The sequence below is a fragment of the Kitasatospora acidiphila genome (assembly GCF_006636205.1).
Lineage (GTDB): Bacteria > Actinomycetota > Actinomycetes > Streptomycetales > Streptomycetaceae > Kitasatospora > Kitasatospora acidiphila.
The window spans coordinates 1-109,651 of sequence record NZ_VIGB01000003.1; the positions used below are offsets into that span (position 1 = coordinate 1).

The window sequence follows — 109,651 nt, forward strand, 5'->3', positions numbered from 1 at the left end:
TCGGGGGCGGCGGTGGCGCCTGGGCGGCACACCACCGAGTTGCTGACCACGCTGTCCGAGGAGACCCGGCGGGAGATCGCGCTCACGCTGCAGTACCAGCGCACCGGGCTGCGCTGCTCGGACCTGGAGCGGAAGACCTCCGTCGCGCTCACCGAACTGCCGTGTGGCTGGCGGGCGGAGGATGTGCGCCAGTTGTTCCACCTGGCCCTGGAGGGCGTGGATCCGGACCACCCGACCCAGCGCTGGGACGCGGAGGCCGAGACTTGCCTGCTGCTGCCGCTTGCCGCGCTGCGGGCGCTGACGCCGAGCGAGCGACTGGGTTTCCAGCCGCAGCTGCGCACTGTGCTGACGGTGGTCAACGCCACCGACGATCCAGGGACCGCGCAGGACCGCGCCCGGATCACCGATGAACTCCGCTCGCTGCTGCCCCCACTGCCTGCCGACGTGGATGCCCTGCTGCCGTTCACCGACCCGTACGGCGCTGCGGTGCGCCTGCGCATGGGCAGCACGGTGTACCAGCCGCAGACGCACCGGCTGCTGGAGCTGTGCGCCCGTGCGACCGGGGTCCGCCCGTCATACGAATGGCTCGGCCAGGCCGGCGAGTTGCTCAGCTACCACACCGACCTGTGCGCCGCGCTGCGCGAGTTGCTGGCGGCCGCGGTGGTCGACGGCGCGGGCCCGGCCGCGTTCGGCATCTCCTCCGGGCAACTGCTCGGCGCACTGGCCTGGGCCGCATGCGTGTCGCAGGACGCCAAGGCGATCACCCAGCTCCGACTGGCCGCATCCGGCTACGCCCGCTGCGCCCTGGACGAACTCGACGCCGGCCCGGCCCACTTCCTTCGCGCCACCCTGGCCGCCCTCGCCGCGATGACCGGCGAGCCGGGGGCCGGCCAGCACCGGCGTCTGCTCGCCGACCCGAAACCGGCCCCGCTGCGGCTGGCCCGGCAAGCCCTGACGGAACTGCGGGACCTGCCGGCCGGCTTCGACCCGCACGCGCTCAAGATCCCGGCCGGACCGTACACGGCAGTCTTCGAGACCGCGCCCACCGGCCGAGTGGAGCTGGTCTTCCGCAACGAACACGGCAAGACCCTGGCCGGCGTGCCGACCCGCGTCCGCGAGCGCCACCCGGCCCGCTACGCCGCGCTCCGATCCCAACTGGCCGTCCTGCGCCGAGCGTCCGACCGCTACCTCGGCACGCTCAACGAGTACTGGGTCGCCGGGCAACCGGTGCCGGCGAGCCGCTGGCTGGCCGGCTTCCAGGGCCAGCCGCCCTCGTTCCGATGGTGACCGCCCTGGTCTGGCAGGCCGAGTTGCCGTCAGGAACCGTGCTCGGTACAGCCTTTCAGCCGCGCAACAGCTCCACCTGGCTACTGCGCGACCTGGAGCAGGGGTTGCACGAAATAGCCGACGACACACCGATCTCGCTCTGGCGCCGGGCGTTGGCGGGGCGGACCGCAAGCTGGCGGCGGCCTGGCGCACCGCGCTGGCCCGGCGGCGACTACGGGAGCAGGCGGTGCCCCAGCTGGCGATCGAGGACGGGACCTGATCGGACCATCAGACCGCATGGGACGATCGGTCGGTGACTCGACTCGTGAACCGTGACTGCTCCCTTGAGGAGCTTGAGCGCGACCGCTGGTCGACCCGGGCGGCCGGCGAAACCCGGCTGATGGCGACCGTGCGCGAGCTTCGGCGCAAACCGATCGGCGACCTGACGGTCGAGGACATGCGACTGCTCATCAAGCAGGACGTGGGCCTTGCCGATCTCCTGCCGCTGGCGGTGGAGGTCCTTCGGGTCGACCCACTGGCGGAAGGCGACATGTACGAGGCGATCTGCTGGCCGCCGTGCTCACCAGGGGTGCGGAGGTCTGGAGCGGATCCCCCGAACTCGGGTCGGAGGTCCGCTTGATCGTCTCGGAGTTGGCTGACGTGCCGCCTGCCCTGAAACGCGAGGTCGAGGGTTCCTTGGTCTGTACGAGAAGGTGCGCTCTACCGCCCACCGCTTGGGCTGGACCTGAAAGCCGCGCCGGCCGGGGTCCTTCCGGACGATCTCCAGGTCGCGGCCCAGGATCTGAGCGGCCCACTCGACCAGGCGGCCGGCGAAGCCCCGAGCGGCGAGCGGTCCGCGACGCCGCGCTGCGCGTGGTCGACGCAGGCACGGATCGCGGAGGCACTGCGCACCGCGGTGGAGTCGGCCCGTGAGGCCGGCAACCGGCCCGCAGCCCGCCGGCCGGCCAGGACAGGCGGTGCCGTTTGTCAGGTCCTGCTGGACGTACCGCATCTCCCGCCGCCGTCGGGGGGGCCGGCACCGACGACCCGGAGCCCGAGGTGCTGGCCACCGAGCTGCGGCCCGGCAGCGGCCAGGCCGTTTACTACCCGGCCTGGCCGCTCAACTCCCCAATACCGCTGGTCGGTCCGGTGCCGCCGCCGGAGACCGCCGAGCGGATTGCCGGGAGCGGCGTCTTCGCGCTGGGCCTCTGCGGCGAGCTGAACCACATCCTCCCGCCGACGTAGTGGCAGGCCGCAGAGCAGCGGCTGACCGAAGCGAAGGTGGCGCACGAGCCGGTCACCTACCCCGGCGCCCGCCACGGCATCACCTGCGCCGACCGGCCCGCCGACCACGACCCCGCCCGTGCCGAGGATGCCTGGCAGCGGGTGCACCGGGTGCTGGCCGAGCACCTGTGGCCCGCCGGCGCTCCAGCCCCGCGCGGGCGGGGACGTACACCGACCCACACCGGCGCGGGGCTGGAGCGCTGGACGGCCGGAAGCCTCGGGTTATCCGATGGGCATTCGCTGCTTCCGCCAGCGGACCTGGTGGAAGATCGGTTCGACGGCGACGACGCAGAACGCGTGCATGGGCTGGTCCGTGCCCCCGGGGTCGAAGAAGCCGACCATGTCGCCGAGGAAGCTTTCGCCGTGCCGATGGACGCGAGGGTCTTGGGCGACGCGGTCGCCGACGTCGGTGAGCCAGTCGCCCATCCAGAACGGAAGCTCAGCACGGGCGGTGATGACGATCGTCGCGGCGTGCTCGGCGAAGCGGGCGGGGTGGCGATCGGCTCGGCGACGGACGTCGTCGGGACGGTCGGGAGATCGTGCCGCTGGGGCGGTCACCCTCAAGGGTGCCGAGGCGCGGCGCATCCGGTGCCGCAGATCCGGCCAGTCGGAAGGCCGCAGTCCCGTGTCCTCACGGCCAGGAGCACAGGCAGCGGATGGATGTCGCCACCGGCGGAGGCCATCGGTTGGGCGCCCGGCGGGACCGGGAGGTGAATCGCGCTGTGCGAACTCGTCGCGGCGACGCGGAACAGAGCGCCGAGCCGAAGGAGATCGGCGCGGCTGGCGTTCAGATACCCGACTTGGTCGTTGGGCGGGTGGACGAAAGTGTTGCGGAGCATGGGACCGGCGCTCAGGATCCGGCAGAGCCCGGATCCCGAATCGGCAACATGATGGCTCGTCACCCGCAACCGCATCCGGCCGTCGCCAACCCCCATGCGCCAAGTACAACACGCGCGCCAGTGCCCTCAAACTCCTTTTGCGAACGGACCCGTCGGCACCGGAGCGAACCCACGAAGTCCGCCAACCGCAACTGCAAGAAGGGGACTTCACGTACCGACTCGTCCTCGTACCGGACCGATGCCGTCGGGTCGGACCTTCGCCGTCCCCGCCAAGGCAACCAGGCACGCAGAAGAGCCGGAGGCCGACGGGAAGCTGACGGCGGCCAGGGGCGCTGACAGCGGATCAGGCACACCAGGCCGGACCATGATCACGCACGCCCGCGCAGCCGACGCCAGAACGCCCGGGCCTCGGCCACCGGGTCCCACGGCCCGCCGCGGCCACGGGTGAGCGGGTAGCAGGCCAGGCCCAGCAGCGCGGCGGTGAAGTGGCCGACGCTGGTGAAGTCCCGGTTCTGCAGCATCGCGACGCCGTAGAACAGCAGCAAGCAAGTGACGTACGCGTACCGCCACGGCGCGGTGAGCAGGTAGGTGAGCACGCCCTCCGCACCGGCCAGCGCGTAGCTGACGCCGTAGTCCAGGGTGTACCGGGCGCTCTGCGGCGCGTGCCCGTGCTGGATCGCCCAGTACAGCACGCCCTCGCTGAGGTACGTCGCGCCGACGTGCGCGATGACGATCACGGCCAGCCAGCGGGCGGTGCCCAGTCGGCGCTCGACCGGGACGTGGACCAGGTTGTACAGCACGAAGTAGGAGAACCAGCCGCCCCCGCGATCCAGAACGCGCTGCTGATCAGCACCCGGACGGGTGACACCGCGAGGTAGTGCAGATTGGTCGAGCGCTGCTCCAGGATCCGGTCGGCGGTCTGCGGCGAGACGTGCCGCAGCACCACACTGTGCGCGAACAGCACGGCCAGCCAGATGTACGTGCCCGGGGCCCGGCGGATGTACGCCCAGCACCACCGGGCAACGCTGGCCCAGCGGGCGGCGCGGGCAGTCTGCATCCGCTCAGCTTGCCCCGCCGACCGCGTGTCCACGCCCGCCGGTGCGCCGAACGGGTGAGCCTGGGTATTGGCCGCATCCATCGTCAAGCAGGCTTACGGCGACGAGCGGGGCGCCCAGATGGAGGCGTCTCGCGCGCTCGGCGTCACCCGCATGCACACCCCGCCGGGCCGGCTCTGCGGGGCGGGCATGCGGGACAGGTCGGTCGGCCAAGGTGTCGTGGGGCTCTGCTGGTGGCTACCCGCCTGGGACGCCGCAGCCTGCACAGCGACAGTGCAGCACTGAAGCTGCGGAGGCGATGCACGTGGGCGGTCACTGAGCGGCGGCGCGGGAGTCCCGGAGATGGAACTCGATGGAGCGGTACAGGCTCAGCGCGTCCTGCGGCTCGTCGGCCCGGCAGGCGACCCGGCGGATCAGCACGACCGAGTCCAGCTTGACGCCCTCGCGGGCCAGCACGAACAGGAGGGTGAGGAAGGCGGCGCGGGCGTTGCCGTCATCGAACGGGTGGAAGAAGCAGACGTCCAAGTGGGCCCGGGCGGCCCGGGCGGCGAGAGGCAGCGGACCGGTTGCGGCCTGAGCCAGGCAGGCATCCAGGCGGGCGCGGGTGTCGGGGCCGATCCCGTAGCGCTCCGCGCCGCCTTTGGCGAAGGCGGGCAGGGTCCGCAGCGCCGGTACGTCGGGCGTGCCCAGCACGTGCTGCTGCCAGCGGCGCAGCAGCTCGAAGTCGAGTACGGCGCCGCGCGCGGCATCGGCCCGCACCAGCTCGAGGGCAGCGAGCAGGCCGGCGGCGCGCGCCGGGTCGATGGCGGCGTCGAAGGAGCGGATGTCCTCCGCCGCACCGTCGCGGGCGGCGGTCACCGGTCCCTGCTCGCCGCCGTCCGGCCACGGCACGTTCTCACGCACCGACAGCCAGCGCTCCAGGTGGTCCGGGAGCCCGGCCGGGCGGGTGGAGGCGACAGCAGCTCCGGTCGCAGGGCGCCGGCAAGGTGTTCGGCGACGTCGTCCACCAGGACGGTGTCCGGCCCGGTCCAGCTCCTGAACCGGCCGCCGACCGCCTGTTGCACCAGCCGCTCGGCGAGCACGGGGGCGACGCCCCAGTAGGTGAGGAACCAGCCGAGCACCTGCCGGCAGTGCCCGTACCAGCCGCTTTCGGCACCCGTGCGGTCGGACACCTGCAGGATCAGGTTACGGGCGGCACGCTCCCAGAGGATCCGGTCCTCGGCGAGGGTCGCCGGGTCCAGCGGGTAGACCTCGAACCACCCCGCCAAGCTCTCCAGCCACTCACGCCACTCGCACAGCCCCGCAACCACCGTGGCCAGGGTCTGCTCAGGGGTGGTGATCGAGTGCGAGCCGCAACACCAGCTGCCGACCGGCCCGCCGTCGAAGTCCCCCTCGCCGAGCGACCAACGCCACCCGGCCGCCCACCGACCGTAGTGCTCCATCAGGACCTGTGACATGGCGTCAGCCCAAGGCCTGGCCACCTCCCACGCCCAGTTGCGCTTGGTCGGATCGAAGGCGGGGTCCTCCCGAGACGGTACCCGTTGCGCCGGGCCGAGCGAGTGGACCACCTGCGCCGCCGCCGCGGGGTCGAAAGGGTGCCGGGCGGGATCCACTTCGTCCCAGGCCAGGTTCGAGGGGGCGAGCGTCATGAACACCGCGTCAGGGTGCCACAGGGACCGCAGGCACGAGCAATGCCTTTTTCCGTCGGGGCCGCAACCAGGCGGCGGACCGCCGCCGTCACCCGCAGCGCCCGATTCGCCGATGCTGCCGATAATCCAGGGACAGCAGACCCCGCGCCAGGCGAGAGTGTCGGGTTTGCCCGTTCACGTTGGGGCACCTGACGGAAAACAGCTGGTGGCTGCCCCGCCCGCACCCGCACAATCGGGCCGCAGGCCAACCCGACCCGGAGACTCCAATGCCCATCCCCGTCACTCCCCCGCGCTCGACAGTCTGCACGGGCTGGTCCTCGGCGACGCGTTCGGCGACCAGTGGCTCGCGCTGTCGGTCGACGAGGCGCAAGCGCGGTACGCCGCACGGGAGTTGTGCCCCGCGCCGTGGGGTTGGACCGACGACTCGGCGATGGCCCTGGTGCTGGTGCGCCACCTGGCCGAGTACGGGGAGGTCCACCAGGACGTGCTGGCCCGCGGGTTCGCTGCCGGGTACGCCGCCGACCCCGAGCGCGGGTACGGGCCGTCGATGCACCGGGTACTCCGTGCGATCGGAGAGGGCGGCGACTGGCGGGCCGTCACCTCGGAGCTGTTCGGCGGGCAGGGCTCGCACGGCAACGGGGCCGCGATGCGGGTAGCACCGCTGGGGGCTTGGCTCGCGGCCGACCTGGACCGGGTCGCCGAGCAGGCCCGGCTCTCGGCGGAGACCACGCACTTCCACGTGGAGGCGGCCGCCGGGGCCGTGGCCGTCGCGCTCGCGGCAGCCCTGGCAGCCCGGAGCCGAGGGACGGCGGCGCCCGAACGGCCCGACTTCCTGCTTCAAGTCGCCGAGTTGCTGCCGGACGGCGATGTGCGGTCCGGGTTGCGGATCGCCGCTCGGATGCCGGCCGGCACGAGCGTGCGGCACGCTGCCGCGGTACTCGGATCGGGCTACCGACTGTCAGCGCCGGACACCGTGCCGTTCGCGCTGTGGGCGGCGGCCGGGCATCTTGACGACCTGCCGGAGGCGATCTGGACCTGCCTCGGCGGCTGGGGCGACACCGACACCACCTGCGCGATCACCGCCGGGGTGGTCGCCGCCAGGACCGGGCTCGGCGGTGTGCCGGAGCACTGGCTGACGGCGCGTGAGACGTTTCCGGTCTGAAGTCGCAGGGAGCACACCGCGCCGCGCGGCGACAGGTCGTGGGGCAGGTAGTCCCCTTGGCAAAGAAGGTGCCGGTGCCAACGGGAACCTCAGCCAGGCGATGGATCGGCTGCGGAACCGGGGTTGACTCCCCCGTCATGTCCTTCAAATCCTTCGAGCTGGTGGATCAGGGTCCTGAGCGTCGTGATCTCGTCGTGCAGGGCCTTCTTGCCGGCCTTGGTCAGCTGGATCCAGGTGCGGGCGCGCTTGCCCTCGTAACCCTTGTCGATCGTGACCAGACCGGCCTTCTCCAGGACGCCGAGGTGCTGGGAGAGGTTGCCGGCGGTGAGACCGAGCGTGCTGCGCAGGAAGGTGAACTCCACCCGCCGGGCCTGCTTGGCCACCGCGAGGATGCCCAGGCGGACGCGCTGGTGCACGACATCGTCGAGGCTGCTGGTGGGGTGCTCGGTCATCCGGCCGACCGCCCCTGGGCCCGGTGCAGCAGACCGAGGACCACGCCGCCGAGCAGAAGCACGCCGCCTTGCAGCAGCAGGCTCGGGAGGAAGGCCCACGGTGACGGGTCAGGACGGACACCGGAGCCGAGCATGGTGAGCAGGTACCCGCAGGTGACGGCGAGAAGCGGCCAGCTGCGCTCGATCCGGGCGAGCAGCAGCAACGCCAGACCGATCGTGCCGGCCGGGCTCACCACGGTGTCGGCGAACAGGGAGAACGGCCCCGGCCCGTGCAGCTCGGCGACGAACCCCGGGTGGGCCGCCGTCCACGCCTCGTCGGCGGCCATGAGCAAGGCGAGGGCGATACCCAGCGCCAGGTACGGCTGGATCCGGGTACCCAGGCCAAGCCTGGCGGAACGACGGAGGTAGAACCAGCTGATCGCGACATAGGCGAGCAGCAGCGCCACCGGCCAGTACCACATCGCAGGGGGCAGGGAGTTGACGCAGATCCCTCCCAGGCCGCCGTGGGCCGTATCGCAGGGGCCCTGGCCGTATCGGACGATCGGTGCCGCGGCGAACCTCACGGCGGCGAAGACCAGGAGCGGGAACCAGGCGCCGCGTTGCTCACGGCGGACACGGTGGACCAGAGCCCCGGTCATTGCCAGGAGGTGCCGGGGGTCACTTGAGGACGGAACGGGTTGAGTCGCCATGAGGTCAAGGTTTGCATCACAAACCAGTTGTGTCCAGAGACTGGTCGGTGAAGTGCCCATAGGGGCAGGTGGGTTGTCCCGCAGTCCTCGCGTCGAGCGGCGTCCACTGGTGGGAGGTTGCGCGGGGGTTTTGGGCGGGCTTGGGTGAACGGGCCCTGGTGGCCATGCCCGCTGTCGGGGTGGCGTATGCGGGGTGGGGGTTCAGTGCTCCTGGGCCGTCGGGCGCACCAGGATTTCGTTGATCGCGGCGTGTGGGGGCTGGGTGACCATGAAGACGATGGAGCGGGCGATGTCCTCCGCCCGCAGCCAAAGCTCCTGCGCCATGCCGCGAGCCGAGGCAAGTCCGGGACCGGTTGCCATGTGCGTCGAGGTCAGCCCCGGTTCGATCACGCCGACCCGCACACCGCGCCGGGTCACCTCCTGGCGCAAGACCTCGCTGAACGCGCACACCGCGTGCTTCGTTGCCGAGTACACGCCGTTGCCGCGGCGCACCGCACGGCCGGCAGCCGAGCTGACGTTGACCAGGTCGGCGACCTTGCGGGGGCCGCCCGCCGCAGCACGCAGCAGATGCGGCAGCGCCGCCTGCGACAGGTGCAAGACAGCCGTCAGATTGAGGTCGACCATCCGGTCGACGTCCTCGGCGGCAACCTCCTCGACAGTCCCCATCGCGACGTAACCGGCGTTGTTCACCAGCACGTCCAGTCGCCCCAAGCGCTCGGCGACCTCCTCGACGACGGCCCGGGTTTGCACCCTGTCGCGCAGATCAGCGCTGATAACGGCGCACGAGCCTTCATGGCCCCGGATCGTGGCTGCCAGTTCCTCCAGCCGTTCGGTGCTGCGGGCCACCAGCGCCACTGCCGCCCCCTCCCGGGCCAGCGCCAGGGCAGTGGCGGCCCCGATGCCGCTGGACGCACCCGTCACCAGCGCGACGCACCCTGACAGCGCCGTGCCGCTTTCAGCTTCGGAGTTCCCCGCCCTTCCGGTGTTCGCACCCGCGAGATCCATGCTGCCAGCCTGCACCAGGCGACCCCGGACCGCCTGCCGGACAGCCGCCCGGGGCGGGGCGGTGATCTCGGCGACGGCGGCGAGTCGCCGATCGAGGAGGCGTCAACGGGCCGCGGCCAGGGCCTACTTGAAGGCTTCGCGGTGTGCGTGCAGGGTGGCCGGCCTAGCCGGGGACGGGTCGGCGACTGCCCGTAAATTGTGTGGCCCGGGGTGCGACTGTGGCGCTAGCCTCCCAGGCATGGACGTACTGGGCCGATACATCACCGCAGCCGCGCGAGCGACCAGCTCGCCGGTTGCCGCCGCCTGACGTACGTCATTCCCCGGCGACCGGAAACGGTCCGCCGGTGGTGGCTTCGAGGCGTTCCCTCCTCGGTTCCGTTGATCGCGTGGACTCTTGTCCGGTGCCCCCTGGCACACACGCGAAGGAGCCACCCCCCATGAACACCGACCAGCTCGTCCGCACCTTCATCGAGTACTTCGAGGAGCGCGGCCACCGCCGGATCACCGGCTCGACCCTGCTGCCCCGCCCGGCGACCCGGTGCTGTTCACCACCTCGGGCATGCACCCCCTCACGCCCTACCTGGAGGGGCGCCCGCACCCGCTCGGTAGGCGGCTGGTCAACGTGCAGCGCTGCCTGCGCACCACGGACCTCGACGAGGTCGGCGACCGCACCCACCTCACCGTCTTCGAGATGCTCGGCACCTGGTCGCTCGGCGACTACGAGGGCCCGCAGAGCCTCGACTGGGGCTACGGACTGCTCACCGACGGCTTCGGCATCGATCCCGGCCTGCTCCACGTCACCGTCTTCGGCGGAGACGACCAAGTCGGCCCGGACACCGCCTCCCTGGAGCTGTGGCAGGGCCACGGCGTCCCGGTCGAGCTCACCGTCGAGGACAACTGGTGGTCCAACGGACCGACCGGCCCGTGCGGCCCCGACTCGGAGATCTTCCTGTGGAGCGGCGACACCCCGCCGGAATCGACGCCCACGCGAGACGACCGCTGGGTCGAGGTGTGGAACCACGTGATGATGCGTCACCGGCGGCTCGACGACGGCTCGCTCGTCCCGCTCCCGCAACGCAACCTCGACACCGGCCTCGGCCTGGAACGGCTCTCCTCCCTGCTGCAGGGCCGGTCGTCGGTGTTCGACTGCGACGTCTTCGACCCCTGGCGCCGCCTCGTACCGACCCTGTGGCGGCTGGACGAACCGTCACTGCGCCTGGTCTGCGACCACCTGCGCTCGGCCATCGTCGTCCTCGGCGACGGTGTACGCCCGTCCAACACCGGGCGCGGCTACGTGCTGCGCCGCCTGGTGCGCCGGGTGCTCACCGTGCTCCGCCGGGACGACCCGCAACACGGCCTCGGGGACCTGCCGGACGAGCTGGTGCGGCACACCCTGGACCGCTTCCGACAGGACGTGGGCTCGGACGTGGTCCACCGGGTGCTGCTCGACGAGGAGCGCCGGTTCGACCGCCTCCTGGAGCGCGGCCGGCAGGTGCTGTCCCGTCCTCGATTCCGCGGCCCGCTCAGCGAGGACGACCTCCACTACCTCCACGACACCCACGGCCTGCCGCGCGACCTCGTCCTGAACCTGCGGTCACGGTGACGGGCCGTCCATTGACGGCTGGAGCGCGGTGCGGCCGTCCAGCGTCGCCTCCAGCGCGTGGGCGTACAGCCGCAGGCCGGCCCCTGGCGGAGACCGCAGTGCGCCCCGGCCGGGTCATACCGCCATCAGGCGCGCGATCCCGTGAAAGACCCGACCGGCCGAACGCGCCCGGTCCACCGCGCCCATGAACGCGTCGGCACCGATCCCCGGCGCCGGATCCGCAGGCATCGGTGCCCCAGTGGCTTGCGCCATGGTGCCGGGCGGGAGGAGGACGACCACGACGAGTTGCCGGCTCGCGGCCGCAGCCAGCCAGTCCGCGGACAGCAGGGGCGGCTCGGCCGTGGTCCAGCCGCGGTGCCCGCCCGCCAGCGCCAGCTCGACCAGCTGCTCCTCGCGCACCAGCACCGCCGCGCTGGTCGAGGGCGGATCACCCCCGGCCAGCTCGAAGCCGCTGCTCAGGGCATCATCGAGCAGCTCGCCGTAGCGCCGCTCCTCGATCTCCACGAACGCCTGCGCGAACGGCGACCCCTGCGTCGCCTCTCGCACCACGAACGCCCACAGCACCGCAACGGGCTCGCGCCCAGCATCCTCCGCCATGGTTCGTGCAACGAGCCACCGGCTCACCGGTGGCGGCCTGGCGCCGTCTGCCGTGCTTCCGATCACCGCAGGGCGGCCCGCACCTCCCGCCCGCACCGCGTAGATGGCAGGCTGGCGGCATGTGCGGTCGCTTCGTCTCCACCACCGGTCCCCAGGACCTGGCCACCCTGTTCGGTGCCTCCCGCTGGGACCCGGACGAGACCCTCGCCCCCAGTTGGAACGTGGCGCCCACCGACCCGGTGTGGGCGGTCATGGAGCGCCTCGACCGCGAAAGCGGCGAACTCGCCCATCAGCTGCGGCCGCTGCGCTGGGGCCTGGTGCCGTCCTGGGCCAAGGACCCCGGCGTGGGTGCACGGATGATCAACGCCCGGTCCGAGACCGTCCACGAGAAGCCCGCCTTCCGCAAGGCCTTCGCCACCCGTCGGTGCCTGCTGCCCGCCGACGGCTACTACGAGTGGGTCGCCATCCCGGCCGCCGACGGCAGGAAGGCCTACAAGCAGCCCTACTTCATCGCCCCGGCCAACGGGACCCTGATCGCGATGGCCGGTCTCTACGAGTTCTGGCGCGACCCCACCCGCCCCGACGACGACCCGCTCGCCTGGCTGACCACCACCACGGTCATCACCACCCGGGCCCGCGACGATGCCGGACGTGTCCACGACCGCATGCCGCTGGCGATCGCCGCCGAGGACTTCGACGCCTGGCTCGACCCCGACCACACCGACCCCGCCCAGCTGCGGCCCCTGCTCCACACCCCCGCCGACGGCCACCTGGCCATCCGCCCGGTCTCCACGGCGGTGAACAGCGTCCGCAACAACGGGCCCGAGCTCCTGGCCGAAGCCCCCGACGCTCCCCCGTTGGCCTGACCAAGGAAAGGACAAGGAAACCGAGCGGGGGGCCCGCACGGCACTGGCCGGGCTGCGCAAGCAGGCGGAGCCGGCCCACCGGCGGGCCGAGGAGGCCGAAAGCCGCCTGGCCGCGGCGCAGCAGTCGTCGGCGAAGCGCTCGTAGGCACGACGCAGTTTGGTCGGCGAGATCGGCTCGTTCGGTGGGGGTGTAGGCGAGGACGCCGTTGGTGTAGGCAAGGGCGCCGTTGGTATAGGCAAGGGCGTCGAACTGCCGCTGCTCAAGGCTTCCGCTTGACGGGAAGTACATTCAACATGCTTACTCCTCAAGTCAGTTGGAAACGTCTGAACGTGCCTGCGCGGTGCAAGCCCGCCGCCATCCCCAAGGAGAGCAGGAGAGCGCCACCATGAACAACAGGTACCTCTGCGTCGCTGTCCTCGCCGCTACGGCTCTCACCCTGGGTGCCGTCGGCGCCCCGGCCGACGCCGCACCCGGGCACGGCCGCCACGGGCAGCTCGCGGTGTGGACGTCCTCGCACACCATGACGATCTGGACCCCGCAGCTGTGGCAGACCCTGGCGCGCAACCACGTCGGCCTGTTCGTGCAGGTGAACGACGGGGACTACCGCCCCGACGCCGACACCTGGGCCACGGACATCATCGGCGAGGCCAACCGCCTGGCGTTGCCGGTCACCATTTGGACGGGCGGAAACGACACCACAAGCGCCCAGACCCAGGCCGAGGTCGACGCAATCCACGCCTGGCTCGACGCCGACCGGCTGCACGTCCAAGGCATCGTCATCGATGACGAGGGCACCGCGCAGACCATGGCCCTGGTCGGCAAGGCCATGGCCGGCGACCAGAGCGCCGAGCAGCAACTGCTGAGCGCCAACATCGATCCAGCCCAGCAGTGCCAGGCCGTCGCCGCCAACGAGGCCTTGATCAAGCGCGCCCACCGGGAGGGCCTCGCCCTCGACGAAACCGCGATGCCGCAGTCGCTGGACGATCTCGACGCGGGCACCCTGGCCCTGCAGGACACCCTCAACGCGACCAGCAACCCACCGGCGACCTGGGACGCCAACTACTTCCAGGCATACCGCTCCGACTTCAGTACCGACTTCGGCTCCGCCATCAGCCCCGGCCTGATCACCTCGTACTACGAGTCCGCACACCAACACCTCGGCGACGCAGGCGAATTGACCATCGGCGTCGCCGGCCTCGCCCCGTACGCCACACTGGCGCCGCTGGTGCACGACGTACGGCTGCTGGCGACGCTCGGCCAGAAGACCATTCCGGTCTTCTCGCTGGAACAGATCGTCGCGACCTACGGCCAGGGAGCCATCAACTCCCTGGCAGCGGCCGCGCACGAGCCACTGCCGACGGTCGACCAGCCCGATCCCGCCGACCTGCACGCCCGAGCCACGTATCAGCAGCTGGCCGAGGAGGTCGCCGCCCTCACCCCGCAGGTCACCCGAACCCGCGACGGAGTTCCCCAGCAGGCCAACAACTACCCGAACACGAGCTGCGCCCCGCAAGGCGGACCCAGCGAGGAATGAGGCGGCGCGCGGCGCGTCAATGGCGGCAGCGCCAGCAGCGCCCCAGTGGGCCATCGAACGCACGCCGGGCTGGATCGCGCAAAACCGCCGCCTCACCAGCGGATCCACCCGAGCCGGCGAGAACCGGTATACCGAGACCAGAGCGCCATCCGCAGGATGAAGCATCCTCTAACGAGAGTCTGACGTCCGGCCACATTCCAGGGTTGGCGCCCCGAACGCGCCATAGCCTGCGTGCAGGACGACTCCACCGGTTCTCGAAGGAGCAATCACCATGAACAGGCTCACCCGTATCGGCGTTGCCGTGGCTGCCGCGCTCGCAACGGCCGGTGTGTTCGCGCCCGCGGCCTCCGCCGCGGGCGCACCGGCGGCACGTCCCGTGTTCGTGCAGACGGACAACCCTGCCGGCAACCAGATCGTCGCCTACCACCGGGCCGGCGACGGGACGTTGGCGCAGGCAGCGGTGTACGCGACCGGCGGCCGGGGCGGCGTGCTGCAGGGAGCGGTCGCGGACCACACGGCATCGCAGGGGGCGTTGACGTATGACGCGGCGCACCGGCTGCTGTATGCGGTGAACGCCGGGAGTGACTCGGTGTCGGTCTTCTCCGTACAGGGCGAGACGTTGACACTCCATCAGATCGTGGCCTCGGGTGGCGTGTTCCCGGTCAGCGTTGCCGTGAACGGAGACCGGGTGTACGTGCTGAACGCGCTCGGCGGCGGGTCGGTCCAGGGGTACCGGCTGGTGCACGGGCACCTGATGACACAGGCCGGGTGGAACCGCGGGCTCGGGCTGGACCCGAACGCGACGCCGCAGTTCACCCACACGCCCGGGCAGATCGGGTTCCTGGCCGACGGCTCGCAGCTGGTGGTGACCACCAAGGCCAACGGGAGCAGCATCGCGGTGTTCGGGATCGACCGCTCGGGCGCACCGTCGCAGTCCCCCGTGGTGACCACCGTGCCCGGCGCGGTGCCGTTCGGGTTCGTACCGGACGGGCGGCACGGCCTGTTCCTGACCGAGGTTGGCACGAACTCCCTTGCCACGTACCGGATCGGTGCCGACGGGAAGGCCGTTCGGGAGGCCTCGGCGGACACCGGGCAGGCGGCGGTCTGCTGGGCGGTCCGGGTGGGCGATGTCATCTACACCTCGAACGCGGGCAGTTCGACGTTGACCGGCATCCGCACCGCCGACCACGGCCGGCACCTCACCGTCCTCGGCAACACGGCCACCGACCCGGGCACCGTGGACGCGGCTGCCTCTCCGGACGGCCACCTCTACGTACAGACCGGCGTGAAGGGGATCCTCGACGAGTTCACCGTCAACCACGACGGCTCACTCACCATGATCGGCTCGCAGACCGTCCCCGGCGGCGCGGGCGGCGAAGGCATCGCGGCACTCTGACCCACACCTCCAGCAGCTTCATCCACGACCACCGCGCCTACCGCGACAACCGCACCACCAGCAGCCACCGCCCGGCCCGGACTACCGGGCCGGGCGGTGGCTGCGTGCAGGACGCGGGAGACAGGCGAGCCCCATGGAGAGCGACGTGGAAGCCGGGGCACCCGGCCGGCGCCGGCGCAGGCGTCAGGGCGTGGACGACGTCGGCTCCTGCGGCGCAAGGGAGTTGCCCGCCGGTATGCGGGCGCAGTCGGACGGGGCCGGCCTGCCCGCGAACCGGTCGCGCAGCCAGGCCATCGCGTTGGGCGCCCAGGCGGCGGAGGTGGGGACGTGGCTGAGCAGGTCGTACTGCTGGTACTCGATCGACTCGTTACCGGTGGAGCAGTACTGCCGGGCGAGCGCGCGGACGTCTCCGGCGACCATCACGCCGTCACCGGTTCCGATGCCCGCGGGGCTGCTGAAGGTTCCTTCCGTGCCGCCCTGGCCGCCCTGGGCCAGGTATCCGGGCACGGTCGGGGTGGCGGCCGACCCAAGGTTCAGCTTGTTCACCGCATCGACGAAGGCTGGCACCGAGTCCGGGTCGGCGTACTGCGGCTTCATCATCTTCTGCCAGGTCAGCCCGGGGTAGTGACCCTGTGCGTCGAAGAGCGAACCGTGCTCCAGCTTGTCGTACACCTCGGTGCCGTAGCTGCTCAGGTACGACTTGAGGCCGCTGCCGTACGCCCGGTCGATCCCGATGATGGTCATGGGGATCACCCCGGACCACAGGAGGGAGCCGTTGACGTAGGTGAGATTGTGCGCCGGGTCGACGAGCAGGCCGCCCTCGGCGAAGCCCACCAGCCGGGCGTTCACGTCGGGCGCGTAGCCGGGCGCGAGCGCGGCCGCCCAATCGGTCGCGATGGAACCGCCCGAGTAGCCGAGCAGGCCGATGCGGGTGTCGGCGTTCATGCCGGTGCCCGCGGCCGACTGGGTAGCGGCGCGGATCGAGTCCAGCGTGTCGGTCCCGTACTCGGGGCCGGCCGCGAAGTCGGCGTTCTGTCCCTCGGTGTCGGGGATGATGACGTTGTAGCCCTGCAGTAGCAGGGGCACCAGGAAGATGTTCTCGGAGTTGGCCAGGACACCGCCCAGACGGACGTCACCGGCGATGGCTCGGGACGGCGCGTCCGCGGGGTTGAGGGAGTCGTAGAACGACTGGTAGGACACCGCCTTGCCGCCGTCCCCCCGCAGGCTGCGCACCACCGTGGTCACGTTGGCGGTCGGCCGGCCCTGCGCGTCGGTGGTGCGGTAGAGCAGTTGGACCGCCGTCAGCGGCGTCGGGATGCCCTCGATGTGGTACGTCAGTGTCCGGGTCTTCAGTACGGCTCCGGGCTCGTACGAGGACAGCGGCGTGCTGCCGTCGTAGCCGTAGAACGGGTCCTTCGCCGCATCCCCCGGCGTCCCGGAAGGGGCGGCCACGGCCGTGGCCACCGGGGTGACAGCGAAGGCCAGCGCAGCAACGCATGCGGTTGCCAGCTGCCGGACGGCGGGCATTCTCATGGCTTCCCCCGTGACGGTGAGATGAGGAACAGGTGACGACCCATCAAGTTACCGGACGGTAACGAGCCTGTACAAGACGCCTGCGGGAGCTCGCCTCCGGCGCTGGGGTCTCGCCCAGGAGTTCCTCCAACCGGGCGACGATGCCGGGGCCGACCACCCCGGACAGGAGCGGTCGGCAGCCGGGCGCGGGCCCCTGTGTGCGGGCGGGCGGGTGGCGTTCCGCCTGGCCGCACGTCCACTGTCGGCAGGCACGTCTACGGTGATGACTGTGCTGGATGCCAATGATGTCCGTCGTATCGCGCTGTCCCTCCCGGAGACCGTGGAGAAGGAGGCGTGGAGCATGCCCACGTTCCGGGTCGCCGGGAAGATGTTCGTCACGGTCCCCGATGATCAGACCTCGTTCGCCGTGCGGTGCCCCAAGTACGATCGGACCGAGCTGATCGCTTCGGAGCCGGAGAAGTTCTGGGTGCCACCGCACGAGGCGAGTTCCGCCTGGGTGCGGGTACGACTCGGCGCCCTGGAGGACATCGCCGAGCTGTATGACATTCTGGTCGACTCCTGGAAGCAGGCCGCGCCGGGGCGCCTCCTGGAGACATTCGTGGCGCCTGGACCCGACCGGGGCCCCAAGGACTGACCGGGCGGGCCGGTACGCGACGGCGCCCCGCGCGGACCGGCGAACGGACCGGCGCCCCGGACCGGACCTCCGGCGAGACTGCCACCGCGCTCACGGCCCACCTCGACAGCGCATGGGAGACGCCCATCACCCGAGCGCGCGGGACGCGGAACGGGCGCGGTGCGGCGCGCCGGGCCCGCCTTTCGAACAGCCCGCCGGCCCGGCCCCGCCAGGGCCGGGCCGGCGGTCCTCCCCTCGAGGCCGGTGCCGCCGAGTCGCACGTCGGCGGCTGCCGGAGCATCCTCGGCGCCCCGCCCGCAGGAGCATTCCGATGCCATCGGCCGGGACCGGGACCTCCCGGTGGCGGTTGTCCAGGCCGGCCGTCAGCAGGGGCCGGCGCCGGGGCCGCCGAGGTGGAAGGCGGTCGGGGTCACGCGGCCGGAGTCGTAGAGCGCCGGGCTGGTCGCGGTGACCGTCAGCTGTGCCGAGTCGGTGGCGTCCAGCAGTTGGAAGTCGCGGATCCAGCCGGAGCCCGGCGCGCTGCCGAACCGCCCGTCACCCATCGACTCGCAGGTGCTGCCGGCCGCGTGGGCGACCTCGCCGAAGGCGGTGATGGTCTGGGTGCGGGTGTAGCCGCCGCTCCAGAGCGAACCGGGGAAGTAGCCCACGGCCTGGTGGTTGTAGAAGATCCACCAGTCGCCGCCGAGGTTCACGATGCCGTAGCGGGCGGCGTCGCCGGGCCGCAGCGCCATGCCGGCGGTGACGGTGCGGGAGACCGGTACGAAGCCGCACGCGTTGTAGCAGCTTTCCTGGCCGTCCACCCAGTGGTAGACGAACAGGTGAGGCAGCAGGTCGCCGTTGAGGCCCAGGTCGACGGTCCAGCCGACCTCCACGGTGGACTTCTGGTCGGCGGACTGCACGGCCAGTTCCTGCAGCGAGTGGGAGTCGGTGTCGCCGGGCTTGATGGTGGGGGCGGACTGCTGCATGAGGATGCTCGCGCCGGCGGCGTCGGTCTTCTGACGGCCCGACACGTAGTCGTAGCAGGCGCCGAACCAGCAGACCGGCCCCGAGCCGTTGGCCGGCGGCGCGGCGGAGGGGACGGCCGGCGGGAGCGGGTGGGCGGCGACCGCCCGGGATGCGGTCGAGGCTGCCGGGGTTGTGGTCGAGGCTTCGGCGGCGGCCGGGGTGGCGATCAGCAGGCCGAGCGCGGCAGCCAGGGTGGCGGCAGTGCCGAGGGTGGTTTGCCGTATGCGCATGGGGTCCATTCAGCGAGTGCGAGAGCGGGGGTCGGGCGAAGTCCGGCCCGGGTGTTAAATACTGACGTAAGCTCGCTTACATTGAGAGTTAAGCTAGTGGTGGCCGTACCGGCACGCAATAGCCTGGGCGCGGCAGTGTGACGGAAGCGGAGGGCAGGGCGGCATGACGGGCGACCAGGACGACCGGCTGCGGATCGGCCGGCGGATCCAGCGGCTGCGGGCCGAACGCGGGCTCACCCAGCGCGCCCTGGCCGAGCCCGCGTACACGGCGGCGTACGTCTCGACGCTGGAATCCGGCAAGGCCCGTCCCTCCGAGACCGCGCTGCGCTACCTCGCCGAGCGACTCGGGGTCAGCGCGGAGCAGCTCGAGACCGGGCGCCCGCCCCACCTGGCCACCGGCCTGCGGCTGCGCCTGACCGACGCCCGCCAGACGCTCCACACCGGCGAAGCGGCGGATGCCACCGCGCAGTTCACCGAGCTGGCCGCCGAGGCGCAGCGCCACGGGCTGGCGGACGAGCAGGCCGACGCGCTGGTCGGGCTGGGCGACTGCGCCCTGGAGGCCGGCGAACTCGACCAGGCCATCGGGCACTTCCGCGCCGCCGAGGAACTGCTGCGCCAAGCCCCGCTGCCCCTGCGGGTCCCGGCGCTGCGCGGGCGCGCGGTGGCCCATCTGCTGGCCGGCGACCTGCGGTACTCCTGCTACCTGCTGGAGAGCGCGATCGACCAGCTCAACGCCGACGGCCTGCCGGACCCGCAGGCCCTGCTGCTGCTCTACTCCGCGGTGATCGCCCCCTACCTGGACCTGGGCGCGCACCAGCGCGCCGCGCAGGCGGCCGAGCTCGCCCTGGCGCTGGCCCCGCAGGTGGACGATCCCGCCGCGGTGGCCCGGCTGCACCGCTCGGTGGCCCGCACCCTGCTGGCCGGCGGCAGGGCCGCCGAGGCCGATGCCTCCCTGGCCCGGGCCCAGGAGCTCTACCAGCAGCTGCGGATCCGCACCGAACTCGCGCACTGCCACTGGATGCGCGGCTACCTGCGCGCCCAGAACGGCGACCTGCCCGCCGCCGAGCGTGAACTGCGCACCGCCCGACGGATTCTGGCGGACCGTCAGGCCGCGCTCTACACTCAGCAGATCGACGTCGAGCTGGCCGACGTGCTGCGCCGCTCGGGTCGCAGCACGCAGGCGGCGGCCCTGCTGGCGGACCTGCTGGGCTCACTGCACCCCCAGCGCGGCGCGGTGCACGCGGGCGCCGCCCACCGGCTGCTGGGGCTCATCGCCGAGGAGCGCGGCGCGCACGCCGAAGCCGAGCAGCACTACCGCACCGCACTGGAGCTGCTGCAGCAGGCCGGGGCCACCGCCGACCTGGCCGACCTGTGCCGGCTGCTGGGCGATCTGCTGCGCCGCACCGGCCGGCCGGAGGAGGCCCTGGACGTCTACCGCAGCGGCCTCGGCCACCAGGCCGCCCCCGGAACCACCACGCTCGGTCCGGCGCCGGCCGCACCACCGCTCTGACGGGACACGGGGGTGCGCCTCCACGACGGGACGCAGCTGGAGGAGCCGCCCTCCGCGGACGGCTCCGGCTGGTTCAACGGTACGACCGCGAACGGGCGTGCATGGCGCGGGCGACGCGGGGGCCGAGCCAGCCCCGCAGCTGCCGAAGCGCCGTCAACTGCTCCACGGCCTGGTTGATCCGGTAGTAGGCCTGCGGCGGCAGATGGGGCAGCAGCGGGGAGTGCCGCTGTCCCAGCAGGGAGAACAACCGCTCGGGTTGGAGCTGCATGTAGCGCGGGATGATCTCGAACCACTGGGAGCTGTACCGGGCGGCGCTCTGGAACGGCAGTACGGCGAACTTCCGTTCGCGCTCGTAGACTTCGAGCGCCGACTGGAGATCGTCGTGGCGGGCGAGCGCGCCGGCCAGGCCTACGGCGTCCTCCAGGGCCAACTTGGTGCCGGCACCGATCGAGTAGTGGGTGGTGTGGGCGGCGTCGCCGATCAGGACGATGTTGCCGTGGTACCAGCTCCGGTTGGTCAGGGTACGGAAGTTCAGCCACTGGGCGGGGCCGCCGTCACCGGTGCGGCCGATCAGCGGGTTGCCGTCGAGCGGCTCCGCGAAGAGCTCCGCCAGGAGCGCGAGGCCGTCCTCCTGCCCGAGGACGTCCAAGCCCAGACCCGTCCAGGTCTCAGGCGAGCACTCGACGATGCAGGTGCTGAGGTCGCTGCTGAAACCATAGGCGTAGAACCAGATCCAGCCGTGCCCGGTCTCGACGAACGCGAAGGTGAAGGAGTCGAAGACTTTGCGGGTGCCAAGCCAGATGTACTTGTTGCGCCCGACGGAGACATCGGTGCCGAACTCAGCCGAATGGTGCTCACGCAGTCGGCTGTTGACACCGTCCCCGGCCACGATCAGGTCAGCGTCGGGCAGTTGGGAGACAGCCTCGACCTCCTGCTCGAACCGCACCCGCACGCCGAGGTCCTCGGCCCGTTGGGTCAGGATGTCGAGCAGGCGGTGGCGGCCGATGCTGAACCCCTCGTCGCCGTGGTGCACCACGCGCTCGCCGCGGACGTGCGCCACACCGTCGCTCCAGCGGACCGAACTCGCACTCACGGCCTGCGCGGTGGCGGGATCGTCGCGCTCGAAGCGGTCCAGGAGGCTGCCCCAATAGGTCACCCCCAGCCATAGGTGGAGCCGGCCGGGTTCCGCTCCACGACGGTGACCTCGTGGGCCGGATCCTGACGCTTGATCAACATCGAGAAGTAGAGGCTGGCGGGGCCACCACCGATACATGCGATCCTCATGCGTCTCTCACAGGTGCTCGCAGTTGCTCACGGTTTCTTCGCAGCGACACAGAGTAGCAACCGTCACGGCCTCCACAGGGGCGCTGATCACCGTGTCGTGCACCACCTCGCAGCCGTTCCAGCGCCGGCCGCCCCACTCCACCGGTCGCTCCGGGACGGATGCCCGTGCCCCGCAGGCTCCCCGGGGCGACCGGCCGAGCGCCGTTCAGCCGGGCAGGCTCAGGATCGCGTCCGCGAACGCCGCCGGGGCCTCCTGCGGCACGTTGTGGCCCACCCCGGGCAGGGTGCGCACCTCGCACGGGCCGGTGAAGCGCTCGGTGCCGGTCTGGTCGGCGGGCGGGATCACGCCGTTCTCCTCGCCCACCAGCACCACGGTGGGAACGGTCACCGGCGGCAGCTCCGCCAACCGGTCCTCCAAAACCTGGTAACACGGCTCGCCCGCCGCCAAGCCGTAGCGGTGCCGGTAGGAGTGGATCGCCACATCCACGAAGTCCGGGTTGTGCAGGCTGGGCGCGGAGGCGGCGAAGGCCTGCTCCGCCTCCGCCCAGGTCGGCGACCACAGGCGCCAGAGCAGCTTGCACAGCTCCTCACGGTTCTGCTCGAGACCCCGCCGACCGCGCTCCGAGTGGAAGTAGTACTGGTACCAATACCTGTGCTCCGCCTCCGGTGCGGCGGGCTCCATCGCGCGGGCGATGTCCTGGACGGTGTAGCCGCCCGCCGTGACCAGGCCGTGGATCCGCTCCGGCCACAGCGCCGCCGCCGCGCAGGCCGCGCGCCCGCCCCAGTCGTAGCCGGCGACCACAGCGCGCCGGATCCCCAGCGCATCCATGAACTCGACCAAGTCCTGTGCGAGCGCGGCCTGCTGGCCGCTGCGCGGAGTGTCCTCGGCCAGGAACCCGGTCGGCCCGTAGCCGCGCAGGTACGGCGTCAGCACCTGCCGGCCGGCCTCAGCGAGCAGCCGCGCCACCTCGTCGTAGGCCCGGGCGTCGTAGGGAAAGCCGTGCAGAAGGATCACCGGGGCGTCGGCCTTCCGGCGGCGCTCGCCGGTCCGGTGGTAGGCGATCTCCAGAACCGGTGTCGTCACCCGGTGCAGCTCGTGGGAACGTGCAGTCATCCGGTCATGCTCGCACGTCCGGTTCGGGCATGACTGACCCCGGGTCAGCCGCGCCCCGCCCGGCGCCGACCGCGTGGCCTGGCGGGGCCATGGGCGCGGCCCAACTCGGCGACGCCGGCGGACCCCTGCTCGCGTCGCCTGCCTCGCAGTGCCGGCCGACCACGTCGACGGCGGCGGCCGGGGCGAGGGAGGCGCGGCCGACCATCCGGACGGTGTACGCGGAGCCGTAGAGCTTGGTGTTCCGCCCGCCGGGGATGTTGGTGTGGGCGAGCTCGTCGACCAGGGCCAGCTGCGGCCTGCGGGCGAGGGTCGCTTCGACGTCGAATTCGGTGAACTCGGTTCCGCGGTAGGCGTGGCGGGTCGGTGGGACGACTTCCAGCCCGTCCACATGGCCTCGGTGCGCTGCCGGCCGTGGCATTCCACGAAGCCGGCCACCACGTCGGTGCCACGGGACATGCGGCGCACGCCCTCGTCCAGCATCCGGTAGGTCTTGCCCACCCCGGGTGCGGCGCCGAGGTAGATCTTGTACCGGCCGCGGCCCGGACGGATCCCGGGCGGGGAATGCGAGCCGGACTGCGCGGTCATCGAACGCCTCCTCCCGGCAGGCTCTGGTCAACCGAGCCTGGCGAGAGCGAGGTTCAGGGTGACGACGTTCACCCGTGGCTCGCCGAGGAACCCCAGGATGCGACCCTGCACATGGTCCCGGACCAGTTGTCGAACCGTGTTCGGGTCCAGTCGGCGCACCCTCGCCACCCGGTTGACCTGCTCATAAGCGTAGGCCGGGGAGATCTGCGGGTCGAGGCCGGAGCCGCTGGCCGTGACCGCGTCGGGTGGGAGCTGGTTGCCGGGCACGCCGTCGAAGGCGGCGATCGCCGTCCGGCGGTTCCTGATCGCCCCGGTCAGGCCGTTGTCGTTGGGTCCGAGGTTGGACGCCCCCGAGGCGGTCGGGTCGTAGCCGTTGGTGCCGGCCGCCGACGGGCGCGGCTGGAACCACTTCGGGTCCGGCCCAGCCTGGTTCGGGAGGTTGAAGGCCTGCCCGAGCAGGCTGGAGCCGACGACCCGCCCGTCCTGCCTCAGCTGCGAGCCGTCGGCCTGCTGGGAGAGGGCGAGCTGGGAGAACCCGGTGATCAGCAGCGGGTAGGCCAGGCCGCACACCACGGTGAACACCAGCAGCAGGCGCAGTCCGGTCAGGTGCAGCCGGACCAGGGCCGTCAGGGATCGTGGCATGGGCGTGGCTTCCTTGCCGTCAGTGCAGTCCGGGGATGAACTGCACGACCAGGTCGATGAGTTTGATGCCGACGAACGGCGAGGCCAGCCCGCCCACGCCGTACATGCACAGGTTGCGGGCGAGCAGCGCGGAGGCCGAGGACGGCGTGTAGCGCACGCCGCGCAGCGCCAGTGGGATGAGCCCGATGATGATCAGCGCGTTGAAGATGATCGCCGAGGTGATCGCCGAGGTCGGGCTGTGCAGGCCCATGATGTTGAGGTGCTTCAGACCGGGGTACACGCCGGCGAACATCGCGGGGATGATCGCGAAGTACTTGGCGACGTCGTTGGCGATCGAGAAGGTGGTCAACGCGCCGCGGGTGATGAGCAGTTGCTTGCCGATCTCCACGATCTCGATCAGCTTGGTGGGGTTGGAGTCCAGGTCCACCATGTTGCCGGCCTCCTTGGCCGCGGTGGTTCCGGTGTTCATGGCGACGCCGACGTCGGCCTGGGCGAGTGCGGGGGCGTCGTTGGTGCCGTCGCCGGTCATCGCGACCAGCTTGCCGCCGCCCTGTTCCTGCCGGATCAGGGCCATCTTGTCCTCGGGCGTGGCCTCGGCGAGGAAGTCGTCGACGCCGGCCTCTCCCGCGATGGCCCGGGCGGTCAGGGGGTTGTCGCCGGTGATCATGACGGTCCTGATGCCCATCTTCCGCAGGTCCTCGAACCGCTCCCGGATGCCGTGCTTGACCACGTCCTTGAGGTGGATGACGCCCATGACGCGGGCCGGCTCACCTCCGTGCCGGACGGCCACCACGAGGGGCGTGCCGCCCGCGGCGGAGATGCCGTCGACCAGCGGCCCGATCTCCGGGCCCGGCAGGCCGCCGTTGTCCCGCACCCAGCCGGCGACCGCGCTGGCCGCGCCCTTGCGGATCCGTCGGACACCGCTGTCCTCGCTCAAGTCGGCGCCGCTCATCCGGGTCTGGGCGGAGAACTCGATCCACTCGGCGTGCCCGATCTCGGCCTCGGTCCGACCGCGCAAACCGTAGCGCTCCTTGGCCAGCACGACGATCGACCGGCCCTCGGGAGTCTCGTCGGCGAGGCTGGACAGCTGTGCCGCGTCGGCGAGTTGCTCCACCTCGACCCCTCCGACCGGGGTGAACTCGGCGGCCTGCCGGTTGCCGAAGGTGATGGTGCCGGTCTTGTCCAGCAGCAGGGTGGAGACGTCGCCGGCCGCCTCGACCGCGCGGCCGGACATGGCCAGCACATTGCGCTGCACCAGGCGGTCCATGCCGGCGATGCCGATCGCGGAGAGCAGCGCGCCGATGGTGGTCGGGATCAGCGCCACCAGCAGGGCGACCAGGACCACGATGGTCTGCTCGGCACCCGCGAACGAGGCCATCGGCTGGAGGGTGACCACGGCCAGCAGGAAGACGATGGTCAGGGAGGCGAGCAGGATGTTGAGCGCGATCTCGTTGGGCGTCTTCTGCCGGGCCGCGCCCTCGACCAGGGCGATCATCCGGTCGATGAAGGTCTCCCCCGGCTTGGAGGTGATCTTCACGACGATCCGGTCGGAGAGCACCCTGGTGCCGCCGGTCACGGCGGAGCGGTCGCCGCCGGACTCCCGGATGACGGGCGCGGACTCACCGGTGATCGCCGACTCGTCGACCGAGGCGGCGCCCTCGACCACGTCGCCGTCGCCCGGGATGCCCTGCCCGGCCTCGACGATCACATGGTCCCCGAGCCTGAGCTCGGCGGCCGGTACCGCTTCCTCGGCCACCTCCGTGGCACCGGGACGCCACGGCCCGGTGATCCGCCGGGCGACGGCCTCGGTCCTGGTCCGGCGCAGCGTGTCGGCCTGGGCCTTGCCGCGCCCCTCCGCCACCGCCTCGGCCAGGTTGGCGAAGACCACCGTCAGCCAGAGCCACACGGTGATCAGCCAGGCGAACACGCTGGAGTGCCGGATGGCCGAGTACGTGGTGAGCAGCGAGCCGATCTCCACCACGAACATGACCGGGTGGTGGACCATCACCCGCGGGTCGAGCTTGCGCACCGCGTCGGGGAAGGAGACGACCAGCTGACGCGGGTTCAGCAGCCCGCGGGAGACCCGGTGCGGCTCGGTCGGCTCGAGCACGACGGGGTCGGCCATCAGCTCAGCCCCTCCGCCAGCGGCCCCAGCGCCAGGGCCGGGAAGTAGGTGAGCCCGACCACGATCAGCACCACGCCCAAGAGCATTCCCACGAACAGCGGACGATGGGTCGGTAGCGTACCGGCGGTCACCGGGACCGGGCCCTGCCGTGCGAGTGACCCGGCCAGCGCCAGCACGAAGATCATCGGCAGCAGCCGGCCGAACAGCATGGCCAGACCCAGCGCCGTCAACCACCAGGTGCTGGTGGCGGTCAACCCGGCGAAGGCGGAGCCGTTGTTGTTGGCTGACGACGTGAAGGCGTAGAGGACCTCGGAGAAACCGTGCGCACCGTTGTTGAGCATGGCGGCCCGTTCCGCCGGGAAGGTCATCGCCGTGCCGGTGCCGATGAGCACGACCGCCGGGGTGGTCAGGACGTAGAGGGAGGCGAACTTCATCTCCCGGCCGCCCAGCTTCTTGCCCAGGTACTCGGGGGTGCGGCCGACCATCAGGCCGGCCACGAACACCGTCACGATGGCCAGGATCAGCATGCCGTACAGGCCGGATCCGGTGCCGCCGGGGGCGATCTCACCGAGCATCATGTCGACCAGCAGCACTCCCCCGCCCAGCGCCGTGTACGATTCGTGCGCGGAGTTGGCAGCACCGGTCGAGGTGAGCGTGGTCGAGCTCCCGAACAGGGTGGAGCCGGGGATGCCGAAGCGCACCTCCTTGCCCTCCATCGCGGCCCCGGCCGCCTGGAGCGCACTGCCGTGGTGCTGCCACTCGAAGAGTGTCAGCAGCCCGGCCGAGCCGATCCAGATCAGCGCCATCACGGCGACGATGGCGTAGCCCTGGCGGCGGTCGCCCACCATGGTGCCGAAGGTCCGGGGCAGCGAGAACGAGATCACCAGCAGCAGGTAGATCTCCAGCCAGTCGGTCAGCGGGTTGGGGTTCTCGAACGGGTGCGCGGAGTTGGCGTTGTAGAAGCCGCCGCCGTTGGTGCCCAGTTCCTTGATGACCTCCTGGGAGGCCACCGGACCACCGGTGAGCGTCTGCGAGCCTCCGCTCACCGTGGTGATCCCACTGAACGCGTGCAGGTTCTCGACCATGCCCGCCGCCACGAACACCACCGCGAAGACGACCGACACCGGGAGCAGCAGGCGCAGGGTCAGCCGGGTGACGTCCACCCAGAAGTTGCCCACCCGGTCCGTCCGGTCGCGGCTGAAGCCCCGGATCAGCGCCGCCACGACGGCGATGCCCACGGCGGCGGACAGGAAGTTCTGCACCGCCAGCCCGGCCATCTGCACCAGGTAGCCCATGGTCGACTCACCCGAGTACGACTGCCAGTTGGTGTTGGTGACGAAGGAGGCCGCGGTGTTCCACGCCAGGGCGGGCCGGAGGGCGGGGAAGCCGAGCGACAGCCACAAGTGGTTCTGCAGGCGCAGGAAGGCGTACAGGAAGAGAACCGAGACGGCGGAGAAGGCGAGGACACTGCGCAGGTACGCCGTCCAGGACTGGTCGAAATCCCCGTTCACCCCGATCAGCCGGTAGACCCCGCGCTCGGCCCGCAGGTGCTTGCCGCTGGTCAGCACCCGCGCCAGGTAGTCCCCCAACGGGCGGTACGACAGGGCGAGCGCCCCGGCCAAGGCCAGTGCCTGCAGCGAACCGGCGAGTGCGGCGTCCACGTCAGAACCTCTCCGGGTGGATGAGCGCGACGACCAGGTACACCACGACGACCGCCGAAACGATCAGCCCCAGGATGTTGTCGGCGGTCACAGCCGCTCCACGCCCTTGGCGATCAGACCAAGGACGCCGAACACGAGGACCGTGACACCGATGAAGACCAAGTCCGTCATCGCGCTCCATCCAGTGACCGAACGTAACAGCCGGTACACCAGATTCTCGGATACCGGGTCCGCGCCCACCGCCTTTACCTAGTCCGTCCGAGCAGCCGTCAGGGTCGCCTCAAGGCTTCGTGCCGTCACTTGCCCAGCACGCCAGGCCCATCCGCGCCGACTCGGCACACCGGAAGGGAGCGCTACGGCTTGCACCGTCGCCGATGTCCGCGCAGGCCGGCCCAAGCGATCACGGCGAGGAGGCCCGCTGCGATGGCGATCGACCATGCGGCGTCGAGCGCCGGATGAACGTCGGTTCGACACCGGCACCGCCCCCGGCCAGTCCGACGCCGACTTCGGCCAGCTCAACCACGCCCTGGACAGTGTCCTGACGATCAATCAGACCGCTCTCGACCGGGCGGTCGCGGACTCCGATCTCGGTCTCGGTCTCGGGGTCACCCTCGCCGGCGGCCCCACCCTGGCGGCCGCCATCACCCTTACCGTACTCGGTGTCCGCCCACGGCTGCGGGAGTTCCGCTGACGGCCCGCCCGCTCCCGGGTGCTCGCATCTCGTGGAGCTGCGCAGCGTCGGGCGACCCTTCGGCGGCTACCAGGCGAGCCCATACAGCGCGTCCCCGGTGAACACGGCGGTCCACTCGGCCTGCTGCATCCGCAGCGGCAGCAGCTCGTCGTCCGCTCACTGGCACAGCCGGCCTTAGGCGGCGAGGCGGGCCAGGTCTTCGTCGGGCACCCAGGTCGCGGCCGGCTGAGGGAAGGCTCGCCACCCGGGACCACGCGGATCAGTCACGATCGGCTCGTAGTTCAGCCAGCTCCAGGCGTCGATGACGAGAGAGCGCAAGCCCACGGTGCCCCTCCAGGCAACTCGGCCCCACGCGAATGTCAGAGTACCGGCGACTGAACCTCGGCTCACTTCTGCGGAAGAGCTTGAGCTACTTCCCCACGTCACTAAGCACGGGTGCCGAGGATGGTTTCCCACGGGTGCGGTGCCGGCGCGGTCCAACTCACCGGTGGTGGCGTCGAACCAGCCGTCGGCCAGCTCGGCCAGGTGGCGCTCGAACACGGTCGGGGTCACGCCGAGGGCGGTCGCGGTGTTGCCGATCTTGTAGGCGGCGCGGGCGCGGTCTCCAGTGCGGCGAAATGCCCGCACTTGCTTATATGCGGCGTCTGCAATTATTGTCGAAGCCTGTAATACGCACCAGCAATCGCATCGCATGGAGGATTGCCTCATGCCTCTCGCGCTCCTCGCCCTGGCCATCGGGGCCTTCGGGATCGGCACCACCGAGTTCGTGATCATGGGCCTGCTGCCCCAGATCGCCGGCGACTACGGCGTCTCCATCCCCAGCGCCGGCCTGCTCGTCACCGGCTACGCACTCGGGGTCGTCGTCGGCGCGCCACTGATGACCGCGCTCGGCACCAAGACCAGCCGCAGGACGATGCTGATGCTGCTGATGGGCCTGTTCACCGTCGGCAACCTGCTCTCCGCAGTCGCGCCGAGCTTCACCGTGATGCTCGCCGGCCGGATCGTGGCCTCCCTCGCCCACGGCGCCTTCTTCGGCATCGGCGCAGTCGTCGCCGCCGACCTGGTCACCCCCGACAAGAAGGCCGGTGCCATCGCCACCATGTTCACCGGCCTCACCGTCGCCAACATCGTCGGCGTACCGCTGGGCACCTTCATCGGCCAGGCCGTCGGCTGGCGCGCCACCTTCGCCGCCGTCGCCGCACTCGGCATCGTCGGCCTGCTCGGCATCGCCAAGCTCGTGCCGGCCCTGCCACGCTCCCAAGGCGCCCACCTGCGGCGGGAACTGGCCGCCTTCCGCAACACCCAGGTCGTGCTCGCCATGGCGATGACCGTGCTCGGCTTCGGCGGCGTCTTCGCCGCGATCACCTACATCGCCCCGATGATGACCCACGTCGCCGGCTACTCCGACGGCGCCGTCACCTGGCTCCTGGTGCTGTTCGGCATCGGCATGTTCCTCGGCAACCTCCTGGGCGGCAGGTTCGCGGACCGCAAGCTGATGCCCATGCTGTACAGCGCACTCGGCGGGCTCGCCGTCGTACTGGCGCTGTTCACCTTCACCGCCCACAGCAAGGTCCTCGCCGCCGCGACCATCCTGCTCGTCGGGGCGCTCGGCTTCGCCACCGTCCCCCCGCTGCAGAAGCGCGTCCTCGACCAGGCACACGGCGCCCCCACCCTGGCCTCCGCCGTCAACATCGGCGCGTTCAACCTCGGCAACGCACTCTCCGCCTGGCTCGGCGGCATGGTCATCTCCGCCGGGCTCGGGTACACCGCCCCCAACTGGGTCGGCGCCGCCCTCGCCGCCGCCGCCCTCGCTCTCGCCCTCTGGTCCGCCGCCCTGGAGCGCAGCGCACGCCGCCCCGAGCCGGCCGACGCCGAGGCCACCCGAGTCGCCGTCTGCCACTGACCCACCCCAGTTCCCGCCTGCCACTGACCACTCGGGGACCCACTGCCCACGACTCGGTCGTCACGCCTGTCCGCGGAGTGGGCCAATCCAATCGACCTGAAGTGGGGCTCGGTCCAGGCCCACTTGGCCCCATACGGTCTATCTCCGGAAGACGGAAGACCGATGATCAGGAGTACGGACGTGACAACTGTCGACATGTGGTTCGACCCGGTGTGTCCGTGGGCGTGGATCGCCTCGCGCTGGCTGCTGGAGGTGGAGCAGGTCCGTCAAGTGCGCACCCGGTTCCAGGTGTTCAGCCTCGCCGTGCACAACGAGGGCCGAGAGGTGGACGCTTGGTACCGCGAGTGGCTCGACGAGCGGTGGGGGCCGGCCAGGGTGATGCTCGCCGCCGAACGCGCCCACGGCAACGAGGCGCTGCGCGACCTCTACACGGCGTTCGGCAACCGCATCCACCTGGACAAGGCCCCGATCGACCGCGCGTTGAGCCTGGCGGCGCTCGCCGAGTGCGGTCTGCCCGTCGAGCTGGCCGACGCCGCCGACAGCACCGATCTCGACCAGGCCCTGCTGGCCGGCAACCGCGCGGCCCTCGACCCGATCGGTGAGGACCTGGGTGTGCCCGCCATCCACATCCCGCGCCCGGACGGAGGCGTCAACGCGTTCTTCGGCCCCGTGGTCAGCCCCGTCCCCGAGGCGAGGCGGCCGGCAGGCTGTGGGACGGCGTCCTCCTCCTCGCCGAAACCGACGGGTTCTTCGAGATCAAGCGCGGCCGCAGCCGCCCGATCGTCGACTGAGCCGGACACGGACCGGGTGATGCGGCGCCGTCGGCCGGGCCGTCGGGGGTCGGGCACCGGCCGGGCGCCGAGCCAGAACCCACGGCTTGGCGCTCGGTCAAGCGCCCGATCGGGTGAGACTCGTCCGACTCCAACCCGGGTAAAGGCCGGGGAGGGCACTGCCGAGGCGGACGAGGGTCATCGATCCGAAGGAGCCGAGATGGCCGAACGCATGAACGCACAGGTCATCGTGGTCGGTGCCGGCCCCGCCGGCTCGGCCGCCGCCGCACATCTCGCACGGGCCGGCATCGACGTCCTCCTGCTGGAGAAGAGCACCTTCCCCCGGGACAAGGTCTGCGGCGACGGCCTGACCCCGCGCGGCGTGCACCAGCTGTTACGGCTGGGCATCGACCTGAACGACCCCGGCTGGCGGCGCAGCCGCGGCGTGCGGGTGCACTGCGCGGGCCGGCAGGCCGACGTGGACTGGCCCGCGCACGGCGGCTTCCCCGACTTCGGCCTGACCCGCACCCGCCACGACTTCGACCACTTGCTGGCCCGACACGCCCAGGCGGCCGGCGCCCGGCTGCACACCGGCACCAAAGTCACCGCCCCACTGACCGATGCGGCCGGCCGACTCACCGGCGTCACCGCGGTCACCGCCGACGGCGCCGCCACCGAGTTCCGAGCACCGCTGGTCATCGCCGCCGACGGTGCCAGCGCCCGGACCGCCCTGGCCACCGGCTGGCAGCGCGCCCCGGGCCGCCCGCTCGGGACCGCGATCCGCCGCTACTACCGCTCCGGCGCCTTCACCGACGACTACCTGCACTTCTGGGCCGACGTGCGCTGCGCCGGGACCGGAGCCGACCTGCCCGGCTACGGCTGGATCTTCCCGCTCGCCGACAACCGGGTGAACGTCGGCCTCGGCGGGCTGCCGCACCGCCGGCACGGCGCCACCGACCTGCAGGGCACCCTGCGCCAGTGGGTCGATCAGCTGCCGGCCGGCTGGGACCTCGACGAGCAGCACGCCGACGGCCCGTCACGCAGTGCCGCGTTGCCGATGGGCCTCACCCGCCGCCCCGAATACCGCGACGGCCTGCTCGTGATCGGTGACAGCGCCGGCATGATCAGCCCGTGGAACGGCGAGGGCATCGCCCAGGCCCTGGAAGCCGCCGAGATCGCGGCCGACACCATCGCGCTCGCCCTCACCCGGCCGCCCGGACCACGCCGTGAGCAGGCGCTCCACCGGTACTCGGCCGAGCTCGACCACCGTTGGGGCCGCTACTACCGGCTGGGCAACACCGTTGCCGCGCAGCTCTTCAGCCGGGTCGGCTACCGGCCGCTGGTCAGCCGGCGCATCATGACCAGCCCGACCGCGATCAGCGTGGTCCTGCGGCTGCTCAGCCAGGCCACCGCCGATCCCGCGCAGGACGGCATCGACTCGGTCCTCAACACCGTGCTGCGCCTGGTCCCGCCGCTGCGCCGCTGACCGCCGCCGGCGCGCGCGGTACTGACGGCACGCCAGTGCCCGACGGCACCTGGCTGCATCCGGCTGTGCCAAAGCCCCTGCCCACCTCGTGTCGGCGGAGCCAACTCCGACAAACCCACCCGCAACGGAACTTGAACACACCCCCAACCGGCGCCAAACCCTTCGATCAGCAGGCAATTCCCCGGGGTGGGGCGAAAAATGCAAGGAGCTCGGCCCAGTTGGGTGTAGAATCTTTAGTGACAGGGCGACCTGCAGGAGAGGCACCACGACGATGCCGACAGGCCGCCCATACCCAAAAGGGGGAGACTGCCATGACCTACCAACTCGACGCCGCACGGGCCACGATCGACGAGCGCCTGCGCGAGGCGGCCGAATACCGCGTCATCCGCGCCCTGCGACTCAAGAGCCGCGCCGAGCGCACCACCCAGCGTGCGCGCCGCGCCCTGACCAATCTGAGCGCATGACCACCCCAAGCACAGCGGGCCGCCACCGAAGCCACCGGTGACGGCCCGTTCCGTTTTTCCGACAGGCCGCAGTACACGCACACATGCCGCCCGCAGCCACCTGACGCTCAGCATCGCAGCAGCGCCACCGGGGCATCCCCACCCACCCCGCGCCCATCGCCTAAGATCATCGCCAGCGACCGCAACACCCGTTGGCAGGCGAAGCGACCCGAGAGGTGGGACAGTATGGCCGACGAGCGCGCCTACCTGCTGGACAACCGGCAGCCCGAAGCAGGTCAACGATTCGACGCCATCGCCGAGTTGTTCGACGCATGGACCCTGCAGCACCTGGACCGCCTGGGGGTGACCACCGGGCACCACTGCTGGGAGGTCGGCGCGGGCGGGCCGGGGATCGCGCGGGCGCTGGCGCAGCGGGTCGGCCCGACCGGCCGGGTCCTGGCCAGCGATCTCGACATCAACTGGCTGACCGCACTGCCCACCGGCACGGTCGAGGTCCGCCGGCACGACATCACCCAGGACCCGCTGCCCGACGAGCAGTTCGACCTCGTCCACGCCCGTCTCGTGCTGGTCCACCTGCCCGACCGGGCCGAAGTCCTGCGCAAGCTGGCGTCCAGCGTGCGGCCCGGCGGCTGGCTCGTCATCGAAGACGCCGACCCCGCCCTGCAACCCCTGGCCTGCCCCGACGAATTCGGGCCGAACGAGGAGCTGGCCAACCGGGTCCGCCGTTCGTTCCGCGCCCGCCTCGCCGAACGCGGCGTGGACCTCGCGTTCGGCCGCACCCTGCCCCGGCTGCTCCGCGCCGCCGGCCTCACCGACGTTGCCGCCGAGGCCTACTCCCCCATCACTTCGCGCGCCTGCCGCGAGCTCGAAGCCGCGACGGTCCGCCAACTGCGCGGCCAACTGGTCGGCCCCGACCTCTCGGACGCCGACCTGGACCAGCACCTGGCGAACCTCCGCGACACCGAACTCGACGTCACCACCGCCCCGTTGATCAGCTGCTGGGGCCAACGACCGGCAGAATCCCGGTAGTCGGGCCGACGACCTGACCAGTCCGAGCCAGTCCGAGCCGCAGCCGGCCCGCGCCAACGGGTGCGGGTGCGGGTGCGGGCTTCCGGCGGAAGCCTCCTGAATTTCCCGGCGAACCGGAGCCGTTGACGGGAACCGGTGGACAGACCGCATCGTGCTTGCCAGCATCGGTTCGTGTCCGACACTACCGGGGGATCCCCTGCCATCTGGCGTCACCGCGAGTTCATGCTGCTGTGGGGCGGCCAGTCGGTCAGCGAGCTTGGCTCACAAGTCACGGTTCTCGCGCTGCCGTTGGTCGCCGTCGTGGTCCTCAATGCGAGCACGTTCCAGGTCGGCCTGCTCTCCATGGTGGAGACCAGCGCCTACCTCCTGGTCGCGCTGCCCGCCGGGGCGATCGTGGACCGCAGCCGCAAGCGCACCATGATGATCATGTGCAATGCCGTCCAGTTCGTCCTGATCGGTTCGATTCCGGTGGCCAAGCTGGCAGGTGCTCTGACGCTGGGTCAGCTCTTCGTGGTGGCACTGCTGTCGGGCCTGTGTGAGGTCTTCTTCACGGTGTCCTACCAGAGTTACCTGCCCACCCTGCTGCAGCGCGACCAACTGCTGGACGGCAACGGCAAACTCGCTGCCACACGCTCCTTCGCCCAGGTCGCCGGCCCCAGCCTGGGTGCCGGCCTGGTCGTTCTGGTCGGCGCGGCGGGGTCGATGACCGCCGATGCGATCTCCTTCGCCATCTGCTCGGTCGCACTGCTGGCGATCCGGGCGCCGGAGCCCGCCCCGGTCGGCAGCGGCGAGCAGCGGCCGAAGCTGCGGACCCAGATCCGCGAGGGGCTCTCCTATCTGCTGCGGGATCCGATCCTGCGCAACTCGGTGGCGTTCAACGGCACCGCCAACTTCTTCGTCATCGTGGTCGAGACCCTCGGCCCGGTCTTCCTGATCCGCACCCTGCAGCTGCGGCCCGGCTATGTCGGCCTGCTGCTGGCGCTCGGCGCGGTCGGCGGGATCATCGGCGGTCTGGCCAGCAACTTCCTGGCGCGCAAGGTCGGTTCGGCGCGGATCAGCTGGATCGCCATGACCGTGCTGACGCTGCCGGGTGTGCTCATCCCGCTGGCCCGGCCCGGCTGGTCGGTCGTGCTCTTCGGCTTCGGCTGGATCTCCTGGACCTTCGCTTCCACGCTCAGCGGCATCTCACTGATGAGCTACCGCCAGGCCGTCTGCCCACCCGAGATGCTCGGCCGGATCAGTGCGGCCTCGCGCTGGATCACCTGGGGCACGCTGCCGTTGGGCGCGGGGCCGCCGGCCTGCTGGGCTCGACGCTGGGGATCCGGACCAGCCTGTGGGTGGCGGTCATCGGCGGCTGCACGGCCGGCCTGTGGCTGTACTTCTCGCCGCTGCGCGGGATGCGCGACATCCCGATCAAGGAGCCGGAGCTGGTCGGCGCGGAGGCGTAGCGGGCAGGAGAGTGCCGGGGCCTACGACGCGGTGCGGGCCGGGGCGAGCGGCAGGGTGGCGGTGACCCGGAAGCCGGAGCGGTAGGGCGAGGCGGTCAACTCCCCGCCGAACAGCGCGATGCGCTCGGCGAGGCCGAGTAGGCCGTGGCCGGTCGACAGCTCCCGCCGGACCTGGGAGCTGCGCCCTGCTCCGTCGTCGACCACCTCCAGGCTCAGCACCTCGGACCAAGTGATCCGCACCGCCGCATGGCTGCCGGAGCCCGCGTGCTTGATGATGTTGGTGACGGCCTCCTGCACCAACCGGTAGGCGGTCAGGTCGACGCTGTCGTCCAAGTGCGCAGGGGTGCCCTGCACATCGAGATCGATCAGGATTCCGGCCCGCCTGGCGTCCTCCAGCAGCGGTTCCAGGTCTCCCAGGCCGCGCCGTCCCGCGGCCTCCTCGACGGGCGCGTCGGCGGTGCGCAACAGCCGGAGCATCCGGCGCAGTTCCGCCATGGCGCTGCGGCCGAGGTCCTCGATGCCGGCCAATGTGTCGGTCAGCCGCGCCGGTTCGGCGGGCGCCGTGCTGCGGGCCGTCTCGGCCTGCATGACGATGACGGCCACCGCGTTGGCCACGATGTCGTGCAGCTCGCGGGCGATCTGGACCCGTTCGGTGGCCACGGCCTGGCGGGCCCGGGCGAGTTCACGCTGGTCGTGCTCAGCCGCGGCCGCGGCGGCGCGGGTCCAGCGGCCCACTCCCCAGGCGGCGACGGTGATCGGCAGGTAGAAGGCGATGTTGGCGATCAGGGCGGGCGTCTGGTAGCCGGGGGCCGCCTGCTTGGAGTAGGTGTCCCAGCTGTCCAGCCCGGCGGGGACGAATGCCAGCACCAGGGCGGCGAGAGCAGCGGGCCGGTGGCTCTGCCGGGCCACCGTGTAGAGGGCGAGCAGCAGGCCGAAATACGGTGTGAAGGCGAAGTCGGTGCGCACCGTCAGCAGGTCCGCGCCGATGGCGGCGGCGAGGACGACGGCGAACACCGGGATCGGCCAGCGGCGCCGGAAGGCCAGGGCGATGACCTCGGGAACCGCGAAGGCCACCAACTCCAGTTGTTGCTGCCAGCTGGTGCCCGGCACCAGCGGGACACCGAAGAAGAACACCTCCGCGAGGGTGATCGCCAGCGCGAGTGCGGCGTCCTGCAGCAGGGTGGATTGCAGCCAGCGGCAGCCAGGCCGTCGGTGGGCTCGCTCGGGGCCGACCATGTGCACCTCGTCCACCTTCTCGCCCTCCGATCACGGCCGTTTGCCGGGCTGGCCGGCGCCGGTCACCTGCACGGACCGCAGTTGTGGGTGGGGCAGCAGATCAGCGCGCAGAACCTCCCGACGTCGCCGGTGGCGTGGTGGAGCCACCATGCCGACTCGGCCGCCGGCTCCGACGCCGGGCGGGTGATCGGGTAGCCGAGCTCGGCGTATGCGGCCCACAGGTCGGCCGGGTGGCTCCGTACGCTCTCGGTCAGCGCCCCCAGGGTGATGGCGGGGGCGGCCTGGGTCTGACGTGACGGCGAACCGAGGGCCAGGATGGCCGCTGCGGTGCGGCCGGTGTCCAGGTCGAGCGCGGCCAGGCTGACACCGGCCACCCGGAGCGCCTCGACCGCGTCTCCGGGATCGGCGTCCGGTGCGATCTGGACCTGGTAGCGGCTCCATGGATCGCTGACCGCCTGCGGCGGGTCGGGCACCAGGACGGTGCTCGCTCCGTTGAGGAAGCCCGGTGCAAGGGCCGGCCCCGCACTCCCGTCCGGCTGGATCAGGTGCACGGTGGCGCCCACGGTGGCTTGCGAGGTCGAGCGGTCGTTCATGGCGGGGTTCCCAACTGGTGAGCGCGCCCGCGGCGGGCAGCGACCGGATTTCCGGACTCCAGTCGTAGCGCGCCCGTTCGCCGGTCGCCTTTGGGAGTGACCGTGCGAGTGAGCGGCCGGAACCCGGACCGGAAGCGTGCCGTTCGCGCACGTGGTACTTCTTCACCATGACCCGCCCGAGGTCCCGGGCGCATGGGCCACCGGCCCCGGGACCGCGGTGCGGCTCAGGACTGCGCGCGGCTGCGTCAGGCGCGCAGTCCGCCCCCGCCCGCGGGCCTGGGCCGGCCCACCGGGACGCCGCGCGGTTCCTTGATCCGCTTCATGATGATCTGCGAGTTGACCTCGGTCACCCCGGCGAGCGCGGTGAGCCGTTCGATCCAGAGCCGCTCATAGGCCTGCAGGTCGGCCACCGCGATGCGGAGCAGGCAGCCCGGGCTGCCGAACAGGCGGTAGGCCTCGATCACGTCCGGGATGTCCTCGAGCGCGGCCTCGAACGCCTCCACGGCGGCGCGCTCGCGGCGGACCTCGACCGAGACCAGCACCTCGAAGCCGCGGCCCACCGCGTCCGGGTCGACCACGGCACGGTAGCCCTGGATCACCCCGTCGCGTTCCAGCTGCCGCACCCGCCGCATGCAGGGCGACGCGGTCAGGCCCACCCGGTCGGCGAGCTCCTGGTTGCTCAGTCGCCCGTCGGCCTGCAATTCGCGCAAGATCTGCAGATCGATGTCGTCCACGGCGCAAGAATCCGCTACCGCTGCCCAGAGGTCAAACAGCGGATTGCGTGGCGGCCCGCCGCAGCGGCCGTTCTGCGTTATGCCTCGCCGCTATGCCTCGCCCGCGTGCCAGCTGGGCCACTCCCACGGGTGGTCCTGCCAGGCGACGCGGCCGGGCTCGGTCGGATCGGTCGCGGGGAACAGGCGGGCGGCTTCGGCGCGGAACTCCTGCTCGTCCACGGGTTCCCAGTTGTGACCGCGGAAGCGCACCAGGCGGTAGCGGGCGTCGGCGTCGATGCCGGCCACCTCGGCGATCGCATCCTTGCGCATGTCGGTGTCCATGTCTCAAGGCTGCTCCTTCCGGACGGCAGCCGCATGCACGCACCCGCCGACGGTGGGAATACCTCGCGAGGAGTATTGTTGAATCATCAACAACACCGAAGGAGGACTTCCGATGGCATCCGTACTCGACGTCCGCCGCGCCGACGAGCGCTTCCACACCCGCACCGACTGGCTCGACTCCCGTCACTCCTTCTCGTTCTCCCGGCACTGGGACCCGGCCAACACCCACTTCGGGCTGCTGCTGGTCTCCAACGACGACGTGGTGGCGCCCGGGACCGGCTTCGACACCCACCCGCACCGCGACATGGAGATCGTCACCTGGGTGCTCGAGGGCTCCCTGGTCCACCAGGACTCCGAGGGGCACAACGGCGTGATCTACCCGGGCCTGGCCCAGCGGATGAGCGCCGGCGCCGGGATCCTGCACAGCGAGAAGAACGACTCCTGGACGCTCACCGGCCAGCCCGAGCACCAGACGCCGGTCCGTTTCCTGCAGATGTGGACCATCCCCGACGCCGCCGGCATCCAGCCCGGTTACGAGCAGCTCGACATCAACGACGAGCTCACCCGCGGCGGCTGGGTCACCCTGGCCTCCGGCATGCCCGAGCACACCAACCAGCGCGCCATCGGCATCCGGCAGAAGCACGCCGCCCTGCACGTCTCCCGGATCCGGCCCGGGGAGACCCTGGAGCTGCCCACCTCGCCGTTCGCCCACCTGTTCATCGCGCGGGGCAGCGCCGAGCTCGAAGGAGCGGGCCCGCTGGGCACCGGCGACGCCGCCCGGATCACCGGTTCCGACGGCCGGCGGATCACCGGCGGACCCGACGGCGCCGAGGCCCTGGTGTGGGAGATGACGGCGGCCGTGACGGTCGGCTGACCCCGGCCCACGCCGCGTTCGACACACCGATGGCGCCGCCCTGATCCGGGCGGCGCCTGACGGGACCGGGAAAGGACCGGAGATGGCTCAGCGCTTGGCGAACGAGGAGACGAAGGCGGCGGTGACCCCGCCCGGGCCGGTCACGTCGTCATAGCCGGGAGCCGTGTGCAGCGTGCTGTCCTGGTCCAAGGTGTCCAGGTAGGTGTGTACGTCCCCGCCGCGCTCCAGGACGGCCGGTAGGTCAGCGCCAGCGGTGCCTTACCGACCGGGGCGGGTAGCACGTCGTGGATGGCCGGGGTGCCGCGCAGCGAGTACAGCAGCGGGTTGGCGAAGCCGAGCGCATGCCCGGCGGCCTGCGCCGCGTCCGCTTCCAGGCCCGGGACCAGCGGCGCGGAGCCACTGGTGCCGGCCTCCGTGACCTCGTGGTAGGAACCGCCGTTGGCGAAGCCGATCAGCCAGCCGGTGACGCCGTCGCCGTCGGCCGAGATGTCCGGCACCTCGCGATGGGCGGGAACGGTGCCACCCGCGGTGGCCAGCGCCTGGGGCACCACCCCGCGCTGGTACCAGGGTTGGGCGGAGGTGGCGCTGCGGCCGCCGGTCGAGCCCTCGTTGAACTTGCCGGGCGGCGGGGCGAGATAGCCGGTGCCCTGCAGGTTCAGCTGCACCTGCTCGAAGCCCCAGCCGAGTTCGGGTCACGCTGAACCGCTGCATCATTCTCAGGTTCACACGCGTATTGCAGGGTCTGCTCGTACGCTTGCTGACCTTTTGCTGACTCGTCTGATGGACCGTGATCGCGTCGGCGACCACCCGGCGGGGTCAGCTTGTCCTCCTCTTTGACCGCCTGTCGGACGGTGGTCAGCAGCTCCTCCGTGTCCAGGTCAGTGCGACGCTCCCCCGGAGTCCGGTCGCTACCCGGCCGGGCACTGACCGGATGACCGCCCAGGTCAGCGACCTGGGTCAGGCTGCCCTGAGTAGCAGTCACCGGCTCGTCGCCGACCGGTCGGTCACTGACCGGCCGGGGCCGGCCGGTGACCGCCCAGGCCAACGGGCCTGACCGGAGTGACCGAGGTCAGCTGCGGCTGCTGTTCGGGAGCAGTGACCGGGTGGCTGACCGCCCGAGCAGAACTCGGGTCACCGGCACTGTCCTGACCGTCGGTCAGCGTGCCCGGCCGGTCACTCCGGACAGCCCGGACGGTGACCTGACCGAGGTCAGCGTCGGTGTCCCGGTCGCTGCGGTTGTCCCGGTGAGCGAGGTCGACCCGTCCGCGGGCGATGAGGATGTACAGGTGTACGGCATCACCGAGACCGGCACCGACTCCTATCGCCTCGCCAGCACCCGGGCGCGGACCGAAACGCCCGCGAAGGCAAGCTGACCGCCGCAGGCTCATGGCCTGCCTGTCTCAGGGCACGGTCGAGGCATCGGCTGCCTCGCCCTGCAGTCCGAGCATCTTCCGGACGTCTTCGTTGCTACGAACAAATGCCGGTAGACCGTCACCTGGCTCCGAGGTATGCCACAGAGCGTCACCATGTCGTCCAAGGCGTGCTCCAGAGCCGGGCTGTCTGTCTCCCGGCATGCAGCGAAACCCGTCGGAGCGAGCCCGAACATCAACCTGAAGGAACGGAGGCGGTGACCAAGCTGCGGCATGGCCACCACCATCGCACATGGCTCGATCAACCTGAAGTCGGAGAGGACAGGCTCCAGTCGACGGCCCTCCGTCCTCCAGTCGAAGGGCCGTCACCGCCGCTGACGCTATTTCTCGTGAACATCCGCAGCACTCAAGGTCGCCAACTGCCGCCCAAACCGCTGACCGAACGCTGCTACTTCACGTGAACGAAGCCAGGATGCGGATCCGGCGGCACTCATCGAGCGGGTTGCAGGCGACGTACACCTGGTTCTGGATCTGGCTGCTGTTCACATGCTGCTCTCCGGGGTCCGGGCGGGCGGATGTGCCCCACGTCGTGGTCCAAGTGGCGAGGTCGTACTTACCCATGGGCTCCTGGTACTGGAGTTGGAAGTTCCAGGCGTTGTCGGTCGCGGGGCCGCACTTGGTGGGCTTGAGGAGCCCGCGGTACTTCATCGACACCGGGTTGTTGCTGAACGCGGTGGTGGACACGGCCCGGATGCGGCGAGAGAAGGCGCGCTGGCAGAGCAACTGCGCCTCGGACCGGTTTACGAGTGGTATTGCCGGGCAGACGAGTCCGGCCGGAGGCGGTCGGCTCGGGTTTCCGGCCCTGCCGACCTGCCCACCTGCCGTGAGCCGCGGATGAGGAGTTGAGACAACTGTGTGGAACCTGGTCAGGCCGCTCGCACTGGCCGCGGCGGTCGTGCTGGCCGTCCTGGCGGCAGACCGTCTGGTGCTGCTGCTCTCCCGTCGGGCGAACATGCCATTGCCGGGTCCACAGCTACGCGGGCTGCTGCGCACCTGTCGGATACCGGTGTTGCTGACGCTCGGGTCACTGCTTCTGCTCGCCGTCGAGCCCGGTGCGGGCCTGCCGGCCGAGGTGCGCGCACCGCTGCGGCACGCGCTACTGCTCGCCTCGCTAGCCACTGGCGCCTGGCTGGCCGCGCGGCTTGTGGCGCTGCTGATCGACACCTCACTGGCCCGGTACGCGAGCGAGGGGCGCGACCCGGCCCGGATCCGCCGGGTTCGGACCCAGACCGGGATGCTGGGCAGGCTGGCCGGCGCGGCCATCGCCGTGCTCGCCCTGGCGACCGCGCTGCTGACCTTCCCCGCAGTCCGTGCGGTCGGCGCCAGCCTGCTGGCGTCGGCGGGCATCGTCGGCCTGGTCGTCGGGGTAGCGGCGCAGAGCACCCTGGCCAATGTCTTCGCCGGTATCCAACTGGCCTTCGGCGACATGGTCCGGCTCGGCGACGAGGTGCTGGTCGCGGGCGACTGGGGAACCGTCGAGGAGATCACGCTGACCTACGTGGTGGTCGCCACCTGGGACCAGCGGCGGATCGTGATGCCGGTGTCGTATTTCGTTGGCAAGCCGTTCGAGAACTGGTCCCGCCGCGACCCCGCGATCACCGGGACCGCGCTGCTCCACCTGGACCACCGCACGCCGATGACCGAACTGCGCGCGGAGTTCGAGCGGTTGCTCAAGGAGAGCCCCAAGTGGGACGGGGCCGGCAGCGCACTCCAACTCGTGGACACCACACCCAGCACCATCGTCGTCCGCGCCCTGATGACCGCCCGCAACGCCGGTGACGCCTTCGAACTGCGCTGCTGGATCCGTGAACGACTGCTCGCCTACCTGCGCGAGCACGCTCCCGAGGCGCTGCCCCGAGTCGGAGTCGTCCACCGACCTGACTGACGAACTGGCGGGCCGTCAGGGCTCAGCCGGTCGCCGGGGTGACGTCCCCGGCTTGGCCGTTCGCCGCGGCCGGCGGCGCTACGGCAGGTCGACCTCCGATCAGGCCGTGTCCGGTGAATCGTTCAGGACATGGCTAACCTTCTGCCGTGGACCTCTACTTCGATCCGGTGCCTCTGCTCGACGATGCGCGAGCGGCGTTCCTGGGGCGCTGGTCGGATCGGAAGTGGCTCAACGTGCCCGGACCGTTCTACGGGGCCGAGACCGACAACTGCGGCACGGGCCGTATTCACGCCCCCGGGCTTGTGCTCTACGAGGCCGACTACTTCACTGAGTACGTGTACCGGCAGCCCCGGACCGCGGAGGAGCTTCAGCAGTTGGTCGACGCGGCGGAGGCCGAGGCATTCTCCGGCTACGGCTGCAATGGCGACACCCGCTGGACGCCGGCAGCGGTCCGGGAATGGTGGCGCGATCGAGGGCGGGTCAGGGAGTATCTGGCGAACCGGCGAGCCGACTGGGAGGCCGACGACGCGAAGGCAGGACAGGGTGTGGCCGCCGCTGCCCTGAAGTACGCCGCATACCTCGAGGGCGAGCTGGCATCGCACCTGCGCGTCTATCTCTTCTGGCTTGAGGAGCGACGCTCTCCCACGGTCGCGGACCGACTGCCGCAACTCTGACGACGGTGACGCATCAGTCACGGAGCCAGAGACGGATCGCGGCGACAACCACGGGTGCCGTGGAAGACGTAGGCGCGCTTGTCATAGCGCGTCGCCACGGCGCGGAAGCCCTTCAGCCTGTTGATCATGCGCTCGACCTCTTTGCGGCGCTTGTACGCCGCGCGATCGAAGGCGGGTGGACGGCCGCCCGCTGAGCCCCGGGCCAGCCGGTCGATTCGCACGGTCTTCTCCAGCAGCTCTCGCATACGACCCCCGCTCGACCACCCACCGCTTGGGCACCGGCACGAACCCCTTGACCTGCGAATCCCCCTGGACGACCTCGACGTCGATGCCGAGTTTGGCACCGTGCGGACGCCCGTGCGCTCGCGGAAGTAGATGCCGTTCAGCACACGACGGTGGTCGCTCCACTGCCCGCCCCGCCCACCGTTGGCAGGCAGATACGGCACCAGCCGAGCCCACTCCTCGTTCGTCAGATCGCCACGTCCCACGCCAGACAAACGATCAAGGAAGGTGGTCCGGTTCCAAGATCGAATGACGATTCACCGGACACGGCCCAGACCGCCTTGCCCGGGCCGTCGTTGCGCGGCAGGTGACCCCAGCGACTCGCGAGCAGCGCGACGGTGTGCAGCCCGTGCCCGCCCGGCCGCCCGGCCGCCCGGCCGCCCGGACACATTCGGCTCCCGAAGGCGCGACGGCTCTGCCCAGTACCTCGACGCGCAGCAGACGGGGGTTCGCTGAGAGGACCAACTGACCCGCACCACCCGTGTGCTGACAGGCGTTGGTGACCAGCTCGGACATGAGGAGCAGAACGTCGTCGGCCCCACCCACTGCTCCGGATCCGCGGTGGGCTCCCAACCCCATTCCTTCTTAGTCAACCGGCTTCTGCTGCAACGACCGTACGGGGCGACCCTCCCGCCGAGCGGGCGCTGGGCACATGCGCGGCCGGATCACACCGCTCGTGGACACGGAGTGGACATAGCGTGGTTATTCGGTCCATCCACGGCTGATTTGGCGTCAACGGGGCACCCGAGGTCCATTGGCCCGAGCGAGTGACCACCAGCAGAGGAGAGAGCATGCCGACCGCCGCGTCCCGCCCCTCGACAACTGCCCGCGTCAACGGCGCCCGGCTCACCGAACCGGCACCCGACACCGGTGAGCTGACCGGCCTGGCCGACCTCGTCAGGCTCGCCGCAGACCTGGACATCGACCTGGGCGACCCCGCCGAGACCGTCCCCGACGACGCTCGGAAACTGTCCCGGGTGCTCCTCGCACGGCTGCGCGCCACTGAGGACGGCACCGCAGAGTACTCCTACGTGCGCGGCACCCTGATCGAGCTCAACACGGCGCTCGTCAAGTTCGCCGCGAGCCGGTTCGCCCACCGCAAGGAGCCAATGGACGACATCCTCCAGGTCGGCACGATCGGCCTGATCAAGGCCATCGACCGGTTCGACCCGTCCTACAACGTCGAGTTCTCGACCTTCGCACTTCCGACCATCAGCGGCGAGATCAAGCGCTTCTTCCGCGACACCAGCTGGATGGTCCACGTCCCGAGGCGCTTGCAGGAGCTGCGACTGACTCTGGCCAAGGCCACGGACGCGATCGAGCAGCAGCTGGACCGGGAGCCGACCCCCGCCGAACTGGCCGCACACCTCGACCTGACCAAGACCGAGGTACTGGAAGGCCTCACCGCCGCCCAGGCGCAGAGCGCCGGCTTCCTCGACACAACCGCCCCCGGCAGCGGACCCGGCGAGGGCGGCGGCCTGGCGGCCGACCAAGTCGCCCGGGAGGAGCGGGCGTTCGAGACCGTGCTCTGCCTGGAGGCCCTCAAACCACTGATCGCCGCACTCCCGCAGCGCGAGCACACGATCCTCTCGCTGCGGTTCGGCGCCGAACTGACACAGGCCCAGATCGGCCGCCACCTCGGCATCTCACAGATGCACGTCTCACGGCTCCTCAACCGGACACTGACCGACCTGCGAGCCGCCCTCCTGACCGAGGACTGACTCGACCGGCACCGGCCCCCCTTTCGCGGCGCAGGAGTTCGGTGCGCTCGTCCTCGGTCAGGCCGCCCCAGACGCCGTACTGCTCCCGCGCTCGCAGGGCGTGGGAGAGGCAGGTCTCGCGCACGGGGCAGCGCTTGCAGACCTGCTTGGCGGCCTGCTCCCGATTGTCGTGGGCCTCGCCGCGCTCCCCCACGGGATGGAAGAACAGGCTGGTGTCGACGCTGCGGCAGGCCGCCCGCAGCTGCCACTCCCAGTAGTGGTCGAAGGCGCCGGGCAGTCGCGAGGTGTTGGTCATGAGGTGCTCCCTCCTCGGTCACGAAATCGTGTCCCACGACGCGTCTCACCCGTGTCGCCGCCGCAAAACCCGGCAGTCGCGAGCGCTGGCTGTCTCTCGTTCTCGCGAGCCGCGCCGAGTCGTCGCGCACGATTCAGGACCGGCACCCCGACGCTGAAAGCCGCGAGCGAGGGCACGTACGTGAGGAGCGACCTCAAACCTGCCAGCCGGCGTCGGCCGGGACGTTGGCTGCCACCAGCCCGTTGGGGCCGGCGCCGATCACGATGGCATCAGGCATGAGTGTCCTTGCGCCGTAATCTTCCCCGTTCAGCACGCCACCCGGCCCGGTGCCACGCGGCCCGCCGGCAGAACCGGGTTCAGGCTCGGTTGGCGGAGAGTGCCGTTCAGGTCTCCTGCTCCATCCGGATCGCCTCCTCCGGCGATTCGAACGCCTTGCTGGTCTTGCCCTGCCGCTGGTCCAGCAGAGCGCCGGCGATGGCGTCGAGCTTGCGTTGGATCGCGTGCTCCGCGCGCCGCTCCGAGTTCTGGAGCAGGGCCAGCAGCAGCAAGATCACCGCCGACATTGCGTCTCCGGCGAGGTACTGCCAGTCCAGCGGCAGGCCGGCGATGTGGACGCCGATGACCACAGCGACCAGAAGCAGAGAGAACGAGAAGAACAGCGGCGAACTGGAAAGGTTCGATGCGCGCTCGGCAAACCGCTCGAAACGGCCCCGGTGGCCGCCGCCCCGCTCGACAGGATGTCGAGATGTCATGCCTTCTACCTACCCCTCTGCCCCCTCTCTGCCGCGCGGGACACGGCTGCGGCGGCTGCGGGCGCCTGGCGGACATCACGACCAGCAACCGGCTCGGGGCCAGCCCTACGTCATCGGAGTTGGGGCGTGTGCGCTACGCGGGTGCGGTGCTCAGGCCGGCGAGGAGGATGTCGAGGCCGCGTTCGAGTTCGGCAGCGCCGTCATAAGAGGCCAGGGCGGTCGCGAGACCGCGCAGGAGGGGGAATTCGCCGATCGGCAGCCGGTGCAGGCCCAGCCGCAGCAGGTCGTCGGTCTCGTCAGGGTTGTCGACGAGCTCCTGGAGTTCGTTGAGGTCGTCACTGATCGTCATGCCGCTGCTCGGCCGGGCCAAGCACCGACTGGGCAAGGCCCTGGATTCCGGTGCCACCTCCGGCGAGGGTACCCAGAACCTGTTGTGCGCCTACCTGGCCACTGCCGTTCTGGTCGGCCTGCTCGCCAACGCGCTGTTCGGCCTGTGGTGGCTCGACCCAGTCGTCGGTCTGCTGGTTGCCGGCCTTGCGGTGCGCGAGGGCATCGAGGCGTGGCGCGGCGAGGAGTGCGGTTGCTGACCCACCATCACCCTCAATGCCCGAAGGACGGTCCCAGCCACCAGGCCGAGGCAGCCCTTCGGGCATTGGCGGGATATCAGCCGACCACCGGCGCTGCCTCGGCCACCCGTGGCCCGGCAGGTGACGCGGGGGCCAGTTCGAACCGGCCGCTTGCCGCGTTGCCGTAGCCAGCCGTGCGCGCACAGCCCACACAGGACGCCTGTTCCACGACGCCCTTCCGTTTTACGGACTGCGCCCGGATCACGGAATCGGCACCAGAGCCGTTCCCGGTCTGGCCCAGGTCGTGCGGCGGTGGCTACGGAGTGTCAGGCCCGCACCTCGCGCTTGTCCGGGAGTGCCGGAAGAACGTGCCTTCGTCGACGCCGGCCCAGGCCAGGCCCCCAACCGCTGGCGCACTGCGCCGTGACGGTGGATCGACCACCCGGCGGCTCGGCTGCGCGGCGGTGGCAGACGTGGGTATGGACTCGCGGATGTCGAACAGGTCGAGGGTGTCATTGCGGCCCGAGGGCCCCTCGCGGTGATGCGTGCGCGCACCGGCCCGCCGGCTGGCGGGGCAGGTCGAGGCCGGCGAGGTGGGGTTCTCGGCAGTGGTTGGGACACGTGATACAGGACAACCCCTCACCGGGGGCGAACAGCCAGAGCATTGCTAGGCGTTCGAGAGACCGGGGACTTCTGCGCGGCACGTCCCTGCTGGGCCGTCAGTATGTCGGGTGGGACGGGAGAGGTGGTCAGCCGACCCGGTCCTCATCAGAGCCGGGAGAGTCGGCGGTCAAGAACGCGTGAGCGCAGGGCGGGCAGTTCCTCGAGTGCGACTTCGGCGCTGCGCTGTTGGAGGGCGTAGAGGACGCCGTAGGCGAAGAGGTGCCAGGGTGCGTCGGCCGTGGGTGCTGAGGCGAGAGCGAGCAGGGTTCGGCGTCCTACGACGGAGTCCTGGTGGGTGCCCAGGCCCTGCTGAAGCTTCTTCATGCGCTTGGCGAAGCGCTTGGCCGGCTTGCCTGCGAGCGGGCGGGCGGTCTCCGCGGCGTAGCGGGCCCGCTTGGCGGCCTTGCGGGCGCTGTGTAGGGCCGCATCCTGGTCAGGGCCCGGAGCAAGGCTCAGGGCGGCGTCGAGTCGCCGGATCGTCCGGGTCTGCTCGCGTCGGAGCGTCTTGGATAGCTGCTTGCGCGCGTGCCGGCCAGCTCGGGCGGACAGCGGCGGGTCGTCGAGGAAGAGTTCCAGGTCGTCCAGCAGTGCGTAGTAGCGAGGGCCGTCGAGTTCGGTGACTGCCTGCTGCCAGGCCTGCCGGTACTCGCGTGCTGACCAGGCGGTGAGTCGCCCGCGCAGCGCGCTCTGCCGCGCTTGGTGCGGAACCTCGTCCAGCCGGGTGATGAGCAGGTCGCCCAGCACCTCGTGGTCGCGTGCCGCACCAAGCAGGTGCCCGAGCCAGCGCAGCTCTCCGGCCAGGTGCTCGCTCCGACGGCGGTCGAAGAACCGGCGGTAGGCCTTGAGCGTGCTGCGCAGTCGGCGGGTGGTCACGCGCATGCGGTGCACGGCGTCGGGTCGGTCGTCGCGGACTGCCGGATCGAGCGCCAGGAGGGTCGCAAACAGCTGACGCAGGCGGCGGACCACGACTTCGCCGATGCCGTCCTCGGGGACAGGAGGAGGCGCGAGGGTGTCCGGTGCGGCCTGGATCAGGACATGCGCGAGCTTGGAAGGATACGCGGAACGGACGATCCCGCACTCCGCGAAGGCTTGCTCCACGTCGTCGAGGAGGCTTGGACCGCCCTCGTTCAGCTCTACCTCGTACTCGGTCCACTTGGTGGCCTCGGTGCTGGAGCCGGTCCCCGTGCCGTGCCGATGTGAATCCGGGTGTGGACCAGCTGCCGGGTCGAAGTGGTGGGCGATGACCCGGTCCTGGGTGACCTCGGCCAAGGCGCGTCCGCTGCGGTCCAGCAGGAGCCGGCGATCGCGGTTGGTGCGCAGGTGGGCCACCGGCGTCAGCGTGCGGCCTCGCGCCAGAGCACTCACCCTGGCGGTCAGCTCGGGTGGGATCCGGTTCGGCGGTCCCGCCTGCAGTGGCAGCCGGACCTCTTGGCGGGTGTCGGTGGCGTGCGGCTGTTTGAGGTGCCACCCGGCGTCCGTTCCGCCCAGGCGCCGACGCAGGGTCACGCCGTGGGTGAGCAGCCGCAGGTCCACGGTGTCGTAGTAGACCGCATCCAGGGTCTGCGAGTCCGCCTTGCGGATGTCCGCCACACCGGGGACGCTGTCCAGCCGCGGGGAAGATCCCTGGGCGGTGTTGGCGCCTGACGCCGGTTCGAACTTTCGTTCCGCTTCGATGTGCGAGGTGCTCATGTTCGGCGCCTGCCCGCAGTTCGTCGTTCCACGCGTGCAGGCCTCACCGACCATGCGACCTCAGGAAATCGGGCCGTCGCCGTTCCCGGAGGTGGTGCGATCGGTCCGCCCGGGGGTTCGCACCGGGCGGACGACGGGCTCCGCCGCCGTCTCTTGGCCGCGCAGCCTGCGGCGCAGCTGCAGGATCCGGCCCGTGCCGGGAGCGGCGACCAGGAGGATGCCGAAGGCCGCGGCCAGCAGCGCGACCCCGAGCGGGATACTTCCGTGGGCGCCGAAGAACGCCACCTCCACAGAATCGCCGTTCTCGAGAACGAAGATCAACAAGATCAGAAGCACCAGCGCGAACAGGGTCGCGCCAACCCACGCTGCGGCGGCACGGGTGCTCCGGCGGTCGTCGCGCCCCAAGCCCCCGGCATTCGGTCGGGCGAGTCGAATCCGCATCGCGTTCCCCCTCCGGAGGGTGCCCGCCGGTGCAACCGACAGGCCCCTCCTCGAGATGGTCAGTGCTTGAAGACGTCCTTGACCTTCTCTCCCGCCTGCTTGGCGTCGCCGCTGACCTGGTCGGCCTTCCCCTCCGCAGTCAGGCGCTCGTTGCCGACCGCCTTGCCCGCAGCCTCCTTCGCCTTTCCCTTCGCCTTCTCGGCGACGTTCTTGACCTTGTCCTCGCCGCTCATGGCTGTTCTCCTCGATGCTGGATGATGCCGACGCCCGGGCCGGCTTGCTCCGGCCGGGTTAACGCGCGGTGCACGTTCCCCGAACAGGGGCGTTCATGCAGAGGCAGGAGCCACCCAGTGCCGGCCCGTTCCTGCCGGAGCCGGCGGCTCCCACCGGCTCGGGGCGGACCACGGGACGCTCCAGTGCCTCACGGGCCGGCTTTAGGGCGCCGAGGTTACCGAGGTTGGTGCGCTGGCACCGGTACGCGAAAGCGGCCGGGTGCCGGTGGTGAGAGGAGGATTTCCGCCCAGACCGTCTTCCCAGTAGAGCGCGGATCGCTGCCCCAGAGGTGACACAGCCGCTGGAGCACGATCAGCCCGTATCCGCCGGGTCGCCCGATACCCGGGGGACGGGGTGTTGGTGCAGCGGGATCCGGGTCGCTGAGTTCGATGCGCAGCGCCGTCTTGGAGTGGTGCAGCCGCAGCGTTCGAGGGCCTCCGGCGTGTTGTGCGGCGTTCGCGACCAGCTCGCACACCGCGAGGACGGCGTCGCTTCCGACGGGCTCGCCGAGCCCCCAGTCGGCGAGAACGCCTCGAGTGAAGTCGCGAGCGGCGATGACCGCGTGCTGCGCCGTGGAAAGGTCGAGACGGCGAGCATCGCCCAACCCGCGGCGGGCGCCACCGGTTCCGGTTCTCACGATGCTGTTCACCCCGTCACCTCCGCCTGGTCCTGTTGGTTCTAGCCTTGCGCGGCGAGGTTGCTGTGGTTCGCGCGTACCCACGACGCGCGACTACACACATGAACCTCCATCCGAGGTCTCGTGCCTGCGGGAACGGCATACCGACGAGTCCCGCTTTCTCTCACCGCTCAGCATGTGTGCTGCCGCCGGGAGTTGCGTCGCTCGGTTCGGCACAAGGTCAACAGCGGCAGGACGAGCCACGAGGCAGCGACCTGGGCCAGAACGCAGCCGCTGCGAACCTCGGCCAGCAGCGTGTGTGGCCGTGGCCGTCCGCAGCAGCAGGGGGAACGCGGCTCCGGATGGTGAGGCCGAGCAGGACCATGCCGCGGCCGATGAGCTTGCCGGCCATGTGGAGCACATCCGCCTTGGCCCGATGCGGGGAGCCGCGCCAGTGGAGGACCCGTGCGGGAGCGCGGAGCCGTGGCGGTCACGAATTCCGCTCGGCAGGGCGTTCAGAGGGATGGTCCGGCTCTTCGTCGGTAGTAGTGGGTTCCTCGTCGAGCAGCTGGAGCAGGGAGGCTACGGTGTGGCCGGCTTCGGCGGGGTGCCGCAACTGGGTGTCGGGCGTGACGTGATAGCGATTGCGCCGCCCTTCTCGCGAGTGGGTGAGGTAACCGTCCGCCTCCAGGTCGGCGACGATCGTCTGCACGGCGCGCTCGGTCAACTGGCAGGTCGCGGCCACGTCACGCAACCGGATCCCGGGATCCTTGGCGATCAGCGAGAGCACCCGGGCGTGGTTGGTCAGAAACGTCCACGTCCGACGGCCGGCGGCATTCGCGTCCATCTGCCCATCGTACGATCGGCATTTCACGTCCTCAAATATGCGAACAAAGTTTCACGCATTCCTTGACATGCTTCAATGACAGACAGACGATCGGTCTAGAACCCTTCCTCTCGCGGGAGGAGAACGGCCATGTCCCGTCACCAGGCGCGCCAGCAGTCGGCTTCACCGGTATCGCCAACCGCCGCGGGCACGCCGACGCTGGGGCCACAGTCCGCAGCTGTCCGGTTCACCGTTGAAATCACCAAACAGGCCGATGGGTCGGCCCTGCTAGCAGTGGTCGGCGAGGTCGACTATGACGGCGCCGACGCGTTCAGGCACGCGCTGGCGACCGCTCTGAAGGAGTGCCCCGTCGGGCTCGAAGTGGACCTCGCGGGTCTGTCGTTCTGCGACTGCGCCGGTCTGAACGTCCTGCTCTGGGCGCGCAACCGCGCCGCAGCCATTGGATGCGCCGTACGGGTGAGTTCTGTGAGCCCCCAGGTATCGCGGCTCATCGACGTCACCGGTACCCGGGAAGTGCTCGGCTCCCTCAATGGCGGCGAGTCGGCATGACCGATCGCGCTCGCTGGTGGACGGCGTCAAGCAAGCCGAAGGCGGACATCGACATGCTCCGTCCTCCGAACCTGCGCGCGGCCGACCCTGGCCTCGATGATCCCGGACGGTGCTGCTCACACGCGGACGTGGGCCGCCGCTTTCGCCCCGCTCACATGCGTGGGCCGCCGCTTCTGGGAGGCCGAGGATGTGCAGGAGCGAGTCCACTTCCTTCGGAGCGACGAGAGTCGTCCAAGGCCAGCCTGAGCTAGTGCCGTTGCGCAGCCGGACCGGCCTCGGCGTTGGGTCTGCGGGGACCGGGCAGACGCATCCTGCTTCGGCAGCCTCGCTGCGGAACGCACGGGCGATCGGTGCGAATCGAGCGCGTCCGAAGCGCGTGGCCAACGTGGACAAGGTGGATGGGGTACCAGGGGAAGGAACACTCAATGGCTATGCCGACAACGGTGGCGCCGGGGATCAAGCCGAGTACGGGCACCGATTCGGGTTTCTGCCCCCGCCGGCACGGGTTGCCGGAAATCGCCGATCCACTGGCCGTCAGCACCACCGAGGCGAGGGAACTGTCGCGCGTCCTCCTGCTCCGCCTGCGGCAGGCGGAGCAGGGCACGGAGCTGCACTCCTATGTGCGCGGGACGCTGATCGAACTCAACGTCTCCCTCGTCAAGTTCGCCGCCAGACGCTTCCGCAGCAGCCACGAATCGATGGACGACATCATCCAGACCGGCACCGTGGGCCTGATCAAGGCCATCGACCGCTTCGACCCGGACCGTGGAGTGGAGTTCACCACCTTCGCCCTCCCGACGATCATCGGCGAGATCCGCCGGTTCTTCCGCGACTCGACCTGGGCGGTGCATGTCCCCAGACCTCTTCAGGAGGCCCGGCTCGCCGTCGTCAGGGGCACGTACGAGCTGGAGCAGGATCTTGGTCGGGCGCCCAGCACGGAGGAACTCGCCGTACATGTCTCGCTGCCACAGGACGAGGTGGTCGAAGCGCTCCGAGTTGCCGCCGCACGAACCGCAACCTCACTGGACGCGCGGTTGGACAATGGCGACGCGGACAGCACCCAGGAGTGTCGCTTGGGCTGCTGCGACCAGGCGCTCGCCATAGTGGAGGACGTACAGTCCCTGAAACCGCTGATAGCCGCACTGCCTGAGCGTGAACGCACAATACTGGCCCTGCGGTTCACCCAGGACCTCACGCAGGCCGAGATCGGGCAGCGCCTCGGGATCTCCCAGATGCACGTCTCACGGCTGCTCACCCACAGCTTCCAGTGTCTGCGCACGGGCTTGGCCGCCAGCCCGCGAGGTACCTGACGGACAGTGAGATCTTTTGATCCGCTCGGACCGAGCACAGGACGGTGTGAGCACCAGCAACTGGTATCGAGGTGAGGGCTTGTCCCGGAGGGGACGCCGGCTTGTCGGTATTGGTTTCGTCCGTGCTCGCGCAGCAGCCCGGGAAGTACCCTCGGCGGTTCGGATCGGGGTACCCCTGGTTCAGTGCCCGAAGTGGAGATGCCAGCGGGAGTGTCGCCGCCCGGCACTGGTTGCGGCGTCGTCCCGAGCGACTGAGTCCTCCCGAGCGACCGGGGCGTCCCGAGCCGCTGGTGGTGAGTCCAGTTGTCCGGGCAGACCGCCTGGCTGCCCGGCCGGCGGCTGTGCCGACGCCTGGCGCTGCGGAGGCGATTCGGCAGGCACGGATCCCCTCCCGAACGGGGCCGGGTGCCCAGGATGTGGTCGTCATGGTGCAGGGGAACGCCGCCCGCACTGCCTCGTGGCAGGTCGTCCATGAGGGCTCTCCTGGAAACGTGATCGGGTGTCGATGAGGTCGGTGCGCCTGCCGGGCCCCAAGGTCACCAAACACACCCGTACACCACCCGTCCGCGTCCGGAGGCAGGGCGGTGCCAGCCACGCCTTTACTGGTCTTTTCGAGGACGCCCGCGGCGCCAGGCATGGCCGACCAGCGCGCCGGCGTACACCGTGTACCCGACTCCGATCAGCCAGGACTGCACGACCAGAACGGTCCCGACCGAGCCGTAGGAGACAGCATTGGAGACGATGAGAGGCGCGAAGATCAGCTGGGAGAAGACGCGGAGACCCGCGAAGGCGGCCACCGTCGCCACCGCACCCGGCAGCAGGGCCGACCACGGCACCCGGGAGCCGAGCAGCAGGTGCTGTAGCCACCAGAAGTAGAACACTCCTGCACAAACGCTCAGGCCCACCCGCAGCGCCGTGGACACGGTGGGGTCACGCGGAAACAGGTCCCGCCACGTGGTGAGCAGGAGGACGGCGACCAGCCCGGCCAGCCCGACCACCTGGCGCCAGGCGGCGTGCCAGGAGCCGGCGGGCAGTTGCCAGATTCGCTCATAGGCCCGCTGAACCGCAGCCATCAGCGAGATCCCGAAAACGGCGAGCGCAGCCAGGCTCAACGCGGTGGTGGTGCTGAGCACTTCGCTGCGCGAAGCGAACAGCTCGGCCACGGCCTTGGCCGAACGGCCAGACAACGCGAGACCGACGTTGATCCATTCCGCAATCCCGCCGCCCCGGCTCGGAAGCGCCGCGGCGACAACCACCAGCAGCGGAACGAGCGTGACAAAGAACAACGCGGCGAAGGCCATCGCCCGATGAAGCAGCTCGATCTCCTGGCCGCTGCGCCAGACTTCCCGCCCGTAAGCTTTGATATTCCGGCCCAGGTTTCTGACGTGGTCACCAAAGGGTCCCGTGACCACGGTGGTTCACCTCCTCCCGATCCCGCCCGCTCCCGCGGCTCGGCGGAAGCATCCTGTCCCGCGCCTTCCACGCACCGGTCCTGCTGACACCTGCCGCTCAGCGCACCAGACCCGGCTCCTTAACGGCCATGCCACCACGGAGCGCCCTTTCGGCGCGGTTACCGGGAAGCTCAGCTCGACTGTTCGGGTGAGATGCTCGACTCGAACGCAGTCGGCGCCCCGGCGGACCGGTGGGCGACGACTGCACCGTCCGCAGGCGGCATCACGACGGAAGCCACCGGGTGGACCGAGTTCGAGGTCGAGCTGGAGCATGGCACGCTAGTGCTGCTGGACCGGATCGACACCGCGTTCGCCGCGGCCGGGCTGGTCTGCTCCCCCTGGCCGTCGAGCTCGCCCACGCACTCGGCCGGTCCCGTGCGCCCGCGCCCGTGCCCGCAACGTCCGCTGGCGGAACCGGCTCAGCCGACGCCGTCGTCGTCGACGGCTTCCGCGTACAGCTCGGCAGGCTCCTCTCGCCGGATGCGGCCGTGCGCCGTGGGGAGGTGGACTCAGTGCACCGGCTGGGGGGTCAGCGCGCGGCGTCTGCGGAGTCTGTTGAAGGCCCACCGGCGGCTCTTCGACCGTCGTCGAGCCGATCCGATGGACGCGCAACTGCGCTGGCTCGGGCGGCTACTGGGCGAGGTCCGCGACCAGGAGGTACTCGGCGACCAGTTGGTGGACGGGCTGGACGCGGTGCCCACCCTGATGCTCCAGGGCGCTCTGCGAGGCCTGATCACCGAGCGCTACGCCCACAGTTACCGGCAAAGCGCGCCCGGTACACGGCTGAGAGCACCCAGCCGACGACAACGCGGCGAGCTGCGAAGCGCCTGGCGAAATTCGGCGCCCGGGTGAAGAAACGCCACAAGGTGCTGGGTAGCCATCAGGACAGTGTGGTGACACGGCAGGTCTTGACCACCCTCAGCAGCGAAGGCACCGCCGCCGACCGGAATGCTTTCGCCTACGGTGTGCTCTACGAGCGGCAGCGGCACGCTCCCGCTGCCGCGGTCCGACGACTGCCCCGGCTTCGCCGCCGCGCCAACCGGCGAAAGCTCGTGCTCCATTAGCCGACGACAAGACCTCGTGGGACGAGAGGCGATAGAGGCGGGCCCTGGTCATTCCGGGCCGTCTCTCCCTCTCTCGTGGGCGGAGACTCGCGCGAGTCGTCGGGCCCCTCGCCCTCGATCTTGTCCTCGGCCGGAGATGCCGGACTGGTGGGATCTGTGCCCTCTGGCTGCCGTCCCGGCTGGAAGTCAACATCGACATGCTGCTCGGGGCTCCTCTCCTCCTGGCGGGCGATGGCAGCGAGCACTTGCTCGTCCTTGACGGTGAGGGGCGGCTGCACCATGCTGCGCGGCCAGAGCCTGCGTGCAAGCACGACGTTGACCTCGGCCGCGTACACGGTGAGTTGGGCGCCCAGGTACAGCCAGGCCAGGAGCCCGATCACGGTCGCGAAGAATCCGTAGATCTGAGTGGCGTGGCGCAGTTGATGGGTGACGAGCAGGCCGCCGAAAGCCTGGAGAGCCGTCCACAGGGGGCCGGCCAGCAGGCATCCTGGCAGGAGGGCACGCAGCCCGATGTCCTTCGGCGTGAGAATGCGGAAGCAGGCCAGGAAGAGAGCGACGTTGAGCAGAACCGACAACACAAGGGCGCCGATGCGCGCCGGGACTCCTCCCACTGCCGTGGCGATCAAGGCCGCGGCCGCGGTGCTGGCCAGCAGGCCGCTGCCGAGGGTCACGAAGAGCAGCAAGCTCCGGGCCAGCCGCGGGAGATACCCGGGCCGGCGCGAACCGGGGACGTTCCAGATCTGCGCCATCGCGTGCTGGAGGGCCTGAGCCACCCCGAGGGAGCCGTAGAGCAGACCGAGCACGCCCACGGCCAGCGCCAATCCGTTGCCCTGGACGGAGTGCACGTTCTCCCGCAACTGCGAGCCGATAATCGGGAAGTCGGCGAGCGCGGAGTTGACCACCGCCTGCTGCGCACCTGGGTGAGCGTTCAGGACGAAGCCCAGAGCCGTGCTGAGCAGCAGCATCAGCGGCAACAGGGAGAGGAAGCCGTAGTAGGTGATCAGAGCGGCCAGGTAGCCGCCCCGGTCGTCTCCATACTTCTTGACGACGCCGAAAACGACCGCCGGCGCCGGGTGCCGCTGCTGCGCCCGGTCCAGTGCACACACCGTACGTTCCAGTGGATTCATCGCCCTTCCTCAGTCGGGGCCGGCCACGGCCCGGCATGATGCGCCTGCCCTGGTCTTCCCGATGCGACACCGACTCAGGCCGATTGGAGCGCCGCGGGGGCTTGCACAGCCCTCGTACGGGGGCAGGTCGCCGGGCGAGCGGGATCCTTGGACGGCACCAGTCCACCAAGGCCGCAGCGGCGGCCGCGCGCGGCCGGACACCGCTCGGCCGAGCCGCCGCACCCGGTCCGGATTCAGCCCGGGGTGATCCGGCCGCGCCATCCACCAGTGGCACTGCCGCGGTGCTCGATGAGCTCCTTGAACCGGCCCAGGTCCCCCTTGACCCTGCGGTCCACCATCCCGAGCGCGTCGGCGGTCCGCTCACCCATTCCCTGCGGGTCGAACTCCATCGCAAGCGAGACCTTGGTGTGGGTCGCGTCCAAGGATTGGAAGGAGACCATCCCCCGCTGCTCGGCCTCGCCGGCCACAGTCCGCCAGACGATCCGGTCATCCGCTCGCTGGTCCACGATCCCGGTATCGAACTCCCGCTCCCCACCGGCGATCTTGGTCCGCCAGTGGTTGTGCCGATCGTCCAGCTGGGTGACCTCTTCCACACCGTCCATGAACTCCGGAAAGGTCTCGAACTGGGTCCACTGGTTGTAGCAGGTGGTCAACGGTGCGTCGACCTCGATCGACTCGGTCACGGTACTCATGCTCTGTCCTACTGACCTCTCGTCAGCTCGGCTTGCGGCCGGGAGCGCTCGCCGGCTGACTCTTGTTTGTCTTCGACCGGCCTCGAAGCCGGGTCCTCGGCCTCTTTGTAGAGCTAGACGTGCCGCCGCCGGCGCCGGAGTGCACGCGCTACCCGCCGCGATGCCCGGATGAGCGCCAGCAGCAGCGCCAGTAGGGGAACCATCGTCATACCTCCTCGCCGCGCGTCTGCCCGGTTCACGGCAGTGAAACCGGCTGGCCCCCGGCTGGTCGCGTTGTCCCACAGAGCTGCCACCGGAAGTCCGATGGCGCGGTCTGCGGCCAGGCACCCTCAGCTGTCGGACGACCAACGAGATGGCGGCGGTGGTCGCCCGCACCGCAGACGGCTTCTCGGTGCCGGCCGAGCGGTGCAGCCACCTTTCGGGACCGCGCTCCTAAGGCGAACCCACTGCAGGCGAGGACACCGCTGGCTGCCTCCATGCCCCTGGCACACCAACGTAATTGACCTCCCTTTGCCCCCGACTATCCGCACGGGCAGGTGAGCGCCGTCGGTGACTTCAAGGTCTGGACGGCCCGGCGTCCAGACCTTGGCCCCCGCGAGGACGTCATGCGGTCGGTGACCGTAGCGATGCCGACCGCGGCGCGCGTTCGCTTCCATCACCTTGCCGAAGGCGGCTCCTGGTTCGACGATCAGGAAGGCTGACCGTCACGACGGGACCAACAGCTACCGGCATCCCTGACCGTCCGGTCATCACGGCTCGGGCGCCGCGGCCAGTGGAACGCCACGCGAGATCCTTGGTACGAGCGACCCAGCGCCCGGGAACCCCGAGCAGGACCCGGCGGCCCCGGCCACCGGGCGGAGGAACTGGTATGAACGAGCAGCCACCCACCTCGCTGCGCTGCCTGGTGACCGGCGCCACCGGCTACATCGGCGGCCGCCTCGTCCCCGAACTGCTCGCGCAGGGCCACACCGTACGCTGCCTGGTGCGCGCGCCCCAGCGACTGCGCGACCAGCCCTGGCGGCCCCGGGTGGACACCGCCACCGGCGACGTCACCCGACCCGACACCCTCACCGAGGCCTTCGACGGCATCGACGTCGCCTACTATCTCGTCCACTCGCTCAGCAGCGGACCGACCTTCGAGGCCACCGACCGGGAGGCTGCCCGGGCCTTCAGCGCGGCGGCCGCGGCCGCAGGCGTCACCCGAATCGTCTACCTGGGCGGCCTGACTCCGGCCGGTGTGCCCGAACGCGAGCTCTCTCCGCACCTGCGCTCCCGCTCCGAGGTCGGGCGGTTGCTGCGCGACAGCGGCGTCCCCACGGCGGAACTGCGCGCCGCCGTGATCATCGGCTCGGGTAGCGCGTCCTTCGAGATGCTCCGCCACCTCACCGAGCGCCTCCCAGCGATGGTCACCCCGCGCTGGGTCTCCACCCGAATCCAGCCGATCGCCGTCCGCGACGTGCTGCGCTACCTGGTCGGCGCCGCCCACCTGCCACCCGACGTCAACCGGGGCTTCGACATCGGCGGTCCCGAGGTCCTCACCTACCGGCGGATGATGGAGCGCTACGCCCGGATCGCCGAGCTCCCCCGGCGGGTCATCGTCCCCGTACCAGTGCTCACTCCCAGGCTCTCCAGCCACTGGGTCGGCTTGGTGACCCCGGTACCCAACGCGATCGCCCGGCCACTGGTCGAGTCACTGCGGTACGAAGTCGTCTGCGGTGAGCACGACATCGCCCGCTGGCTGCCCGACCCGGAGGGTGGCCTGATCGGATTCGACCAGGCCGTCGCACTCGCTCTGCGCCGGATCAAGGACGCCGACGTCGCCACCCGATGGTCCTGCGCCTCACTGCCCGGCGCACCGAGCGACCCGCTGCCCACCGACCCCCACTGGGCCGGCGGCAGCCTCTACCAGGACGTCCGGGAACGCGGGGTGGCCGCGCCACCGGCCGCCGTGTGGCAGGTGGTCGAGGGGATCGGCGGCGACAACGGCTGGTACTCCTTCCCACTCGCCTGGGCATTGCGCGGCTGGCTCGACCGCATGGTCGGAGGTGTAGGGCTGCGTCGGGGCCGCCGTGACCCGGCCCGGCTGCGGGTCGGGGACTCGCTGGACTTCTGGCGCGTCGAGGAGGTCGAGCCGGGACGACTGCTGCGGCTGCGCGCCGAGATGCGCCTGCCAGGCCTGGCCTGGCTGGAGCTGTCGGTCGCATCCGACGGCGCCGGCGGTACGCACTACCGGCAGCGGGCGATGTTCCAGCCGCACGGTCTCGCCGGACACGCCTACTGGTGGTCAGTCGCGCCGTTCCACGCCGTGGTGTTCGGCGGTATGGCCCGCAACATCACCGAACGGGCCCGCGTGGCAAACTGACGCCGCCTCCCGACGCCCCGTGACTTCGTACCGTGGCCGGCGGATGGCGATGCGGGGCCTGCGACCGGCTCCACTGGTGCTCTGATCGCGAAGGTTCACCGGGTTGGCGTTGGCCGGTCGCCTGCCGGTTGGATGTCGCGAGACGTTCAATTCGAAGGAGCCAGGACCCGCCACAGGATCGGCAGACCGACGTCCTCACCGATGCTGGGCCCTCCCGGTCAGTGCGCCTGTCTGGGCGACCCGTACCTCTTGGAGCATGTCGCTCCAGAGGCGATCCGCCCGTTCCTGGGGTGTCTCGTGGCGGCCGCCCGCAGTCTCGCCATCGCTGCCGGCTGTCACTGTTTCGAATCCTGCCGTCGTAGCCGCGGCGGGCCTGTCTGGGCAGCATTTCAAGCCGCCGCCTTCCTCAGCCCGGTGGCACTCGAGCGCCCGCCACACCGATACCGATACCGGCGCGCCGGAGGTCGTCGTCTCCGGAACGGGCCCGGCCGCGTCCTCACGGAAGTGCCGTCACCCGATTTCCGACGACCGAGCGCCTGAGGCGGGCCAACAGAGGCTCTTTGCGTGGGACCGGCCCCGGGCGAAACCCTGGGCGACGGGTGATCGACGCGCTGGGCCGCTCCCCGGCCCCATGTCCGCGTCTTGCCGTACAGGAAGGCCTGCCCGATGAAGAGGGCCAGGCCGAGCACCGTGCGCCGGGGATAGCGGCGGATGACGGTGCGCGCGATGGTGGCGAAGGCCGACGGCCCCGCGCGGCCGGATCGCCAGGGTGCCGTGGGCCGGCGGCAGCGCCCGACCGGTCTGCTCGACGACCGTTCGCTCGGCCTCGGCCACCAGTTGCCGGGCTTCGGCCGCTCGGCCGTGCAGCACCAGCCAGCGCGGGCTCTCCGGACCGTGCCGGCGCACCAGCAGGATCACCAACCCCAGGACCGCCCCGATCGCGAAGGCCAGCCGCCAGCCCAGGTCGGTGGCGAACAGGGCGGTGTTGAGCAGGGCGATGGAGGCGAAGGCGCCGATTCCCGCGCCGACCCAGAAGCCGCCGTTGATCACCAGGTCGATCCGGCTTCGGATCCGGGCCGGGATCAGTTCGTCGATCGCCGAGTTGATGGCCGCGTACTCCCCGCCGATGCCGAAGCCGGTGAAGAAGCGGCAGAGGAAGAAGAACCAGGCGGTCCAGGAGAGTGCGGTGACCGCGGTGGCCGCCAGGTAGCAGGCCAAGGTGACCATGAACAGCATCTTGCGCCCCAGCCGTTCGGTGGGCCAGCCGAAGAACAGCGCCCCGGTGCAGGCGCCGGCCACGTAGAGTGCGGCGGCCACCGTGGTGACCTGGGCGGTGGTGATCGTGATGCCGCTGCCGCGCTCCGCCATCCGCCATCCGCCATCCGCCATCCGCCCGGCATGTTGCCGACGACGGTGACTTCCAGCCCGTCGAGGATCCAGACCGTGCCGAGGCCGATGACGATCCGCCAGTGCCAGCGCGACCAGGGCGACCGGTCCAGCCGGGCCGGGATGTCGGCGCGGCTGACGCTCGGTTGCTGTTGCCGACCCATGGTCACATCGTGTCCGGGGCGGTGGCGGTGGTCGGGCAGACGCGGCGACGTGCTGGTCCGAGTGCGAGCGAGTACGCGGGCGCGTGGCAGGGCGGCCGGGCCGAGACATGGGGGCGCTCAGGATTATTGAGCGCCCCCATCGCGCGCTGCGCGCTGGGGGCCGCGCACGCTGCTCAGATGCAGCGGCGGGCGGTTGCGGAGGACACACCACCGCCACAGGACCGCAACGGGAGGATAGAAATCCGGTCAGTGCGGCCCAGTCGCCGGATGAGAAACTCCTGGCACGCCTGTGTCTCGACGGTATCCGTGTGACGATCCTTCAAACTGACCGCTGCTCCCGGCACAGCTGCCGAGGCCGGCCCACGGCGACGGTCCTGACCTAGCGGAACCCGTCGATCAAGCCCACCCGAGCGCACACGGCACGATGTCGAGCAACCACTCCTGGTAACCGATCCGCGTGACTCGCTTCTCCGTCCGCGAACCGAAAGCAGATTCGGCCATTGCTCAGGATCCGCTGGCCGAGGCCCGTCGCGGCAGAGCATGCTCTCCCATGACGCCAGCCGGTCCCGGTGGAGGAACTCGGCTTCAGCGGTTTCTGACGCTTCGTCACTTGCCTTTATCCAAACCCTGCTTGGGACCGCCCATGGGCACCAGCAAGCGGGGCCGCCGTCTCGATATGTGGGGGCTGGGATGGACACCCGGTACGAGGTGCACTCGTTCGCCGACCCGCTCTTCTACGACTCCCCGGTGCGCTGGGGGGCCGCGGAGGAGTTCACCGCGAGCGTCGAACCGGCGCCGAGCGGCTGGGTGCGCGGCGAACGGGGCATCTGGGTCATGCTCCATCCGGTCGGCCGGCGCCTTCCCGAGCAGGGCTGGAAGGTCCACGTCTCGGCCACCCTGGAGAACGCCGGGCAGGTGCTGGAGACGGTGCGCGAGTACTGCCTGGGCGAGCGGCTGCCGTTCAAGTTCCTGCGCGGCCTTCCGGTCGTCCAGTTGCAGAACGCCAAGTACGCGGCGCGCTCCGCCAGCGGCAAGTTCTGCACCCTCTACCCCGTCGACGACGAGCAGTTGGCGCGCTGCCTGGCCGAGCTCGGCGCGGCCCTGGACGGCGAGCCGGGCCCGTACATCCTCAGTGACCTGCGCTGGCGCCGGGGCCCGTTGTACGTGCGGTACGGCGCGTTCATCGAGCGCTGGCTGCGCGACGCCGACGGCATCCCCCAACTCGCCTTCACCGATCCCGAAGGCACCCTGGTTCCCGACGTCCGGGCACCCGTCTTCGAGGTGCCCGACTGGGCGCCGGTCCCCGAGGTGCTGCGCGAGGCACTGGCCGAGCGGAAGGCCGCCCGCGGCGGCGGCACGGACAAACTGCCCTACCAGGTGGAACGGGCCCTGCACTTCTCCAACGCGGGCGGTATCTACCTGGCCCGCGATCCGGAGTCCGGCCGGCAGGTGGTGCTCAAGGAAGGCCGCCCGCACGCGGGCCTGGACCAGCGCGGCGCCGATGCACCGACCCGACTGCGGCACGAAGCCCGGATGCTCGAACTGCTCGGCGGGGTTGCGCAGGTGCCGACGCTGCTGGGCCGATTCACCGCCTGGGAGCACGAGTTCCTGGCCCAGGAGTACGTCGAGGGCGAGACCCTCAACGCCTGGCTGACCCGCCACTACCCGCTGATCCACCCGGACCCGAGCGAGGCCGAGGTGGCCGAGTACGCCGCCGACGCCCTCGCGCTGCTGGACCGGATCGAGGCCGCAGTCGCCGCCCTGCACCTGCGCGGTGTGGTCTTCGGCGATCTGCACCCGCACAACATCATGGTCCGCCCGAACGGTGACATCGTCTTCATCGACTTCGAACTCGCCAGCCCGATCGACGAGTTCATACAGCCGGCACTCGGCGCGGCGGGCTTCGCGGTGCCCGGTCTGACCGGCTTCGACGTCGACCTGCGGGCGCTGGCCGCGCTGCGGCTCTGGTTCTTCCTGCCGCTTCAGCAGCTGCTGGCCCTCGATCCGGGCAAGGCGGGCGACCTGGCCGATGCCGCCGCGAAGCGGTTCGCCCTGCCGGCCGGGTTCGCCGAGCGGGCGCGCCGGGAGCTGGCGCCTCCTTCCAGCGCCGGGACCACCCCGGCCGGCTCGGCGGCCGAACGGGCCAGGCTCACCGCCCTGCTGTCGGCCCCGGCCGCCGACTGGCCGGCCCTGCGCGACTCGCTGGCCCGGGGCATCATGGCCGCCGCCACCCCGGAACGGGAGGACCGGCTGTTCCCCGGTGACATCGCCCAGTTCTCGGTGGACGCCCTCGGGCTGGCGTACGGCGCGGCCGGCGTGCTGTACGCGCTGCACAGCACCGGTGCGCCGGTCGACCCGGACCACGTGCGCTGGCTGGTGGAGGCCGAACGGCGCCGCACCCCGCGCCCGGGGCTGTGGACCGGCAGCCACGGTGTGGCCGTGGTTCTGGACCTGCTGGGCGAACGGCACACCGCCCGGCAGCTCATCGACCAGCTGGCCGAACTGCCACTCGACGACCAGGGCGAGGACCTGGCGGCCGGGCTGGCGGGTACCGTGCTGACCCTGCTGCACTTCGCCGCCGATCGCCCGGAACTGCTCGACCTCGCCAGGTCCGCCGGCAGCCTGCTGGCCGAGCGGCAGGAGAAGGGCGAGCCGAGTCCGACCGCCCCGATCGGGCTGCTGCGCGGCGGCAGCGGGCAGGCCCTGGCCCTGCTGCGACTGTTCGAACGCACCGGCGACGAGCACCTGTTGGACTGCGCGGAGCGCGCCCTCGACCACGACCTCGCGCGCTGTGCGACCGTCTCGGACGGCACCCTCCAGGTGCGTGACAAGGCCCGGGTGCTGCCCTATCTGGAGAAGGGCGGCACCGGAATCGGCCTGGCGCTGGAAGAGTTCCTGACTCACCGGCCCGGCTCACCCCTGGCCGCCTCCGCCGGGCCGATCCGGCGTTCCGCCGAGCCGGAGTTCATCATCCAGCCCAGTCTTTTCAACGGCCGGGCCGGACTGATCCTCTACCTCGCGGAGCAGCGCCGTTGCCATCCCGAGCTCGCCCTGGACGGGTTGATCGACAGCCACCGTCGTTCGCTGGCCTGGCACTTGGTCCCCTATCGGTCCGAACTGGCTTTTCCGGGAGAACAGCTGCTGAGGCTCTCGACGGATCTGGCCACCGGCTCGGCGGGCGTGCTGCTCGCCCTGGGTGCCGCTCTCGCCGGCACTGGTGGCCTGCCGCTCACCGGCCCGCTGCGACCGCGCTGACTTCCCTCCCCTCGGGCACGCCCGACGTGCCCCCACCGACCCCCGGCCGCCGCGGCCGGGACCACCACCCCCGAAAGGAACACCATCATGGAGATCCTGGAGCTGCAGGCCCTGGAGACCCCGGCCGAGGAGACCGACGCCAACGAGATGAGCAGCACCCTGAGCGTCATCAACTGCGGCGCCAGCACCGTGAGCACCCTGCTCTGCCTCTGACGCACCCCCGGTGGCCCGGCAGCGCACCCCGCGCTGCCGGGCCACCGGCATGTCCGCGGCGGTGCCCCAGGGGCGCTCGCCGCGTCCCGGGGAAAGGACACCCGAGCGGCATTGAACCCGTCCGGGCCGCGCCGCGTACCCCATGGCAGACGATCCAGAAGACGCCTGGCAACGACTGACTCAGCAGACGCCCCACCGGCCCGCTGGACGAGCTGCCACCTCCCGGCACCCCGCGTACCCCCACCCCCTCAGGAGGCACTGCCATGCCTTCCGTCCTCATCGTTCGCCGCGAGCAATCCCTCGCCCTCCCCCGCCCCCACCCGCTGATCGCCCTGCCCGCCGCCCTGCTGTGCCTGGTCGTGGCCTGGATCCACGTCCAGGACCAGGGCGGCTTCCCCGGCAGCAAGAGCCCGCGCTACGTCGGGATCGGCTACTACCTGGTAGAGGCGGGCGGAGTGCTGACCGCGGCGGTACTCATCGCCTACGCGATGCGCCCGCTCGCCCGGTCGGCGCTCCCCTGGCTGCTGGCGGGCGGCATCGCGGCCGGTCCGCTGATCGGCTACCTGCTCTCCCGTGGACCGGGGCTGCCGGACTACGGCGACGACCGGGGCAACTGGACCGAACCGCTTGGCCTGGCCAGCCTCGCCGTCGAGGCGTCACTGCTCGCCGTGGCGGCCGTCGCCCTGTGGATGCACCGGCGGGCTCCCGGTGCACGGGTGAGCGGGCACGGGTGAGCGTCGGGCCGCCCGTGCTCGCACCGGCGCCGCGTCACCCAACCGGTGGTTGACGCGGCGTCATACCGCGCGCCGACCGCCTACGGGGTGTGAAGCACCGTAGATTGGCACAGTGTTCGCCCGGTATTTCCACTCGTTCCGCCATCGCGTTCTCGGCGGACTGAGCAGACTGTCTCCGCACACTCCCGGAGAGCCACAGGAGACCTGCCTGCCATGAGCACCCTCAATCGCCGTCGATTCATCCAGCTGGCGGGCGGAGCCGCCGCCTTCTCTGCGCTGTCGAGCAGCATCGCGCGCGCCGCGGAGATCCCGGCCAACCGCCGGACCGGAAGCCTGAAGGACGTCGAGCACATCGTCGTGCTGATGCAGGAGAACCGTTCCTTCGACCACTACTTCGGCACCCTGCGCGGGGTTCGCGGTTTCGGCGACCCGCACCCGGTGGCGCTGCCGAACGGCAAGCCGGTCTGGTACCAGTCGAACGGCACCAAGGACGTGCTGCCGTTCCACCCGACCGCGGACAACCTGGGCCTGCAGTTCCTGGAGGACCTGCCGCACGACTGGAACAGCACCCACCAGGCCCTGAACCACGGCAAGTACGACCAGTGGGTGCCCGCCAAGTCGGCCACCACCATGGCCTACCTGACCCGGGACGACATCCCGTTCCACTACGCGCTGGCCGACGCCTTCACCATCTGCGACGCCTACCACTGCTCGCTGCTCGGCCCCACCGACCCGAACCGGTACTACATGTGGACCGGTTACGTCGGCAACGACGGCAAGGGCGGCGGCCCGGTGATCAGCAACGCCGAGGCCGGCTACTCCTGGACCACCTACCCGGAGCGCCTGGAGCAGGCCGGTGTCTCCTGGAAGATCTACCAGGACGTCGGCGACGGCCTGGACGGCGACCACGGCTGGGGTTGGATAGAGGACGCCTACCGGGGCAACTACGGCGACAACTCGCTGCTGTACTTCAACCAGTACCGCAACGCCAAGCCCGGCGACCCGCTCTACGACAAGGCCCGCACCGGGACCAACGCCAAGGCCGGCGAGGGCTTCTTCGACCACCTGAAGGCCGACGTGCTGGGCGGCAAGCTGCCCCAGGTCTCCTGGGTCGTGGCGCCCGAGGCCTTCACCGAGCACCCCAACTGGCCGGTCAACTACGGCGCCTGGTACATCTCGCAGGTGCTGGACGCGCTGACCGCCGACCCCGAGGTGTGGAGCCGCACCGCGCTGCTGATCACCTACGACGAGAACGACGGCTTCTTCGACCACGTGCTCCCGCCCTACCCGGCGGCCTCGGGGGCCGAGGGCGGCTCCACCGTGGACACCACGGTTGAGCACTTCACCCCGGCGGCGGGCAACTCCTCGGCGGCGGGCCCGTACGGTCTCGGCCAGCGGGTGCCGATGTTCGTGGTCTCGCCGTGGAGCAAGGGCGGCGCGGTCTGCTCGCAGACCTTCGACCACACCTCGATCATCCAGTTCATCGAGCAGCGCTTCGGTGTGCACGAGCCCAACATCTCGCCGTGGCGGCGGGCGGTCTGCGGTGACCTGACCGCGGCCTTCGACTTCAGGCACGGCGACGCCGAGGTGCCGGACCTGCCGGACACCGACGGCTACCTGCCGCCGGACCAGAACCGCCACCCCAGCTATGTGCCGACCCCGCCGGCCGACCCCGAGCTGCCCAAGCAGGAGCCGGGCCTGCGCACCGCCCGTCCGCTCCCCTACGACCTGGCCGCCGACGGCCGGGCCGGGGCGGACGGCCGGCTGCGGATCGACCTCGCCAGCCACGGCGCGGCCGGCGCGCACTTCCTGGTCACCTCGTCGACCCAGGCCGGCGGCCCGTGGAACTACACCGTCGAGGCGGGCCGGTCACTGTCCGGTGAGTGGCAGCTGGCCACCGGCGGCTACGCCCTCGCGGTGTACGGCCCCAACGGTTTCCTGCGCGAGTTCAAGGGCACCGCTGGCGCGGCCGGCCCCGAGCTCACGGCTCGTCACCACGGCAGCAGCGGCCAGCTCCAGCTCGAGCTGACCAACGAGGGCAGCACCCCGGTGCGGCTGACCATCACGGACGGCTACGGCAACGAGCACGAGGCCGCCTACCAGCTGCGCCCGGGCGCCCGGGTGACCCATGTGGCCCACCCGCACCGCAGCAACGGCTGGTACGACCTGACGGTCACCTCGGACCGGGACCCGGGCTACCGCCGGCGCCTGGCCGGCCACATCGAGACCGGCCAGGCGAGCACCAGCGACCCGGCGATCGCCGGCGCCTGACGCGCCGGGTGGCGGCCCGTTCCGACGAGCGGGCCGCCATTCGGGAGGGCCGCCCCCGCGAGCCGGTCAAGGGAGGTCGAACGGCTCCGGGGTGTGCCCCTCCCAGATCCGGCGGGAGGCGTCCTCCGGGTAGGGGGCAGTGGTCGACCGGGCGGCCAGCACTCGCGTGAGGTGCTGGTCGGGCCGGTACGGTGCCCAGCCCGGGTCGCCCTTGACCACGAAGTCGATCCAGGCCCGCTGGAGTTCCCGGGAGACCGCGACGGCCTCCGGGGTCGGCTCGGGGCCGAAGAGCTGGGCGCCGACGGGGCTGCTCAAGGTGCCGAACGCCAGCGGCACGTCGAGGCTGTGGCAGGCCCCCAGGATGCCGCCCATCACCGGGGAGGGCAGCGCCACCTCGAACAGGTACGAGGTGCCGCCGGCCACGGCGTTGGCGTGCGCTAGTTGCTGCGACGGGATCCGGAACAGGGCGTCGGAGTAGACCGTCTCCAGCATCTCCTCCGCCGTGGCCTCCGGGAAGGAGGCCCGGTAGGCCTGCGGGCCGACGGCGCCCGGGGCGAACAGGTCGAGGGCGGTTCGGGAGTCCTCGTCCGTGAAGCTGCCGAGCCGGCCGGTCATCACGCTGAACAGCCGGAACTCGTCCCGGGTGTGGCCGACCAGCAGCTCGATCCCGTCGGCGCGCCCGCCGGTCAGCGCGGGCCACGGGGTCTCGGGGAGCACCGAGCCGTCGACGACCGGGCAGACGGCGATGCCGGCCTGGGCGAGGCGGCCCCAGCGCTCGCGGTAGCCGGGCAAGTCGCCGCTGAGCGCGGTCACCGCGTCGGCCAGGCGCTGCGGCTCGATCTCGGCGAAGGCCGCGGCGGTGGGCAAGGTGCAAAGGCGGGCGGCGAGTTCGGCGGTCACCTCGGCGGCGAGGGCGGGCGTGCCGTGGTAGGCGGGCACCGAGTGGGTGATGGCCCGCCGGAACAGGCCGCGCGCCCGCGTCATGGTCAGCAGGGCGGCGATGGAGCCCGCGCCGGCGGACTGGCCGGCCAACGTGACCTGGCCCGGGTCGCCGCCGAACGCGGCGATGTTGCGCCGCACCCACTCCAGGGCCGCGATCTGGTCGAGGATGCCGCGGTTCGGCGGGGCTCCGTCGAGGAGGGCGAAACCCTCGGCGCTGACCCGGTAGTTGATGCTCACCACCACGACTCCCGCCGCCGTCAGCGCCGCCGGGTCGTACATCGGGTCACTGGAGGCCCCGCCGAAGTAGGCGCCGCCGTGGATCCACACCAGCACCGGCAGGCCGGCCGCCCCCGGATCCGGTGTGCTGACGTTGAGGGTCAGCCAATTGCCGTCCGCCGCACGGCCCGCGATCGCCGAGTCCGTTCCCGCCGGACCGGACTGCGGCGCGCTGGGCCCGAACTCCGCGGCCTGCCTGGTCCCGTCCCAGTGCAGCAGCGGGGCGGGGGCGGTGAAGCGGAACGCGCCGACCGGCGGCTGGGCGTAGGGGATGCCGCGGAACACCGCGTGTCCCTGCCGCCAGCGGCCGGCCAGCACGCCCTCGGCGGTTCGCACCGTCGGCTGTACGGCCTTGCCGCGATCAGGCATCTCACGTCCAGGCGTGCCGCGTTCGGACATGTCGCTTCCTCCCTCAGGGCAGCATCCAGGTTGTTGGGTCAGGTGTATTATGTCAACCGTATTGAAAACAAGAGCCTTGCGGGGAGCAGCACCTGATGCCGAGACAGGTGGATCACCAGGAACGCCGGGAGACCATCGCCCGTGCCCTGTGGCGTGTGGTGGAGCAGCGCGGCGTGCCGCATCTCACGATGCGCGTGGTCGCCCAGGAGGCGGGCATCTCACTGGGGCAGTTGCAGCACTACTTCGCCTCCCGGGAGGCGATGCTGTCCTTCGCCATGGACTTCTCGGCGGAGCAGAGCACCCTCCGGGTCGGCGAGGGCCTCGCCCGGCTCGGTGACCGGCCGCACCCGCGTGATGTGCTGCGCCTGATGCTGGTGGAGCTGCTGCCACTGCACCCCGGCGCCCGGGCGACCAGCCGGATGAGCGCCGCCTACGTCCTGGAGGCGCTGCACAATCCGGACATCCGCGAGCGGGCCCGCGAGGGGATCTCGCACGGCCGCTCGGTGGTGGAGCAGCTGGTACGCCAGGCGATCGCCGACGGGCAGATCGGCGCGGACCGCGACCCGGTGGTCGAGACCAACCTGCTGCTCGCCCTCACCGGCTTCACCACGCTGCTCGAACTGCATGTGATCGAGCCGCAGGATGTGCTCGCCGCGATCGACCAGCACCTCGACCGACTGTTCAACTCGCCTTCGTGAGGCAGCAGATGACCTTCCGCTACGCCGGCATCGCCGAGGTGGCCGACGCGGCCGAGCCACCCGCGGTCGCCGTCGTCATCGACGTGCTGCGCGCCTTCACCGTGGCGGCGCAGGCCTTCGCGCGGGGAGCCGAGCGGATCGTGCTGGCCGAGTCGCTGGACCAGGCGCTGGCACTGAGGGAGCGTCACCCCGACTGGGTGGCACTGAAGGACGGTGCGCCCACACCCGGGTTCGACGCGGTCAACTCCCCCGGCCTGCTGCGTTCTGTACCGCTGGCCGGGCGCACCGTGGTGCAGAAGACGACCGCCGGCACGGTCGGCGCGCTGGCCGTCCGCGACGCGGGCCTGGTGCTCTGCACGAGCTTCGCGGTCGCCGACGCGACGGCCCGCGTGCTGCGTGGCCGGCCGTCGTCGCCGGTGACCTTCGTGATCACCGGCGACGACGGCACGGCCCCGGAGGACCGCGCCTGCGCCGAGTACATCGCCCGCCGGACCGCCGATCCCGCCGCCGACCCCGCCCCCTATCTGCGGCGCGCCGCCCGCTCCCCCGCGGCCGCCGGCCTCGCCGAGGGCCTGCGTCGCGGCTACCGCGGGGTCCACCCCGACGACGTCCCGCTCTGCCTCCAGGCCGACCGCTATCCGTTCGCGATGGCCGCCGCGCCGGTGGATGGGCTCCTGGTGCTGCGACCACAAGGGATCTGACGGACCGTCAACTCTCCATTGGGATCTCGATGTCCGCCAACTTGTGGCAGGTGTCCGCCCATTCGCCCGCCGGGGTGGAGTCGCGGGTGACCGCGGCGCCGACGTAGGTGAAGGTGTCGCCGCCGGTGCGGAACACAGTGCGCAGGGTCTGGGACAGGGAGAGGCGGCCGGGTTGGAAGCGGCCGACGAGGCCGTGGTAGGCGCCGCGGGGGAAGGGTTCGATGTCGGCGAGGAGGGAGAGGCCGGCGGGCGGGTTGCAGGGGGTGGGGAGGGCGGCGCGCAGCAGGTCGGTGAGGGTGGCGTGCTCCGACTGGACGGTGAGGACGGTCATCAGGTGCCGCAGCCGAGCCCGGTCCAGCACGGAGGTGCCGGCGCCGACCACCGCGCCGAGGCGGCGCAGCGAGCGGCGCCAGGCGCTGAGTGCCGAGGCGTGCTCGGCGAGGATCTTGCCGTCGCTGACGAAGGCGGCGGCGAGGTCGTGGTCGGTGGTGCCGGGGTGGCGGGGGTAGGTGCCGGCCAGCTTGTAGGAGCGGAAGGCGGCGAGGTTGCCGTGGACCAGCAGTTCGGGGCTGTTGCCGGCCATCTCGAAGCCGCCGTGGCGGACGTAGAAGAGTCGACTGGTCTGCGTCGGCGGCGGGCCGGTGAGCAGCTGGCGGGTGAGCGGGAACCGGGTGCTCACCTCGACCCGGCGGGCGACGGTGCAGCGGTGGTCGGTGCTGTCGCCGATCCACTCCAGGGCGCGCCGGACGGCGTCCTCGTAGGCGGCGCGCCCCTGCTCGCTCGGGTCCGTCAGCGGCACGGATCTGACGGTGTGGGCAAGGCGCGGGCGAAGCGTCTCCCAGGCGTCCGAGGGGCGGCCGCGCAGCACGGTCGGGCCGGTCGCGTCGACCTGGAAGAGCAGTCGGGGCAGGCTGAGCCAGCTGGCCGGGTAGTCGGCGCGGGCGAGGCGGGGTTCGAGGCTGCGCAGCAGGTCGGAGCCGAGGTGGCCGAGCACGGGTGCGCCGGCGGCGTGTTCGAGGAAATCGGTGATGGCGGGCCAGGGGTCGGTCTCGGTGCCGTCGAGGGCCAGCCGGGCGCTGCTGCCGACGCCGATCAGGTAGCTGTCCGGCCCGCCGTAGACCACCAGGTCCTCGTGCGGGTCGGCATGCTCGGCGAGGGCGTGGGCCCAGGCGCGGGCGGTGGTTGCGAGGCGCGCACGTTCGGGGATCGTGTGGAGGTCGCTCATGGGCGTGCGGACGTTCCTCTCCGGGAGGGGTGGGCTGCGGTCCTGGTGCCGTACCCGGCGCTCGGGTGGCCAATCGTGTACGCAGCGTGCATCGCCCGTTCGGAGCAATAAAGCCGGAGCGGCCGGTCGCTCCGCTCGCGGAAGATCGTTGTCGGCACGAGCCTTGCCGCTATGACGACGCTCGACGAGAGTCCGCAGGGTTCGCAGGCCGCACCACCCGTTCTCGACGTTCGCCAGCGCAACATCGTCTTCGGCACCATCGTGCTCGGAATGCTGCTGGCCGCACTCGACCAGACCATCGTCGGGACGGCGCTGCCGACCATCGTGGCCGACCTGGGCGGCGCCGCGCACATGTCCTGGGTGGTGACCTCCTATCTGCTGGCCGAGACCGTGGCCACCGTGCTGGTCGGCAAGTTCGGCGACCTGTACGGCCGCAAGCTGGTGTTCCAGGTCTCGGCGATCGTCTTCATCACCGGCTCGTTCTTCTGCGGGCTGGCGACCGACATGTCGCTGCTGATCACCTGGCGAGCGCTGCAGGGCCTGGGGGCCGGCGGTCTGATGGTCACGTCGATGGCGTTGATCGCCGATGTGATCCCGCTGCGCGAGCGCGGCAAGTACCAGGGCGCGATCGGCGCGGTGTTCGGGGTGGCCACGGTGATCGGGCCGCTGCTCGGCGGGCTGTTCACCGATCACCTCTCCTGGCGCTGGGCGTTCTACGTCAATGTGCCGATCGCCGTTGTGGTGGTGGCCTCGGCGGCGCGGACGCTGCCGGCGCTGCGGTCGGCGGTGCGGCCGGTCATCGACTACCTGGGGATCGGGCTGGTCACCGTCGGGGCGAGCGCGCTGATCCTGGCCACCAGCCTGGGCGGCAACCAGTTCGCCTGGACCTCGCCGGCGATCACCGGGCTGTTCGCGGCGGGCGTGGCCGCGCTGGCCGGGTTCTGCTGGGCGGAGACCCGGGCCGAGCAACCCATGCTGCCGATGCGGCTGTTCGGCACTCCCGTGTTCGCGGTCTGCTCGGTGCTCTCCTTCATCGTCGGCTTCGCCATGCTCGGCGCGATGACCTTCCTGCCGACCTATCTGCAGTATGTGGACGGCGACTCGGCGACGGTCTCCGGGGTGCGCACGCTGCCGATGGTGGCCGGTCTGCTGCTGGCCTCCGTCTTCAGCGGGAACGTGGTCAGCAAGACCGGGCAGTACCGGCTCTTCCCGATCGTCGGCACGGCGGTGATGGCCGTCGGGCTGTACCTGCTGTCGCTGCTGAAGCCAAGCACGGGCGCCGGGTTGGCCTCGCTCTACATGTTCGTGCTGGGCACCGGCATCGGGCTCAGCATGCAGGTGCTCACCATCGCCGTGCAGAACACCGTGGACTACGCCGACCTCGGCACCGCGACCTCCGGGGTGACGTTCTTCCGCACCATCGGCAGCTCCTTCGGCACCGCGGTGTTCGGGACCATCTACGCCAACACCCTCAAGACCAACCTGGCCGACGGCGTGCGCCGTTCCGCGCAGCTGACCGGCGCCGAACCCGCCCACCTGGCCACGGCGGCGGGCAGTCCGGCGGGCCTGCACGCGCTGCCGAAGGCCGAGGCGGCACCGATCATCTCGGCCTACGCCGACAGCCTGCACACGGTGTTCCTGTGGACCGTGCCGGTGGCCGGGCTCGGCTTCGTGGTGGCGCTCTTCCTGAAGCAGGTGAAGCTGCGCGACAGCGCGCGGGCCGGGTCGACCGACATGGGCGAGGGGTTCGCGCAGCCGATCGGCAGCGATGCGATGCAGCACCTGGAGTACTCCGTCTGCCGGATCATCCGCCAGGCGGATCTGGACACGGCGCGCAGGGTCATCGCCGGCTCGGGGACCAGGCTGGACCTCGCGGGGGCCTGGGCGGTGATGGAGGTCGAGCAGCTCATCCGGGTGGTGGGGCATGCCCGGCTCGGGTTGATCGCCGCGCGCAGGCGGGTGCCGCCGGAGGTGCTGGAGCCGGTCTTCATCCGGATGGTCGACGAGGGGTACCTGACTCGGCAACAGGACTTCCTCGACCACACCGAGGCGGGACGGACGGAGGCCGAGGTGCTCGACCGGGCCTGGGCCGACTGGCTCAACGCCCAGTTGGAGGCGGACGCCGGCCGCCCTCGCAGTGCCGAGCTGCGGGCGGCGGCGGACAGCATCGCCAAGCGGCTGCTGGCGGAGGACCTGGCCAACGGGATCCCGGCCGGGCGGAGCGGGGCGCCGGTCGGCGGGTCGGGCTGAGCTCGGCGGGTGGCGGTGGGCCGGGCAGTGGCCACGGTCGGCGAGGCGGGCCGAGCTCAGCGGGCGCCGGCCGGCGGGTCAGCGGGTCATCGGGTCGGGCCGAGCTCAGTGGGCGCCGCGCAGGGCGTAGGCGGTGGCCCGGGCGAACGCCTGCGGGTTGTCCAGCATGATGTTGTGCCCGCAGTCCGGGATGGACACCACCGACACCCCGTGCGCGGCGAGCCGCTCGGCGCCCGGCAGGGCCGGGTCGGCCGCGGGGCGCAGGTAGGTGCGCGGGATCGGCAGCTCCAGCAGCAGTTCGCGCATGGTGGGCGTGCTGCCGGCGGCGAGGTGGACGGCGGAGCGGTGCAGGGCCTCGCGCCCGGCCAGGCGCATGGTGGACCACCAGTGCGGGCCGACCCGGTCACGCACCTGCTTCCAGCCGCCCGCCAGGAACTCCTGCTCCGAGTAGGAGGCGATCCCGCTGGACCCCGCCTTGGCAGTGCGGGCGGCCGGTTGGGGGTCGAGGTTGGCGTCCACCAGCACCAGCTTGGCGACCAGCCGCGGGTGGCGGGCCGCCAGCACGATCGCCACCGCGCCGCCCATGCTGTGGGCGATCACCTCGGCGGCTTCGACGCCGGCTTCGTCCAGTGCGGCCGCGACGGCGTCGGCGTGCTCCTCGAGGGTGTAGCCGAAGTCGGTGGGACGGTCGCTGATGCCGAAGCCGAGCAGGTCGAGCAGCAGCGAGCGGTGGCCGGCAAGCTCGGGGTGGACGGCCGAGGCGGTGAAGTAGGGCCCGCTGCTGGCGCCGAGTCCGTGCAGATAGACCCGGCTCGGCTCGCTGCCCGGCAGCTCGATCCAGCGGATCCGGGCTCCGGACTCGGTCACCTGGGCATCGCGCATTGCTCCTCCTCAAGGGTCGGCCGACGGGCGCCGGCTCAGGGGTCGGCCGACGGGCGCCGGCCGGCTTCAAGCATCGCCGGGACTATACATCGACACCGATGTATAGCGACAGTGAGGCATAATGGCGGTTGTGTTGGAGTTGGCGATCCTGGGGTTCCTGTACGAGCAGCCGCTGCACGGCTATGAGCTGAAACGGCGGGTCGCGCAGCTGACCGGGCATGTCCGGCCGATCGCCGACGGCACGCTCTATCCGGCGATCAAGCGGCTGGAGAAGGCGGGTTGGCTCACCCGGCAGACCGAGCCGGGCACCCGGGCCGCGCCGCGGCATGTGCTCACCCTCACGACCGAGGGGCGGGCGGAGCTGACCCGGCGGCTGCGCGGGGCCGACGGCGTGGAGATCACCGACGAGAACCACTGGTTCACGGTGCTCGCCTTCCTGCGCCTGCTGGACGCGCCGGCCGAGCAGGCCGAGGTGCTGCGACGCCGGCTCGCCTTCCTCCGGGAGCCGAGCAGCTTCTTCTACGAGGGTGACCGGCCACTGGGCGCCGAGGACATCACGGATCCGTTCCGGCAGGGCCTGCTGTTGATCGCCCGGGCCACCAGCCAGACCGAACTGGCCTGGCTGGAGCGGACATTGGCGACCCTTGAGGGCGGCAAGGACTGACGGTCAGCCAATTGCCGCCGGGGCATCAGCCGACGGCCGTCTCCCGCAGGTCCCGCAGCGTGGCGGTCAGCGCCCGGCCGAGCAGCACCAGCGCACCGCCGGCGGCGACGGCCAGGCCGTCGGTCTGCGGATGGGCCAGCCCGACGGCCAGCGCCACCGATCCGGTGAGCACGCTGGCCGCGGTCAGGCTGCCGATGCCCAGCCGCAGCCGACGGACCCCGGGGGCGACCACTACGCCACCGCCCAGCCCCGCGACCACCCGGCAGGCCTGGACGGCGCCGACGAGCAGCAGCCCCCAGTAGCTCGCCACCATCAGCTGATGCCACAGGCCGCCTGCCAGCACGGCCGGGTAGCGGTGCACGGCGGCCACCATGGCGACGCCGACCAGCGCCGGGCCGGTGAGCCGACGCACCGCCCGGCCGAGCAGCGCGGCGACCGCTAGCCGGCTCAGCCGGGGCAGCGGCGCGACCAACCCGAGCCCGAGCAGGAAGAGCGCGGCGCACGGCCACAGCACCCAGGCGCCGCCCGGCACCGCGGCGAGCGGGGTGCCCTGAGCGGTGGCGGCGCGGGCGAGCAGCACCGCGATCACGGTGGCAGTGACTCCCAACGCGGCCACCCGCTCCCGCCGTTGGGCCCGCGAGTCGGCCGGCCAGATCGCCGGATGCAGCCACATGTCCGCGATCCCGGCCAGCAGGCTCGGCCAGCCCTTCCAGCCGGCCGCCCGCGCGTCGTCCTCCAGCCCGGGCCCCCAGCGGTCCCGGAAAGCGGCCGGATACAGCCGCACAAGCCCCCGATGGACCGTCACGCCGGATTCACCCCCAGGCTGCGCAGCCCCGCACGGGCGACCTTGGCCATCGACCGCAGCTCCCGCTCCAGCACCTCCCGACCGGCGGGGGTCAGCCGCACCGGTCGCTGCCGGCCCTGCTCCTCGGCCGGCTCGATCAGCTGCTTGGCCTCCAGTCGGGCCAGCGCGCCGTAGAGGCTGCCCGGACCGAGCCGCTCCCCGACCAGGTCCTCGATGGCGGCGTTGATGGCGTAACCGTGCAGTGGCCCGTCGGCCAGCACGCACAGCACCAGCGTCTGCGCGTCGTTCGCCTGCATCCGCCTCACTCCCTCGCTCGATGCACCCCCAGGCTACTACGCATCAAGTAGTACGTGACAAGTACTACGTGCCGTGTACTATTCCGGCCATGCCGAACTCCAACACCCCTGCGGTGCCTTCAGATTCCCCGGTCGCGGTGATCGAGGCCCCGCACCGCGCAGCGATCCGGTGGGCGCCGTGACCGAGCGCGCTCCTCAACTCCCGGTGGCCGCCCTGCGGTTCTCGTTCGCCCTGGCCACGGCCTTCACCGTGTTCGCCTATGTCACCACCCAGCTGCGCGCGGTGCGGGCCGGCAGCCCCTGGCAGGACGACCCGTACGACGTCGTGGTGTCCTTCACGGTCTTCCTGGTCCCGGCGCTGAGCGCCCTGACCGCGCTGCGGGCGCTGCTGTGCCGGGGCGGCCGGCCGCAGCCGTTCCACCGGGTGGACCAACTGCTGCGCGCCGCCCGCCTGTCCACGCTGCTGGTCGCGGCAACCATGGTCGCCGACTGCACGGCGGCGGCACTGCGCGCGGACCACCAACACTGGAACGGCGAAACGCCGTGGCTGATCGCCTCGTTGGTCCCGCTCACCGTGGCGGCGGCGGTCGGCCTACTGCTGCTGTGGCAGGCATTCGGCCGACTGCCGGGCCCGGCACGGGAGTTGTCCGAGGGGGCCGACTGGCTGACCGATCTGGCCCTGCTGATCGAGCTGGCGACGGTGCGGCTGCCCGGTCCGCTGCGCCGCCCGGCCTCGCGGCTCGCACCCGGCGCGCTGGCCGCGTTCGCCCGCGACCACATCACCGCCGTCGCCGCGGCCGCCAGCCTGACGGCCGGGCTCGGACTGGCCGTCGGCCAGGCACTCGGCGAAGGCCCGCCCGGGCCGGTGCTGTTCGTCATCGAGGTGGGCATCGCCTCGGGCGGCTTCTTCGCCTTCTGCATGCTCTGCAACAGCGTGCTGCGGATCGCGGCGCCCAGGAGGTCAGGTCAGCGGTGGCGGGCGGCGATCCGCCGGGCCGCCGTCGCGGCGGCTCTCGCCGTGCCGGTCACCACCGGCCTGCGGGATCCGCTGCAGCGGGTGGTCGGCCCGGTCGACACGCTCGGCGAGCTGGCCGGGCTGCTCGTCTGCGCCGCGCTGCTCGCCGGTTCGGTCACGTTCGCCGTCACCCTCGGCCGTCGGCAGCGCAGTTGACGAATCGCCAGAGAGCCACAGCTAGTTGACGAACCGTCAGGAAGGCATGGGCGCCGCCGGCGGCGGCTGCGGCAGTGGGTGGGCACCCGCGGGGCGCAGCCCGTCGAAGATGATCCCGAGGTAGCGGCGCCACAACTCGGGGCTGCCGGCCCGCAGCGGCTCGGCGACGTGCCCCGGAGCGCACATCAGCAGCACCACGTCCGGCCCGGTCACGTCCGCCCGCAGCACCCCGGCCGCGCGGGCTCGGTCGACCAGGGCGTAGGCCGCCTGGAACATCCGCTCGCGGGCACGGGTGACCTCGGGCTCGGCGAGGGCGGTCTCCGCCGCTGCGAACAGGAAGGAGAGGTCGCGCTCCTGCTGCTGCTCGATGGCCACGCCGAGGAACTCGAGCAGCGCCTGCTCCGGGTCGTTCGCACCCGCCAGCGACTCGCCGAGGGTCGCCAGGACGTCGAGGCGGCTGCGGACGATCGCGGCGAGCAGGTGGTCCTTGGTGGCGAAGTGCCGGAAGACCGTGCCCTTGCCCACGCCCGCGCGCCGCGCTATGTCGGCGATCGAGGCGTCGATGCCGTGCTCGGCGAACTCGGCGGCCGCCGCGGCGAGCAGCAGGTCGCGGTTGCGGGCGGCGTCGGCGCGCAGCGGGCGCGGGGCGGACGTGGTCATCCCCTCACCCTAGCCGTTCCCGCCTGGCGCCCCGACCGGGCCGCCAGGGCGGGCAGGCCCGACCGGGCCGTTGGGGCGAGCCGACTCAACCGGGCCGTCAGGGCGAGCCGACTCAACCGGGCCGTTGGGGCGAGCCGACTCAACCGGGCCGTCAGGGCGAGCCGACTCAACCGGGCCGTTGGAGCGGGCCGACCCAACCGGGCCGTCAGGGCGGGCCGGCTCGGCCGGGCCGCCGGGACTGGCCTCGCCCGCCTGGGCGTTGGGTCCGGTCGTCCGCCGTGACAGCAGCCGGTACCCGATCCCACCGGACGCCAGCAGGCCGGCCAGCATCGCGATCAGCGAGACGCCGGGCCCGGACGCCCAGTGCACCTCGCCGGCCCGGCTGCCGAGCAGCACGCCCGCCACCACCGCCACCCCGGGCAGCGAGAGCAGTGCCGGGCGCAGCCTGGCCAGATCGTCCTCGACCAGTCCGCCGAGCACGCCGACGCCCAGGGCGAGCGCCCAGACTCCGAGGGCCTGGGCGTCCGCGCGGTCGACCCGCCAGGGCAGCAGGGCTCCCCAGAAGCCGGGCACGCCCAGCAGGCCCGCGCCGATCCCGAACCAGGAGGAGCCGAGCAGGGCCAGGAACGGCTTGGCCCAGCCCGGTATCGGCACGGTCCGCTCGCGCACGGGGGTGACGGGCGTGAGGTACTGCAGCAGCAGGCAGATCAGCGCGCCGAGGGCCAGCAGGGCGAGCACGCCGACCCAGCCGAGGCTGAACAGCACCAGCACGATCGAGCCGCCGTGGACGAGGTAGAGCCGGCCGCCGTTGACCAGGCTGACCGTCAGCAGGCCGAGCAGCACCACCGCGGTCGGCAGCATCAGGGTGCGGACCTCCTCCCAGCGCGTGGCCCGGCCGACCAGCAGCAGCCCGGGTGAGACGCCGAGCATCGCGGCGCCGACCAGTCCGGGGCTGAGCGGCCCGGCCGAGACCCAGGGCGTGAAGGCGTGCCCGGCCACCGCCACGGCGGCCATCAGCGCGCCGGTCAGGATGCTGACCACGGCAACCGTGCCCGCCAGGATCGGCACGCCGGGCGCCAGCCAGCGGCCGCCGCCATCGGGTGCCGCCGGTGTGCCGAGCTCGCCGCCGTCGTGGACCTGAGTGCTCATCGGTTCTCCATCCGGACAGGTGAGTTGAGGGTGCGTGACGGGCGGTCGGGTACGGCCCGGCGAACCACCTCGCGGCCGTACAGGACGCGCATGGTGACCACCGCGGTGGCCCAGAAGCCGAGCAGGCCGCAGCCGATGGACACGCCCGCGGTGAGCGCGGTGGGCCGGTCCAGCCCGAGGTAGCGCTCGAACGGCACGGCGAGGGCGACCGAGACCGCGGGGGCCAGGGCGAGTCCGACCAGGTGCAGCCGCCACTCCTCGCGGGCCCAGGGCCGCCCGGTGCGTCCGGCGCGCCGGGCCTGCCGCGCCATGACGGCCCAGGTGGCCAGGTAGGGCACCAGGTAGGCGAGGAGCAGCCGGCGGCCGCCGGCGCCCCAGCCGAGGTACTGCGAGCTGATCCAGCCGAGCCCGGCCGCACCCACCAGTTGGGCGGCGACCAGCACCGGGACGGGCGCCCAACTGCCGGTCACGCCCGGGAGGTTGGATCGCCGGTCCAGGAGCCGGGAGGCGACCAGGGCCCCGAAGACCACCACCGAGCCCAGGTGCATGACGGCGATCCGGTTGATCTCGGCCACCGACAGCCCGGGGAAGACGAAGGGCAGCACCGTCCACTCCAGGCGGAGCAGCGGCGCGGTCGTCAAGTAGCCGTAGCAGAGCAGCATCCAGCGCTGGTGCAGGTCGGGCCGGCGGGTGAGGGCGGCGATGACGCCCATGGTGGCGCTGAGCACGGTGCCGACCAGGATGGTGGCGAGCACGATCCAGAAGGTCGGACCGCTGAAGGCGTCGGCCGGCCGGGTGCGCAGCAGGTAGTCTGCGGCGCCGGCCATCGAGGCGTAGACGGTGGCGGTGAACAGCACGCCCATGGCTCGGTGCAGCCGGATCCGGCGCCGTACCGCGCTGAGCAGTTGGACCGGGCCGAGCACCATCAGCAGGCCGCCGAGCACGGAGTGGACGACCATCGCGGCCAGGCTGTGCCGGTAGGGGCCGATCCGGTCGGCGAAGGCGTCGGAGACGTACCGCTGGGAGACGGTGTGGGCGAGCAGCCACTGTCCGATCGCGGGCGCGCCGGGATGCGCGTAGGGCCACAGTTCGGTGGCGGCGATCGGCGCGTAGCCGAGGCAGAGCAGCACCAGGGCGAGCAGGGCCACCCGGGGCCAGGCGATGGTCCGGAGCCGGTTCACGACAGCACCCCTTCAATAGTCCTCTCTGGACTATCGAGAAGGTAGCGCCGGGCCCGGCCGGGGTCAACGGGTCGCGGGCCGCCGGGTGTTCGGCACTTCGGCTGTTCGGCTGTTCAGTTGTTCGGCTGTTCAGTTGTCCGAGTGGAGGGCCGTCAGGGTTCGCGCCGCTCGACCCACTGCCAGAAGTCGACCATCATCCGCTCGTAGCGGATGCCGAACTCCAGCGCCTCGCGCTGCCCCCGGGTCAGCTGGTCGCCGACGCTCTCGGCCAGGCCCTCGTACTCGACCAGGGTGGCCTGGTGCTCGACCACCTGAGTGGGCGCCAGCACCTTGGGCCGGCCACCGAACCAGAGCTTGAGGATGCCGCGTTCGCGGGCCTCCACGGGCACGAACTCCGGGTCGGCCAGCCATTTCGCCAGTGCTTCGCGCCCGGCGTCGGTCAGGGCCAGCACCCGCCGGTTGCGTCCCCCCTCCTGCCGCACCTGGCAGACCAGTCCGGCCTCGGTCAGCCGCTCGCACTGTACGTACACCTGCGCGTGCGGGACCGACCAGAACGGCGCAACGGTGCGCGCCGCCTCCACCTTGACGTCGTACGGGCTGGCCTCGCCCAGGCTGTCGATGATGCCGAGCACGAGGTAGGAGGGCGTGGTCAAGCGGGTCTCTGCCATGCGGCGACCGTATCGCGGGGTGGTTGGCGGCCGGACGGCAACCGCTCGAAGCCGGCTGCCCGGAACAGCGTTCAAGGAGCGCCGTCCCGATCCCTTGCATGACGCCCGCGAGCACGCTTGGATCACCTGGGCACCACAAGTCACCCCATGCATTGGTGACTTCACTATTCTCGCAACTGTCCCGGGGGTCACCATGAAGAAGGTTCTCGCCATGCTGCTCGGCACCGCCTGCGGGCTCGTCCTCGCGCTGAGCGGCGCCGGCTGGGTCGCGTCGTCCGCACCCGCCGCGGTCGTCAACACGCTGCCCCAGGACGGCGGGGGCATCGGCCAGGGCTGCTGCTGACCACCGGTAGCCTCGGGAGGCCCGGCTCCCGACTCCCAGGAGGCAGTTGATGGCGGTTCAGCTCGAACGGCGCGGACCGGTCACGGTGATCAGCCTCGATCGACCCGAGGTGCGCAACGCGGTCGACGCCGAGCACGCCGCGCTGCTCACCGAGGCGTTCCAGTCCTTCGACGCCGATCCGCGGGCGGCCGTCGCCGTGCTGCACGGCCGCGGCGGGACGTTCTGCGCCGGCGCCGACCTCAAGGCGGTGGCGCGCGGCGAGGTGGTGGTGGGCGCGCCCGGCGAGGGGCCGGCCGGGATGGGGCCCACCCGGTTGCGGCTGGGCAAGCCGGTGATCGCGGCCGTGGAGGGCCACGCGGTCGCCGGCGGCCTGGAGCTGGCGATCTGGGCGGATCTGCGGGTGGCTGCGCCGGACGCGGTGTTCGGGGTGTTCTGCCGCCGCTGGGGTGTGCCGCTGATCGACGGCGGCACGGTCCGGCTGCCGCGCCTGATCGGCGAGTCCCACGCTCTCGACATGATCCTCACCGGGCGGCCGGTCGGGGCCGAGGAGGCGCTGCGGATCGGCCTGGCCAACCGGCTCAGCGCCCCCGGTGCGGCGCTGTCGGAGGCGGTCGCGCTGGCCGAGCAGTTGGCCGGCTTTCCGCAGACCTGCCTGCGCCAGGACCGGTTGTCGCTCTACGAGCAGCACGGGCTGCCGCTGGGGCAGGCGCTCGCCAACGAGTGGCGGCACGGCGAGGTCTCGCTGGCCACCGACACGGTGGCGGGCGCCAGCCGCTTCGCCCAGGGCAGCGGGCGGCACGGGGCCTTCGACTAGCGGCAGTTCGTACCAGCGTCATGGCTGAACCTCCCGTACGGGGAGTTCCTATGCTCCGGCCGAACGAGGAGGAGCATGATGATCGCTTTTGTCCTGGTGTCCGAGGCCCACACCGGCGGCTGGATCTGGCGCGAGACGGCGGACCGGCTGCGGGCGGCCGGCTTCGGCGCCCATCCGGTGACGCTCACCGGGCTCGGCCACCGCCGCCATCTCGCGGGTCCGGACACGGATCTGGCCACTCACGTCGAGGACGTGGTGCAGCTGATCGACCATCTGCCCGAGGAGCAGGTGGTGCTGGTCGGCCACGGCTACGGCATCCACCCGGCGGTGGGCGCGGCCGACCGGCGCCGCGAGCGGATCGCCCGGGTCGTCTACCTGGATGTCGGGCTGCCGCGCGACGGCGCGCCCGCGCTGGCCCTGGTGCCCGACCACACCTTGCACGACCGGCTGCGCCAGGATCCGCAGGCCGGCCCGATCCCGGCGCCGGCGCTGGACCAGTGGTCGCGCTGGGGCAGCACCGCCGGGGTGCCGCTGCCGGCCCTGGAGCGGCTCACCCGGCTGGCCGCCCCGCAGCCCGTACGCACCCTCACCCAGCCGCTGCGGATCGGCGCCCCGGATCGGCCGATCCCGGCGACCACCGGCGTCCTGTGCAGTGCCAACGGTTCGACCATTGCCATGCTGGAGACCCGACTGGGCTTCGGCGACCCGCAGTTGCGGGCCCTGGTCGATCCCCGGGTGACCTTCTTCGAGTTGGACACCGGCCACTGGCCGATGCTGTCCTGCCCCGAGGAGCTGGCGGACACGCTCCGCCGGGCGGCGGCCGGCGAGGGCCATCGGCTGACCCTGCCCGCCGAGCCCGACCGGCCTGCGGAGTTCCTGCTGCCGGTGCCCGAGCGGCCCCGGGAGCGGATCGGCCGGGTCGACCTGTATCTGCCCGACGGCGCGTCAACGGAGCCCCGCCCGGCGGTGGTCTTCGTGCACGGCGGGCCGGTTCCCGAGAGCATGCGGCCGACACCGAGGGACTGGCCGGCCTTCGTCGGCTACGGCAGCTATGCGGCGAGCCTCGGCGTGGTCGGGGTGACCTTGGACCACCGGCTGCACGAGCCGGCCGACTTCGGGCGGGCCGCGCAGGACGTCGCCGAGGCGGTGGAGCTGGTCCGGGCGGACCCCCGGGTCGATCCGGACCGGATCGCGCTCTGGGCCTTCTCCGGCGGCGGACTGCTCACCGCGGACTGGTTGGCCGCTCCCCCGCCGTGGCTGCGCTGCCTGGCCGCCTCCTATCCGGTATTGGCGCCGCCGCCGAGCTGGGGAGCCGTCGACTCCCGGTTCCGTCCGGCGCAGGCGGTGGCGAAGGCGGGCCGACTGCCGCTGGTCCTGACCCGGGTGGGCCTGGAGGACCCGGCGTTCGCGGCCTCCGTCGGGGAGTTCCTGGCTGCCGCCGAACAGTGCGGCGCGGACGTCGAGTTGGTGGACCTGCCCGGCACCCGCCACGGCTTCGAGACCACGGACCACACCGAGGAGGCCCGCGAGGGCGTGCGGCGGGCGATGGCGGCGGTGCTGACGCGGCTGACCGAGAGCTGACCCCCAGAGCCGACCCCCAGTTAAGTTGACCACCCGGTCCGGTTGTCGTAGCGTCAGCAACCTGACCGGGTGGTCCGGTTGGCTGCTTCTTGGGGGATCCCACGTGAACGATGTGATGACGGCCGTGATCGCGCGCGACTACGGCCCGCCCGAGCAGTTCGCACTGGCCGAACCGCCGATACCGCACGCGGGGCCCGGGCAGCTCCAGGTGCGGGTGGCCGCGGCCTCGCTCAACCCGGCGGACCTGGTGCTGCCCGGCGGCGACTTCCGCGACACGCTGGAGCTGCCGTTCCCGCACGTCCCCGGCAACAACTTCGCCGGGACCGTCACCGAGGTGGGGCCCGGGGTCACCGGGTACGCGGTGGGCGACGAGGTGTTCGGGCTGGCACTCCCCCGGGTGCTGCGCCCGATGGCGGACCCGGCGCGCCCGAGCCTGGGCACCGGAATGCTCGCGCGGTACGCGGTGGTCGAGGCGGACACACCGCTCATCGCGCACCGTCCGAGCGCCGTGTCCACCACCCAGGCGGCCGCGCTCGCCACCGCCGGTCTCACCGCGCTGGCGCTACTCGCCCAGGCCGAGGTGCTACCCGGCGAGCGGGTCCTGGTGGTGGGCGCCGGCGGCGGGGTCGGCACCACCCTGCTGCCGCCGCTGGCTGCCGCCGGGGCGCACGTCATCGCGACCGGCACCGCCGAGGAGACCGCGCTGCTGCGCCGGTTGGGGGCCGCGGAGGTCATCGACTACCGGCACGCGGACGTTCCGGCGGCGGTGCGGGCGAGCCATCCCGACGGCGTGGACGCCGTGCTCAACCTGGCGCTGCCCAGCGACCGGCTCACCGGGCTCGGCAGCACCCTGCGCGGCGGCGGCCGGCTGCTCACCATCACCTTCCCGCCGCCCGGCGAGGACGCGGCGGGCCGACCGGACGTCACCGTGACCCTGGTCCTCGACATGGCGGGCCGGCTCGCCACCATGCGCGATGTCGCCGAGGAGGCCGCCGCGGGCCGGCTGCGCGCCACCGTGGGCCGCAGCTACCCGTTCGCCGAAGCGGTGGCCGCCTGCACCGACTTCGCCCGGCGGCACACCACCGGCAAGCTGGTGGTGACGCTGGACTGACGGACCGTCACCATTGGACTGCCCCTCGATTGGCGCCGGTCACCAGGGCGATGGTCTCGTTCATGGCTCGACTGGACCAGCGGGCGCCACCATCGGCCGGAGCGTTGCGGGTATCGCTCGACAGCCTGGCCGGCCACCGCGCGCCCCGGGTCGGCGGCGGGCGTGCGAGGATCGCTGGATGGAACGCGTCGAGACCCGGGAACTGGCCTACTTCCGCGCGGTGGCCGAGGAGTTGCACATCGGGCGGGCGGCCGCCCGGCTGGGGATCGCCCAGCCGCCGCTCTCCCGGGCGGTCCGGCAGCTGGAGCGCCGCCTCGGTGTGGAGCTGCTGGTCCGGCATGCGGGCGGGGTGCGGCTCACCCCGGCGGGCGAGGTGCTGGCGCGCGAGGCGGTCACCGTGCTGGACGCGGCCGAGGCCGCGGTGCGGCGGACCAAGCGGGCGGCGGAGCGGGAAGCCCGGCTGGTGGTGGTGCTGAAGCCGGGTGGGGACTCGGATCTGCTGCCCGAGATCCTGGCGGCCTATCCCGACGACCCGGCCGCCGTGCCGGTCGATTTCAAGGTCTGCGACCAGGACGAGCGGGTGGCCGCGCTGCGGGACGGCTCGGCGGATGTGGCGTTCCTGCACCATCCGGCCGAGGACTTCACCGGTCTCGACGTCGAACCGCTGCTGGAGGAGCAGCTGTTGGCGGTACTGCCGAGCAACCATCGGCTGGCGGGCCGTCAGGAGCTGTACCTGGCCGACCTGGTCGGCGAACCGGTCGCCCGCTGGCGCGGCCGGCCCGCGCTCTACGGCAAGGGGCCCGAGGTGCGGGACGCCGCGCAGTTGATGCAGTTGATCACGCTGGGCCAGGCGGTGGCGGTGGTGCCGGAGTCGGTGCGCACCCAACTGCGCAGCGGCCTGGTCTGCGTCCCGGTCGGCGACGCACCGCCGGCCACCGTGGTGCTGGCCTGGCCGGAGTGGAGCACCTCGCCGGCGCTGGCGGCCTTCGTCCGGGTGGCGGCCCAGGTGGCGGCGCGTCGGTTGCCCAGGCCTTCGGCGCTGGGTAGAGTCGAATTCGTGACTGCCGGGTCGGCCTTGGGCCACACACGAGTTGGGTTCCCGGCCTCGGCGTGAGCGCGAGGCGGGCCAGGGGCCCGCCATTTCCAGGTTCTGTTCCTCGCTTCCAACAGCACTCCCAGACCTGGAGAATTTTCTGATGACTGCTCAGCAGCCGCAGGTGCCCGTCACCACCGTCCAGTTGAACCACACCGTGGTCCTCGCCTCCGACCGTCAGCGCTCGGCCGAGTTCCTCGCCGGGATCCTCGGCCTGGAGGTCGGCGCGCCGTTCGGCCCGTTCCTGCCCATCGACCTCGGCAACGGCGTCACGCTCGACTTCTTCGAGATGCGCGACCAGCCGGTCCAGATCAACCACTACGCGTTCCTGGTGCCTGACGACCAGTTCGACGCGATGATCGCCCGGCTGGAGGCGGCCGGGGTGACGTACTTCGCCGACCCGCACCACACCGAGCCCGGCAAGGTCAACGACTGGTTCGGTGGCCACGGGGCCTACTTCACCGACCCCGACGGCCACAACATGGAGATCCTGACCCGGCCTTACGCCCGGCCGTAGCCTCGGCCCCCCGGCGGCCGCCCGGCTCAGTGCAGCGTCCGGTGCAGCAACTCGGCGAACTCCGCCGGATGCTCCACGCTGCCGAGGTGGCCGCCGGGGAACTCCACCAGTGCTGCGTCGAGCAGTTCGGCGAGCCGGGTGGCGGGGCCGTGGAAGGCGGGGAGCTCGCGCGAGTCCCGGCCTGCGGCGAGCACCAGCCGGTCCGCGATCGGGCGCAGCTTGGCCAAGTCCGGTGCGGTGGTGGCGAACTGATGGAGCATCCGCTCCAGGAAGACCGGCATGTTGGCGGCCATCCGCGGGGCCATCTCCTGGATCTCCGGCGGCAGTTCGGTGGCCGCCCGATCGTCCTTCCCGGCGTCGTCGGGCTGTTCGCCGCCCAGCCCGGCGCCGAGGTGGGCCATGGCGGCGGCCGGCCCGGCGGTGCGCGAGAGTTCGGCGGTCTCGGCGAACAGCGTCCGGTACGGCGCGGGGTCGGCGAGCAGTTCCAGCAGCGGCGGCTCGTGGGCCACCACGCGCCGCAGCCGCTCGGGGTGGCGGGCCAGCAGGTCGAGGGCCACGATGGCGCCGGAGCTGCTGCCGAAGACGGTGGCGGGCTCTCCGGGCGAGTACAGGTCGAGGAGCCGGCGCGCGTCGTCGCTCCACACCTCGACCCGCTGGTCGGTGAGCGGGCCGTCGAGCGGGCTGCGGGAGAGCCCGCGCGGGTCGTAGCAGACCACCGTCCAGTGTGCGGCGAGGCGTTCGGCCAGGCCCGCGTAGAGGCCGGCGTCGCCCGCGCCGCCGGGTATCAGCAGCAGCACCGGGCCGGCGCCGCGGTGCTCGTGGTGCAGGGTGGCGCCGGGGACCTTGAGCTGGTCGATGGTCGTCATTCGGTGCTCCCGGTGGGTCGGGCCGGCCAGTTGGAGAGCGCCACATGGAGCGCGTCGAGGGATCGGGACCAGGACTGCTGCACGGGACGGCTGTGCGCGAAGCCCTGGTTGAGCTCCAGTTGGATGTAACCGTGGAAGGCGGCGCGCAGCAGTCGGCCGGCGTCGGTGAGGTCGGGCTCGGCGAGGCCGTAGGCGCGCAGCACACCGAGGGTCAGCTCGACGCCGCGCCGCCCGCCGACCGAGTCGGCGACCTCCTCCGGGTCGAACTGCAGCTGGGTGGCGGCATACCGGCCCGGGTGAGCCAGCGCGAACTCGCGGTAGGCGTCGGCGAAGGCGATCAGCGCGTCCTTGCCGGCCCGGCCGGCCACGGCGAGCGCGATCTTCTCGCTCATCTCCTCGGCCGCCAGCAGCGCGATCCGCACCCGCAGGTCGCGCAGGTTCTTGATGTGGGAGTAGAGGCTGGCGTCCTTGACGCCGAACTGGCGGGCCAGGGCGGAGACGGTGAGCCGGTCGAGGCCGACCTCGTCGGCCAGCTGCGCGGCCGCCTCGGTGAGCCGGGCCGCGGTGAGCCCTGCGCGTGCCATGCGGTTCCTTTCCTAGGATCTCTAGGAAGAAAGCTAGCATGCCGTCCGAGCGGACTCCACCGGGCTCCACCGTGGGGGCAGAGCCCGGTGACGCACCGTCGGATCAGGCGGCGGCCGGCCGCTGGCCCGGGATGGCACGGTCCCGCTGCAGGTCGAGCAGCTCGCGGAAGAGCCCGGTCGGCTGCTCGGCCAGCTCCTGCCAGCTGCCGCTCTGCACGATCCGCCCCTGGTCCAGCACGATCACCCGGTCCGCGAGCGCCGCGTTGGCGATGTTGTGGGTGACTAGCAGGGTGATCCGGCCGGGCGCGAAGCCGCGCAGGGCGTGCAGGATCCGGTGCTCGGCGCGCGGGTCGAGGTCGGAGGTCGGCTCGTCCAGGATCAGCAACCCGGGGTTGAGCGTCGAGCGGTAGAACGCCCGGGCGACCGCGGCGCGCTGCCAGCCGCCGCCCGAGAGTTCGGCGCCGCCCAGCCAGCCCTGGGCCAGCAGGGTCCGCCAGCCGGAGCGCAGCCGGCCGACCACCTCGTCGAAGCCGGTGTGCTCGGCGGCCCGCACCACTTCGGTCATCAACTCCTCGGTGAGGTGGCCGAGATGGATGTTCTCCGCGGCACTCAGCGGCCACCGGGCGAACTCTTGCGGCACCCGGGCCACCCTGGTCCACATGCCCTCGGCGTCCAACTGCTCCACCGGCACGCCGTCCCAGCTGATCCGGCCGGTCTGCGGCAGGTAGAGCCCGGCGAGCAGCTTGAGCAGGGTGGACTTGCCGCTGCCGTTCTGTCCGATCACGGCCACCACTTCGTTTTGACGAAGCGTCAGATCGATGTCCCGCAGGGCGGGTTCCTGCTGCTCGCCCGGGTAGCTGTGGCACAGGCCGGTGACCTCCAGCACGGCGGGCGCGCCGGGCAGCACCGAGCCGCGCCGGATCCGGTGGCCGCCCGCCTCGTCCAGGAAGCGGAAGTAGTCGTCCAGGTAGAGGCCCATCCGGTAGAGCCTTGCGCCGTTGCCGACCATGCCCTGCACGCCGCTGCCGGCGGTGCGCAGCGCGAAGGTGGCCGAGCCGGCCGCGGCCAGGCCGATCCGCCCGCTCGCCACCAGGTAGAGCAGCACACCCCAGATCAGCGCGGTGCCGGCGCCGGTGCCGAGCGCGGCCAGCAGCGACACCCGCGCCGCCTGCCGGCCGGCCCGCTCGGTGACTTCGGCGATCCGGGTCTCGGCCTGCCGGTACTTGCCCAGCATGAACGGCGTGACCTGGTCCGAACGCACCTGGTCGGCCCGGCCCTTGTCGATCAGGAACCAGCGGTAGATCCGCAGCGCCACCCGCTCCTCGTTGGTGGTGAGGCCGGCCAGGTAGTGGATCCGCGCGGTGCGCACGGCCGCGACGCCGGCCGGCACCGACCCGAGCAGCAGGAACGGCAGCAGCCACGGGTGCAGGGTGGCCAGCACGCCGGCCGCCGCGACCAGCGAGACCGCGGAGGCGATCACGTCCTGGGCGTTGGAGAGCAGGTCGGGCGTGGTGGCCGCGCCGCGGTCGGCGGCCTCCCACTGCTCGGCGTAGGACGGCTCGTCGTAGGCGCGCAGTTCCGCCGCACAGCCGGCGGCGATCAGCGCGAGGTCGGCCTCCCGGTTGATCCGCGGCCCCACCCGGGTGGAGAGGCTGGTCACCGCGATGGCCAGCACGGCGCGCAGTGCGGTGGCGGTGGTGAGCACGGCCAGCGAGGGCGCCGCGTGGCGCAGGTGGCCGCCGACCGGCCCGGGCAGCAGCAGGGCGCGCAGCGTGCCGGTGGTGGCGTAGAGCGCGATGGCGCCGAAGATCCCGGAGAGCAGCTGGCAGAGCAGCACCAGGAGGGTCGCCGTGCGGTCCGCGTGCCAGGCCAACGCCAGGGCTCGCCGGACCAGTTGGGGCAGGCGGCGGAGCATCACGGTGGTGGAGACGGACTCGGCGATCTGGACGCCGCGGACCCGGGCCCGGATCTGCTCGTCGGGCTGCTGCCGGCCGTCATCCGGCTCGGGAACCGGGGTGCCGGTCGGGTCGGTGCCGGCCGGGTCGGTGCCGGTCGGGCTGGTGTCGGTCGTCACGGTGTGTTCGGCCACTGTGCTCCCTTGTTCGAGGCACGCGTTCGAGGCGTGCCGCTGGAGATCGCACCCGGGCAGCCCGGTTCGCCGGGCGGGCGGTCGCAGTGGCGCGCGACCGGACAGCCGGTGGATGACGGGCGGATTCGGCCCGCGAGCGGCGGGCTACTGGTGCGGTCACCGATCCTGGCAGCGCCGCGGACGACGGCTCGGCGTGTCCCGGCCGGTCTCACTCGAAGTGGGTGATTCCGTGTCCGAGTCGGCGAGTTGGTAGCAGTGGATCATCGAAGCAGTTCACCGGTGGGTCCAACGACGAGGAGCGGCGACCGGTGGGCCGGTCGCCGCTCCTCGTTCGAAGACTCGCGAGAATCCGCGCTCAGGATCAGAAGAAGCCGTCGTCGTCATCCTCGTAGTAGTTGTTGACCACGACCTCCGGCCGGTCGTCGCTGAACGCCTCGTCCAGCAGCACCCCGCCGAGCACGCCGGCCACGCCCGCGCCGATCAACGCCCCGGTGCCGTAGCGGCGTTGCTGGTCCGGCGGCACCTGGCCCTGCTGCGGGTAGCCCTGCTGGTAGCCGGCCAGCCGGGGTCGGCGTGCTGCGGGTAGCCCTGCGGGGCCTGCTGCGGGTAACCCTGCGGGGTCTGCTGCGGGTAGCCGGCTTGCTGCTGCGGCGGGGTGTAGAACGGCGGGACCGTGGTCTGCACCCGCTGGGCGCAGACGGCGCACGCCTGGATCTGCCTGGGCACGCCCCACTGCGGCGTCCAGATCACTGCCGTCCCGCCGGCGCCGTGCGAGGGGTCGAAGAAACACGTCACGGGTGAACTCCCAGTCATTGCTTGCTCGGTGGCCGCGGGCGGCGGCACGGGTGCGGGGGCCGGCGGAGCCGCCGCGGTCGCCGCGGCCGACGGGTCCGGTGCTGCCGGCACGGCGGCGGGCGCCTGGTCGGTGGGTGCTGCGGCGGCCGCCTGCAGCGCCACCACCCCGTAGTCGGCGGCGATCCCCGCGAGCCCGTTGGCATAACCCTGGCCGACCGCGCGGAACTTCCAGTCCCCGCTGTGCCGGTAGAGCTCGCCGAACACCATCGCGGTCTCACTGCCGGCCTCGTCCGCCAGCTGGTAGCGGGCGATCTCCAGGCCGCTGCCCGGGTCGGTGATCCGGATGTACGCCGACCGCACCCGCGCGAAGCTCTGCCGGCGCTGCGCCGCCTCGTAGAGCGCGACCGCGAAGACGATCCGCTCGACCTCGGCCGGCACGGCGGTCAGCTCGACCTCGATCCGCTGCCGGTCACTCGCATCGCCGTCGGCGGCCGGGCCGCCCAGGTGCCAGACCGAGCCGTCGGGGCTGCGCAGGTTGTTGAAGAAGACGAAGTGACGGTCGGACAGAACCCGCCCGTCGCGGTCGCAGAGCAGGGCGCTGGCGTCGACCTCGTACGCCGGATCGGCCGTCCACCCCAGCCCGACCAGCACCGTGCCAAGGCCCGGCGCCTGCCGACCCAGGGAGACGTTGCCGCCCTTCGTCAGCGCCACACTCATGGACACTCCTCCGTCATGATCCCGCATGCTCCCGTTCCCCGGCCGCTGCCGGGTCCATGTCGCCGATAACGCGATATCCGGGAGATCTGGTTCCCGGATCCAGGGTGTGGTTCCCGAAATCAGGGTTTGATCAGGGTCACCAGGTCCTCCTCGGACCCCACCTGTCGCGGCACCCCGTTCACCAGGACCACGGCCAGCGTGACCGAGTCCGACCACTCCATCACCAGGCGGTCGCCGCCCCGCACATACGCGTTCCGCCCCCACGCCGCGCCGCGCGCCGCCAACTCCGGAAACTCCGCGAGCCCGGGCGAGAACACCCGCGACCACCCGGCAGCCGTAATCTCCGCATCCCAGAACCCAGGCCCAGCAAGCATCAAACCTCCTTCACGCCTCGCACACACTACTGCCCCGACAAAATTGAAGACGCGGTGGCCGTCGCGAGGCGCGACCCGGAGGAGGAGCGGCATGGCGAGTCACACCATCGCCCGGGCGGCTCCGGCCGGAGCTCAATCGCCGGCCACCGGGAACGTGCCGGGTAGCCGGATGCCGTTCTGCCGGTACACATCGAGCAGGCACCGGAAGCAACTTCCCTCCACCGTCGCACGGGCCCGCGTGTCGAAGCGCTCGAAATGCGGCGTCCAGTCCAGCCCGAAGTACACCGCCGCGCGCAACCCCAGGCGGCTGCGCGCACGCCCCTCGCCCCACTCCGGCAGGCCGCGCGGAAAGTACCCGCCGGCGATCGACCGGAACTCTTCGTACTCCCGCTTGCCGAAAGGCACGACTATGACGATCTTCTCGGGTGGGACCATCGCGGTGACCTGTTCGATCTCCCACCGGACACCGGGAGTCGTCCCCGCGCCCACCAGTATCAGTCCTGCCTCCCGCACCAGCTCCAGCACGGCCTGGTCCCAGCCGGAGTCCGGCATGTAGAGACGGGCTGCTCCAGCGGGCGGCAAGGTCTCCCCGGGCCGGCCGACGGCCACGAACGGCCCTATGACCGCGAAGGCCCGCCCGAGCTGCTCCTCTTCGGTGCGGGCGATCGCAGCGCGCACCCGGCCGGGCCGTGCGGCGACCGCGTCGGCCGCGAACGCCCTGAGATAGAGCACCGGCGGCCTGCTGTCCCTCGCCATGGCCGTGTGCGCGCCGCGCGCCAGATGCCGCTTCGCTCTGCGCCACGCATCGAAGCCCCACCTCGCGAGGACGGGCGCGGCCAGACAAGCGAGGGCGTAGGTGGTCAGCCACACGTACCAGGGGCTGCCGTACCCCCACTGCGCCAGCGCGGCAACCGCCAGGGCGGCCAGGAGAAGGAACAGCCCGCACGCACCCCGGAAGAGCCAGGCTCGAACCGATGACTGACCGGTCAGCCGGCCGGGACCAAGACCTTCATCGCCATCACGCACGATCCGCCCCTCCGATGCGCGGCCGGGTCACCGGTGTCGGGGCGGCTGCCGGGGCCGGGGCCCCGGCAGCCGGTCAACTCACTTGCCGTCCGGGGTCCGTCCGCGTCGGCCCATCAGGACGGCGGCGGCGACGCCCAGCGCGCCCACCACGATGCCCACGATGCCCAGGGTCCGGGCGGTGGAGTCGCTGTCACTCGCCGAGGCGGCGGCCGGCTTGGCCGAGGAGACCGGCGCGGCGGCCGGGCTGGCGGAGGCGCCCGCCGCGGTGAGGTGCAGCACCGGCGCCGGGTGCTCCGGCGCGGGCTGACCGTCCTTGGGCACGTCGATCCAGCGCACCACGCTGCCGTCGCTGTAGGTCTGCAGGGCCTTGAACACCACCTGGTCCGTGCCGTCCGGCAGCGCGCCGAAGTCGACGGTGAAGTCCTGGTAGTGGTTCGGGGTGATCTGCCCGCCGGTCCAGACGATCTGCGAGACCACCTCGGTGATGTCGCCGTCGTCGGTGTGGATCGGGGTGGCCAGCTTGGTGGTCTGGATCTGGTCGGTCCAGCCGGGCACGGGGGTGACCAGGGCGGACGGGATCGGGTGGTCGGTCGGGAAGTCGATCTCCACCTTCACCGTGTTGGCGTTGTCCTGCTCGTTGGGCACCCGGAACGCGAAGGTCTGGTCGGTGGCGTTCGCCGCGACGGTGGACGGCTGCACGGTCACGTGCGCGGACGCGGGCAGCGCGGTGAGCAGCACGGTCGCGCCGGCCAGGGCGAGGGCGGCGGCGGTGCGGACGGTACGGGTGTGGCGGGTTTTGGACATGGGGGTACTCCGATTCGGCTGGCTGTGGTCGGTCGGCCGGGTCGGCTCGTGACGGCGGGTGCCGTTCAGCGAGCCGCCGCCACCGGTGGACCACGCCTGACCACCACGTGCCGCAGCGCCACCGCCCCGGCTCGGCGCGGCGGCTGCGCCACGGCCGAAGTCCTGACCGCGCCGGGCGTCCCGGTGGCATGCCCGGCGGTGAGCAGCGCCAGCACGGTGTCCAGCGCTGCCGCGCACCGCCGGGTCGCCTCGACTGCCGCCTGGGTGGCGCTGCCGGCCAGGTGCCAGAGCACCGCCTCGCCGCGGCGCAGCCACCAGCCGGCCGCGGCGGTCGCGAGCAGATGGCCGATCAGCATGCCCGGGGTGATGCCGAATGCGGCGCGACTCAGGGGCGCACCATCGGACATGCCAGGCATTCCTGGCATACCCGGCATTGCGGAGGCAATCGGCGCGTCCCGTACCGCCTGGGCGAGGGCGAAGAGCAGGTGCAGCACCAGCTGACCGCCCGCCAGCCCGCCGGTGATCGCCCGCAGACGGCGCTCCCGGCGCGCGCCGTGGATGGCGGCCGCCAGGGCCAGCAGCCATCCGAAGAGCATCGCCGGCCAGGGAATCGCGCTGCCGGAGCCGAGCAGGTGCCCGCCGGCCGCCAGCAGCACGCAAACCGTCGCAAATAGGACGGCCCGCAGTACACGCAGGTCCAGCGCGGCAGTTCGCGGCGACGCCGGCTCGGCTGCGGTCCCGGGGGCAGTCATGGCCCGCACAGCATAGCGACGCACCCGCCGGCCCGACCCGCTACAAGTCGCACAAGTCCAGGTGTGCCGACAGCCGCTCCCCCGCCGCCACCGCCCGGGTCAGCGGATGGCCGGCCCCCAGCGCGGCGGTGGCCTCGCGGGTGCAGGCGGCGGTCAGCTCGGCGGCCTGGTCCTGGTGCCCCAGCGCGGCCAGGTCGAGGGCGAGGTTGGCGCGCGCCGTCAGGACGTCGTAGTGCGAGGGCCCGAACGCGGTGACGAGCAGCCGCGCGGCCCGCCGCCCCAGGGTGACCGCCCGGTCCGGATCGCCCCGGTCGGCCAGCGCGGTCGCCTGGTTGACCAGGGCCGGGCCCAGGTAGCAGTGCTCCGCGCCGAGCGCTTGGGTCAGCCCGGCCACCGCCGCGTCGGCCAGCGCCCTGGCCTCGCCGGTACTGCCGGCGCCGCGCAGGTGGACGGCGAGGTTGGCGGCCAGGCCGAGGGCGATCGGGTGGTCGCCGCCGTAGTGGTCCTGGCCGGCCCGGTGGGCGAGCGCGGCGGTCCGCACGGCCGCCGCCACGTCGTCCTGGGCGTGCCGGACGGCCGCCAGGGTGTTGGCCGCCGACAGGGTGTACCAGCTGCTGCGGCCGATCATCTCCAGGAAGCCCTCGTGCGCCGCGTGGGCGAGCTCACCGGCCCCGTCGTACCGGGCGAGCCGGTAGTAGGCCGCGGCGAGTCGCGCGTCGGCGAACAGGGCTCCGGTGTAGCGCCTGCTGACGGTGCGCCGGTTGGTCTGCACGATGACTTCCAGCAACTCCAGTGCCTCGCGCAGCCGCCCGGTCCTCTGCAGTGCCATGCCGTAGGTGGTGGCGTCGACCAGGGCACGCGGATCAGTGGGCCCGAACAGGCGGCGCTGGCCCAGGTAGCCGCGCCGGTAGAGGTCCAGCGCCCGCCCCCAGTTGCCGGCCAGCGCCTCGGAGACGCCCAGGTTGTGCGTCATCATCACGACCCGCGGATGGGTCCGGCCGAGTGACTGCTCACCCGCCTCCAGGCTCTCCTGGTCGAGCACCCGGGCTTCCTGGAGCCGGCCGAGCATCCGCAGGTCGCAGCCCAGGTTGCTGGCCGCGATCAGGGTCTGCAGATGCCGGGGGCCCAGCTCGCGGCGGAACCGGTCATGGGCGGCCCGGTCGATGGCGTAGCTCTCCTGGAACTCGCCCTGGTCGCGCAGCACATTGGCGAGCTGCACCCGCAGCATCCCGGCGTACAGGCCGTCGGACGGCACCCGGCCGCCGTCCGGGCTGACCTCGGACCAGCGCTCCAGGGTGCGTTCGGCCAGCTCCCTGGCCTCCTCGCCGAGGCCGGTCTTCCACAGGTGGCGCACCGCGTTGACCAGCAGTTGGCGCACCTCGGCCTCGCCCGAGTCGGCGGCGCCGCTCGGCCACAGGTGCGGCAGCAGTTCGGCGAAAGCCTGCCAGGTGTCGGCTGCGTCCGGGTCCTGCGGGGCCACGGCGGCGAGCGCGAGTTGGGCGGTGCGGCGCAGCTCGCCGCGGCGCTCCTCAGGCACCTGGTCGCGGACCACGGCCTGGACGAGTCGGTGGACGGTCAGTGACTCGCGGCCCGCGTCGGCCCGGGCCAGGCCGGTGCGGTGGATGGTGCGGACCAGTTCGCCGAGTTCCAGCCGGGCGCTGAGCGGGTCGCGGCCGAGCCCCAGGCGGTGCAGCAGCGGCGGGCTGAACAGCAGGGCGGTGGGGATCGGCTCCGGGCCGAAGTGCGCGCAGACCTCCAGCAGGTCGGCGGCCCGGGCGTTGCCGCGGCGCAGTTCCTCCAGGGAGAGCAGCCAGGTGGCGGCGACCGACCGCGGGTACTCGGCCTCGGGCAGCCGGGTGCGGTCCAGGATCTCGGTGAGGGTGACGGAGAGCAGGTCGAGGTAGCCGGCCACCGGCATGCCGCTCTCCTGCAGCCAGGCGGCGGCCTGGGCGATGGCCAGCGGCAGGTCACCGAGCTGGCCGGCGACCTGGCCGGCCGACTGCTCGCTGAGCCCGGGGTTGTGGCGGCGCAGCAGCCGCAGGCTCTCGGAGCGGCGGAAGACGCCGAGTTCGAGCACGGCGGCGCGCCGGCTCCAGCCGGGATCCCGGGAGGTGATCAGCACATGGCCGCCGACCGGGCCGTCGAGCAGCCAGCGGGTGAGCTGCTCGGGCGGGCCGGCGTTGTCCAGCACCAGCAGCCAGCGCCGGTAGGGCTCGCCGCGGTGCAGGGCGGCGAGCACCCGGCCGGCGGTGTCGGCGCTGTCGTCGCCGGTTTCCAGGCCCAGCCAGGGGGCCAGCGCGGCGAGTTGCGGGGCGAGGTATTCGACCTGCTGGGCGGCGATCCACCAGATCAGGTCGTAGCCGGCCCGGAAGCGGTGGGCGTATTCGGCGGCGGTCTGGGTCTTGCCGACGCCGCCCAGGCCGGTGATCACCTGGACGGTTCGGCCGCCGCCGGTGAAGCCCTCGCGCAGAGCCTCCAACTCGCCGTCGCGGGCGGTGAAGGCGGTGTTGCGCGCCGGGACGTCGAGCACCTCGGGCAGCGCGCCGGGATGGCGGGCCGGCTCACCGCCGGTCGGTGGTACGGCAGTCGGGAGCCGGCCGACAGCGGTGGCGAGGCGGGCGGTGGAGTCGGCGGCGGTGGTGCCGACCAGGTCGCCGACCGGGCGCTCGGCGAACAGCCTGGGCAGTGGGCCGTCCAACTCCCTGACCCGCAGCGGCACCAGGGCGCTCACGCCGCGGGCCACCTCGTGTCCGGCCAGGGCGCGCCAGAGTTCGGCGGCGCGCGGGTGGCGCAGGTAGTCGCCGGAGAGCAGGGCGACCACCCGGCCCTGGCCGGCCAGCGTCCAGCCGATCTCCTCTGACGGTCCGTCAGTGCTCCTGCTGAGGCTGTGCAGTGAGCTGCGGTAGCCGAGCGCGGTGAGCTCGCCGACCGCCCACTCGGCCCACATCCGTTCGGCGGGCGCGTAGCTGACGAAGAGGTGGCTCGGGGGCGCCGGTGTGTCCGCCACCGGTTCGCTGGGCGCCTGCGGGGACGGCTCGACGGGGAAGACGCCCTGCAGTTCGCGCAGGTTGAGCCCGGACAGGCTGGGCAGCCGGATCCGGCCGGCGGCGCGGCTGACCCGCTCGGCCAGCACTTCGATCACGCGCCGGCAGTCGGGCCCTTCGGGCTCCTCGGCGAGCAGTCGGCGCAGCCCCAGCTCCGCATAGCGCTCGCCCATCGCGGGCTCCCGGTACTGCACTTCGCCGACCGGCTCGGGCGGCCCGCCGGGCACGGGCTCCCAGAGCACCGGCAGCAGCGCGCCGGGGTCCCATCCGGTCTCCCGCTGGTAGGCGGCGGTCCTGGCCCGGAACGCGGTCCACTCCTTGCCGCAGTAGACGCTGGCGAAGTAGGCCGGCGAATACAGCGCCACCAGCGCGCGGCAGCCGCTGATCGCCTGGCTCAGCTTCCGCTCCCAGTCCGCCCCGAGGAAGATCTCCTCCACGTCTCGGAACGACGGCTGCCGCCCTGCTTCCGGATCCCGCCGGGCCAGCTCGGCCCGCAGGTCCTGGTAGAACCTCGCGATCACCGCCCCGTCGTCGTCCGCTCGCGCATAGCTGAGAAAGAAGTACGACTCCACCCCGCCTCCCACCGCACCGGGTCATCAAGTGTGGCCCAGCGCGGCCGACTTGCGTAGGGGTCGAACCGTGCCTGGCTCGCCGGTCCGGGGCGGCGAGCAATGCCCGCTGGTAGACGGCTCGTTGGGAGGCCGGCCAGGCCCGCATCCGCGGTCGGTGCAGCAGGTCGGCTGCCGGGTGGCGGAGGCCGGGTCGCACATCGGGGCCGTGGGGCGGGCGGCCGGCACGCCTCCGGTCAGCCCTTGGCCGCCGCGATGGCATCTGCCAGCAGCTGGAAACCGTGGGCGCGGTCGGAATCGAGGGTGGGATAGCCACCCGTAGGGCCGATCACCCCGTCGATGGTGACCTGGAGGAACAGCCCGCCCGCAGTGCCCATCACCAGCAGTTGGCCGCCCTGCAGGGCCGTGATGGGCGGGTCGGCGCGGAAGACGGCGCAGGACGCGTCCGGCCCCGTGACGGTCTGGTCGCCCTTGTTCTGCTTGGGGTTGCACTCGTCGGCGAGCAGGCCGGCCGCACGGTCCGCCTGCTGCTCGTCGTCCACCTCCAGCGACATGTACGGTTTGTCGCTCTGGCTGCCGGGCGAGCTGCCGAGGGTGATGTAGATCATGCAGTTGCCGTGACCCCGTGCCGGCTGGTCGAACTGGCCCACGATGTGACTGAACGGCGAATGCCCCAGCGCGGTGGCCACCGTCTTGGGCTGCCAGTAGCCACCGCACGCTGAAGGAAGTTGCTGCTGAAGCGCCTTGGGGATGCTCGGGCCGCTGCCGCCGCCCCCGCAGCCCGCCAACGCCAGCACCGCCAGTCCGACCACGGCAGACCTGCGCCTGAACACCATGCCACCTCCCGAAGCCCGCCACATCGTACCGATCATCCTTGGCTCAGCGGTGCGCGCGCACCAGCAGCGCGGTGTGCGGGAGGCTCAACAGGCCGTCGGGATCGGTGAATTCCTGGCTGATGCGGTCGAAATGCCGCCTGACCTCGGCCCTGGTCTGCTCGCGCTGGGCGAGCAGCAGCTGTCCGATGTAGCCGACACCGGCGGCGGCGCCGTCCCACCAGCCCTGCGGGGTGGTCCGGTGGGTCCAGTGCAGGGTGTCGGTCGCCGCCTCGCGCAGGCCGGCGGCGGTCAGCAGGGCGGCGAGGCCGTCGGCCGTGCGAGGAAAGTCGAACTCGGTGGAGACCGGCGGCAGATGGGCGGGCCTGGTGACTCCGGTGGCCTCGACGGCACGGCCCAGCAGTGCCTGCCCGGGTGCCGCGGGCGCGGCCCAGATGGTGAGCGCGAGCCGACCGCCGGGCCGCAGCACGCGCCGCAGCTCGGCCAGCGCCGCAAGCGGCTGCCCGACGTGGTTGAGTACGAAGTTGCCCACCACCGCATCGAACGTCTCGTCGGCGAAGGGCAGTTCAGGCAGCACGGCGACCTCGGCGGCGGCCAGTGCGGGAACCGCCGCCCGGGCGAGCTCGACCATGCTCGGCTCGGCGTCCACCGCCGTGACGGCCGCACCGCGCTCGACCGCCGCGGCCGCCACCGACCCGGTCCCGGTGCCCACGTCCAGCACCCGGTCCCCGGGGGCGACTTGGGCCGCGTCCAGCAGTGCCGGCACGGTGTGCGCGCAGAGCGGCGCGAAGCTGCCGGCGAAGGCTTCGGCCCGGCCGGCCCAGGCCTGCCGCTCGTATGCGTCGAACGGCGTGGGGTGGGCTTCGGGTTGCGGGAGGCTTCGCATGCGCCCGAACCTAGCGTCCGGGGTGACGTCCTGTCACTCCCCCGACCTCTTGGCCTGCTGCGTGCGGCGAGCGTAGGCACGGGCCGCGCGCACCCGGTCGCCGCACCGCACCGAGCACCAGTGCCGGGCGGCATGCGTGCGCACCAGGAACCGGTTGCAGGGGCTGGCGCTGCAGGCGGCGAGGCGCTCGCCGTCCGGGCCGGTCAGCAGCTCGGCCGCGTCGGCGGCGATCGCGGCCATGGCGTGTTCGGCGACCCGGTCGGCCGGGTGGGCCGGGGCGCGATAGGGACCATGGGCCTCGTCCCAGTGCAGCAGCGAGGCCGCGGGCGCCGTGGTCAGCGCGGTGTTGACCGCACGCACCGCCTCGGCCGGGGGCAGCGTGCCGTCGATCCGAGACGCAAGCAACACCCGTAGCTGGGCACGGAGTTCGCGCAGCCGTCCAGCGCAGTACTCGTAGAGCACGGCATCGTCGGGAGCCAGCTCGTGCTCGATCAGCCAGCGGGTGGCCGCGTCGGGTGTGGCGAGCAGGTCGAGGCGGCCGGCGCGCGAGGTGAGCTCGCTGTTGGCGAAGTCGAGCGCGACATGCTGCTCCGCGCCCGGCGCGGGCGGTAGCGGGGCTGGGTCGGCGGTCGCGCCCTGTCTGGTCACTGCCGGTCCGGTCGCGGTCTGTCCGGTCACTGCCTGTTCGGCCGCCGCTGCTCCGGTCGCGGTCCGGCTGGTGGCTCCGGCGGATCCGGTGGCTGCCCTGGCTCTCATGGCTCTCATGTTAAACCTTGCGCTTCTCCGTGAGGGCAGGCTAGTTTCTCTCACGTCAAACCTCGGACTTTCCCGTGAGGAGAACATCAGTCATGGCTGACATCCGCGTCTTCGGCGGCCCGACCGCGCTCATCGAGTTCGGCGGCCTGCGCTTCCTCACCGACCCGACCTTCGACCAGCCCGGCCACTACCCGGTCGGCGGCAACCGCGTGCTCACCAAGACCGCGCCGACCGCCATCACCCCCGCCGAGCTCGGCCCGGTCGACGCCGTGCTGCTCTCCCACGACGAGCACCCGGACAACCTGGACACCTCGGGCCGCGCCTTCCTGGCCACCGCGCCCCTGGTCCTGGTCACCCGCAGCGGCGCGGGCCGGCTGGGCGGCACCGCACGCGGCCTCGCGCCCTGGGAGTCGGTGGAGCTGCCCCGCCCGGACGGCGGCACGGTCACCGTCACCGCCGTGCCCGCGCAGCACGGGCCGGACGGCTGCGAGCCGGTGACCGGCGAGGTGATCGGCTTCATGCTGACCGCCGCCGACCTGCCGAACGTCTACGTCAGCGGCGACAACGCCTCGCTCGCGGTGGTCAAGGAGATCGCCGACCGGTTCGGGCCCGTCGACACGGCGATGCTGTTCGCAGGCGCCGCCCGCACGATCCTCTTCGACGGCGCGCTGCTCACCCTCGACAGCCCCCAGACCGCCGAGGCCGCCGCGATCCTGGGCGCCCGCCGGGTGGTCCCGGTGCACTTCGACAGCTGGGGCCACTTCACCGAGGGCCGCGATGCGCTGGAGGCGGCGTTCGCGGCGGCCGGGCTCGCCGACCGCCTGGAGTTCTGCTGACGATCAGTCGGTCCGGCCGCTCCTGCGGGCGACCGTGATGATCTCGCGGCTGGCGGCGGTGATCGGTGAACGGTCCCAGTCACCGTACTGGGCCTCGATCTCGAAACCCGCTGCCGTCAGGAACCCGTTGAGCGCGGCCAGGTCCAGGAACCGCAGCCTGGCGTGCTCGACCAGCAGCACCGTGCCGTCCGGATCCGCCACCGTGCCGTGGAACGCGACCACGTCGTCGACCACGGAGTCCACGTCGTGCCAGACCCGCACCGCCCGCCCGGCGTGGTCGACGAGATCGGAGACGTCCTCCGGGTTGGTGTGCCGCCACCCCTCCCAGGCCCGCGCCTGGGGATGCCGGGTCTCGAACACCAGCCGGCCACCCGGGCGCAGCGCGCCGTGGATCCCGGCCAGCGAGGCGCGGACCTCGTCGTCGGAGACGATGAACTGGAAGGCGTGGCCCATCATCGTCGCCAGCTCGAAGCCGCTGCCGGGCTCCGCCTGCGCCGCCGTGCCGTCGATCCACTCGATGTCGGTGCGGCGGCGGGCCCGGTCCAGCGCGGCGCGGTCCGGGTCCAAGCCCGCCAGGCGGCCGCGGTGCCCGCGGTCCCGGGCCAGGTGCAGCATCGCACCCGTGCCGCACCCGACGTCCAGCACCGACTCCGCGTCCATCACCAGCGAGTAGTAGAAGGCGTCTCCGGCGTTGGACTCGGGGTCCCAGGGGTTCAGCAGGTCGTAGAGGGCGGCAGCGTCCGCTTCTGAGTACATCGGCACAGTGTCGGCGGGCTGACAGACCGCCGACAACTGGTTTTCCGTCAACTGATCTGGAAGTCCCGGGCCTTGAGCTTTGCCATCCGTCCGTCCTGATGGTGGAAGACCACGCCCTCGGCGCCGGAGGCGGCTGCGAGGTCCAGCACCAGCCGGCGCAGCGAGTCGAAGTCCCGCACCGGGGTGGGCACCACCTCGGCGGCCGCATGTCGCAGCAGGGTGTGGGAGTCGCACCGCTCCGGGTTCCCGTTGATCTTGGGGCCGACCAGCTCGTAGGTGCCCGGCTGCCAGTCGCCACCGCCCGCCAGCGCCTCCGCGTGGAACGCCGCGAAGGACGACCGCGCCATCGGCTCCCAGCCCTGCATCTTGCCGGTGACCGGGTCGGTGTCCACGGCCAGGTAGCCCGCGGGTGCGGCCCGGCCCGGCCTGACCTCGCGGCGGGCCCACCAGTCGCCGTGCTCGTCGAGCATCACGCAGGTGCCGTCGTACTTGCGCGTCGCCGTACCCTCGCCGGCGAGCACCCACTCGCAGCCGGGGTTGACCTCGGTGGTGACGGACCGCCGGTCCTCGGGGTCGCGCGCGAAAAGCGTCGGGATCTTGCGCATGCGGGGGCCTCATTCGGGCTGGTCACGGTCGGTCAGGACCGGGCCATCGTGCCGGAGGCGGCGGCGTTGCCGAAAGCGAATTACGCCACGCCGGATTGAACCGGTTTGAAGTCGTGCGGGCGCAACCGGCAGTGTGTCGGCGGCGTCCTGTCGGGCGACGGTCGACTGGTGACGAAAGGTGAGGGAGACGGCATGGCGGGGGACTTCGACGCATGGGCCGAGCAGGCCGGGCTGGGCGCGTTCCGGGGAGCGTTCCAGCCCGCGCGGCGGCCGAAGTGGGCGGAGCGGAAGACCGGCGAGCAGGTGGGCCTGGTGATCGCCATGGTGATCACCGTCGGCGTGCTGGGGCTGATCGCCACCGCGCTCTCCTCCGCGAACCCGGTGGTGGGCATCGTCCTGATCGCGCTCATTCTCGGCGTCTTCGCGCTGAGTGTCACCGGAACGAGGGTCCAGACGCGCGCCAACGTCGGCCGTGAACTGCGCTTCTACGACCGGGGCGTGGCGGTGGTCGGCACCGGCGGCGCGACCATGGTGCCGTACCGCTGGGAGGAGATGTCCGTCCTGCAGGAGATCACCAAGCACTACCGCAACGGCAGGTACGTCCGCACCACCTACGTGTACACGCTCTCCGGGCCGGGGGTCGAGCCCAGCCGGGTCAAGGGCGGGACGCTCGACGGCTTCGAGCATCCGGAGGCCTGGGGCGCGGAGATCCAGCAGCAGGTGACCGCCGTGCAGCTGCCGCCGGCCCTCGCCACCATCCGAGCCGGGCTCAACCTGGAGTTCGGCCCCTTCGCGCTGAACGCCGAGCGGTTGAGCTCGGGCGACAAGTCGGTGGCCTGGTCGGAGGTGCAGGCGATCAAGACCGAGCGGGGCTTCCTCTCGGTGAAGCAGCAGGGCCGCTGGCTGAACATGACCACCAGGGCGGTCAGCCGGATCCCCAACTTCTTCGTCTTCCGCACCCTTGCCGACCACCTGGTCGAGGCCGCCCGCGGCCCGCAGCAGCACGGCGGCGCGGGCTACCGGGGTTAGGGCCGCTCTTATGGATCATGCCGGGCGCGCGACGCCGGGGAGACCCTAGCCGCCCGCGTGAGCCTTCCGGAGGGCGGCGATGTCGAGCTTGCCCATGGCCATCATCGCGCGGGTGGCGCGGGCGGCCTTCTCCGGATCGGGGTCGCCGATCATCGCCGGGAGTTCGGCGGGAACGACCTGCCAGGAGAGGCCGAACTTGTCCTTCAGCCAGCCGCACGGCCCCGGCTGGCCGCCCTCCCCCAGTTTGTCCCAGTAGTGGTCGACCTCGGCCTGGTCGGCGCAGTGGATCTGGAACGAGATCGCCTCGGAGAAGGTGAACTGCGGGCCGCCGTTCAACCCGATGAACTTCTGCCCGTTGAGCTCGAACTCGACCACCATCACCGACCCGGCCGGCCCCGGCCCGGTCTCGCCGTAGCGGGTGATCTGGCCGATCCGGGAGTTCGGGAAGATCGACAGGTAGTGGTTGGCGGCCTCCTCGGCCTGCCCGTCGAACCAGAGACAGGTGGTGAACTGACCAGTCATCGCGGACCTCCAGCGGAGTGCGGGACGCAGCTGTGCTGCCTCCATCCGTACCGCCTGGCACTGACACCGTGGCGCAGACGCGCCGCCGGGCACCGTGTTCACGCCCCCGTGGCCGCCGTCAGCAGGGCCTCGGCGGCGCCGGTGCGGGCGTAGAGGACGAAGCGGCCGACGCGGTGGGCGGTGACCAGGCCGGCGGCGCGCAGGGTGGTGAGGTGCTGGGAGACGCCGCCGGGGGTGATGCCGGTGCGCCGGGCGAGGTCGGTGGTGGAGGCGGGGGCGTGCAACTCGGTCAGCAGGAGTGCGCGGGACCGGCCGACGACCGCGGCGAGCGCCTCGGGCGCTGCTGCCGGCGCCTGCTCCCAGAGGGTGGCGACGCCGCGCGGCGGATAGCGCAGGGTCGGCTGCCAGCGCGGGCTGGTGATCGAGTAGACCTTGGAGCCGCCGAAGACCGTGGGCACCAGCAGCAGGCCGCGGCCGCCGAGTTCCTGTTCGCCGGCGCAGTAGCGGTGCGGCACCTGCAGCGTGTCGTGTTCCCAACTCACGCCCGGGTCAAGGCTGTCCAGCAGCCGCTGGGCGCCGCCCTCGGCGAGCAGCCGGGCCCGGTGCAGCACGTCGCCGCGCAGCAGGGTGAGCATTCGCGGCCAGTAGGGTGCGAGCACCAGCTCCCAGTAGGCCTCGACGGTCTCGGCGAGTTCGGCCAGGCCGCGTTCCGGGTCCTCGGCGAGTCGGGTCAGCGGGCCTTCGGCGCGCGGGGTCAGCGGGCCCTCGGCGCGCGGGGTCGGCAGGTCCTCGGCGCGTGGGCTCGGCAGGTCCTCGGCGAGTCGGGTCAGGCGGGCCGGGTCGAGGGCGGCGACCGCCTCGCGGACCAGTTCGGGCGGGGTGGCCCGGAGCACCGCGAGCTCCAGGGCGAGGTCGGGCTCGGGCACCGACGGCGGCGGAGCGATGAACACCGGCATCATCACCGGCGGCAGCGGCACCAGCGCGGCGAGCAGCGACCAGTCCAACCGGGCGGCCGCCAACCGGGCCCGTGCCGGTTCGAGCCAGGGCCGGTAGAGCGCCGGCCCGCCGGGCTGCCTGAGCATGCGCGCGCTCGCCATCACCTCCCAGAGCGGCGACACGGCGAACCGGGTCCTGGCGAGGTCGGCGGCGGTGAACGAGAGCGCGAGCATGCAACCTCAGAGGATGTACCGGCGGCCGGGCGGCGATGGATTCAGCACACTCTAAATTCCTGGAGCAGCCCCGTCGACCTCCCCGAGAGTCTGCGTCATGACCACCGCTCAGCAGACCTTGGCACAACCTCCGGCGCCCGCGCCGCGCAGCCTGCTCACCGAACGTCCGTTCCGCCTCCTCTACACCGCCGCCGCAGTCAGCAAGCTCGGCACCGCGGTGAGTTCACTGGCGATCCCGCTGGTGGCCGTCGTCGCCCTGCACGCCGACGCGGCGCAGGTCGGGTTGCTGGCCACGTTGAGCACGGTCGCCTTCCTGCTGATCGGCCTGCCCGCCGGCGCCTGGGTGGACCGCTCACCCAAGCGACCGGTGATGATCGCCGCCGATCTGGTCCGCGCGGCCGCGCTCGGCTCAGTACCGGCGGCCTGGGCGCTGGGCCGCCTGACCTTTGCCCACCTGTGCGCCGCCGTGCTGGTCAGCGGTGTGGCCACGGTCTTCTTCGACGTCGCGTCGCTGAGCAACCTGCCGGAGCTGGTCGGACGGGACCGGCTCACCGAGGCCAACGCGCACCTGGTCACAACTGACGCGCTCACCCAGATCGGCGGCCGCACCGTCGGCGGGCTACTGCTCGCCGCGGTGGCCGCACCGGCGGCGGTGCTGGTGGACGCGGCCAGCTACCTGTGGTCGGCGGCCTGCCTGCTGCGCCTCGGCCCGGGGACCACCCCGGCCCCGCGCGCGGATCGCCGCGCGGGGATCCGCCAGGAGATCGGCGCGGGGCTGCGGTTCGTCTGGCGGGACCCGGTGCTGCGACCGATCGCGCTGGCCGGCGGCTGCACCAATCTGTCGATCCAGCTCAGCCAGACGGTGCTCCCGCTGCTGATCACCCGCGAGTTGGGCCTGCCGTCCTGGGTGCTGGGCCTGTTCTTCGCGGTGGGCGGGCTCGGTGTGCTGCTCGGTTCGCGCTGCGCCCGGCCGCTGGCCCGGCGGTTCGGCGCGGGTCGGGTGCTGTGGCTGATGGGCCTGGCGGTGGCGCCGTTCGGGCTGCTGATCGCGCTGGTCGACCGGGGCGGCTGGCTCTGGGCGGCGGCCCTCGGCTGGTTGGTGACCACCTTCAAGGTCGGGATCGACAATGTGGTGAAGGTCAGCTTCCGGCAGGCCGTCACCCCGGACCACATGCTGGGCCGGATGAACGCCACGATGCGGTTCGTGCTGACGGGTGCGCTCTGCGTCGGCTCGGCCCTGGCCGGCCTGTTGGGCACCGTCCTCGGCGTGCGGGCCGCGCTCTGGGCGGCCGCGGTGGGTCTCGCGCTGGTCTGGGTGCCGATCGCCCGCTCGCCGCTGCGCCGGGTGCGGGCGCTGCCCGGGACCTGATGCGGGTGAGTGCCCGGTTCGGCCAGTGCGCCCATGAGTTCGCCCACGCCATCGGACTACGCTACGACCGCACACCGCTCGCTCTACGCCCGCTGCTCGCACAAGCTGCTGTGGACCGCGGCCCACGACGTGATGAGAGGCTCCGATGGGTTCGTTCGATGTGCCCCTTGGTGGCGAACGCACACAACTCACCGCGTTCATCGAGGAATACCGCAGTGCCATCGAGGCGACTCTCGACGGTCTCACCGAGGAACAGGCCCGCCGCCGCCTCGTCCCGTCGGCGACGACGTTGCTCGGGCTACTCAAGCACGTCACGTGGATGCAGCGGGTGTGGTTCGAGGAGTGCGTCGGCGGCACGTCCCGCCAGGAACTCGGCCTGGTGCAGGGTCCGGACGAGTCCTTCCGGCTCTCCGACGACGACACGATCGCCTCGGTCACGGCGTCCCACCGGGCAGCCTGCGCCACGGCCCGGACGGCGGTCGCGGACCTGCCACTGGACGCCGTGGTGACCGGTCACCGAACCGGACCACGCACGCTTCGCTGGGTATACCTGCAGGTTCTGCGGGAGCTGGCCCACCATTGCGGACACGCCGACATCCTGCGCGAACAGGTCCTTGCCGACTGAGTCGACGGAACGCGACGCACTGCCCGTGCTGGCACCGCAACTCCGACGCCGCCCTGGGTATCGACGGTCAGGCTGCTCGGACCTGAAGCTCACACCACGCCGCCTTGCCGAGAGCACCGAGCGGTCGCACGCCCCACTCCTTGGCGAGTTGATCGACCAGCAGCAGGCCGCGCCCGCCCTCCCGGGCGCAGTTCTCCTGGATCACGGCCAAGCCCAGGGCACTTCCGTCGGCGACCCCGATGTGCAGGCGGTCCCCGCAGAGGCACCAGGCGACGGCGGCGGTCTCACCGCCGTGCAGCAGTGCGTTGCCCGCGAGTTCGGAGAGGATCAGGCAGGCGTCATCGGGGTCCAGCCCAAAGCTGGTGAGGTGGTCGCGGAGTCGATGGCGCGCCAGCCGAAGCGTGGAGCGGGAGACGAGCGCGAGAACGATGCCTCCTCCGGAGCCATCGGACTGGCCGTCAACGATCGATGCCTGGAAAGGAACAAGACGCATTGCGGAACTCCTGTGCAGATGGATCGCCCCCTGCTGGTGTGGTGGCCCGCCCCGGCCAACCGCCGTGCACGGTACGGCAACCGGGGCGGGCGGCCCGCGCGGCCGTCTTCCCCAAGCTCGGCTACGCGGGAGTCAGTGGTGCTGCCCGGTCCCGATGCAGGGCAACGCCCCTTGTTCGGACCGGAGTTGGTCCGGTGTCGACCGGACGGTGCGGTCAGCCCGACCCCGGGTCGACGGCCGCCTCCCTGAGGGAGCGAACGACTTCGAGGTGCGCCTGCCTCATCAGGGTCAGCATTGCGTCCACCTCGCGGTCGCCGGCTCCGCCACGGTCGGCCACCTGGCGGTCCAACTGCTGGCCAAGGGAGCGAAGTTCGGCAAGGGATGCGAGACGGCGATCGGCGGGACGGCGGTTGGCCATGATCATGGTCATTGGGATTCCTCTTCGTGGCGGGAGTAGCTGGGGCGCGGCCTGGCGCTGTGCGCGCCGGTGATCCACACCAGTGCGCCTGGTCGGCATGCTGGCCATGGAGGCGCCTACGGCGCCCTGGCGGCCAGCCGGGGGACGCAAGCCGGCGGTTGGCGCCGATTTTGCGTCAACGAATGACTCCTCTCCGTGCTCGGTACGTCACTAGGATCGGCACGCAGGAGGCCGAAGGCCAGTGTTTTGACCCGCACCAGATCGGCAGGTAACAGTCTCTGATGGTCGAGTTGACGCGTGAACCTGATGCAACGTCATCTCCTGCT

The 109,651-nt window shown here is 71.7% G+C and carries 108 protein-coding genes and 11 pseudogenes (1 of these 119 cut by a window edge); 50 read left to right on the plus strand and 69 right to left on the minus strand.

The genetic code is table 11. From position 1 onward, the window contains the following. Together E6W39_RS38960 and E6W39_RS01225 are read left to right on the plus strand one after the other, a co-directional pair. The coding region (locus E6W39_RS38960) for a hypothetical protein (protein WP_181799031.1) at window positions 1–1,287 on the plus strand (1,287 nt) is incomplete at its 5' end. A 292-nt stretch (window positions 1,288–1,579) separates the two neighbouring features. Then, window positions 1,580–1,906 (plus strand): contact-dependent growth inhibition system immunity protein, encoded by a 327-nt coding sequence (locus E6W39_RS01225; protein ID WP_228717892.1) that lies wholly within the window; start codon window positions 1,580–1,582, stop codon window positions 1,904–1,906. Between the two features lie 63 nt (window positions 1,907–1,969). Here E6W39_RS01225 and E6W39_RS40790 read toward each other — a convergent pair. Continuing rightward, a pseudogene (locus E6W39_RS40790) lies at window positions 1,970–2,104 on the minus strand (IS5-like element ISFal3A family transposase); the annotation flags it as partial. Between the two features lie 221 nt (window positions 2,105–2,325). On the opposite strand from E6W39_RS40790, the gene E6W39_RS01230 reads away from it, so the two are divergent. Continuing rightward, window positions 2,326–2,511, plus strand: a complete 186-nt coding sequence (locus E6W39_RS01230; RefSeq protein WP_141631846.1) for a hypothetical protein — start codon at window positions 2,326–2,328, stop codon at window positions 2,509–2,511. Between the two features lie 21 nt (window positions 2,512–2,532). Beyond that, the gene (locus tag E6W39_RS01235; protein ID WP_228718595.1) at window positions 2,533–3,264 is read left to right on the plus strand and encodes a dienelactone hydrolase family protein; all 732 of its coding nucleotides are present in this window, start codon (window positions 2,533–2,535) and stop codon (window positions 3,262–3,264) included. Window positions 3,265–3,757: 493 nt separating this feature from the next. On the opposite strand, the pseudogene E6W39_RS43915 reads toward E6W39_RS01235, so the two are convergent. From E6W39_RS43915 to E6W39_RS40800, 3 genes and pseudogenes are all read right to left on the minus strand, one after another. After that, window positions 3,758–4,527, minus strand: a pseudogene (locus E6W39_RS43915) (rhomboid-like protein). Between the two features lie 229 nt (window positions 4,528–4,756). Continuing rightward, entirely contained in the window at window positions 4,757–5,347 is a 591-nt protein-coding gene (locus E6W39_RS40795) for a Fic family protein (protein ID WP_228717893.1), read from the minus strand. Continuing rightward, window positions 5,299–6,093, minus strand: coding sequence for a hypothetical protein (locus E6W39_RS40800; protein WP_228717894.1), 795 nt, complete (start codon window positions 6,091–6,093; stop codon window positions 5,299–5,301). Before E6W39_RS40800 ends, E6W39_RS40795 begins: the two co-directional genes overlap by 49 nt. Before the next feature lie 301 nt (window positions 6,094–6,394). On the opposite strand from E6W39_RS40800, the gene E6W39_RS01250 reads away from it, so the two are divergent. Continuing rightward, window positions 6,395–7,255, plus strand: a complete 861-nt coding sequence (locus tag E6W39_RS01250; RefSeq protein WP_228718596.1) for an ADP-ribosylglycohydrolase family protein — start codon at window positions 6,395–6,397, stop codon at window positions 7,253–7,255. 89 nt (window positions 7,256–7,344) lie between these two features. Here the strand turns inward: E6W39_RS01250 and E6W39_RS01255 are convergent, their stop codons facing one another. The 3 genes from E6W39_RS01255 to E6W39_RS01265 form a co-directional block, all read right to left on the minus strand. Beyond that, window positions 7,345–7,707 (minus strand): winged helix-turn-helix domain-containing protein, encoded by a 363-nt coding sequence (locus E6W39_RS01255; RefSeq protein ID WP_141631849.1) that lies wholly within the window; start codon window positions 7,705–7,707, stop codon window positions 7,345–7,347. Beyond that, window positions 7,704–8,345 (minus strand): hypothetical protein, encoded by a 642-nt coding sequence (locus tag E6W39_RS01260; RefSeq protein WP_141631850.1) that lies wholly within the window; start codon window positions 8,343–8,345, stop codon window positions 7,704–7,706. The genes E6W39_RS01255 and E6W39_RS01260 overlap by 4 nt, the downstream gene beginning before the upstream one ends. Window positions 8,346–8,597: 252 nt before the next feature. Beyond that, complete coding sequence (locus E6W39_RS01265) at window positions 8,598–9,401, minus strand: SDR family oxidoreductase (RefSeq protein ID WP_141631851.1); 804 nt, start codon at window positions 9,399–9,401, stop codon at window positions 8,598–8,600. Window positions 9,402–9,838: 437 nt separating this feature from the next. Here E6W39_RS01265 and E6W39_RS01270 point away from each other — a divergent pair. Beyond that, window positions 9,839–10,995: pseudogene (locus E6W39_RS01270) on the plus strand (alanine--tRNA ligase-related protein); the annotation flags it as partial. Between the two features lie 123 nt (window positions 10,996–11,118). Here the strand turns inward: E6W39_RS01270 and E6W39_RS01275 are convergent. Continuing rightward, window positions 11,119–11,601 carry a hypothetical protein gene (locus tag E6W39_RS01275; RefSeq protein ID WP_141631852.1) on the minus strand — a complete coding sequence of 161 codons (483 nt, stop codon included), beginning with the start codon at window positions 11,599–11,601 and terminating at the stop codon, window positions 11,119–11,121. 119 nt (window positions 11,602–11,720) lie between these two features. Between E6W39_RS01275 and E6W39_RS01280 the strand changes: the two genes are divergently transcribed. The 3 genes from E6W39_RS01280 (at window position 11,721) to E6W39_RS01290 (ending at window position 15,398) form a co-directional block, all read left to right on the plus strand. Further along, a complete protein-coding gene (locus E6W39_RS01280; RefSeq protein WP_141631853.1) occupies window positions 11,721–12,467 on the plus strand; it encodes an SOS response-associated peptidase in 747 nt (248 codons plus the stop codon). Window positions 12,468–12,853: 386 nt separating this feature from the next. Further along, window positions 12,854–14,002 (plus strand): hypothetical protein, encoded by a 1,149-nt coding sequence (locus tag E6W39_RS01285; RefSeq protein WP_141631854.1) that lies wholly within the window; start codon window positions 12,854–12,856, stop codon window positions 14,000–14,002. Window positions 14,003–14,273: 271 nt separating this feature from the next. Then, entirely contained in the window at window positions 14,274–15,398 is a 1,125-nt protein-coding gene (locus E6W39_RS01290) for a beta-propeller fold lactonase family protein (RefSeq protein ID WP_141631855.1), read from the plus strand. Window positions 15,399–15,581: 183 nt separating this feature from the next. Here the strand turns inward: E6W39_RS01290 and E6W39_RS01295 are convergent, their stop codons facing one another. Further along, window positions 15,582–16,931, minus strand: a complete 1,350-nt coding sequence (locus E6W39_RS01295; protein ID WP_141631856.1) for a lipase family protein — start codon at window positions 16,929–16,931, stop codon at window positions 15,582–15,584. Between the two features lie 262 nt (window positions 16,932–17,193). Between E6W39_RS01295 and E6W39_RS01300 the strand changes: the two genes are divergently transcribed. Beyond that, window positions 17,194–17,565 carry an MmcQ/YjbR family DNA-binding protein gene (locus E6W39_RS01300; protein WP_141631857.1) on the plus strand — a complete coding sequence of 124 codons (372 nt, stop codon included), beginning with the start codon at window positions 17,194–17,196 and terminating at the stop codon, window positions 17,563–17,565. Window positions 17,566–17,927: 362 nt separating this feature from the next. Here E6W39_RS01300 and E6W39_RS01305 read toward each other — a convergent pair whose 3' ends face one another. Then, window positions 17,928–18,800 carry a neprosin family prolyl endopeptidase gene (locus E6W39_RS01305; RefSeq protein ID WP_228717895.1) on the minus strand — a complete coding sequence of 291 codons (873 nt, stop codon included), beginning with the start codon at window positions 18,798–18,800 and terminating at the stop codon, window positions 17,928–17,930. A 163-nt stretch (window positions 18,801–18,963) separates the two neighbouring features. On the opposite strand from E6W39_RS01305, the gene E6W39_RS01310 reads away from it, so the two are divergent. Next, window positions 18,964–20,310, plus strand: coding sequence for a helix-turn-helix domain-containing protein (locus E6W39_RS01310; RefSeq protein ID WP_141631859.1), 1,347 nt, complete (start codon window positions 18,964–18,966; stop codon window positions 20,308–20,310). Between the two features lie 73 nt (window positions 20,311–20,383). Here the strand turns inward: E6W39_RS01310 and E6W39_RS01315 are convergent. From E6W39_RS01315 to E6W39_RS38965, 8 genes and pseudogenes are all read right to left on the minus strand, one after another. After that, window positions 20,384–21,594: pseudogene (locus E6W39_RS01315) on the minus strand (FAD-dependent monooxygenase). A 205-nt stretch (window positions 21,595–21,799) separates the two neighbouring features. After that, a complete protein-coding gene (locus E6W39_RS01320; RefSeq protein ID WP_141631860.1) occupies window positions 21,800–22,708 on the minus strand; it encodes an alpha/beta fold hydrolase in 909 nt (302 codons plus the stop codon). Window positions 22,709–22,940: 232 nt separating this feature from the next. Next, window positions 22,941–23,293: pseudogene (locus tag E6W39_RS40805) on the minus strand (histidine kinase); the annotation flags it as partial. A 27-nt stretch (window positions 23,294–23,320) separates the two neighbouring features. After that, window positions 23,321–23,935: a potassium-transporting ATPase subunit KdpC gene (kdpC, locus tag E6W39_RS01330; protein ID WP_141631861.1), complete on the minus strand. Its 615-nt coding sequence runs from the start codon at window positions 23,933–23,935 to the stop codon at window positions 23,321–23,323. A gap of 19 nt (window positions 23,936–23,954) precedes the next feature. Beyond that, on the minus strand, window positions 23,955–26,060 hold the full coding sequence (gene kdpB / locus E6W39_RS01335) for a potassium-transporting ATPase subunit KdpB (RefSeq protein WP_141631862.1): 2,106 nt from the start codon (window positions 26,058–26,060) through the stop codon (window positions 23,955–23,957). Then, on the minus strand, window positions 26,060–27,721 hold the full coding sequence (gene kdpA / locus E6W39_RS01340; RefSeq protein ID WP_141631863.1) for a potassium-transporting ATPase subunit KdpA: 1,662 nt from the start codon (window positions 27,719–27,721) through the stop codon (window positions 26,060–26,062). Before kdpA ends, kdpB begins: the two co-directional genes overlap by 1 nt. A 1-nt stretch (window position 27,722) precedes the next feature. Next, entirely contained in the window at window positions 27,723–27,812 is a 90-nt protein-coding gene (kdpF, locus tag E6W39_RS01345; protein WP_141631864.1) for a K(+)-transporting ATPase subunit F, read from the minus strand. Further along, on the minus strand, window positions 27,809–27,961 hold the full coding sequence (locus E6W39_RS38965; protein WP_181799032.1) for a hypothetical protein: 153 nt from the start codon (window positions 27,959–27,961) through the stop codon (window positions 27,809–27,811). The genes kdpF and E6W39_RS38965 overlap by 4 nt, the downstream gene beginning before the upstream one ends. A 196-nt stretch (window positions 27,962–28,157) precedes the next feature. Between E6W39_RS38965 and E6W39_RS01350 the strand changes: the two genes are divergently transcribed. Next, the gene (locus E6W39_RS01350; RefSeq protein ID WP_141631865.1) at window positions 28,158–28,412 is read left to right on the plus strand and encodes a hypothetical protein; all 255 of its coding nucleotides are present in this window, start codon (window positions 28,158–28,160) and stop codon (window positions 28,410–28,412) included. Window positions 28,413–28,586: 174 nt separating this feature from the next. Here the strand turns inward: E6W39_RS01350 and E6W39_RS01355 are convergent, their stop codons facing one another. Beyond that, window positions 28,587–29,120, minus strand: a complete 534-nt coding sequence (locus E6W39_RS01355) for a hypothetical protein (protein ID WP_141631866.1) — start codon at window positions 29,118–29,120, stop codon at window positions 28,587–28,589. Here E6W39_RS01355 and E6W39_RS01360 point away from each other — a divergent pair. The 6 genes and pseudogenes from E6W39_RS01360 to E6W39_RS01380 all read left to right on the plus strand — a co-directional run bounded on the left by E6W39_RS01360 (window position 29,119) and on the right by E6W39_RS01380 (window position 35,597). Then, window positions 29,119–30,315, plus strand: coding sequence for an MFS transporter (locus tag E6W39_RS01360; RefSeq protein ID WP_141631867.1), 1,197 nt, complete (start codon window positions 29,119–29,121; stop codon window positions 30,313–30,315). The genes E6W39_RS01355 and E6W39_RS01360 overlap by 2 nt on opposite strands. 195 nt (window positions 30,316–30,510) lie before the next feature. Next, window positions 30,511–30,948: pseudogene (locus E6W39_RS43920) on the plus strand (mycothiol-dependent nitroreductase Rv2466c family protein); the annotation flags it as partial. Window positions 30,949–31,305: 357 nt separating this feature from the next. Beyond that, the gene (locus E6W39_RS01370; RefSeq protein ID WP_141631868.1) at window positions 31,306–32,571 is read left to right on the plus strand and encodes a geranylgeranyl reductase family protein; all 1,266 of its coding nucleotides are present in this window, start codon (window positions 31,306–31,308) and stop codon (window positions 32,569–32,571) included. A gap of 311 nt (window positions 32,572–32,882) precedes the next feature. Further along, window positions 32,883–33,035, plus strand: a complete 153-nt coding sequence (locus tag E6W39_RS38970; RefSeq protein WP_180356837.1) for a hypothetical protein — start codon at window positions 32,883–32,885, stop codon at window positions 33,033–33,035. Window positions 33,036–33,260: 225 nt separating this feature from the next. Beyond that, entirely contained in the window at window positions 33,261–34,064 is an 804-nt protein-coding gene (locus E6W39_RS01375; RefSeq protein ID WP_141631869.1) for a methyltransferase domain-containing protein, read from the plus strand. A 171-nt stretch (window positions 34,065–34,235) separates the two neighbouring features. Beyond that, window positions 34,236–35,597, plus strand: coding sequence for an MFS transporter (locus E6W39_RS01380; protein ID WP_228717896.1), 1,362 nt, complete (start codon window positions 34,236–34,238; stop codon window positions 35,595–35,597). On the opposite strand, the gene E6W39_RS01385 is transcribed toward E6W39_RS01380, so the two are convergent. The 4 genes from E6W39_RS01385 to E6W39_RS01400 all read right to left on the minus strand — a co-directional run bounded on the left by E6W39_RS01385 (window position 35,534) and on the right by E6W39_RS01400 (window position 38,396). Continuing rightward, a complete protein-coding gene (locus E6W39_RS01385) occupies window positions 35,534–36,763 on the minus strand; it encodes a sensor histidine kinase (protein WP_141631870.1) in 1,230 nt (409 codons plus the stop codon). The two genes, E6W39_RS01380 and E6W39_RS01385, sit on opposite strands and share 64 nt — an antisense overlap. Window positions 36,764–36,810: 47 nt before the next feature. Continuing rightward, the gene (locus E6W39_RS01390; protein ID WP_141631871.1) at window positions 36,811–37,341 is read right to left on the minus strand and encodes a hypothetical protein; all 531 of its coding nucleotides are present in this window, start codon (window positions 37,339–37,341) and stop codon (window positions 36,811–36,813) included. A gap of 245 nt (window positions 37,342–37,586) precedes the next feature. Continuing rightward, entirely contained in the window at window positions 37,587–38,075 is a 489-nt protein-coding gene (locus tag E6W39_RS01395; protein ID WP_141631872.1) for an Lrp/AsnC family transcriptional regulator, read from the minus strand. Window positions 38,076–38,165: 90 nt separating this feature from the next. Further along, window positions 38,166–38,396, minus strand: coding sequence for a hypothetical protein (locus tag E6W39_RS01400; RefSeq protein ID WP_228717897.1), 231 nt, complete (start codon window positions 38,394–38,396; stop codon window positions 38,166–38,168). A gap of 112 nt (window positions 38,397–38,508) precedes the next feature. On the opposite strand from E6W39_RS01400, the gene E6W39_RS01405 reads away from it, so the two are divergent. Next, the gene (locus E6W39_RS01405) at window positions 38,509–39,270 is read left to right on the plus strand and encodes a pirin family protein (RefSeq protein WP_141631873.1); all 762 of its coding nucleotides are present in this window, start codon (window positions 38,509–38,511) and stop codon (window positions 39,268–39,270) included. Window positions 39,271–39,410: 140 nt separating this feature from the next. Here the strand turns inward: E6W39_RS01405 and E6W39_RS01410 are convergent, their stop codons facing one another. Continuing rightward, complete coding sequence (locus tag E6W39_RS01410; protein ID WP_141631874.1) at window positions 39,411–39,935, minus strand: hypothetical protein; 525 nt, start codon at window positions 39,933–39,935, stop codon at window positions 39,411–39,413. Window positions 39,936–40,514: 579 nt separating this feature from the next. On the opposite strand from E6W39_RS01410, the gene E6W39_RS42580 reads away from it, so the two are divergent. Both E6W39_RS42580 and E6W39_RS01420 read left to right on the plus strand, forming a co-directional pair. Beyond that, window positions 40,515–40,643: a hypothetical protein gene (locus tag E6W39_RS42580; protein ID WP_267286664.1), complete on the plus strand. Its 129-nt coding sequence runs from the start codon at window positions 40,515–40,517 to the stop codon at window positions 40,641–40,643. A gap of 254 nt (window positions 40,644–40,897) precedes the next feature. Continuing rightward, window positions 40,898–41,101: a hypothetical protein gene (locus E6W39_RS01420; RefSeq protein ID WP_141631875.1), complete on the plus strand. Its 204-nt coding sequence runs from the start codon at window positions 40,898–40,900 to the stop codon at window positions 41,099–41,101. Here the strand turns inward: E6W39_RS01420 and E6W39_RS43925 are convergent. After that, complete coding sequence (locus E6W39_RS43925; RefSeq protein WP_407658346.1) at window positions 41,094–41,654, minus strand: GNAT-like putative antirestriction protein; 561 nt, start codon at window positions 41,652–41,654, stop codon at window positions 41,094–41,096. The two genes, E6W39_RS01420 and E6W39_RS43925, sit on opposite strands and share 8 nt — an antisense overlap. Between E6W39_RS43925 and E6W39_RS01430 the strand changes: the two genes are divergently transcribed. Next, window positions 41,554–42,585 carry a mechanosensitive ion channel family protein gene (locus E6W39_RS01430; protein WP_141631877.1) on the plus strand — a complete coding sequence of 344 codons (1,032 nt, stop codon included), beginning with the start codon at window positions 41,554–41,556 and terminating at the stop codon, window positions 42,583–42,585. The two genes, E6W39_RS43925 and E6W39_RS01430, sit on opposite strands and share 101 nt — an antisense overlap. A gap of 146 nt (window positions 42,586–42,731) precedes the next feature. Continuing rightward, window positions 42,732–43,259: a ferredoxin gene (locus E6W39_RS01435; protein WP_141631878.1), complete on the plus strand. Its 528-nt coding sequence runs from the start codon at window positions 42,732–42,734 to the stop codon at window positions 43,257–43,259. A gap of 13 nt (window positions 43,260–43,272) precedes the next feature. On the opposite strand, the pseudogene E6W39_RS40810 reads toward E6W39_RS01435, so the two are convergent. The 3 pseudogenes from E6W39_RS40810 to E6W39_RS43930 all read right to left on the minus strand — a co-directional run. Beyond that, window positions 43,273–43,426, minus strand: a pseudogene (locus E6W39_RS40810) (IS5/IS1182 family transposase); the annotation flags it as partial. A gap of 85 nt (window positions 43,427–43,511) precedes the next feature. Further along, a pseudogene (locus E6W39_RS40815) lies at window positions 43,512–43,607 on the minus strand (IS5/IS1182 family transposase); the annotation flags it as partial. Between the two features lie 59 nt (window positions 43,608–43,666). Further along, window positions 43,667–43,747 (minus strand): annotated as a pseudogene (locus E6W39_RS43930) (hypothetical protein); the annotation flags it as partial. Between the two features lie 585 nt (window positions 43,748–44,332). On the opposite strand from E6W39_RS43930, the gene E6W39_RS01450 reads away from it, so the two are divergent. After that, window positions 44,333–45,262, plus strand: coding sequence for a SigB/SigF/SigG family RNA polymerase sigma factor (locus E6W39_RS01450; protein WP_141631879.1), 930 nt, complete (start codon window positions 44,333–44,335; stop codon window positions 45,260–45,262). Here E6W39_RS01450 and E6W39_RS01455 read toward each other — a convergent pair. From E6W39_RS01455 to E6W39_RS01465, 3 genes are all read right to left on the minus strand, one after another. Continuing rightward, a complete protein-coding gene (locus tag E6W39_RS01455; RefSeq protein ID WP_141631880.1) occupies window positions 45,213–45,557 on the minus strand; it encodes a WhiB family transcriptional regulator in 345 nt (114 codons plus the stop codon). The two genes, E6W39_RS01450 and E6W39_RS01455, sit on opposite strands and share 50 nt — an antisense overlap. A gap of 383 nt (window positions 45,558–45,940) precedes the next feature. Then, window positions 45,941–46,309 carry a hypothetical protein gene (locus E6W39_RS01460; protein ID WP_141631881.1) on the minus strand — a complete coding sequence of 123 codons (369 nt, stop codon included), beginning with the start codon at window positions 46,307–46,309 and terminating at the stop codon, window positions 45,941–45,943. A 133-nt stretch (window positions 46,310–46,442) separates the two neighbouring features. Continuing rightward, complete coding sequence (locus E6W39_RS01465) at window positions 46,443–46,658, minus strand: hypothetical protein (protein ID WP_220140145.1); 216 nt, start codon at window positions 46,656–46,658, stop codon at window positions 46,443–46,445. Between E6W39_RS01465 and E6W39_RS01470 the strand changes: the two genes are divergently transcribed. Continuing rightward, complete coding sequence (locus E6W39_RS01470) at window positions 46,657–46,896, plus strand: cation diffusion facilitator family transporter (RefSeq protein ID WP_181799033.1); 240 nt, start codon at window positions 46,657–46,659, stop codon at window positions 46,894–46,896. The two genes, E6W39_RS01465 and E6W39_RS01470, sit on opposite strands and share 2 nt — an antisense overlap. A gap of 747 nt (window positions 46,897–47,643) precedes the next feature. On the opposite strand, the gene E6W39_RS01475 is transcribed toward E6W39_RS01470, so the two are convergent. From E6W39_RS01475 to E6W39_RS01495, 5 genes are all read right to left on the minus strand, one after another. Further along, on the minus strand, window positions 47,644–49,227 hold the full coding sequence (locus tag E6W39_RS01475; RefSeq protein WP_181799034.1) for a CYTH and CHAD domain-containing protein: 1,584 nt from the start codon (window positions 49,225–49,227) through the stop codon (window positions 47,644–47,646). A gap of 60 nt (window positions 49,228–49,287) precedes the next feature. Further along, window positions 49,288–49,632 carry a lipopolysaccharide assembly protein LapA domain-containing protein gene (locus E6W39_RS01480; protein ID WP_220140146.1) on the minus strand — a complete coding sequence of 115 codons (345 nt, stop codon included), beginning with the start codon at window positions 49,630–49,632 and terminating at the stop codon, window positions 49,288–49,290. A 95-nt stretch (window positions 49,633–49,727) separates the two neighbouring features. Beyond that, window positions 49,728–49,901 (minus strand): CsbD family protein, encoded by a 174-nt coding sequence (locus E6W39_RS01485; protein WP_141631884.1) that lies wholly within the window; start codon window positions 49,899–49,901, stop codon window positions 49,728–49,730. A gap of 215 nt (window positions 49,902–50,116) precedes the next feature. Continuing rightward, window positions 50,117–50,590 carry an ATP-binding protein gene (locus E6W39_RS01490; RefSeq protein WP_181799035.1) on the minus strand — a complete coding sequence of 158 codons (474 nt, stop codon included), beginning with the start codon at window positions 50,588–50,590 and terminating at the stop codon, window positions 50,117–50,119. A 457-nt stretch (window positions 50,591–51,047) separates the two neighbouring features. Then, window positions 51,048–51,404 carry a helix-turn-helix transcriptional regulator gene (locus E6W39_RS01495; protein WP_141631886.1) on the minus strand — a complete coding sequence of 119 codons (357 nt, stop codon included), beginning with the start codon at window positions 51,402–51,404 and terminating at the stop codon, window positions 51,048–51,050. 129 nt (window positions 51,405–51,533) lie between these two features. Between E6W39_RS01495 and E6W39_RS01500 the strand changes: the two genes are divergently transcribed. Both E6W39_RS01500 and E6W39_RS01505 read left to right on the plus strand, forming a co-directional pair. Beyond that, a complete protein-coding gene (locus tag E6W39_RS01500) occupies window positions 51,534–51,953 on the plus strand; it encodes an STAS domain-containing protein (protein ID WP_141631887.1) in 420 nt (139 codons plus the stop codon). A gap of 443 nt (window positions 51,954–52,396) precedes the next feature. Next, window positions 52,397–53,263: a SigB/SigF/SigG family RNA polymerase sigma factor gene (locus E6W39_RS01505; protein WP_228717898.1), complete on the plus strand. Its 867-nt coding sequence runs from the start codon at window positions 52,397–52,399 to the stop codon at window positions 53,261–53,263. A gap of 599 nt (window positions 53,264–53,862) precedes the next feature. On the opposite strand, the gene E6W39_RS01510 is transcribed toward E6W39_RS01505, so the two are convergent. Next, complete coding sequence (locus tag E6W39_RS01510) at window positions 53,863–54,675, minus strand: YhjD/YihY/BrkB family envelope integrity protein (protein ID WP_228717899.1); 813 nt, start codon at window positions 54,673–54,675, stop codon at window positions 53,863–53,865. A 519-nt stretch (window positions 54,676–55,194) separates the two neighbouring features. On the opposite strand from E6W39_RS01510, the gene E6W39_RS38975 reads away from it, so the two are divergent. Next, window positions 55,195–55,566 (plus strand): CHAD domain-containing protein, encoded by a 372-nt coding sequence (locus E6W39_RS38975; protein WP_228718597.1) that lies wholly within the window; start codon window positions 55,195–55,197, stop codon window positions 55,564–55,566. A gap of 208 nt (window positions 55,567–55,774) precedes the next feature. Here the strand turns inward: E6W39_RS38975 and E6W39_RS01520 are convergent, their stop codons facing one another. Both E6W39_RS01520 and E6W39_RS01525 read right to left on the minus strand, forming a co-directional pair. Then, window positions 55,775–56,905 carry a YihY/virulence factor BrkB family protein gene (locus E6W39_RS01520; RefSeq protein ID WP_141631890.1) on the minus strand — a complete coding sequence of 377 codons (1,131 nt, stop codon included), beginning with the start codon at window positions 56,903–56,905 and terminating at the stop codon, window positions 55,775–55,777. A 233-nt stretch (window positions 56,906–57,138) separates the two neighbouring features. After that, window positions 57,139–57,597, minus strand: a complete 459-nt coding sequence (locus E6W39_RS01525) for an SRPBCC family protein (protein WP_141631891.1) — start codon at window positions 57,595–57,597, stop codon at window positions 57,139–57,141. 536 nt (window positions 57,598–58,133) lie between these two features. On the opposite strand from E6W39_RS01525, the gene E6W39_RS38980 reads away from it, so the two are divergent. Both E6W39_RS38980 and E6W39_RS01530 read left to right on the plus strand, forming a co-directional pair. Continuing rightward, on the plus strand, window positions 58,134–58,298 hold the full coding sequence (locus E6W39_RS38980; RefSeq protein WP_181799037.1) for a hypothetical protein: 165 nt from the start codon (window positions 58,134–58,136) through the stop codon (window positions 58,296–58,298). Between the two features lie 167 nt (window positions 58,299–58,465). Continuing rightward, window positions 58,466–59,959: an SDR family oxidoreductase gene (locus E6W39_RS01530; RefSeq protein WP_141631892.1), complete on the plus strand. Its 1,494-nt coding sequence runs from the start codon at window positions 58,466–58,468 to the stop codon at window positions 59,957–59,959. A gap of 225 nt (window positions 59,960–60,184) precedes the next feature. On the opposite strand, the pseudogene E6W39_RS40240 reads toward E6W39_RS01530, so the two are convergent. Both E6W39_RS40240 and E6W39_RS01535 read right to left on the minus strand, forming a co-directional pair. Beyond that, a pseudogene (locus E6W39_RS40240) lies at window positions 60,185–60,298 on the minus strand (DUF6328 family protein); the annotation flags it as partial. Between the two features lie 278 nt (window positions 60,299–60,576). Continuing rightward, window positions 60,577–61,509: pseudogene (locus E6W39_RS01535) on the minus strand (MFS transporter); the annotation flags it as partial. Window positions 61,510–62,199: 690 nt separating this feature from the next. Between E6W39_RS01535 and lanKC the strand changes: the two are divergent. The 4 genes from lanKC to E6W39_RS01555 all read left to right on the plus strand — a co-directional run bounded on the left by lanKC (window position 62,200) and on the right by E6W39_RS01555 (window position 67,982). After that, window positions 62,200–64,764, plus strand: a complete 2,565-nt coding sequence (gene lanKC, locus E6W39_RS01540; RefSeq protein ID WP_141631893.1) for a class III lanthionine synthetase LanKC — start codon at window positions 62,200–62,202, stop codon at window positions 64,762–64,764. An 87-nt stretch (window positions 64,765–64,851) separates the two neighbouring features. Beyond that, complete coding sequence (locus tag E6W39_RS01545) at window positions 64,852–64,977, plus strand: SapB/AmfS family lanthipeptide (protein WP_141631894.1); 126 nt, start codon at window positions 64,852–64,854, stop codon at window positions 64,975–64,977. 263 nt (window positions 64,978–65,240) lie between these two features. After that, window positions 65,241–65,711, plus strand: a complete 471-nt coding sequence (locus E6W39_RS01550) for a hypothetical protein (protein ID WP_228717900.1) — start codon at window positions 65,241–65,243, stop codon at window positions 65,709–65,711. A gap of 213 nt (window positions 65,712–65,924) precedes the next feature. After that, complete coding sequence (locus tag E6W39_RS01555) at window positions 65,925–67,982, plus strand: phosphocholine-specific phospholipase C (protein WP_141631895.1); 2,058 nt, start codon at window positions 65,925–65,927, stop codon at window positions 67,980–67,982. A gap of 66 nt (window positions 67,983–68,048) precedes the next feature. Here the strand turns inward: E6W39_RS01555 and E6W39_RS01560 are convergent, their stop codons facing one another. Next, entirely contained in the window at window positions 68,049–69,599 is a 1,551-nt protein-coding gene (locus E6W39_RS01560) for a carboxylesterase/lipase family protein (protein ID WP_228717901.1), read from the minus strand. A 95-nt stretch (window positions 69,600–69,694) separates the two neighbouring features. On the opposite strand from E6W39_RS01560, the gene E6W39_RS01565 reads away from it, so the two are divergent. Together E6W39_RS01565 and E6W39_RS01570 are read left to right on the plus strand one after the other, a co-directional pair. Then, window positions 69,695–70,297 (plus strand): TetR/AcrR family transcriptional regulator, encoded by a 603-nt coding sequence (locus E6W39_RS01565; RefSeq protein ID WP_141631896.1) that lies wholly within the window; start codon window positions 69,695–69,697, stop codon window positions 70,295–70,297. Between the two features lie 8 nt (window positions 70,298–70,305). Further along, window positions 70,306–70,998 carry a 2-phosphosulfolactate phosphatase gene (locus E6W39_RS01570; RefSeq protein ID WP_141637471.1) on the plus strand — a complete coding sequence of 231 codons (693 nt, stop codon included), beginning with the start codon at window positions 70,306–70,308 and terminating at the stop codon, window positions 70,996–70,998. A gap of 7 nt (window positions 70,999–71,005) precedes the next feature. Here E6W39_RS01570 and E6W39_RS01575 read toward each other — a convergent pair whose 3' ends face one another. After that, window positions 71,006–72,223, minus strand: a complete 1,218-nt coding sequence (locus tag E6W39_RS01575) for a chorismate-binding protein (RefSeq protein WP_141631897.1) — start codon at window positions 72,221–72,223, stop codon at window positions 71,006–71,008. 171 nt (window positions 72,224–72,394) lie between these two features. On the opposite strand from E6W39_RS01575, the gene E6W39_RS01580 reads away from it, so the two are divergent. Further along, window positions 72,395–74,473, plus strand: a complete 2,079-nt coding sequence (locus E6W39_RS01580) for an MDR family MFS transporter (RefSeq protein ID WP_141631898.1) — start codon at window positions 72,395–72,397, stop codon at window positions 74,471–74,473. A 105-nt stretch (window positions 74,474–74,578) separates the two neighbouring features. On the opposite strand, the gene E6W39_RS01585 is transcribed toward E6W39_RS01580, so the two are convergent. After that, window positions 74,579–75,355 (minus strand): alpha/beta fold hydrolase, encoded by a 777-nt coding sequence (locus E6W39_RS01585; protein WP_141631899.1) that lies wholly within the window; start codon window positions 75,353–75,355, stop codon window positions 74,579–74,581. 130 nt (window positions 75,356–75,485) lie between these two features. Between E6W39_RS01585 and E6W39_RS01590 the strand changes: the two genes are divergently transcribed. Further along, window positions 75,486–76,019: a PadR family transcriptional regulator gene (locus tag E6W39_RS01590; RefSeq protein ID WP_141637472.1), complete on the plus strand. Its 534-nt coding sequence runs from the start codon at window positions 75,486–75,488 to the stop codon at window positions 76,017–76,019. A gap of 25 nt (window positions 76,020–76,044) precedes the next feature. Here the strand turns inward: E6W39_RS01590 and E6W39_RS01595 are convergent, their stop codons facing one another. After that, a complete protein-coding gene (locus tag E6W39_RS01595; RefSeq protein WP_141631900.1) occupies window positions 76,045–76,824 on the minus strand; it encodes a hypothetical protein in 780 nt (259 codons plus the stop codon). After that, window positions 76,821–77,120, minus strand: a complete 300-nt coding sequence (locus E6W39_RS01600) for a PadR family transcriptional regulator (protein WP_141631901.1) — start codon at window positions 77,118–77,120, stop codon at window positions 76,821–76,823. Before E6W39_RS01600 ends, E6W39_RS01595 begins: the two co-directional genes overlap by 4 nt. 178 nt (window positions 77,121–77,298) lie before the next feature. Here E6W39_RS01600 and E6W39_RS01605 point away from each other — a divergent pair, with 178 nt between their 5' ends. Beyond that, window positions 77,299–78,291 (plus strand): hypothetical protein, encoded by a 993-nt coding sequence (locus E6W39_RS01605; RefSeq protein WP_141631902.1) that lies wholly within the window; start codon window positions 77,299–77,301, stop codon window positions 78,289–78,291. A 36-nt stretch (window positions 78,292–78,327) separates the two neighbouring features. Here E6W39_RS01605 and E6W39_RS01610 read toward each other — a convergent pair whose 3' ends face one another. From E6W39_RS01610 to E6W39_RS01625, 4 genes are all read right to left on the minus strand, one after another. Further along, a complete protein-coding gene (locus E6W39_RS01610) occupies window positions 78,328–78,951 on the minus strand; it encodes a TetR/AcrR family transcriptional regulator (protein ID WP_141631903.1) in 624 nt (207 codons plus the stop codon). Between the two features lie 9 nt (window positions 78,952–78,960). Continuing rightward, complete coding sequence (locus E6W39_RS01615; protein ID WP_141631904.1) at window positions 78,961–80,100, minus strand: hypothetical protein; 1,140 nt, start codon at window positions 80,098–80,100, stop codon at window positions 78,961–78,963. Further along, window positions 80,097–81,281 carry a DUF2306 domain-containing protein gene (locus E6W39_RS01620; RefSeq protein WP_141631905.1) on the minus strand — a complete coding sequence of 395 codons (1,185 nt, stop codon included), beginning with the start codon at window positions 81,279–81,281 and terminating at the stop codon, window positions 80,097–80,099. The genes E6W39_RS01615 and E6W39_RS01620 overlap by 4 nt, the downstream gene beginning before the upstream one ends. A 152-nt stretch (window positions 81,282–81,433) precedes the next feature. Further along, window positions 81,434–81,949: a PadR family transcriptional regulator gene (locus E6W39_RS01625; protein ID WP_141631906.1), complete on the minus strand. Its 516-nt coding sequence runs from the start codon at window positions 81,947–81,949 to the stop codon at window positions 81,434–81,436. Window positions 81,950–82,142: 193 nt separating this feature from the next. Here E6W39_RS01625 and E6W39_RS38985 point away from each other — a divergent pair, with 193 nt between their 5' ends. From E6W39_RS38985 to E6W39_RS01650, 6 genes are all read left to right on the plus strand, one after another. After that, window positions 82,143–82,292 carry a hypothetical protein gene (locus E6W39_RS38985; RefSeq protein ID WP_181799038.1) on the plus strand — a complete coding sequence of 50 codons (150 nt, stop codon included), beginning with the start codon at window positions 82,143–82,145 and terminating at the stop codon, window positions 82,290–82,292. Window positions 82,293–82,341: 49 nt separating this feature from the next. Beyond that, window positions 82,342–83,106: a crotonase/enoyl-CoA hydratase family protein gene (locus E6W39_RS01630; protein ID WP_141631907.1), complete on the plus strand. Its 765-nt coding sequence runs from the start codon at window positions 82,342–82,344 to the stop codon at window positions 83,104–83,106. 78 nt (window positions 83,107–83,184) lie between these two features. Beyond that, window positions 83,185–84,687, plus strand: coding sequence for a dienelactone hydrolase family protein (locus E6W39_RS01635; protein WP_141637473.1), 1,503 nt, complete (start codon window positions 83,185–83,187; stop codon window positions 84,685–84,687). A 103-nt stretch (window positions 84,688–84,790) separates the two neighbouring features. After that, entirely contained in the window at window positions 84,791–85,798 is a 1,008-nt protein-coding gene (locus E6W39_RS01640; RefSeq protein WP_228717902.1) for an NADP-dependent oxidoreductase, read from the plus strand. Between the two features lie 178 nt (window positions 85,799–85,976). After that, a complete protein-coding gene (locus E6W39_RS01645; protein WP_141631908.1) occupies window positions 85,977–86,912 on the plus strand; it encodes a LysR family transcriptional regulator in 936 nt (311 codons plus the stop codon). Between the two features lie 82 nt (window positions 86,913–86,994). Next, window positions 86,995–87,408 carry a VOC family protein gene (locus tag E6W39_RS01650; RefSeq protein WP_141631909.1) on the plus strand — a complete coding sequence of 138 codons (414 nt, stop codon included), beginning with the start codon at window positions 86,995–86,997 and terminating at the stop codon, window positions 87,406–87,408. Between the two features lie 26 nt (window positions 87,409–87,434). Here E6W39_RS01650 and E6W39_RS01655 read toward each other — a convergent pair whose 3' ends face one another. The 13 genes from E6W39_RS01655 to E6W39_RS01710 form a co-directional block, all read right to left on the minus strand. Further along, window positions 87,435–88,274, minus strand: coding sequence for an alpha/beta fold hydrolase (locus E6W39_RS01655; protein ID WP_141631910.1), 840 nt, complete (start codon window positions 88,272–88,274; stop codon window positions 87,435–87,437). Further along, window positions 88,271–88,858, minus strand: a complete 588-nt coding sequence (locus E6W39_RS01660) for a TetR/AcrR family transcriptional regulator (RefSeq protein WP_141631911.1) — start codon at window positions 88,856–88,858, stop codon at window positions 88,271–88,273. Before E6W39_RS01660 ends, E6W39_RS01655 begins: the two co-directional genes overlap by 4 nt. Before the next feature lie 103 nt (window positions 88,859–88,961). Further along, window positions 88,962–90,947, minus strand: a complete 1,986-nt coding sequence (locus E6W39_RS01665; RefSeq protein ID WP_228717903.1) for an ATP-binding cassette domain-containing protein — start codon at window positions 90,945–90,947, stop codon at window positions 88,962–88,964. Window positions 90,948–91,308: 361 nt separating this feature from the next. Further along, window positions 91,309–91,470: a hypothetical protein gene (locus E6W39_RS38990; RefSeq protein ID WP_181799039.1), complete on the minus strand. Its 162-nt coding sequence runs from the start codon at window positions 91,468–91,470 to the stop codon at window positions 91,309–91,311. Further along, on the minus strand, window positions 91,428–92,459 hold the full coding sequence (locus tag E6W39_RS43400) for a TerD family protein (protein ID WP_181799040.1): 1,032 nt from the start codon (window positions 92,457–92,459) through the stop codon (window positions 91,428–91,430). The genes E6W39_RS38990 and E6W39_RS43400 overlap by 43 nt, the downstream gene beginning before the upstream one ends. 119 nt (window positions 92,460–92,578) lie before the next feature. Beyond that, window positions 92,579–92,776: a hypothetical protein gene (locus E6W39_RS01675; RefSeq protein WP_141631912.1), complete on the minus strand. Its 198-nt coding sequence runs from the start codon at window positions 92,774–92,776 to the stop codon at window positions 92,579–92,581. Window positions 92,777–92,965: 189 nt separating this feature from the next. After that, complete coding sequence (locus E6W39_RS01680; RefSeq protein ID WP_141631913.1) at window positions 92,966–93,859, minus strand: hypothetical protein; 894 nt, start codon at window positions 93,857–93,859, stop codon at window positions 92,966–92,968. 78 nt (window positions 93,860–93,937) lie between these two features. Further along, window positions 93,938–94,663 carry a YcnI family copper-binding membrane protein gene (locus E6W39_RS01685; protein WP_141631914.1) on the minus strand — a complete coding sequence of 242 codons (726 nt, stop codon included), beginning with the start codon at window positions 94,661–94,663 and terminating at the stop codon, window positions 93,938–93,940. A gap of 65 nt (window positions 94,664–94,728) precedes the next feature. Beyond that, window positions 94,729–95,415, minus strand: coding sequence for a hypothetical protein (locus tag E6W39_RS01690; RefSeq protein WP_141631915.1), 687 nt, complete (start codon window positions 95,413–95,415; stop codon window positions 94,729–94,731). A gap of 40 nt (window positions 95,416–95,455) precedes the next feature. Continuing rightward, window positions 95,456–99,031 carry an FxSxx-COOH system tetratricopeptide repeat protein gene (gene fxsT / locus E6W39_RS01695; protein WP_181799041.1) on the minus strand — a complete coding sequence of 1,192 codons (3,576 nt, stop codon included), beginning with the start codon at window positions 99,029–99,031 and terminating at the stop codon, window positions 95,456–95,458. A gap of 233 nt (window positions 99,032–99,264) precedes the next feature. Further along, a complete protein-coding gene (locus tag E6W39_RS01700; protein WP_141631917.1) occupies window positions 99,265–99,864 on the minus strand; it encodes a hypothetical protein in 600 nt (199 codons plus the stop codon). A 43-nt stretch (window positions 99,865–99,907) separates the two neighbouring features. After that, on the minus strand, window positions 99,908–100,747 hold the full coding sequence (locus E6W39_RS01705; protein WP_141631918.1) for a class I SAM-dependent methyltransferase: 840 nt from the start codon (window positions 100,745–100,747) through the stop codon (window positions 99,908–99,910). A gap of 33 nt (window positions 100,748–100,780) precedes the next feature. Continuing rightward, a complete protein-coding gene (locus E6W39_RS01710; protein ID WP_141631919.1) occupies window positions 100,781–101,503 on the minus strand; it encodes a CGNR zinc finger domain-containing protein in 723 nt (240 codons plus the stop codon). A 92-nt stretch (window positions 101,504–101,595) separates the two neighbouring features. On the opposite strand from E6W39_RS01710, the gene E6W39_RS01715 reads away from it, so the two are divergent. Continuing rightward, window positions 101,596–102,339 (plus strand): MBL fold metallo-hydrolase, encoded by a 744-nt coding sequence (locus E6W39_RS01715; protein ID WP_141631920.1) that lies wholly within the window; start codon window positions 101,596–101,598, stop codon window positions 102,337–102,339. A 3-nt stretch (window positions 102,340–102,342) separates the two neighbouring features. On the opposite strand, the gene E6W39_RS01720 is transcribed toward E6W39_RS01715, so the two are convergent. Further along, window positions 102,343–103,095 (minus strand): class I SAM-dependent methyltransferase, encoded by a 753-nt coding sequence (locus E6W39_RS01720; RefSeq protein WP_141631921.1) that lies wholly within the window; start codon window positions 103,093–103,095, stop codon window positions 102,343–102,345. Window positions 103,096–103,142: 47 nt separating this feature from the next. Then, window positions 103,143–103,700 (minus strand): DUF5565 family protein, encoded by a 558-nt coding sequence (locus E6W39_RS01725; protein WP_141631922.1) that lies wholly within the window; start codon window positions 103,698–103,700, stop codon window positions 103,143–103,145. Between the two features lie 192 nt (window positions 103,701–103,892). On the opposite strand from E6W39_RS01725, the gene E6W39_RS01730 reads away from it, so the two are divergent. Beyond that, window positions 103,893–104,729 (plus strand): DUF6585 family protein, encoded by an 837-nt coding sequence (locus E6W39_RS01730; RefSeq protein ID WP_141631923.1) that lies wholly within the window; start codon window positions 103,893–103,895, stop codon window positions 104,727–104,729. A 45-nt stretch (window positions 104,730–104,774) separates the two neighbouring features. Here the strand turns inward: E6W39_RS01730 and E6W39_RS01735 are convergent, their stop codons facing one another. Together E6W39_RS01735 and E6W39_RS01740 are read right to left on the minus strand one after the other, a co-directional pair. Then, window positions 104,775–105,251 carry a VOC family protein gene (locus E6W39_RS01735; RefSeq protein ID WP_141631924.1) on the minus strand — a complete coding sequence of 159 codons (477 nt, stop codon included), beginning with the start codon at window positions 105,249–105,251 and terminating at the stop codon, window positions 104,775–104,777. A gap of 98 nt (window positions 105,252–105,349) precedes the next feature. After that, complete coding sequence (locus E6W39_RS01740) at window positions 105,350–106,420, minus strand: ArsR/SmtB family transcription factor (protein WP_141631925.1); 1,071 nt, start codon at window positions 106,418–106,420, stop codon at window positions 105,350–105,352. A gap of 97 nt (window positions 106,421–106,517) precedes the next feature. Here E6W39_RS01740 and E6W39_RS01745 point away from each other — a divergent pair, with 97 nt between their 5' ends. Next, window positions 106,518–107,789, plus strand: coding sequence for an MFS transporter (locus tag E6W39_RS01745; RefSeq protein ID WP_141631926.1), 1,272 nt, complete (start codon window positions 106,518–106,520; stop codon window positions 107,787–107,789). 145 nt (window positions 107,790–107,934) lie between these two features. Beyond that, on the plus strand, window positions 107,935–108,414 hold the full coding sequence (locus E6W39_RS01750; RefSeq protein WP_141631927.1) for a DinB family protein: 480 nt from the start codon (window positions 107,935–107,937) through the stop codon (window positions 108,412–108,414). Between the two features lie 67 nt (window positions 108,415–108,481). Here E6W39_RS01750 and E6W39_RS01755 read toward each other — a convergent pair whose 3' ends face one another. Together E6W39_RS01755 and E6W39_RS01760 are read right to left on the minus strand one after the other, a co-directional pair. Beyond that, entirely contained in the window at window positions 108,482–108,907 is a 426-nt protein-coding gene (locus tag E6W39_RS01755) for an ATP-binding protein (protein WP_141631928.1), read from the minus strand. A gap of 214 nt (window positions 108,908–109,121) precedes the next feature. Further along, the gene (locus E6W39_RS01760; RefSeq protein WP_141631929.1) at window positions 109,122–109,337 is read right to left on the minus strand and encodes a hypothetical protein; all 216 of its coding nucleotides are present in this window, start codon (window positions 109,335–109,337) and stop codon (window positions 109,122–109,124) included. 269 nt (window positions 109,338–109,606) lie between these two features. On the opposite strand from E6W39_RS01760, the gene E6W39_RS01765 reads away from it, so the two are divergent. Further along, window positions 109,607–109,651, plus strand: the 5' portion of a protein-coding gene (locus E6W39_RS01765) for a helix-turn-helix domain-containing protein (RefSeq protein WP_141631930.1). The gene runs 792 nt beyond the window's last position; 45 of the gene's 837 nt are visible here — the first part of the coding sequence; the start codon lies at window positions 109,607–109,609; its stop codon lies off the right edge, out of view.

Excerpts from the sequence above, each read along its gene's own strand:
- E6W39_RS40800 (WP_228717894.1), bottom strand. The coding sequence starts at position 6,093 with ATGACGCTCGCCCCCTCGAACCTGGCCTGGGACGAAGTGGATCCCGCC.
- E6W39_RS01255 (WP_141631849.1), bottom strand. The coding sequence starts at position 7,707 with ATGACCGAGCACCCCACCAGCAGCCTCGACGATGTCGTGCACCAGCGC.
- E6W39_RS01260 (WP_141631850.1), bottom strand. The coding sequence starts at position 8,345 with ATGACCGGGGCTCTGGTCCACCGTGTCCGCCGTGAGCAACGCGGCGCC.
- E6W39_RS01265 (WP_141631851.1), bottom strand. The coding sequence starts at position 9,401 with ATGGATCTCGCGGGTGCGAACACCGGAAGGGCGGGGAACTCCGAAGCT.
- E6W39_RS01275 (WP_141631852.1), bottom strand. The coding sequence starts at position 11,601 with ATGGCGGAGGATGCTGGGCGCGAGCCCGTTGCGGTGCTGTGGGCGTTC.
- E6W39_RS01280 (WP_141631853.1), top strand. The coding sequence starts at position 11,721 with ATGTGCGGTCGCTTCGTCTCCACCACCGGTCCCCAGGACCTGGCCACC.
- E6W39_RS01285 (WP_141631854.1), top strand. The coding sequence starts at position 12,854 with ATGAACAACAGGTACCTCTGCGTCGCTGTCCTCGCCGCTACGGCTCTC.
- E6W39_RS01290 (WP_141631855.1), top strand. The coding sequence starts at position 14,274 with ATGAACAGGCTCACCCGTATCGGCGTTGCCGTGGCTGCCGCGCTCGCA.
- E6W39_RS01295 (WP_141631856.1), bottom strand. The coding sequence starts at position 16,931 with ATGAGAATGCCCGCCGTCCGGCAGCTGGCAACCGCATGCGTTGCTGCG.
- E6W39_RS01300 (WP_141631857.1), top strand. The coding sequence starts at position 17,194 with ATGACTGTGCTGGATGCCAATGATGTCCGTCGTATCGCGCTGTCCCTC.
- E6W39_RS01305 (WP_228717895.1), bottom strand. The coding sequence starts at position 18,800 with ATGCGCATACGGCAAACCACCCTCGGCACTGCCGCCACCCTGGCTGCC.
- E6W39_RS01310 (WP_141631859.1), top strand. The coding sequence starts at position 18,964 with ATGACGGGCGACCAGGACGACCGGCTGCGGATCGGCCGGCGGATCCAG.
- E6W39_RS01320 (WP_141631860.1), bottom strand. The coding sequence starts at position 22,708 with ATGACTGCACGTTCCCACGAGCTGCACCGGGTGACGACACCGGTTCTG.
- kdpC (WP_141631861.1), bottom strand. The coding sequence starts at position 23,935 with ATGCCACGATCCCTGACGGCCCTGGTCCGGCTGCACCTGACCGGACTG.
- kdpB (WP_141631862.1), bottom strand. The coding sequence starts at position 26,060 with ATGGCCGACCCCGTCGTGCTCGAGCCGACCGAGCCGCACCGGGTCTCC.
- E6W39_RS01350 (WP_141631865.1), top strand. The coding sequence starts at position 28,158 with ATGCGGCGTCGAGCGCCGGATGAACGTCGGTTCGACACCGGCACCGCC.
- E6W39_RS01360 (WP_141631867.1), top strand. The coding sequence starts at position 29,119 with ATGCCTCTCGCGCTCCTCGCCCTGGCCATCGGGGCCTTCGGGATCGGC.
- E6W39_RS01355 (WP_141631866.1), bottom strand. The coding sequence starts at position 29,120 with ATGAGGCAATCCTCCATGCGATGCGATTGCTGGTGCGTATTACAGGCT.
- E6W39_RS01370 (WP_141631868.1), top strand. The coding sequence starts at position 31,306 with ATGGCCGAACGCATGAACGCACAGGTCATCGTGGTCGGTGCCGGCCCC.
- E6W39_RS38970 (WP_180356837.1), top strand. The coding sequence starts at position 32,883 with ATGACCTACCAACTCGACGCCGCACGGGCCACGATCGACGAGCGCCTG.
- E6W39_RS01375 (WP_141631869.1), top strand. The coding sequence starts at position 33,261 with ATGGCCGACGAGCGCGCCTACCTGCTGGACAACCGGCAGCCCGAAGCA.
- E6W39_RS01390 (WP_141631871.1), bottom strand. The coding sequence starts at position 37,341 with ATGAACGACCGCTCGACCTCGCAAGCCACCGTGGGCGCCACCGTGCAC.
- E6W39_RS01400 (WP_228717897.1), bottom strand. The coding sequence starts at position 38,396 with ATGGACACCGACATGCGCAAGGATGCGATCGCCGAGGTGGCCGGCATC.
- E6W39_RS01405 (WP_141631873.1), top strand. The coding sequence starts at position 38,509 with ATGGCATCCGTACTCGACGTCCGCCGCGCCGACGAGCGCTTCCACACC.
- E6W39_RS43925 (WP_407658346.1), bottom strand. The coding sequence starts at position 41,654 with ATGTTCGCCCGACGGGAGAGCAGCAGCACCAGACGGTCTGCCGCCAGG.
- E6W39_RS01450 (WP_141631879.1), top strand. The coding sequence starts at position 44,333 with ATGCCGACCGCCGCGTCCCGCCCCTCGACAACTGCCCGCGTCAACGGC.
- E6W39_RS01455 (WP_141631880.1), bottom strand. The coding sequence starts at position 45,557 with ATGACCAACACCTCGCGACTGCCCGGCGCCTTCGACCACTACTGGGAG.
- E6W39_RS01460 (WP_141631881.1), bottom strand. The coding sequence starts at position 46,309 with ATGACATCTCGACATCCTGTCGAGCGGGGCGGCGGCCACCGGGGCCGT.
- E6W39_RS01470 (WP_181799033.1), top strand. The coding sequence starts at position 46,657 with ATGCCGCTGCTCGGCCGGGCCAAGCACCGACTGGGCAAGGCCCTGGAT.
- E6W39_RS01465 (WP_220140145.1), bottom strand. The coding sequence starts at position 46,658 with ATGACGATCAGTGACGACCTCAACGAACTCCAGGAGCTCGTCGACAAC.
- E6W39_RS01475 (WP_181799034.1), bottom strand. The coding sequence starts at position 49,227 with ATGAGCACCTCGCACATCGAAGCGGAACGAAAGTTCGAACCGGCGTCA.
- E6W39_RS01485 (WP_141631884.1), bottom strand. The coding sequence starts at position 49,901 with ATGAGCGGCGAGGACAAGGTCAAGAACGTCGCCGAGAAGGCGAAGGGA.
- E6W39_RS01495 (WP_141631886.1), bottom strand. The coding sequence starts at position 51,404 with ATGGACGCGAATGCCGCCGGCCGTCGGACGTGGACGTTTCTGACCAAC.
- E6W39_RS01500 (WP_141631887.1), top strand. The coding sequence starts at position 51,534 with ATGTCCCGTCACCAGGCGCGCCAGCAGTCGGCTTCACCGGTATCGCCA.
- E6W39_RS38975 (WP_228718597.1), top strand. The coding sequence starts at position 55,195 with ATGCGGCCGTGCGCCGTGGGGAGGTGGACTCAGTGCACCGGCTGGGGG.
- E6W39_RS01520 (WP_141631890.1), bottom strand. The coding sequence starts at position 56,905 with ATGAATCCACTGGAACGTACGGTGTGTGCACTGGACCGGGCGCAGCAG.
- E6W39_RS01525 (WP_141631891.1), bottom strand. The coding sequence starts at position 57,597 with ATGAGTACCGTGACCGAGTCGATCGAGGTCGACGCACCGTTGACCACC.
- E6W39_RS01530 (WP_141631892.1), top strand. The coding sequence starts at position 58,466 with ATGAACGAGCAGCCACCCACCTCGCTGCGCTGCCTGGTGACCGGCGCC.
- lanKC (WP_141631893.1), top strand. The coding sequence starts at position 62,200 with ATGGACACCCGGTACGAGGTGCACTCGTTCGCCGACCCGCTCTTCTAC.
- E6W39_RS01545 (WP_141631894.1), top strand. The coding sequence starts at position 64,852 with ATGGAGATCCTGGAGCTGCAGGCCCTGGAGACCCCGGCCGAGGAGACC.
- E6W39_RS01550 (WP_228717900.1), top strand. The coding sequence starts at position 65,241 with ATGCCTTCCGTCCTCATCGTTCGCCGCGAGCAATCCCTCGCCCTCCCC.
- E6W39_RS01555 (WP_141631895.1), top strand. The coding sequence starts at position 65,925 with ATGAGCACCCTCAATCGCCGTCGATTCATCCAGCTGGCGGGCGGAGCC.
- E6W39_RS01560 (WP_228717901.1), bottom strand. The coding sequence starts at position 69,599 with ATGTCCGAACGCGGCACGCCTGGACGTGAGATGCCTGATCGCGGCAAG.
- E6W39_RS01565 (WP_141631896.1), top strand. The coding sequence starts at position 69,695 with ATGCCGAGACAGGTGGATCACCAGGAACGCCGGGAGACCATCGCCCGT.
- E6W39_RS01570 (WP_141637471.1), top strand. The coding sequence starts at position 70,306 with ATGACCTTCCGCTACGCCGGCATCGCCGAGGTGGCCGACGCGGCCGAG.
- E6W39_RS01575 (WP_141631897.1), bottom strand. The coding sequence starts at position 72,223 with ATGAGCGACCTCCACACGATCCCCGAACGTGCGCGCCTCGCAACCACC.
- E6W39_RS01580 (WP_141631898.1), top strand. The coding sequence starts at position 72,395 with ATGACGACGCTCGACGAGAGTCCGCAGGGTTCGCAGGCCGCACCACCC.
- E6W39_RS01585 (WP_141631899.1), bottom strand. The coding sequence starts at position 75,355 with ATGCGCGATGCCCAGGTGACCGAGTCCGGAGCCCGGATCCGCTGGATC.
- E6W39_RS01600 (WP_141631901.1), bottom strand. The coding sequence starts at position 77,120 with ATGCAGGCGAACGACGCGCAGACGCTGGTGCTGTGCGTGCTGGCCGAC.
- E6W39_RS01610 (WP_141631903.1), bottom strand. The coding sequence starts at position 78,951 with ATGACCACGTCCGCCCCGCGCCCGCTGCGCGCCGACGCCGCCCGCAAC.
- E6W39_RS01615 (WP_141631904.1), bottom strand. The coding sequence starts at position 80,100 with ATGAGCACTCAGGTCCACGACGGCGGCGAGCTCGGCACACCGGCGGCA.
- E6W39_RS01625 (WP_141631906.1), bottom strand. The coding sequence starts at position 81,949 with ATGGCAGAGACCCGCTTGACCACGCCCTCCTACCTCGTGCTCGGCATC.
- E6W39_RS38985 (WP_181799038.1), top strand. The coding sequence starts at position 82,143 with ATGAAGAAGGTTCTCGCCATGCTGCTCGGCACCGCCTGCGGGCTCGTC.
- E6W39_RS01630 (WP_141631907.1), top strand. The coding sequence starts at position 82,342 with ATGGCGGTTCAGCTCGAACGGCGCGGACCGGTCACGGTGATCAGCCTC.
- E6W39_RS01635 (WP_141637473.1), top strand. The coding sequence starts at position 83,185 with ATGATCGCTTTTGTCCTGGTGTCCGAGGCCCACACCGGCGGCTGGATC.
- E6W39_RS01645 (WP_141631908.1), top strand. The coding sequence starts at position 85,977 with ATGGAACGCGTCGAGACCCGGGAACTGGCCTACTTCCGCGCGGTGGCC.
- E6W39_RS01650 (WP_141631909.1), top strand. The coding sequence starts at position 86,995 with ATGACTGCTCAGCAGCCGCAGGTGCCCGTCACCACCGTCCAGTTGAAC.
- E6W39_RS01655 (WP_141631910.1), bottom strand. The coding sequence starts at position 88,274 with ATGACGACCATCGACCAGCTCAAGGTCCCCGGCGCCACCCTGCACCAC.
- E6W39_RS01660 (WP_141631911.1), bottom strand. The coding sequence starts at position 88,858 with ATGGCACGCGCAGGGCTCACCGCGGCCCGGCTCACCGAGGCGGCCGCG.
- E6W39_RS43400 (WP_181799040.1), bottom strand. The coding sequence starts at position 92,459 with ATGAGTGTGGCGCTGACGAAGGGCGGCAACGTCTCCCTGGGTCGGCAG.
- E6W39_RS01685 (WP_141631914.1), bottom strand. The coding sequence starts at position 94,663 with ATGTCCAAAACCCGCCACACCCGTACCGTCCGCACCGCCGCCGCCCTC.
- E6W39_RS01690 (WP_141631915.1), bottom strand. The coding sequence starts at position 95,415 with ATGACTGCCCCCGGGACCGCAGCCGAGCCGGCGTCGCCGCGAACTGCC.
- E6W39_RS01700 (WP_141631917.1), bottom strand. The coding sequence starts at position 99,864 with ATGGTGTTCAGGCGCAGGTCTGCCGTGGTCGGACTGGCGGTGCTGGCG.
- E6W39_RS01705 (WP_141631918.1), bottom strand. The coding sequence starts at position 100,747 with ATGCGAAGCCTCCCGCAACCCGAAGCCCACCCCACGCCGTTCGACGCA.
- E6W39_RS01710 (WP_141631919.1), bottom strand. The coding sequence starts at position 101,503 with ATGAGAGCCAGGGCAGCCACCGGATCCGCCGGAGCCACCAGCCGGACC.
- E6W39_RS01715 (WP_141631920.1), top strand. The coding sequence starts at position 101,596 with ATGGCTGACATCCGCGTCTTCGGCGGCCCGACCGCGCTCATCGAGTTC.
- E6W39_RS01720 (WP_141631921.1), bottom strand. The coding sequence starts at position 103,095 with ATGTACTCAGAAGCGGACGCTGCCGCCCTCTACGACCTGCTGAACCCC.
- E6W39_RS01725 (WP_141631922.1), bottom strand. The coding sequence starts at position 103,700 with ATGCGCAAGATCCCGACGCTTTTCGCGCGCGACCCCGAGGACCGGCGG.
- E6W39_RS01730 (WP_141631923.1), top strand. The coding sequence starts at position 103,893 with ATGGCGGGGGACTTCGACGCATGGGCCGAGCAGGCCGGGCTGGGCGCG.
- E6W39_RS01735 (WP_141631924.1), bottom strand. The coding sequence starts at position 105,251 with ATGACTGGTCAGTTCACCACCTGTCTCTGGTTCGACGGGCAGGCCGAG.
- E6W39_RS01740 (WP_141631925.1), bottom strand. The coding sequence starts at position 106,420 with ATGCTCGCGCTCTCGTTCACCGCCGCCGACCTCGCCAGGACCCGGTTC.
- E6W39_RS01745 (WP_141631926.1), top strand. The coding sequence starts at position 106,518 with ATGACCACCGCTCAGCAGACCTTGGCACAACCTCCGGCGCCCGCGCCG.
- E6W39_RS01750 (WP_141631927.1), top strand. The coding sequence starts at position 107,935 with ATGGGTTCGTTCGATGTGCCCCTTGGTGGCGAACGCACACAACTCACC.
- E6W39_RS01755 (WP_141631928.1), bottom strand. The coding sequence starts at position 108,907 with ATGCGTCTTGTTCCTTTCCAGGCATCGATCGTTGACGGCCAGTCCGAT.
- E6W39_RS01760 (WP_141631929.1), bottom strand. The coding sequence starts at position 109,337 with ATGACCATGATCATGGCCAACCGCCGTCCCGCCGATCGCCGTCTCGCA.